At 63.0% G+C, this 115,343-nt stretch carries 93 protein-coding genes, 1 other RNA gene and 2 pseudogenes (2 of these 96 cut by a window edge); 49 read left to right on the top strand and 47 right to left on the bottom strand.

Going from position 1 to position 115,343, the window contains the following annotated elements; all coding sequences use genetic code 11:
• From sucD to sdhC, 9 genes are all read right to left on the bottom strand, one after another.
• On the bottom strand, nucleotides 1-302 hold the 5' portion of the coding sequence (sucD, locus tag KDB76_RS19790; RefSeq protein ID WP_038410005.1) for a succinate--CoA ligase subunit alpha. Its footprint begins 583 nt before the window's first position; the window shows 302 of its 885 coding nt (coding positions 1-302); the start codon lies at nucleotides 300-302; its stop codon lies beyond the left edge, outside the window.
• The gene (sucC, locus tag KDB76_RS19795) at nucleotides 302-1,468 is read right to left on the bottom strand and encodes an ADP-forming succinate--CoA ligase subunit beta (protein WP_003254205.1); all 1,167 of its coding nucleotides are present in this window, start codon (nucleotides 1,466-1,468) and stop codon (nucleotides 302-304) included. The genes sucD and sucC overlap by 1 nt, the downstream gene beginning before the upstream one ends.
• A 172-nt stretch (nucleotides 1,469-1,640) precedes the next feature.
• Nucleotides 1,641-3,077, bottom strand: coding sequence for a dihydrolipoyl dehydrogenase (gene lpdA, locus KDB76_RS19800; protein ID WP_013973439.1), 1,437 nt, complete (start codon nucleotides 3,075-3,077; stop codon nucleotides 1,641-1,643).
• A 93-nt stretch (nucleotides 3,078-3,170) separates the two neighbouring features.
• A complete protein-coding gene (gene odhB / locus KDB76_RS19805) occupies nucleotides 3,171-4,391 on the bottom strand; it encodes a 2-oxoglutarate dehydrogenase complex dihydrolipoyllysine-residue succinyltransferase (protein ID WP_013973440.1) in 1,221 nt (406 codons plus the stop codon).
• Nucleotides 4,392-4,433: 42 nt separating this feature from the next.
• The gene (locus tag KDB76_RS19810; RefSeq protein ID WP_013973441.1) at nucleotides 4,434-7,265 is read right to left on the bottom strand and encodes a 2-oxoglutarate dehydrogenase E1 component; all 2,832 of its coding nucleotides are present in this window, start codon (nucleotides 7,263-7,265) and stop codon (nucleotides 4,434-4,436) included.
• 245 nt (nucleotides 7,266-7,510) lie between these two features.
• A complete protein-coding gene (locus KDB76_RS19815; RefSeq protein ID WP_011534752.1) occupies nucleotides 7,511-8,215 on the bottom strand; it encodes a succinate dehydrogenase iron-sulfur subunit in 705 nt (234 codons plus the stop codon).
• Between the two features lie 11 nt (nucleotides 8,216-8,226).
• Nucleotides 8,227-9,999 (bottom strand): succinate dehydrogenase flavoprotein subunit, encoded by a 1,773-nt coding sequence (gene sdhA, locus KDB76_RS19820; protein ID WP_013973442.1) that lies wholly within the window; start codon nucleotides 9,997-9,999, stop codon nucleotides 8,227-8,229.
• A 3-nt stretch (nucleotides 10,000-10,002) separates the two neighbouring features.
• Nucleotides 10,003-10,371: a succinate dehydrogenase, hydrophobic membrane anchor protein gene (gene sdhD / locus KDB76_RS19825; protein WP_003254214.1), complete on the bottom strand. Its 369-nt coding sequence runs from the start codon at nucleotides 10,369-10,371 to the stop codon at nucleotides 10,003-10,005.
• Complete coding sequence (gene sdhC / locus KDB76_RS19830; RefSeq protein ID WP_012315350.1) at nucleotides 10,365-10,751, bottom strand: succinate dehydrogenase, cytochrome b556 subunit; 387 nt, start codon at nucleotides 10,749-10,751, stop codon at nucleotides 10,365-10,367. Before sdhC ends, sdhD begins: the two co-directional genes overlap by 7 nt.
• A 352-nt stretch (nucleotides 10,752-11,103) precedes the next feature.
• Between sdhC and gltA the strand changes: the two genes are divergently transcribed.
• Both gltA and KDB76_RS19840 read left to right on the top strand, forming a co-directional pair.
• A complete protein-coding gene (gene gltA / locus KDB76_RS19835; RefSeq protein WP_013973445.1) occupies nucleotides 11,104-12,393 on the top strand; it encodes a citrate synthase in 1,290 nt (429 codons plus the stop codon).
• A gap of 123 nt (nucleotides 12,394-12,516) precedes the next feature.
• Nucleotides 12,517-13,827, top strand: a complete 1,311-nt coding sequence (locus KDB76_RS19840) for an IS4 family transposase (RefSeq protein WP_024086280.1) — start codon at nucleotides 12,517-12,519, stop codon at nucleotides 13,825-13,827.
• Between the two features lie 179 nt (nucleotides 13,828-14,006).
• On the opposite strand, the gene KDB76_RS19845 is transcribed toward KDB76_RS19840, so the two are convergent.
• The 9 genes from KDB76_RS19845 to KDB76_RS19885 form a co-directional block, all read right to left on the bottom strand.
• The gene (locus KDB76_RS19845) at nucleotides 14,007-14,612 is read right to left on the bottom strand and encodes an START domain-containing protein (RefSeq protein WP_024087417.1); all 606 of its coding nucleotides are present in this window, start codon (nucleotides 14,610-14,612) and stop codon (nucleotides 14,007-14,009) included.
• Between the two features lie 33 nt (nucleotides 14,613-14,645).
• Nucleotides 14,646-14,900 (bottom strand): YkgJ family cysteine cluster protein, encoded by a 255-nt coding sequence (locus KDB76_RS19850; RefSeq protein ID WP_023661894.1) that lies wholly within the window; start codon nucleotides 14,898-14,900, stop codon nucleotides 14,646-14,648.
• A gap of 130 nt (nucleotides 14,901-15,030) precedes the next feature.
• Entirely contained in the window at nucleotides 15,031-15,504 is a 474-nt protein-coding gene (locus KDB76_RS19855) for a hypothetical protein (protein ID WP_013973448.1), read from the bottom strand.
• Nucleotides 15,505-15,567: 63 nt separating this feature from the next.
• Nucleotides 15,568-17,010, bottom strand: a complete 1,443-nt coding sequence (locus KDB76_RS19860; RefSeq protein WP_013973449.1) for a PLP-dependent aminotransferase family protein — start codon at nucleotides 17,008-17,010, stop codon at nucleotides 15,568-15,570.
• A gap of 336 nt (nucleotides 17,011-17,346) precedes the next feature.
• A complete protein-coding gene (locus KDB76_RS19865) occupies nucleotides 17,347-18,159 on the bottom strand; it encodes an OmpA family protein (RefSeq protein ID WP_013973450.1) in 813 nt (270 codons plus the stop codon).
• Nucleotides 18,156-18,509 carry a DUF4398 domain-containing protein gene (locus tag KDB76_RS19870; RefSeq protein WP_013973451.1) on the bottom strand — a complete coding sequence of 118 codons (354 nt, stop codon included), beginning with the start codon at nucleotides 18,507-18,509 and terminating at the stop codon, nucleotides 18,156-18,158. Before KDB76_RS19870 ends, KDB76_RS19865 begins: the two co-directional genes overlap by 4 nt.
• A gap of 9 nt (nucleotides 18,510-18,518) precedes the next feature.
• Nucleotides 18,519-19,340, bottom strand: a complete 822-nt coding sequence (locus tag KDB76_RS19875) for a transporter substrate-binding domain-containing protein (RefSeq protein WP_013973452.1) — start codon at nucleotides 19,338-19,340, stop codon at nucleotides 18,519-18,521.
• A 77-nt stretch (nucleotides 19,341-19,417) separates the two neighbouring features.
• The gene (locus KDB76_RS19880; protein ID WP_013973453.1) at nucleotides 19,418-20,347 is read right to left on the bottom strand and encodes an FAD-binding protein; all 930 of its coding nucleotides are present in this window, start codon (nucleotides 20,345-20,347) and stop codon (nucleotides 19,418-19,420) included.
• Nucleotides 20,348-21,097 (bottom strand): electron transfer flavoprotein subunit beta/FixA family protein, encoded by a 750-nt coding sequence (locus KDB76_RS19885; protein ID WP_023661847.1) that lies wholly within the window; start codon nucleotides 21,095-21,097, stop codon nucleotides 20,348-20,350.
• A 556-nt stretch (nucleotides 21,098-21,653) separates the two neighbouring features.
• On the opposite strand from KDB76_RS19885, the gene KDB76_RS19890 reads away from it, so the two are divergent.
• The gene (locus KDB76_RS19890) at nucleotides 21,654-23,318 is read left to right on the top strand and encodes an electron transfer flavoprotein-ubiquinone oxidoreductase (protein WP_013973455.1); all 1,665 of its coding nucleotides are present in this window, start codon (nucleotides 21,654-21,656) and stop codon (nucleotides 23,316-23,318) included.
• A gap of 120 nt (nucleotides 23,319-23,438) precedes the next feature.
• On the opposite strand, the gene KDB76_RS19895 is transcribed toward KDB76_RS19890, so the two are convergent.
• The 3 genes from KDB76_RS19895 to KDB76_RS19905 form a co-directional block, all read right to left on the bottom strand.
• Complete coding sequence (locus KDB76_RS19895) at nucleotides 23,439-24,764, bottom strand: MFS transporter (protein ID WP_038410006.1); 1,326 nt, start codon at nucleotides 24,762-24,764, stop codon at nucleotides 23,439-23,441.
• 72 nt (nucleotides 24,765-24,836) lie between these two features.
• Nucleotides 24,837-25,316 carry a hypothetical protein gene (locus KDB76_RS19900; RefSeq protein WP_013973457.1) on the bottom strand — a complete coding sequence of 160 codons (480 nt, stop codon included), beginning with the start codon at nucleotides 25,314-25,316 and terminating at the stop codon, nucleotides 24,837-24,839.
• A gap of 168 nt (nucleotides 25,317-25,484) precedes the next feature.
• On the bottom strand, nucleotides 25,485-25,961 hold the full coding sequence (locus KDB76_RS19905; protein ID WP_013973458.1) for a sigma-70 family RNA polymerase sigma factor: 477 nt from the start codon (nucleotides 25,959-25,961) through the stop codon (nucleotides 25,485-25,487).
• A gap of 234 nt (nucleotides 25,962-26,195) precedes the next feature.
• Between KDB76_RS19905 and KDB76_RS19910 the strand changes: the two genes are divergently transcribed.
• The 3 genes from KDB76_RS19910 to KDB76_RS19920 are packed head-to-tail and all read left to right on the top strand — an operon-like array spanning nucleotide 26,196 to nucleotide 30,740.
• Nucleotides 26,196-27,368, top strand: a complete 1,173-nt coding sequence (locus KDB76_RS19910) for an efflux RND transporter periplasmic adaptor subunit (RefSeq protein WP_013973459.1) — start codon at nucleotides 26,196-26,198, stop codon at nucleotides 27,366-27,368.
• Nucleotides 27,369-29,333: a MacB family efflux pump subunit gene (locus KDB76_RS19915; RefSeq protein ID WP_038410007.1), complete on the top strand. Its 1,965-nt coding sequence runs from the start codon at nucleotides 27,369-27,371 to the stop codon at nucleotides 29,331-29,333.
• Between the two features lie 3 nt (nucleotides 29,334-29,336).
• Nucleotides 29,337-30,740, top strand: coding sequence for an efflux transporter outer membrane subunit (locus tag KDB76_RS19920; protein ID WP_013973461.1), 1,404 nt, complete (start codon nucleotides 29,337-29,339; stop codon nucleotides 30,738-30,740).
• 119 nt (nucleotides 30,741-30,859) lie between these two features.
• On the opposite strand, the gene KDB76_RS19925 is transcribed toward KDB76_RS19920, so the two are convergent.
• Nucleotides 30,860-32,470 carry a hypothetical protein gene (locus KDB76_RS19925; protein ID WP_038410008.1) on the bottom strand — a complete coding sequence of 537 codons (1,611 nt, stop codon included), beginning with the start codon at nucleotides 32,468-32,470 and terminating at the stop codon, nucleotides 30,860-30,862.
• 344 nt (nucleotides 32,471-32,814) lie between these two features.
• Between KDB76_RS19925 and pvdM the strand changes: the two genes are divergently transcribed.
• Together pvdM and KDB76_RS19935 are read left to right on the top strand one after the other, a co-directional pair.
• The gene (gene pvdM, locus KDB76_RS19930; RefSeq protein WP_013973463.1) at nucleotides 32,815-34,161 is read left to right on the top strand and encodes a pyoverdine-tailoring dipeptidase-like protein PvdM; all 1,347 of its coding nucleotides are present in this window, start codon (nucleotides 32,815-32,817) and stop codon (nucleotides 34,159-34,161) included.
• A 17-nt stretch (nucleotides 34,162-34,178) separates the two neighbouring features.
• The gene (locus tag KDB76_RS19935) at nucleotides 34,179-35,465 is read left to right on the top strand and encodes an aminotransferase class V-fold PLP-dependent enzyme (protein ID WP_038410009.1); all 1,287 of its coding nucleotides are present in this window, start codon (nucleotides 34,179-34,181) and stop codon (nucleotides 35,463-35,465) included.
• Between the two features lie 128 nt (nucleotides 35,466-35,593).
• On the opposite strand, the gene KDB76_RS19940 is transcribed toward KDB76_RS19935, so the two are convergent.
• Complete coding sequence (locus KDB76_RS19940) at nucleotides 35,594-36,562, bottom strand: alpha/beta hydrolase (protein WP_013973465.1); 969 nt, start codon at nucleotides 36,560-36,562, stop codon at nucleotides 35,594-35,596.
• A 142-nt stretch (nucleotides 36,563-36,704) separates the two neighbouring features.
• On the opposite strand from KDB76_RS19940, the gene KDB76_RS19945 reads away from it, so the two are divergent.
• The gene (locus KDB76_RS19945) at nucleotides 36,705-37,826 is read left to right on the top strand and encodes a cupin-like domain-containing protein (RefSeq protein WP_038410010.1); all 1,122 of its coding nucleotides are present in this window, start codon (nucleotides 36,705-36,707) and stop codon (nucleotides 37,824-37,826) included.
• A gap of 40 nt (nucleotides 37,827-37,866) precedes the next feature.
• Here KDB76_RS19945 and KDB76_RS19950 read toward each other — a convergent pair whose 3' ends face one another.
• Complete coding sequence (locus KDB76_RS19950; RefSeq protein ID WP_013973467.1) at nucleotides 37,867-39,258, bottom strand: aspartate aminotransferase family protein; 1,392 nt, start codon at nucleotides 39,256-39,258, stop codon at nucleotides 37,867-37,869.
• 190 nt (nucleotides 39,259-39,448) lie between these two features.
• Here KDB76_RS19950 and KDB76_RS29925 point away from each other — a divergent pair, with 190 nt between their 5' ends.
• The 3 genes from KDB76_RS29925 (at nucleotide 39,449) to KDB76_RS19960 (ending at nucleotide 42,051) form a co-directional block, all read left to right on the top strand.
• Nucleotides 39,449-39,757 (top strand): transposase, encoded by a 309-nt coding sequence (locus tag KDB76_RS29925; protein WP_024086157.1) that lies wholly within the window; start codon nucleotides 39,449-39,451, stop codon nucleotides 39,755-39,757.
• Between the two features lie 8 nt (nucleotides 39,758-39,765).
• Nucleotides 39,766-40,596 carry an IS3 family transposase gene (locus KDB76_RS19955; protein WP_230491506.1) on the top strand — a complete coding sequence of 277 codons (831 nt, stop codon included), beginning with the start codon at nucleotides 39,766-39,768 and terminating at the stop codon, nucleotides 40,594-40,596.
• Between the two features lie 103 nt (nucleotides 40,597-40,699).
• Nucleotides 40,700-42,051 (top strand): IS3 family transposase gene (locus KDB76_RS19960; RefSeq protein WP_230684691.1). Its coding sequence is split into 2 segments (ribosomal slippage): nucleotides 40,700-41,177 and nucleotides 41,177-42,051, totalling 1,353 coding nucleotides; the frame shifts between segments, so codons are not numbered across the junction.
• Nucleotides 42,052-42,160: 109 nt separating this feature from the next.
• Here the strand turns inward: KDB76_RS19960 and KDB76_RS19965 are convergent.
• Both KDB76_RS19965 and KDB76_RS19970 read right to left on the bottom strand, forming a co-directional pair.
• Nucleotides 42,161-43,483, bottom strand: coding sequence for an ATP-binding protein (locus KDB76_RS19965; RefSeq protein WP_013973468.1), 1,323 nt, complete (start codon nucleotides 43,481-43,483; stop codon nucleotides 42,161-42,163).
• The gene (locus KDB76_RS19970; protein ID WP_013973469.1) at nucleotides 43,480-44,163 is read right to left on the bottom strand and encodes a response regulator transcription factor; all 684 of its coding nucleotides are present in this window, start codon (nucleotides 44,161-44,163) and stop codon (nucleotides 43,480-43,482) included. Before KDB76_RS19970 ends, KDB76_RS19965 begins: the two co-directional genes overlap by 4 nt.
• 356 nt (nucleotides 44,164-44,519) lie before the next feature.
• Here KDB76_RS19970 and KDB76_RS19975 point away from each other — a divergent pair.
• From KDB76_RS19975 to KDB76_RS19995, 5 genes and pseudogenes are all read left to right on the top strand, one after another.
• Nucleotides 44,520-44,762, top strand: a pseudogene (locus KDB76_RS19975) (polymorphic toxin type 15 domain-containing protein); the annotation flags it as partial.
• Nucleotides 44,763-44,777: 15 nt separating this feature from the next.
• Nucleotides 44,778-45,401, top strand: coding sequence for a GAD-like domain-containing protein (locus tag KDB76_RS19980; RefSeq protein WP_013973470.1), 624 nt, complete (start codon nucleotides 44,778-44,780; stop codon nucleotides 45,399-45,401).
• 349 nt (nucleotides 45,402-45,750) lie between these two features.
• A complete protein-coding gene (locus KDB76_RS19985) occupies nucleotides 45,751-47,097 on the top strand; it encodes a DUF6861 domain-containing protein (protein WP_013973471.1) in 1,347 nt (448 codons plus the stop codon).
• 19 nt (nucleotides 47,098-47,116) lie between these two features.
• The gene (locus KDB76_RS19990) at nucleotides 47,117-47,734 is read left to right on the top strand and encodes a GAD-like domain-containing protein (protein ID WP_023661099.1); all 618 of its coding nucleotides are present in this window, start codon (nucleotides 47,117-47,119) and stop codon (nucleotides 47,732-47,734) included.
• A gap of 24 nt (nucleotides 47,735-47,758) precedes the next feature.
• Entirely contained in the window at nucleotides 47,759-48,385 is a 627-nt protein-coding gene (locus tag KDB76_RS19995; RefSeq protein ID WP_038410011.1) for a GAD-like domain-containing protein, read from the top strand.
• A 16-nt stretch (nucleotides 48,386-48,401) separates the two neighbouring features.
• Here the strand turns inward: KDB76_RS19995 and KDB76_RS20000 are convergent, their stop codons facing one another.
• Genes KDB76_RS20000 through KDB76_RS20020 form a run of 5 tightly spaced genes read right to left on the bottom strand, consistent with a single transcriptional unit; the run spans nucleotide 48,402 to nucleotide 54,514 of the window.
• A complete protein-coding gene (locus KDB76_RS20000) occupies nucleotides 48,402-48,968 on the bottom strand; it encodes a nucleotidyltransferase family protein (RefSeq protein ID WP_013973474.1) in 567 nt (188 codons plus the stop codon).
• Nucleotides 48,965-49,936 carry an XdhC family protein gene (locus tag KDB76_RS20005; protein WP_038410012.1) on the bottom strand — a complete coding sequence of 324 codons (972 nt, stop codon included), beginning with the start codon at nucleotides 49,934-49,936 and terminating at the stop codon, nucleotides 48,965-48,967. Before KDB76_RS20005 ends, KDB76_RS20000 begins: the two co-directional genes overlap by 4 nt.
• A gap of 3 nt (nucleotides 49,937-49,939) precedes the next feature.
• Nucleotides 49,940-51,151: a cytochrome c gene (locus tag KDB76_RS20010; protein WP_013973476.1), complete on the bottom strand. Its 1,212-nt coding sequence runs from the start codon at nucleotides 51,149-51,151 to the stop codon at nucleotides 49,940-49,942.
• 2 nt (nucleotides 51,152-51,153) lie between these two features.
• The gene (locus KDB76_RS20015) at nucleotides 51,154-51,690 is read right to left on the bottom strand and encodes a (2Fe-2S)-binding protein (protein WP_013973477.1); all 537 of its coding nucleotides are present in this window, start codon (nucleotides 51,688-51,690) and stop codon (nucleotides 51,154-51,156) included.
• Nucleotides 51,683-54,514: a xanthine dehydrogenase family protein molybdopterin-binding subunit gene (locus tag KDB76_RS20020; RefSeq protein WP_038410013.1), complete on the bottom strand. Its 2,832-nt coding sequence runs from the start codon at nucleotides 54,512-54,514 to the stop codon at nucleotides 51,683-51,685. The genes KDB76_RS20015 and KDB76_RS20020 overlap by 8 nt, the downstream gene beginning before the upstream one ends.
• 324 nt (nucleotides 54,515-54,838) lie before the next feature.
• Between KDB76_RS20020 and dsbD the strand changes: the two genes are divergently transcribed.
• The 5 genes from dsbD (at nucleotide 54,839) to KDB76_RS20045 (ending at nucleotide 60,347) form a co-directional block, all read left to right on the top strand.
• Nucleotides 54,839-56,554: a protein-disulfide reductase DsbD gene (gene dsbD, locus KDB76_RS20025; protein ID WP_013973479.1), complete on the top strand. Its 1,716-nt coding sequence runs from the start codon at nucleotides 54,839-54,841 to the stop codon at nucleotides 56,552-56,554.
• The gene (locus KDB76_RS20030; protein WP_013973480.1) at nucleotides 56,554-57,390 is read left to right on the top strand and encodes a TlpA disulfide reductase family protein; all 837 of its coding nucleotides are present in this window, start codon (nucleotides 56,554-56,556) and stop codon (nucleotides 57,388-57,390) included. Before dsbD ends, KDB76_RS20030 begins: the two co-directional genes overlap by 1 nt.
• A gap of 1 nt (nucleotide 57,391) precedes the next feature.
• Nucleotides 57,392-58,150: a thiol:disulfide interchange protein DsbG gene (gene dsbG, locus KDB76_RS20035; protein ID WP_038410014.1), complete on the top strand. Its 759-nt coding sequence runs from the start codon at nucleotides 57,392-57,394 to the stop codon at nucleotides 58,148-58,150.
• Between the two features lie 714 nt (nucleotides 58,151-58,864).
• On the top strand, nucleotides 58,865-59,617 hold the full coding sequence (locus tag KDB76_RS20040; RefSeq protein WP_023661978.1) for a hypothetical protein: 753 nt from the start codon (nucleotides 58,865-58,867) through the stop codon (nucleotides 59,615-59,617).
• Between the two features lies 1 nt (nucleotide 59,618).
• Nucleotides 59,619-60,347: an ATP-binding cassette domain-containing protein gene (locus KDB76_RS20045; protein ID WP_023661979.1), complete on the top strand. Its 729-nt coding sequence runs from the start codon at nucleotides 59,619-59,621 to the stop codon at nucleotides 60,345-60,347.
• A 216-nt stretch (nucleotides 60,348-60,563) separates the two neighbouring features.
• Here KDB76_RS20045 and KDB76_RS20050 read toward each other — a convergent pair whose 3' ends face one another.
• A complete protein-coding gene (locus tag KDB76_RS20050) occupies nucleotides 60,564-73,517 on the bottom strand; it encodes a non-ribosomal peptide synthetase (RefSeq protein ID WP_038410015.1) in 12,954 nt (4,317 codons plus the stop codon).
• 342 nt (nucleotides 73,518-73,859) lie between these two features.
• Here KDB76_RS20050 and KDB76_RS20055 point away from each other — a divergent pair, with 342 nt between their 5' ends.
• Complete coding sequence (locus tag KDB76_RS20055; RefSeq protein ID WP_015271130.1) at nucleotides 73,860-74,390, top strand: RNA polymerase factor sigma-70; 531 nt, start codon at nucleotides 73,860-73,862, stop codon at nucleotides 74,388-74,390.
• A 44-nt stretch (nucleotides 74,391-74,434) separates the two neighbouring features.
• Here KDB76_RS20055 and KDB76_RS20060 read toward each other — a convergent pair whose 3' ends face one another.
• The 3 genes from KDB76_RS20060 to KDB76_RS20070 form a co-directional block, all read right to left on the bottom strand.
• Nucleotides 74,435-75,388 carry an IS110 family transposase gene (locus KDB76_RS20060; RefSeq protein ID WP_212632164.1) on the bottom strand — a complete coding sequence of 318 codons (954 nt, stop codon included), beginning with the start codon at nucleotides 75,386-75,388 and terminating at the stop codon, nucleotides 74,435-74,437.
• 308 nt (nucleotides 75,389-75,696) lie between these two features.
• Entirely contained in the window at nucleotides 75,697-76,710 is a 1,014-nt protein-coding gene (locus KDB76_RS20065; RefSeq protein ID WP_038410016.1) for a GNAT family N-acetyltransferase, read from the bottom strand.
• Nucleotides 76,711-76,773: 63 nt separating this feature from the next.
• Complete coding sequence (locus KDB76_RS20070; protein WP_038410017.1) at nucleotides 76,774-77,574, bottom strand: transporter substrate-binding domain-containing protein; 801 nt, start codon at nucleotides 77,572-77,574, stop codon at nucleotides 76,774-76,776.
• A gap of 172 nt (nucleotides 77,575-77,746) precedes the next feature.
• On the opposite strand from KDB76_RS20070, the gene KDB76_RS20075 reads away from it, so the two are divergent.
• Both KDB76_RS20075 and KDB76_RS20080 read left to right on the top strand, forming a co-directional pair.
• Nucleotides 77,747-78,298, top strand: coding sequence for an exonuclease domain-containing protein (locus tag KDB76_RS20075; protein ID WP_003259919.1), 552 nt, complete (start codon nucleotides 77,747-77,749; stop codon nucleotides 78,296-78,298).
• Between the two features lie 74 nt (nucleotides 78,299-78,372).
• The gene (locus KDB76_RS20080) at nucleotides 78,373-78,657 is read left to right on the top strand and encodes a pyrimidine/purine nucleoside phosphorylase (protein WP_038410018.1); all 285 of its coding nucleotides are present in this window, start codon (nucleotides 78,373-78,375) and stop codon (nucleotides 78,655-78,657) included.
• Between the two features lie 112 nt (nucleotides 78,658-78,769).
• On the opposite strand, the gene KDB76_RS20085 is transcribed toward KDB76_RS20080, so the two are convergent.
• Entirely contained in the window at nucleotides 78,770-79,462 is a 693-nt protein-coding gene (locus KDB76_RS20085; protein WP_024087432.1) for an alpha/beta family hydrolase, read from the bottom strand.
• 50 nt (nucleotides 79,463-79,512) lie between these two features.
• On the opposite strand from KDB76_RS20085, the gene ccoN (KDB76_RS20090) reads away from it, so the two are divergent.
• The 16 genes from ccoN (KDB76_RS20090) to KDB76_RS20165 all read left to right on the top strand — a co-directional run bounded on the left by ccoN (KDB76_RS20090) (nucleotide 79,513) and on the right by KDB76_RS20165 (nucleotide 95,222).
• Complete coding sequence (gene ccoN, locus KDB76_RS20090) at nucleotides 79,513-80,937, top strand: cytochrome-c oxidase, cbb3-type subunit I (protein ID WP_013973491.1); 1,425 nt, start codon at nucleotides 79,513-79,515, stop codon at nucleotides 80,935-80,937.
• A 13-nt stretch (nucleotides 80,938-80,950) separates the two neighbouring features.
• Nucleotides 80,951-81,559, top strand: a complete 609-nt coding sequence (ccoO, locus tag KDB76_RS20095) for a cytochrome-c oxidase, cbb3-type subunit II (protein ID WP_013973492.1) — start codon at nucleotides 80,951-80,953, stop codon at nucleotides 81,557-81,559.
• 5 nt (nucleotides 81,560-81,564) lie between these two features.
• A complete protein-coding gene (locus KDB76_RS20100; protein WP_023661030.1) occupies nucleotides 81,565-81,759 on the top strand; it encodes a cbb3-type cytochrome c oxidase subunit 3 in 195 nt (64 codons plus the stop codon).
• On the top strand, nucleotides 81,756-82,697 hold the full coding sequence (ccoP, locus tag KDB76_RS20105; protein WP_038410020.1) for a cytochrome-c oxidase, cbb3-type subunit III: 942 nt from the start codon (nucleotides 81,756-81,758) through the stop codon (nucleotides 82,695-82,697). Before KDB76_RS20100 ends, ccoP (KDB76_RS20105) begins: the two co-directional genes overlap by 4 nt.
• Nucleotides 82,698-83,158: 461 nt before the next feature.
• Nucleotides 83,159-84,601, top strand: a complete 1,443-nt coding sequence (gene ccoN, locus KDB76_RS20110) for a cytochrome-c oxidase, cbb3-type subunit I (protein ID WP_015271137.1) — start codon at nucleotides 83,159-83,161, stop codon at nucleotides 84,599-84,601.
• A complete protein-coding gene (gene ccoO, locus KDB76_RS20115) occupies nucleotides 84,601-85,209 on the top strand; it encodes a cytochrome-c oxidase, cbb3-type subunit II (protein WP_013973496.1) in 609 nt (202 codons plus the stop codon). The genes ccoN (KDB76_RS20110) and ccoO (KDB76_RS20115) overlap by 1 nt, the downstream gene beginning before the upstream one ends.
• 5 nt (nucleotides 85,210-85,214) lie before the next feature.
• Nucleotides 85,215-85,412 carry a CcoQ/FixQ family Cbb3-type cytochrome c oxidase assembly chaperone gene (locus tag KDB76_RS20120; RefSeq protein ID WP_015271138.1) on the top strand — a complete coding sequence of 66 codons (198 nt, stop codon included), beginning with the start codon at nucleotides 85,215-85,217 and terminating at the stop codon, nucleotides 85,410-85,412.
• Nucleotides 85,409-86,389 (top strand): cytochrome-c oxidase, cbb3-type subunit III, encoded by a 981-nt coding sequence (ccoP, locus tag KDB76_RS20125; protein WP_038410021.1) that lies wholly within the window; start codon nucleotides 85,409-85,411, stop codon nucleotides 86,387-86,389. Before KDB76_RS20120 ends, ccoP (KDB76_RS20125) begins: the two co-directional genes overlap by 4 nt.
• A gap of 321 nt (nucleotides 86,390-86,710) precedes the next feature.
• A complete protein-coding gene (gene ccoG / locus KDB76_RS20130) occupies nucleotides 86,711-88,126 on the top strand; it encodes a cytochrome c oxidase accessory protein CcoG (protein ID WP_015271140.1) in 1,416 nt (471 codons plus the stop codon).
• A 15-nt stretch (nucleotides 88,127-88,141) separates the two neighbouring features.
• On the top strand, nucleotides 88,142-88,666 hold the full coding sequence (locus KDB76_RS20135) for a FixH family protein (protein ID WP_003259657.1): 525 nt from the start codon (nucleotides 88,142-88,144) through the stop codon (nucleotides 88,664-88,666).
• A gap of 149 nt (nucleotides 88,667-88,815) precedes the next feature.
• The gene (locus KDB76_RS20140) at nucleotides 88,816-91,290 is read left to right on the top strand and encodes a heavy metal translocating P-type ATPase (protein WP_024087433.1); all 2,475 of its coding nucleotides are present in this window, start codon (nucleotides 88,816-88,818) and stop codon (nucleotides 91,288-91,290) included.
• Nucleotides 91,269-91,484, top strand: a complete 216-nt coding sequence (ccoS, locus tag KDB76_RS20145) for a cbb3-type cytochrome oxidase assembly protein CcoS (protein ID WP_013973501.1) — start codon at nucleotides 91,269-91,271, stop codon at nucleotides 91,482-91,484. The genes KDB76_RS20140 and ccoS overlap by 22 nt, the downstream gene beginning before the upstream one ends.
• Nucleotides 91,477-92,160: a sulfite exporter TauE/SafE family protein gene (locus KDB76_RS20150; RefSeq protein ID WP_013973502.1), complete on the top strand. Its 684-nt coding sequence runs from the start codon at nucleotides 91,477-91,479 to the stop codon at nucleotides 92,158-92,160. The genes ccoS and KDB76_RS20150 overlap by 8 nt, the downstream gene beginning before the upstream one ends.
• Nucleotides 92,161-92,317: 157 nt before the next feature.
• Nucleotides 92,318-93,700, top strand: coding sequence for an oxygen-independent coproporphyrinogen III oxidase (gene hemN, locus KDB76_RS20155; protein WP_013973503.1), 1,383 nt, complete (start codon nucleotides 92,318-92,320; stop codon nucleotides 93,698-93,700).
• Between the two features lie 184 nt (nucleotides 93,701-93,884).
• Nucleotides 93,885-94,619 carry a Crp/Fnr family transcriptional regulator FnrA gene (gene fnrA / locus KDB76_RS20160; protein ID WP_015271145.1) on the top strand — a complete coding sequence of 245 codons (735 nt, stop codon included), beginning with the start codon at nucleotides 93,885-93,887 and terminating at the stop codon, nucleotides 94,617-94,619.
• Nucleotides 94,620-94,673: 54 nt separating this feature from the next.
• Nucleotides 94,674-95,222: an adenine phosphoribosyltransferase gene (locus KDB76_RS20165; RefSeq protein ID WP_009683910.1), complete on the top strand. Its 549-nt coding sequence runs from the start codon at nucleotides 94,674-94,676 to the stop codon at nucleotides 95,220-95,222.
• Nucleotides 95,223-95,263: 41 nt separating this feature from the next.
• Here KDB76_RS20165 and recR read toward each other — a convergent pair whose 3' ends face one another.
• The 3 genes from recR to dnaX all read right to left on the bottom strand — a co-directional run bounded on the left by recR (nucleotide 95,264) and on the right by dnaX (nucleotide 98,632).
• Nucleotides 95,264-95,866 carry a recombination mediator RecR gene (gene recR / locus KDB76_RS20170; protein ID WP_038410022.1) on the bottom strand — a complete coding sequence of 201 codons (603 nt, stop codon included), beginning with the start codon at nucleotides 95,864-95,866 and terminating at the stop codon, nucleotides 95,264-95,266.
• Between the two features lie 293 nt (nucleotides 95,867-96,159).
• Entirely contained in the window at nucleotides 96,160-96,495 is a 336-nt protein-coding gene (locus KDB76_RS20175; protein ID WP_003259671.1) for a YbaB/EbfC family nucleoid-associated protein, read from the bottom strand.
• Nucleotides 96,496-96,559: 64 nt separating this feature from the next.
• Entirely contained in the window at nucleotides 96,560-98,632 is a 2,073-nt protein-coding gene (gene dnaX, locus KDB76_RS20180) for a DNA polymerase III subunit gamma/tau (protein WP_013973506.1), read from the bottom strand.
• A 123-nt stretch (nucleotides 98,633-98,755) separates the two neighbouring features.
• Between dnaX and KDB76_RS20185 the strand changes: the two genes are divergently transcribed.
• Complete coding sequence (locus KDB76_RS20185; RefSeq protein ID WP_013973507.1) at nucleotides 98,756-99,523, top strand: transporter substrate-binding domain-containing protein; 768 nt, start codon at nucleotides 98,756-98,758, stop codon at nucleotides 99,521-99,523.
• 181 nt (nucleotides 99,524-99,704) lie between these two features.
• Here the strand turns inward: KDB76_RS20185 and KDB76_RS20190 are convergent, their stop codons facing one another.
• Both KDB76_RS20190 and KDB76_RS20195 read right to left on the bottom strand, forming a co-directional pair.
• Complete coding sequence (locus KDB76_RS20190) at nucleotides 99,705-99,980, bottom strand: hypothetical protein (protein ID WP_013973508.1); 276 nt, start codon at nucleotides 99,978-99,980, stop codon at nucleotides 99,705-99,707.
• Between the two features lie 368 nt (nucleotides 99,981-100,348).
• On the bottom strand, nucleotides 100,349-100,837 hold the full coding sequence (locus KDB76_RS20195) for a DUF2938 domain-containing protein (protein ID WP_024087435.1): 489 nt from the start codon (nucleotides 100,835-100,837) through the stop codon (nucleotides 100,349-100,351).
• An 82-nt stretch (nucleotides 100,838-100,919) separates the two neighbouring features.
• Between KDB76_RS20195 and KDB76_RS20200 the strand changes: the two genes are divergently transcribed.
• Nucleotides 100,920-101,342 carry a helix-turn-helix domain-containing protein gene (locus tag KDB76_RS20200; protein ID WP_013973510.1) on the top strand — a complete coding sequence of 141 codons (423 nt, stop codon included), beginning with the start codon at nucleotides 100,920-100,922 and terminating at the stop codon, nucleotides 101,340-101,342.
• A 55-nt stretch (nucleotides 101,343-101,397) separates the two neighbouring features.
• Here KDB76_RS20200 and KDB76_RS20205 read toward each other — a convergent pair.
• Nucleotides 101,398-101,789 (bottom strand): annotated as a pseudogene (locus KDB76_RS20205) (hypothetical protein).
• Between the two features lie 282 nt (nucleotides 101,790-102,071).
• On the opposite strand from KDB76_RS20205, the gene KDB76_RS20210 reads away from it, so the two are divergent.
• The 4 genes from KDB76_RS20210 to KDB76_RS20220 all read left to right on the top strand — a co-directional run bounded on the left by KDB76_RS20210 (nucleotide 102,072) and on the right by KDB76_RS20220 (nucleotide 103,954).
• Nucleotides 102,072-102,398, top strand: coding sequence for a hypothetical protein (locus tag KDB76_RS20210; protein WP_013973511.1), 327 nt, complete (start codon nucleotides 102,072-102,074; stop codon nucleotides 102,396-102,398).
• A 242-nt stretch (nucleotides 102,399-102,640) separates the two neighbouring features.
• Complete coding sequence (locus tag KDB76_RS29930) at nucleotides 102,641-102,895, top strand: Pathogenicity locus (protein ID WP_023661286.1); 255 nt, start codon at nucleotides 102,641-102,643, stop codon at nucleotides 102,893-102,895.
• Nucleotides 102,888-103,601 carry a YafY family protein gene (locus KDB76_RS20215; RefSeq protein ID WP_024087436.1) on the top strand — a complete coding sequence of 238 codons (714 nt, stop codon included), beginning with the start codon at nucleotides 102,888-102,890 and terminating at the stop codon, nucleotides 103,599-103,601. Before KDB76_RS29930 ends, KDB76_RS20215 begins: the two co-directional genes overlap by 8 nt.
• Nucleotides 103,602-103,645: 44 nt before the next feature.
• Nucleotides 103,646-103,954 carry a hypothetical protein gene (locus tag KDB76_RS20220; RefSeq protein WP_023661288.1) on the top strand — a complete coding sequence of 103 codons (309 nt, stop codon included), beginning with the start codon at nucleotides 103,646-103,648 and terminating at the stop codon, nucleotides 103,952-103,954.
• A 275-nt stretch (nucleotides 103,955-104,229) separates the two neighbouring features.
• On the opposite strand, the gene ffs is transcribed toward KDB76_RS20220, so the two are convergent.
• From ffs to KDB76_RS20245, 5 genes are all read right to left on the bottom strand, one after another.
• Nucleotides 104,230-104,326: signal recognition particle sRNA small type (gene ffs / locus KDB76_RS20225), an RNA gene on the bottom strand.
• A 329-nt stretch (nucleotides 104,327-104,655) separates the two neighbouring features.
• A complete protein-coding gene (ligA, locus tag KDB76_RS20230) occupies nucleotides 104,656-106,986 on the bottom strand; it encodes an NAD-dependent DNA ligase LigA (protein WP_038410023.1) in 2,331 nt (776 codons plus the stop codon).
• 238 nt (nucleotides 106,987-107,224) lie between these two features.
• Nucleotides 107,225-108,115 carry a cell division protein ZipA gene (gene zipA, locus KDB76_RS20235; RefSeq protein ID WP_015271153.1) on the bottom strand — a complete coding sequence of 297 codons (891 nt, stop codon included), beginning with the start codon at nucleotides 108,113-108,115 and terminating at the stop codon, nucleotides 107,225-107,227.
• A 205-nt stretch (nucleotides 108,116-108,320) separates the two neighbouring features.
• Nucleotides 108,321-111,809, bottom strand: coding sequence for a chromosome segregation protein SMC (gene smc / locus KDB76_RS20240; protein ID WP_038410024.1), 3,489 nt, complete (start codon nucleotides 111,807-111,809; stop codon nucleotides 108,321-108,323).
• A gap of 3 nt (nucleotides 111,810-111,812) precedes the next feature.
• Complete coding sequence (locus tag KDB76_RS20245; RefSeq protein ID WP_013973522.1) at nucleotides 111,813-112,472, bottom strand: GntR family transcriptional regulator; 660 nt, start codon at nucleotides 112,470-112,472, stop codon at nucleotides 111,813-111,815.
• A gap of 268 nt (nucleotides 112,473-112,740) precedes the next feature.
• Between KDB76_RS20245 and xdhA the strand changes: the two genes are divergently transcribed.
• Both xdhA and xdhB read left to right on the top strand, forming a co-directional pair.
• The gene (gene xdhA / locus KDB76_RS20250) at nucleotides 112,741-114,195 is read left to right on the top strand and encodes a xanthine dehydrogenase small subunit (protein WP_013973523.1); all 1,455 of its coding nucleotides are present in this window, start codon (nucleotides 112,741-112,743) and stop codon (nucleotides 114,193-114,195) included.
• A protein-coding gene (gene xdhB / locus KDB76_RS20255) for a xanthine dehydrogenase molybdopterin binding subunit (protein WP_038410025.1) crosses the window boundary here: on the top strand, nucleotides 114,188-115,343 show its 5' portion. Its footprint extends 1,244 nt past the window's final position; only the first 1,156 of its 2,400 coding nucleotides appear in the window; it begins with the start codon at nucleotides 114,188-114,190; its stop codon lies beyond the right edge, outside the window. Before xdhA ends, xdhB begins: the two co-directional genes overlap by 8 nt.

Genomic DNA, 115,343 nt, shown 5'->3' on the forward strand with positions numbered 1-115,343 from the left:
GGAATGCCTTCGGTGATGCACACGATCAGCTTGATGCCGCCGAAGGCAGCTTCCAGGATCGAGTCCTTGCAGAAAGGAGCCGGAACGTAGATCACCGAAGCATCAGCGCCGGTAGCTTCCACAGCTTCTTTCACAGTGTTGAACACTGGGAGGCCCAGGTGGGTGGTGCCACCCTTGCCTGGGGTTACGCCGCCGACCATCTTGGTGCCGTAGGCGATGGCCTGTTCGGAGTGGAAAGTACCCTGCGAGCCGGTGAAGCCCTGGCAGATGACTTTGGTGTCTTTATTGATCAGGACGCTCATTACTTGCCCTCCGCAGCTTTGACAACTTGTTGAGCAGCGTCGGTCAGGCTGGTTGCCGCAATGATGTTCAAACCGCTTTCTGCCAGTACTTTAGCGCCCAGTTCGGCGTTGTTGCCTTCAAGGCGAACGACAACCGGAACTTTCACGCCGACTTCTTTCACTGCACCGATGATGCCTTCGGCAATCATGTCGCAGCGAACGATGCCGCCGAAGATGTTGACCAGAACGGCCGCGACATTGCTGTCGGACAGAATGATCTTGAACGCTTCGGTAACGCGCTCTTTGGTAGCACCACCACCAACGTCGAGGAAGTTGGCCGGTTTGCCGCCGTGCAGGTTGACGATGTCCATGGTACCCATGGCCAGGCCGGCACCGTTGACCATGCAGCCGATGTTGCCTTCGAGGGCAACGTAGTTCAGTTCGAACTTGGCAGCGTGGGCTTCACGGGCGTCGTCCTGCGACGGGTCGTGGAAGGTTTTCAGCTTAGGCTGACGGTACATGGCGTTGGCGTCGATGTTGATCTTGGCATCGAGGCAGTGCAGGTCGCCGTCGGCCTTGATCACCAGCGGGTTCACTTCCAGCAGGGCCAGGTCGTGATCCTTGAACAGCTTGGCCAGACCAACGAAGATCTTGGCGAACTGTTGAACTTGCTTGCCTTCCAGGCCCAGCTGGAACGCCAGCTCGCGACCCTGGAACGGCTGAGCGCCGACCAGCGGGTCGATGGTGGCCTTGAGGATCTTCTCAGGCGTTTCGTGAGCGACTTTCTCGATGTCCACGCCACCTTCGGTGGAAGCCATGAACACGATACGGCGGCTCGAACGATCGACTACAGCGCCCAGATACAGCTCTTTGGCGATGTCAGTGCAGGATTCGACCAGAATCTTGGAGACGGGTTGACCGTTGGCATCGGTCTGGTAGGTAACCAGATTCTTGCCCAACCACTGTGCAGCGAACGCCTTGGCGTCTTCTTTGCTGCGAACCAGCTTGACGCCGCCCGCCTTACCGCGACCACCCGCGTGAACCTGGGCTTTTACCACCCACTCGTTCCCGCCGATCTTGTCGCAGGCTTCTGCAGCTTGCTCAGGGGTATCGACAGCGAAACCCTTGGAAACTGGCAGGCCGTACTCAGCGAACAGCTGCTTACCCTGATACTCGTGAAGATTCATGCTTTTTACCGTCTTCGTTAGGTACTGCGCTTCGGCGCTGCGCCATCACTGGCGCCGCACCACCTGTGACCGTTGACCCCGGGTTTTCCCGTGTGATCCGGTCCGGCGGACTTTCCGCGGTGAGTCATGCACGCAAGACTCACGACGGGCAGCCCGCCGTGGTTTCTTATAATTAACGCTTCTTACGGTTGGCCACGTGAATGGCGCCGCCATTCACTGCCAGCGCTGCTTCATGCAACGCTTCGGACAGGGTCGGATGGCTGAAGACCATCATGCCCAGATCCTCGGCACTGGTGCCGAATTCCATTGCGATTGCGCCCTGCTGCACCAGTTCGGCAGCCGATGGGCCAATCACGTGTACACCCAGGACGCGGTCGGTCTTGGCATCGGCGATGACCTTGACGAAACCACCGGTGTCGTTGGCAGCCATCGCACGGCCGCTGGCCGCGAACGGGAAGGTGCCCACGTTAACCTCAACGCCTTCGGCCTTCAAGGCCTGTTCGGTCTTGCCGACCCACGCGATTTCCGGGTGGGTGTAGATGACCGACGGAATCAGGTCGTAGTTCATCTGGGCCTTGTGGCCCTTGATGCGCTCGACCACCATGATGCCCTCTTCCGAGGCCTTGTGGGCCAGCATCATACCGCGCACCACGTCACCGATGGCATACACGCCCGGTACGCTGGTAGCGCAGTAGTCGTCGACGAAGATGTAGCCACGCTCATCGATGGTCACACCGCTGTCGGCAGCCAGCAGGTCGGTGGTCACCGGGCGACGGCCGACCGCGACGATCAGCTTGTCGAAGGTGATCTTCTGCTCGCCGTTGGCGTCGGTGTAGGTCACTTCGACTTCGTTGCCGTTGACTTTCGAACCGGTGACGCGCGCACCCAGCTTGATGTCCAGGCCTTGCTTGGTCAGGGTCTTCTGGGCTTCTTTCGACACGGCGGTGTCGGCAGCCATCAGGAAGGTGTCCAGGGCTTCCAGGACGGTGACTTCAGCACCCAGGCGAGCCCATACCGAGCCCAGCTCCAGGCCGATCACGCCAGCACCGATAACGCCCAGGCGCTTCGGCACGGCCTGGAATTCCAGGGCGCCGGTGGAGTCGACGATGACGTTCTGGTCGACCGGAGCCGGTGGAATGTCGATCGGGCGCGAGCCGGAAGCCAGGATCACGTTCTCGGCTTCGATGACTTCGGTGGTGCCGTCAGCCTTGGTGACTTCGACTTTCTTGCCGGCCAGCAGCTTGCCGTGGCCCTGGATCGAAGTAACGCCGTTGGCCTTGAACAGGGTGGCAACGCCACCGGTCAGGTTCTTGACGATGCCAGCCTTGCGGCCAACCATCGCGGCGACGTCCATCTTCACTTCACCAGTGGAGATACCGTGGACGTTGAAGCTCTCTTTGGCTTCCTTGTACTTCCAGGAGCTGTCCAGCAGCGCCTTGGAAGGAATGCAACCTACGTTCAGGCAGGTGCCGCCCAGGGCCAGCTTGCCCTCGGCGTCGGTGTACTTCTCGATACAGGCAGTCTTCAGACCAAGTTGTGCGGCCTTGATGGCAGCAACATAGCCGCCAGGACCTGCACCAATCACCACTACGTCGAATTTCTGGGTCATAAAAGATTCCTTATCAGCTACAAGCTACAAGCCGCGGACCGCGCGGCATGGCTTCCTGCGAAGCCAGGGCCGGCACGGTACGCAGCCAGAGGGTTAGATGTCCAGCAGCAGGCGAGACGGATCTTCCAGCAGGTTCTTGATGGTGACCAGGAAGGTTACCGCTTCCTTGCCGTCGATCAGGCGGTGATCGTACGACAGCGCCAGGTACATCATCGGGCGAATCACAACCTGACCATTGATGGCCATCGGGCGCTGGATGATGTTGTGCATGCCGAGAATGGCGGCCTGCGGCGGGTTGACGATCGGGGTCGACATCATCGAACCGAAGGTACCACCGTTGGTGATGGTGAAGGTGCCGCCAGTCATCTCTTCGATGGCCAGCTTGCCATCACGAGCCTTCTTGCCGAAGGTGGCGATGCCGTTCTCGATTTCCGCCAGGCTCATCGACTCGGCGTTACGCAGTACCGGTACCACCAGGCCACGGTCGCTGGACACGGCAACGCCGACGTCGGCGTAGCCGTGGTAGACGATATCGTTGCCATCGATCGAGGCGTTGACAGCCGGGAAGCGCTTCAGGGCTTCGGTGGCAGCCTTGACGAAGAACGACATGAAGCCCAGGCGCACGCCGTTGTGGGTCTTCTCGAACAGGTCCTTGTACTTCGAACGCAGGGCCATGACTTCGGTCATGTCGACTTCGTTGAAGGTGGTCAGCATGGCCATGCTCGACTGGGCTTCGACCAGACGCTCGGCGATCTTGGCGCGCAGGCGGGTCATCGGCACGCGCTTCTCGGTGCGGTCGCCAGCGGCAACGACAACCGGGGCAGCAGCGGCAGCGGCGGCAGGCTTGGCAGCTGCAGCAGGCGCCGACTTCTTGTTGGCGACGGCAGCGACGACGTCTTCCTTGGTGATGCGACCACCTTTGCCGGTGCCGGCAACGGCAGCCAGGTCGATGCCGTTCTCTTCAGCCAGCTTGCGCGCGGCCGGGGCGGCAACCGGGTCTTCTTCGCCAGCGTCGGCAGCAGCGGCAGCCGGGGCAGCAGCGGCCGGGGCGGCAGCTGGTGCAGCAGCGGCAGCACCGCCTTCAACGATCGAACCCAGTACTTCGTCGGACAGGACGGTGTCGCCCTCGCCCTTGACGATGGCGCCCAGCACGCCGTCGGCGGTGGCCAGTACTTCCAGGACGACCTTGTCGGTCTCGATGTCGACGATCAGCTCGTCACGCTTGACGGCATCGCCCGGCTGCTTGTGCCAGGTGGCAACGGTGCCATCGGCAACCGATTCCGGGAAGGTTGGGGCTTTGATCTCGATAGCCATTATCTGTGTTTCCTTAAATTCGGTTTCAGGTGCGCGAAGGCATTAAACAGTGAAGGCGTCTTGCAGCAGTTTTTCCTGCTGTTCGGCGTGCTTCGATGCGTAACCACAGGCTGGCGCGGCGGAAGCGTCGCGGCCGGCGTATTCCAGGACCAGTGCCTTGTTGTGGCGGCCCAGGATACGGCGCATGTGGTGCTGGCTGCTGTACCAGGCGCCCTGGTTCATCGGCTCTTCCTGACACCAGACCGCATGCTTGAGGTTGGTGTAAGGCGCCAGGATTTCGACCAGGTCGTCCTCAGGGAACGGATACAGCTGCTCGATACGCACGATGGCGATGTCTTCGCGGCCTTCGGCACGGCGTTTTTCCAGCAGGTCGTAGTAAACCTTGCCGCCGCACAGGACCAGGCGTTCGACCTTGGCCGGATCGAGGCTGTCGATTTCCGGGATCACGGTCTGGAACGAGCCTTCTGCCAGGTCTTCCAGGGTCGAGATGGCCAGCTTGTGGCGCAGCAGCGACTTCGGCGTCAGCACGATCAGCGGCTTGCGCAGCGGACGGATGACCTGGCGACGCAGCAGGTGGTAGATCTGGGCCGGGGTGGTCGGTACGCAGACCTGGATGTTGTGCTCGGCGCACAGCTGCAGGTAACGCTCCAGGCGCGCGGAGGAGTGCTCCGGGCCCTGCCCTTCATAACCGTGTGGCAGCAGCATGGTCAGACCGCACAGACGGCCCCACTTGTGCTCGCCGCTGGTGATGAACTGGTCGATCACCACTTGCGCACCGTTGGCGAAGTCACCGAACTGGGCTTCCCAGATCACCAGCGCGTTCGGCGTGGTGGTCGAGTAGCCGTATTCGAAGGCCAGTACCGCTTCTTCCGACAGGAAGGAGTCGTACAGTTCGAACTGAGGCTGGCCCGGGAACAGGTTCTTCAGCGGTACGTAGGTGCTGGCGTCCTTCTGGTTGTGCAGCACCGCGTGACGGTGCGAGAAGGTGCCACGGCCGATGTCCTGGCCGGTCATGCGGATCGGGTGACCTTCGAACTGCAGGGTGGCGTAGGCCATGGTCTCTGCATAACCCCAGTTGATCGGCAAGCCACCGGCCTGCATCTTCTGGCGGTCTTCGTAGATCTTGGCGACCTGGCGCTGGACGACGAAACCTTCCGGGATCTCCAGCAGCTTGGCCGACAGTTCCTGCAGGGTCTTGAGGTCGAAGCGGGTATCGTGACGCGCGGTCCAGGCATGGCCCAGGTACGGACGCCAGTCGACGAACAGCTCGCGGTTCGGCTCCTTGACCAGGCTCTTCACAACGTGCAGGCCGTTGTCCAGCGCGTTGCGGTACTCGTCGATCTTGGCCTGGGCGCGTTCGGCATCGATGCGGCCGGCCTGGATCAGTGCCTCAGCGTACAGTTCACGCGTGGTGCGCTGCTTGCTGATCTGCTGGTACATCAAAGGCTGGGTGCCGTTCGGCTCGTCGGCCTCGTTGTGGCCGCGGCGGCGGTAGCAGACCAGGTCGATGACCACGTCACGCTTGAACTGCATGCGGTAGTCGATGGCCAGCTGGGTCACGAACAGCACGGCTTCCGGGTCGTCGCCGTTCACGTGCAGGATCGGCGCCTGGATCATCTTGGCAACGTCGGTGGCGTACTCGGTGGAGCGCGCGTCCAGCGGGTTGCTGATGGTGAAACCAACCTGGTTGTTGATCACGATGTGCACGGTACCGCCGGTCTTGAAACCGCGGGTCTGCGACATCTGGAAGGTTTCCATGACCACGCCCTGGCCGGCGAATGCTGCGTCGCCGTGGATCGAGATCGGCAGTACCTTGTCGCCAACGGTGTCGTTGCGGCGGTCCTGACGGGCGCGCACCGAACCCTCGACCACTGGCGAGACGATTTCCAGGTGGGACGGGTTGAACGCCATGGCCAGGTGCACTTCGCCGCCCGGGGTCATCACGTTCGAGGAGAAGCCCTGGTGGTACTTGACGTCACCGGAGCCCAGCTCGTTCATCTTCTTGCCTTCGAACTCGTCGAACAGCTCGCGCGGGTTCTTGCCGAAGGTGTTGACCAGAACGTTCAGGCGGCCACGGTGGGCCATGCCGATCACGACTTCCTTGGTGCCGTAGGAACCGGAGCGCTGGATCATCTCGTCCAGCATCGGGATCAGGCTTTCGCCGCCCTCGAGGCCGAAACGCTTGGTGCCCGGGTACTTGGTGCCCAGATATTTCTCAAGGCCTTCACCGGCGGTCACGCGCTCGAGCAGGTGGGCCTGCACGTCAGCGGAAAACTCCGGACGGCCGCGCACGCTTTCCAGACGCTGCTGGAACCAGCTGCGCTGCTCGGAATCGACGATATGGGTGAACTCGGCGCCAATGGTGCGACAATATGTCTTCTGGAGCGCCTCGAAGATCTCGCGTAGGCTCGCCTCCTCTTTGCCGATGAACAGGTCGCCGGCACGGAAGGTCGTATCAAGATCGGCATTGGTCAAGCCGTAGTGATTGATCGACAGGTCTACGGGCGCAGGACGCTGCCACAACCCCAACGGGTCGAGCTTGGCAGCCTGATGGCCGCGCATACGATAGGCCTGGATCAGTCGCAGAACTTCAACCTGCTTCTTCTCGTGTTCACTGCTCACGCTCCCGGCGGATACCGGTTGGGCGCGGCGCTGGTTCTTTGCCAGCAGTACGAAATGGTCGCGGATTGTCGAGTGCGATACATCGGTAGCGGTGCTGCCGTCGGCGGGCAACTTCTGGAAGTAGGTGCGCCACTCTTCTGGCACAGCGTTAGGGTCGTGCAGGTAGAGCTCATAAAGCTCTTCCACATATGCAGCGTTACCACCTGAAAGGTGGGCGCTTTCCCACATGCGCTGCATCACGCTTTCTTGCATGCTTGGTCACCCTCGGTTAGGGGACTGATCGGCGAGAGCCACAGCAAACCTGGAAAAGTCCGAATACAGCGACTGAACCACGCCACTTGGATCCTGCTGATTTTCCGGGTACCAGCCCGGAAGCCCCTGCTGGTCTCATATCTTCATAGGTAATGAACGCAGGCTTTGTGGGCCCTTGTTCGGGTTTTACCTCAGTGCGGGCTCACCACCCGCACCTCGGCTTACTGCAGGTACAACTCTTTGTATCAGGTGCCGCTTTGCAGCAGCATGTTACGTACGTGGCCGATTGCCTTGGTCGGGTTCAGACCTTTCGGGCAAACGTTGACGCAGTTCATGATCCCGCGGCAGCGGAATACGCTGAACGGGTCATCCAGGGACGCCAGGCGCTCCTGGGTCTTGGTGTCACGGCTGTCGGCCAGGAAGCGATAGGCCTGCAGCAGTGCGGCGGGGCCCAGGAACTTGTCCGGGTTCCACCAGAACGACGGGCAGGAGGTCGAGCAGCAAGCGCACAGGATGCACTCGTACAGGCCGTCCAGCTTGTCGCGGTCTTCCGGCGACTGCAGGCGCTCGATGGCCGGTGCCGGGGTGTCGTTCTGCAGGAACGGCTTCACCTTCTCGTACTGCTTGTAGAAGATGCTCATATCGACGACCAGGTCACGAATGACCGGCAGGCCCGGCAGCGGACGCAGAATCAGCTTGTTGCCCTTCACCACCGCCGACAACGGGGTGATGCAGGCCAGGCCGTTCTTGCCGTTGATGTTCATGCCATCGGAACCGCAAACGCCTTCACGGCACGAGCGACGATAGGAGAAACCTTCGTCCTGTTCCTTGATCAGTGCCAGCACGTCCAGAACCATCAGATCCTTGCCGCCGGTATCGACCTGGAAGGTCTGCATTTTCGGCGCCGAATCGGTGTCCGGGTTGTAACGATAAACTTCGACTTGCAACATAGCGGCCACCCTTAGTAAGTCCGGACTTTTGGTTCGAAGGCTGGAACAGTCTTCGGCGCAAAGTTGACGCCACGCTTGGCGACGCGCTTCTCACCCGGGTAGTACAGGGTGTGGCACAGCCAGTTTTCGTCGTCACGGTCTTCGTAGTCTTCACGGGCGTGAGCGCCGCGGGACTCTTTACGGGCTTCTGCCGCGATGGCGGTAGCTTCGGCGACTTCCAGCAGGTTCTGCAGCTCCAGCGCTTCGATACGCGCGGTGTTGAAGGCCTGGGACTTGTCGTTGATCTTGACGTTGGCGATACGGTCACGCAGACCGGCCAGCTGCTCGATACCCTTCTGCATGTATTCGCCAGTACGGAATACACCGAAGTAGTTCTGCATGCAGCTCTGCAGCTCGCGCTTCAGGCTGGCAACGTCTTCACCGGTGGTGCGCTCGTTCAGCTTGTTCAGGCGGTTCAGGGCAACATCGACGTCGGTGTCGCTGGCGTCGCGGTATTCCACGCCTTCGGTCAGCGCCTTCTCCAGGTGCAGGCCGGCAGCACGGCCGAACACCACCAGGTCGAGCAGCGAGTTGCCGCCCAGGCGGTTGGCACCGTGAACAGATACGCACGCCACTTCACCTACGGCGAACAGGCCCGGGATGATGTGGTCGTTGCCTTCGGCGTCCATGGTAATGGCCTGGCCATGAATGTTGGTGGCAACGCCGCCCATCATGTAGTGGCAGGTCGGGATGACCGGTACCGGCGCGACCACAGGGTCGACGTGGGCGAAGGTCTTGGACAGCTCGCAGATACCTGGCAGACGGCTGTGCAGCACTTCCTCGCCCAGGTGGTCCAGCTTCAGCAGTACGTGGTCCTTGTTCGGGCCCACGCCGTTGCCGGCGATGATTTCCTTGACCATGGAACGGGCGACCACGTCGCGGCCGGCCAGGTCTTTCGCGTTCGGCGCGTAACGCTCCATGAAGCGCTCGCCGTGGGCGTTGATCAGGTAGCCACCCTCACCGCGGCAACCTTCGGTGACCAGTACACCGGCGCCGGCGATGCCGGTCGGGTGGAACTGCCACATTTCGATGTCCTGCACCGGCACGCCGGCACGCAGGGCCATGCCCACGCCGTCACCGGTGTTGATCAGGGCGTTGGTGGTGGAGGCGTAGATACGGCCGGCACCGCCAGTTGCCAGCACGGTGGCCTTGGACTTGATGTACAGGGTCTCGCCGGTTTCGATGCAGATCGCGATCACGCCAACGAATGCGCCGTCCTGGTTCTTCACCAGGTCAACTGCGTAGTACTCGTTGAGGAAGGTGGTGCCGGCTTTCAGGTTGCCCTGGTACAGGGTGTGCAGCAGCGCGTGACCGGTACGGTCGGAAGCGGCGCAGGTACGGGCAGCCTGGCCACCTTTACCGAAGTCCTTGGACTGGCCACCGAACGGACGCTGGTAGATGCGACCGGTTTCGGTACGCGAGAACGGCAGGCCCATGTGGTCCAGCTCGAAGACCGCAGCCGGGCCTTCCTGACACATATATTCGATAGCGTCCTGGTCACCGATGTAGTCGGAGCCCTTGACGGTATCGTACATGTGCCAGCGCCAGTCGTCGTTCGGGTCGGCCGAAGCGATGGCGCAGGTGATGCCGCCCTGGGCGGATACAGTGTGCGAACGGGTCGGGAAGACCTTGGTGACTACGGCAGTCTTGTGGCCGCCTTGAGCCAGCTGCAGCGCAGCGCGCATGCCGGCGCCGCCGCCACCGATGATGATGGCGTCGAAGGAAATGGTTGGAATGCTAGCCATGGATCAGATACCCCAGAGAATCTGCACACCCCAGACGAAGTAAGCGAACATCGCAACGCCGCATACCGCCTGGAACAGGAAACGAATCGCAGTTGCCGACTTGCCGAACGACATAGGCGTCAGGTAGTCGGTCGCAATGGTCCACATGCCGACCCAGGCGTGAGCGCCCAGGGCAACGAGGGCCAGCAGACTGAAGATCCGCATCGCGTTGTTGGAGAACAGACCATGCCACTGGGTGTAGTCGATGCCTGGGTGGGCGACCACGTAGCCGATCAGGAAGAGGAAGTAAGCCGCGAGAACGACCGCAGAAACGCGCTGCGCCATCCAGTCATAGAGGCCCGAACGCGACAGGTTCGTGACATTGGTTACCATACCCAAACTCCCACCAGAACGATCAGCACCACGGAGATGACGATCACGATTTTCGAGCCCAGCTTGCCGCCTTCCAGCGTCTCACCGATGCCCATGTCCATGATCAGGTGACGAACACCTGCCACGAGGTGATAAAGCAGGGCGGACAGCAGGCCCCAGGTCACGAATTTGGCCAGCGGGCTGGTCAGACACGCCTTCACCTCACCAAAGCCTTCCTCGGAACCCAGCGACTTGCCCAGTGCATAAAGCATGATGGCAAGGCCGAGGAACAGGATGACGCCGGAGATACGATGCAGGATGGACGTGTACGCAGTGACGGGGAGCTTGATGGTCCTTAGGTCTAGGTTTACAGGTCGTTGGCTTTTCACGGCTTTTTTCACACTGAAGAGCCCCTAGCGAATCAGGGCAAAGTTGTTGGTAAGTGTACTGGTCAGGTACCCACCACCCAGGGAACGGCGACCCCCAGCAGTTCGGGCTTGCAAGCCCCTGGCGGTCGGGTTGCGAGTATAGACAGTTAGGCTGCTTATGACAACGTGACGGGGTAGCCCAAATAGCGCATTGCCTTTAGCGCACAAAAGGCGTAAATGGGCGAGAATTTCGCGAAAAATCAGGCCTCAATGCCTGTTTCAACAAGCCTTTAGGCAAATTGACATCTGAATTTATCCCTCTATAGTGGTGCGGGCCCTGCGTGGGGGGTCTGTCTGATGATTTCAAGCATTAATAGGAGGCCACATGGCTGACAAAAAAGCGCAGTTGGTCATCGAGGGCGCTGCCCCCGTCGAGCTGCCCATTTTAACCGGCACCGTTGGTCCTGATGTAATCGACGTCCGCGGGTTGGGGGCCACTGGTCACTTCACCTTCGACCCTGGTTTCATGGCGACTGCCTCGTGCGAGTCGAAGATCACCTACATTGACGGCGACAAAGGTATCCTGCTGCACCGCGGCTACCCGATCGAACAGCTCGCTGAAAAATCCGACTACCTCGAAACCTGCTACCTGCTGCTCAACGGCGAACTGCCGAATGCCGAGCAGAAGGCCCAGTTCGTCAGCACCGTGAAGAACCACACCATGGTTCACGAGCAGTTGAAGTCCTTCTTCAACGGCTTCCGCCGCGACGCCCACCCGATGGCAGTGATGTGCGGCGTGGTTGGCGCCCTGTCGGCGTTCTATCACGACTCCCTGGACATCAATAACCCGCAACACCGCGAAATTTCCGCGGTGCGCCTGGTCGCCAAGATGCCGACCCTGGCCGCGATGGTTTACAAGTACTCCATGGGCCAGCCGATGATGTACCCGCGCAACGACCTGTCGTACGCGGAAAACTTCCTGCACATGATGTTCAACACCCCGTGCGAGATCAAACCGATCAGCCCGGTGCTGGCCAAGGCGATGGACCGGATCTTCATCCTCCACGCCGACCACGAGCAGAACGCCTCCACCTCCACCGTTCGTCTGGCCGGTTCGTCGGGTGCCAACCCGTTCGCCTGCATCGCCGCCGGTATCGCCGCACTGTGGGGCCCGGCCCACGGCGGTGCGAACGAAGCGGTACTGACCATGCTCGATGAAATCGGCGATGTCTCGAACATCGACAAGTTCATCGCCAAGGCCAAGGACAAGAACGACCCGTTCAAGCTCATGGGCTTCGGTCACCGCGTGTACAAGAACCGCGACCCGCGCGCCACCGTGATGAAGCAGACCTGCGACGAAGTCCTGCGCGAGCTGGGCATCAAGAACGACCCGCAGCTGGAACTGGCCATGCGCCTGGAAGAGATCGCCCTGACCGATCCGTACTTCATCGAGCGCTCGCTGTACCCGAACGTCGACTTCTACTCGGGGATCATCCTCAAGGCAATCGGCATTCCGACCAGCATGTTCACCGTGATCTTCGCCCTGGCACGTACCGTGGGCTGGATCTCGCACTGGAAAGAAATGCTCTCCAGCCCGTACAAGATCGGCCGCCCGCGCCAGCTGTACACCGGCGAGCAGAAGCGCGACATCGTTGCGCTGCAGGACCGCAAGTAAGCTTCCATAGCCGAACGCAAAAAGGCTGCCCTCGGGCTAATGCCAGTCAGTTAAGACTGACGCTTTGAGCTTTAGCCCGTAGGCCGCAAAATCCGATGCTTGGAAACGAGCATCGGATTTTTTATGCGCCTGTCACAAGCCCTCTCCCTCACTCACGAAATGGCATCGCGGCCACATGCCCTCGAGGGGCTGGGGGCGTTGCTCGATCCTGATCTTGTGCAACAAGCTTTTGAGACGGCAGGTGTCGCGACCATTCGCAAGCGACGCCTCCCGCTTGAGAGCCTGGTGTGGTGCATCATCGGCATGGCGCTGTTCCGCCGTATGTCGGCTTGGGATGTCGTAAACCACATGGACATCATGCTGCCGGGCAAGAGGCCTCTGGTGGCCCCCAGTGCTGTTGTACAAGGGCGGCAGCGACTGGGCAGTGAAGCTGTACGTGAAGTTTTCACGCTCACTCAGCAGCGGTGGCACGAAGAAACCAAGCACCCGCACTGGTTGGGTTTGACGCTGCTTGGTGTGGACGGTGTTGTCTGGAGTACGCCTGACACAGCTGAAAACCGTGCGTTTTACGGGGGCGCTACCAATCAGCATGGGGATGGCGGTTTTCCTCAGGTTAGGATGGTCTGCCAGATGGAGCTGACCAGCCACTTACTGATAAACAGCACTTTCGAGAGCTACCACAGTAGTGAAATGAAGCTGGCAGAGCAGCTGATCGCGACCACGCCGAACCACTCGCTGACCCTGTTCGATAAAGGGTTCTATTCGTTGGGCTTGCTGCACCACTGGCAGTCACAAGGTGAGCATCGACACTGGCTGATCCCTGTGAAAAAGGGCACTCAGTACGAGGTGGAACACACGCTAGGACGCAACGATGCCGTGGTCGTCCTGCGCACATCGCCCCAGGCCCGCAAGCAATGGCCAGGCTTGCCGCTGGAAATGCGGGCACGACTGCTGAGCAAAACAATCAAAGGAAAGGTTGTGAGTGTCTTGACCTCAATGACCGATGCGCAGCGCTTCCCTGGCGATGAGATCGTTGATCTTTACAGTCAGCGCTGGGAAATCGAGCTGGGTTATCGGGAGATCAAACAAGGACTTCTGGGGGGCGAATACACCCTGAGAAGCAAGACGCCGGAGATGATTGCGCAAGAGCTGTGGGGCGTGCTGTTGGGCTACAACCTATTGCGTTATCAGATGGTGCAGATGTCGAGACAGTGCCCAGGCGTGTACCCATGCGAGATGAGCTTTACCGCTTGTAGCTGGGCGATTCTGGGCTTGCTGCATGGCACGTCATTAAACCATCCCGGCAACTTGCCAGGTTTTTTGGCAGATCTGCAGGCGTCAGCGGCTCAGTATGTCCTACCCCATCGGCGACCCGATCGATGGTTCCCCAGAGTGGTGAAGCAGCGCCCTGCAAAATATCCGACCCGAAAATGAAAATGCCAGTCAGCTTAACTGACTGGCATTAGCCCTCGGGCAGCCTTTTTTATTCGTCCTGTGCTGGTCTCTTCGCGGGTAAACCCGCTCCCACAGGGACCCCACAGGCCCGAAAGTTTGCGGGATACCTGTAGGAGCGGGTTTACCCGCGAAGAGGCCAGCACAGGTGACACAATGCCTCAGTTTTTCTCAGCCCGCTCCCGCAACCCTTTCAGGGTATTGAACGGCGCATCCACCACGAACTTGTTGGCCACCATCGCCGGCACGCTACCACCCGGTTCGGTGTGCACCTGATAGGTCACTTCCGTGCTGTCGCCCTTGGGCACCAGCTTCCAGAAGCCTTCGACCTTCGCCACCCGCACAAAGCCCTTCTCTTCCGGGATATAGGTCGGCTCTTCCTTCAGGTTGCGCACCAGGCTGCCATCAGCCTCCTTCACAGTAGTCACATGCAACACCGAGTCCCGCGGCGTCACCGGCCATGGCGTATTGAACTGGGTATAGGTCCAGCTTTGGTCACCTTCGTGCTTGAGCAGCTTCTGCGACTTGCATTCGTGAATCCATGCACAAGCCCCGACCACGTCCTCCTGCAACGCCTGCACCTTGGCCAGCGGCGCCTTGATCACAGTGACACCTTGATAGGCCTTGTACTTGGAACCGGCCACTTCGCTAAGGGAAACCTTGATCCCCTCCTCGTCCTTGGCCACCTGCCAGTTTTCGGCCCAGGCCGCAGGCGCCAGCAGAACACCCATGCCACACAGCAGAGCAATACGCTTGAACGATCTCATCATGTTTATCCTTGTTTTCGAAGATCCAGCCTGTCACGCCGCCGTTATCTGTTCCCACCAGCCGAGAATCCTTATAGCCTCATCACGATCACTGCCACACACCTCGACATCCGCCTTGAAACCACCACACACCGCAGGCCTTTCGGGCTTGCCGAACAAGTCGCAGAGGTTGTCGACAGTCAGGTGCAGGCAGCGCTCGCCAGCCGGCTTGCCATTGGGCATGCGCGGCATCGCAGAGGTGATGGACGGGGCGATGCAGCAGGCACCACAGCCCTCACGACAGTTCATGGCTCTTCACCAAAATAACGACTCCCTGGAACAAAACGGGACGAGCGTCCCTGGATAGTAACCGCTCAAACAGGCGTTTGAAATTGCTGGCACGATGAAATCTGCCATGACCCGGCAGTCAGTTCGCCAGCTACTGGCGGTACTCGAAATCGATGGCCGCCCCTTCCACTTCCCGACGGCTGTCATTGCGTAGCTGCAGCTGCATTTCATTGCTGATCAACCGGCCATTGAGCTGGAACGGGCTGTCGCTGGTCTCTGGCTTTTCAGTGAACATGGGGGGCAGAAGAGGTTTGCGACGCTGTATCGGCGACAGGCTGCCCACATCTGGCTCAAGGTTATCGACCATCTCGGCCGGCAGGCTGAGGTCGAGCTTTGCCTTGGGTAGCGGCTTGGCAACCTCCTTGCTCACCTGCTTGCGCGCCGGCCTGGCCTTGCTGTTACCGGCTTTTTTTGCTGATTGTTTGTGCGCTGGCCTGGCTGCGGCCTTCTGCACCGGCTTGGCCGCCTGCGCCTGGCTTGTCGGCTGTGCAGCCTGGGCAACACCAGCCAGGCTGCAGAGCGGTACAAGGCACAAGATCAGGGCAAAACGGCGCAGAGCATTCATGGCAAATGGACAGACTGGCAGGAAAAGTGCGTATGCTCCCTGTTCCACAGGCGCGTGGCAAGCCTATAAAAAAGCTGCCGCTGGCTCCCGGCACAATTGCTGGGCCAGCAAACCGAGGGTGATCACCGCGCGCTCGGCTTCCTTGTTCCAGGGTATGCCGCAATTAAGGCGGATGCAGTGGTTGAATTGCTCGGTGTTACTGAAGATCAGCCCCGGCGCAATACTGATGCCCTGCTCCAGCGCACGCACATGCAGCTCCTGAGTGTTGACCCGCCCCGGCAGGCTCACCCACAGGATGAAACCGCCCGTCGGCCGGGTCATCTGGGTACCCTCGGGGAAGTGTTGCTGCACCGCCAGCTGGTAAGCACTGAGGTTCTTGCGGTACTCCTGGCGAATGTAACGCAGGTGCCGGTCGTAGCCGCCATTCTCCAGGTAGGCCGCCACACCCATCTGCGTCACGCTACAGGCCGAGTGAGTGGTGAAGGTTTGCAGGCGCTGGATCTCGTCCTGATAGCGCCCGGCAATCATCCAGCCAACTCGAACACCAGGGGACAGCGTCTTGGAAAAACTAGAGCAATAGATTACTCGGTCCAGGCGGTCGAATGCCTTGAGCGCCTTGGTCTTGCCTTGCTCGAACATCAGCTCGCCATAGATGTCATCCTCGACGATCTGGATATCGAAGTCCGACGCCAGGCGCAGCAACTGCTTCTGCCGCTCTTCCGGGACAGTGCCACCCAGCGGGTTGCTAAGGCGCGCGGTCAGAACCAGGGCCTTGATCGACCACTGGTTGGCGGCCAGTTGCAGCGCCTCGAGGCTGATGCCGGTGGACGGGTCACTGGGGATCTCGATCACCTTAAGGCCCAGCAGGTCGGCCAGTTGCAGCAGACCGTAATAGGTGGGCGATTCGGCCGCGATCAGGTCGCCTGGACGAGTCAGCACGCGCAGCGACATCTGCAGCGCATCGACACAGCCATGGGTCACGATCACTTCACGCGGGTCGACCAGTACGCCGGCATCACGCATGCGAATGGCGATCTGCCGGCGCAGCGGCTCGAAGCCGGGGCTGAACATGTAGCTGAAGGCACGCGGACTGTGGAAGCGCGTCACCTTGGCAATCTGCTGGTGTAAAGCACGGACCGGCAGGTAGTCGACATGCGGCACAGCGGCGCCGAACGGGAACACGCCATCACGGCGAGCCTCGGTCAGCACCTGCTGGATGATACTGGCGCGGGTGACCAGGCCGGGGCGCTCCACGCGGGCGATGTCCGGGGTCTGCGCGGTCAGGGCCGGGGTCTGGTGCACGTAGTAGCCGGACTGCGGCCGCGCACGAATCAGCCCCTGGTCCTCGAGATTGGCATAGGCCTGCAGCACCGTGGCATGGCTGACATTGAGCTGGGCGCTCATCTTGCGCACGGAGGGCACCCGCTCGCCTGGCTGGTAGACACCACGACGGATGTCATCGGCCAGTTGCTGGGCGATACGCTGGTACAACAGCAGGTTGGTCATGGCGGCAGACTCGTTATTCTTGTACGGCTCAGTGACGGTAGAGGATACCGTAACAGTTGCAGAGTGTACTGGAACAGAATGCAACATAGTCGACAATACAATAGCGTGACAGCTATCGAAACGATTAAGCCGACAAACTGCCGGGAGTGCGCCGCCCCTGTGGGAGCGGGTTCACCCGCGAAGCAGGTGACGCGGTGGATGGCACCGGCTTTGCCGGTGTTCGCGGCTAAAGCCGCTCCTACAAGAGCAGTGCCAAACTCAAGGCATGCACAACGCCTGTAGGAGCGGCCTTGTGTCGCGAAAGGACCGCAGAGCGGTCCCCGGCATTTCAAAGACTTAGCGTGCTGGCGCAAGCCTGCCCTTGTCATCGGAGAACACGATCTCCACCCGACGGTTCTGCGCCCTGCCCCGCTCCGAGGCATTGGCCTCGATCGGGTACTGGTCGCCATACCCCTCGACCTGCAGGCGCTTCTCGTCGATGCCCAGGTCTACCAGCATGTCGGCCACGGCCTGCGCCCGGTCACGCGACAGCTTCAGGTTGTCCTCGGCCGGGCCGGTGCTGTCGGTATAGCCCTCGATCCGAACCACCCGGCGCGGGTTGAGCTGGAGGAACTGCACCAGCTTGAGCACGGTACGGCTGGCCGAGTTCTTCAGGTCGGCCCGGCCGGTGTCGAAGAGCACGTCCCCCAGGGTCATCACCAGACCACGGTCGGCCTGCTCCGAGGCCAGCGCGGCGATCTGCGACTCGACCCACTTGCCCTGCTGCTGAACACTGGCCAGCTTGGCCTCGCGCAGGGCCAACTGCAGGCGCTGGCGCTCCAGGTCGAGCTTGGCCTGGCGCTCCTGGTTCAACGCCAGCTTGGCATGCTCGCTGGCAATTTCGCTGTAGCGCTGGCTCAGGTAGGCGTAATGGCGCACGTCGGCACCGGTGCCGATGTAGCTGGACAGGCGCTCGGCACGGGCCAGCGACTCGCCTGCGCGAATCACGTCGCGCGGCGCGCTGCGCAGCACATTGGAATCATCCTTGACCTTTTGGAAAGCTGCAGTGGCATCATCCAGCGCTGCGCTGCTGCGCTGGCTGGCGCAACCTTGCAAACCTGCCGCCAGCGCCAGCACTGCCAGCGCGGCCAATGGCATACGACGGATCATGGCTGCACCTCCAACTGTTTGCGCAGGCGCTGGACCCGCGACTGCAGCAGCTGCAGCTGCTCTTCGCTCTTCTGGTTCAGTACCTGGGCCTCGGCCAGGCGCGCATCCAGCTCGGCCTGCTCGGCACGCATGCGCGCATCGCGGTAGTCTTCGGTGAGCATGTTGGTCTTGGCCCGGGCCAGCTTGTCTTCAGCCAGCTTGAGCGCATCGACCTGCTCGGTGGCACCGACGGCCCTGGCCTGCTCCAGTGCCTGTTCGGAGATGCGCATCTGCTCGTTAGGGGCCGGATCGTTGGCGCAGCCAGCCAGGCCGAGCACGGCCAGGGCAAGGATTAGTGGTTGGGTTCTCACGCAATCTTCCTAGTGTTTGGGGGCGTCCGACGGCACCTGCAGCTGCGCTTTCCAGCGCTCGACATTACGTTGCAGCACGGCCTCGGATGCTCCGGAGATCGGCAATTCTGTCAGTTTTTTCGCCAATTGCCCACGCAGCCAGCTGTCATTGCAGGCCGAATTGTGCGACAGCGCCAGGTACAGGCCCGGCCGATCCACCGGCAGGCCGCGGGCGATCAGGTCATTGCTCATGCCCAGGCTCTGAGCCATGGCGATGCCCGAATAGCGGCCAGCGAGCACATAATCCACCTGGCCGAGCACCAGCTTCTGGAATGCCTGGGTCAGGTTCTGTGCCGGCTCCAGCTTCAGCTGGGCCTTGGCGAAAGCGGTAAAGGCCGGGGTCAGCCGCGCGCGCTCGGACAAACTGCCTTGGTACTGGGCCAGGTCAGCCGGGCCCTCGAAGGCCAGTGTGGCGTCGTGGCGCGTCCACACCAGGTATTCGTTGAGCTGCAGGGGTGGATGGATGTAGTCCAGCGCGGTCAGTTGCTCCACCTGCATGGGGGTGTCGAGCAGCAGGTCCATCCGCCCGCTACGCACTTCTTCCAGCGCCTGGTCACGACGGCCGGCGCTCAGCACCTCAACTTTCACACCCAGCTCGCCAGCCACCTGGCGCAGCAGGTCGACGTTGGCGCCGATCAGGTGTTTCGGGTCGTTGGGGTCCTGCCATGAATAGGGCGGAGAATCAGGGCTGCCGGTTGCCACCAGGCGTTCACACTTGCCCGCCGCCATGGCCAGCGGCGAAACCAGCACCGCCATGCATGCCAGCACCCCGCCTGCTTTACGCAGCACCATTGCTCACTCCTTGTACAGACCAAAAAAAACCCGGCCCCTGTACAAGGGCCGGGTTCTTTATAAGTGAAGCAGGCGGATCAGACCAGCTTTTCCAGCTCCGGGACCGCTTCGAACAGGTCAGCGACCAGGCCGTAGTCGGCTACCTGGAAGATCGGCGCTTCTTCGTCCTTGTTGATCGCCACGATCACCTTGGAGTCCTTCATGCCGGCCAGGTGCTGGATCGCGCCGGAGATACCGACGGCGATGTACAGCTGTGGCGCGACGATCTTGCCGGTCTGACCGACCTGCATGTCGTTCGGCACGAAGCCGGCGTCGACCGCGGCGCGCGAAGCACCGACGGCAGCGCCGAGCTTGTCGGCCAGGCTGTACAGGTGCTTGAAGTTGTCACCGTTGCCCATGCCACGGCCGCCGGAAACGACGATCTTGGCAGCGGTCAGCTCTGGGCGGTCGGACTTGGCCAGCTCTTCGCCAACGAAGGCCGAGATGCCGGCGTTGTGCGCAGCGCCAACGGCTTCGATGGCAGCCGAACCACCTTCGGCGGCCACGGCGTCGAAGCCGGTGGTACGCACGGTGATGACCTTGATGGCGGCGCTCGATTGCACGGTGGCAATGGCGTTACCAGCATAGATCGGGCGCTTGAAGGTGTCGGCGGACTCGACCGAGATGATCTCGGAGATCTGGTCCACGTCCAGCAGCGCGGCAACGCGCGGCAGGATGTTCTTGCCGTTGGTGGTGGCCGGCGCCAGCACGTGGCTGTAACCCTTGGCCAGCTCGACGATCAGCGGCGCAACGTTTTCTGGCAGGACGTGGGCGTAGGCAGCGTTATCTGCAACCAGCACCTTGGCCACGCCAGCGATCTTGGCTGCGGACTCGGCAACGCCGCCCACGTTCTGGCCAGCGACCAGCACGTGCACATCACCACCGATCTTGGCGGCAGCAGCAACAGTGTTCAGGGTGGCCGGGGCTACGGCACCGTTCTCGTATTCAGCGACAACCAGGATAGTCATTTAGATTACCTTCGCTTCGTTCTTCAGCTTCTCGACCAGTTCGGCCACCGATTTGACCTTGATGCCAGCGCTGCGGGCAGCCGGGGCTTCAACCTTCAGGGTCTTGTTGGTGGAGGCGAGGGAAACGCCCAGCGCATCTGGAGTAAGAGTCTCCAGCGGCTTCTTCTTGGCCTTCATGATGTTCGGCAGCGACGCGTAGCGCGGTTCGTTCAGGCGCAGGTCGGTAGTGACGATGGCTGGCAGGTTCAGTGCAACGGTCTGCAGGCCGCCGTCGATTTCACGGGTGACGTTCAGCTTGTCGCCAGCCACTTCGACCTTGGAGGCGAAGGTGCCCTGGGCGAAGCCGGTCAGCGCAGCCAGCATCTGGCCGGTCTGGTTGTTGTCACTGTCGATGGCCTGCTTGCCGAGGATGACCAGCTGCGGCTGCTCTTTGTCGACAACGGCTTTCAGCGCCTTGGCCACGGCCAGGGAATTCAGTTCGTCAGCGGCTTCGACCAGGATGGCACGGTCGGCACCCAGTGCCAGGGCAGTACGCAGTTGCTCCTGGGCAGTGGTCGGGCCGACGGAAACGACGACGATCTCGGACGCGACGCCCTTTTCCTTCAGGCGTACGGCTTCTTCCACGGCGATTTCGCAGAAGGGGTTCATGGACATCTTGACGTTAGCAAGGTCGACGCCGGAGTTGTCCGCCTTGACGCGAACCTTGACGTTGTAGTCGACCACTCGTTTGACAGCTACAAGAACCTTCATGGATTCCTCGTTACTCTCCGGTGAATAGATAGTCGCCAGGGGCAGAGCCCTGCGATGCGCGTGGGTACAAGGGCACCTCTAAAAACGTACCGGGAGGCGGTAACTTCACAGTGACCGAACAGTCTTGTCCGGACTCTTGCGACAAATACTCACGGGTCATTTTCTGTCGTGGCGTGTAAACTCCACTACAAACCGGCCAAAGGCCGCAAAACCCTGCTCCACACCTGGTCTTTAGAGGTGTACCTGCGCCCGGCTGCAAGCCTACGGCGAACGTAAAACCGCTCGTATCTTGACCGTAACACCCAATCCGGTCAATACGGCAAATCGGTCACCCTCCAGCCGCGTTCCTGTGATTTTACTGGCCTGCGGCAAATTCAAACAAACGTTTGTATTGGACCCGCCAAGTGGTGTAGATATAATGCGCGGCCAAGACAAAACGGTGTAGTCCGTCATTTGCCCAGCTACAGTTCCGCCGTTGCGTAGAACCGCTGCGAATGCCCCGCGCACCCAATAAGACAAAGCAACAGCACGAGCCTTGATGAGTAGGAGAGAACCAGTGGAACGCGAATACATGGAATTCGACGTGGTCATCGTCGGCGCCGGCCCGGCGGGCCTGTCCGCCGCCTGCCGCCTGAAGCAGAAGGCCGCCGAAGCCGGTAACGAAATCAGCGTCTGCGTGGTGGAAAAAGGCTCTGAAGTCGGCGCCCACATCCTATCCGGCGCGGTGTTCGAACCCCGCGCCCTGAACGAGCTGTTCCCCGACTGGAAAGAGCTCGGCGCGCCGCTGAACACCGAAGTGAAGCGTGACGACATCTACGTGCTCAAGGATGCAGGTAGTTCGACCAAGGTGCCTGACCTGTTCGTGCCCAAGACCATGCATAACCAGGGTAACTACATCATCTCCCTGGGCAACCTGTGCCGCTGGCTGGCCCAGCAGGCCGAGAACCTGGGCGTGGAAATCTACCCGGGCTTCGCCGCCCAGGAAGCACTGTTCGACGACAACGGCGTGGTCCGTGGCATCGTCACCGGCGACATGGGCGTCGACCGCGAAGGCAACCCGAAGGACGGCATGTACACCCCTGGCATGGAACTGCGTGCCAAGTACACCCTGTTCGCCGAGGGCTGCCGCGGCCATATCGGCAAGCAGTTGATCAAGCGCTTCAACCTCGACAGCGAAGCCGACGTCCAGCACTACGGCATCGGCCTGAAGGAAATCTGGGAAATCGACCCGGCCAAGCATGAGCAGGGCCTGGTGGTGCACACCGCTGGCTGGCCGCTGGACGTCATGGCCAAGGACAACACCGGTGGTTCGTTCCTTTATCACCTGGAAAACAACCAGGTAGTCGTCGGCCTGATCGTCGACCTGTCCTACGCCAACCCCTACCTGTCGCCGTTCGACGAGTTCCAGCGTCTCAAGCACCACCCGGTGATGGCGCAATACCTCGAAGGCGGCAAGCGCATCAGCTACGGTGCCCGTGCCATCTGCAAGGGCGGCTTCAACTCGCTGCCGAAAATGGTCTTCAACGGCGGCGCGCTGATCGGCTGCGACCTGGGTACCCTGAACTTCGCCAAGATCAAGGGCAGCCACACCGCAATGAAGTCCGGCATGCTCGCCGCCGAAGCCGTGGCTGATGCACTGATCGCCGGCAGCGAAGGCGGTGACCAGCTCAACGGCTACGTCAGCGCCTTCAAGGCCAGCTGGCTGTACGAGGAGCTGTTCGCCAGCCGCAACTTCGGCCCGGCCATGCACAAGTTCGGCCCGCTGCTGGGCGCGGCATTCAACTATGTGGACCAGAACTGGTTCGGCGGCAAGCTGCCGTTCACCCTGCACGACACCAAGCCGGACTACGCCTGCCTGAAGCTGGCGGCCGAGTCGCAGAAGATCGATTACCCGAAACCGGACGGCAAGCTCAGCTTCGACAAGCTCAGCTCGGTATTCCTCTCCAGCACCAACCACGAAGAGGAACAGCCCTGCCACCTGAAGCTGACCGACCCGAACGTGCCGATCGCCAGCAACCTGCCGCTGTACGACGAGCCGGCCCAGCGCTACTGCCCGGCAGGCGTGTACGAGGTTGTCACCCAGGAAGACGGCAGCAAGCGCTTCCAGATCAACGCGCAGAACTGCGTGCATTGCAAGACCTGCGACATCAAGGACCCGGCCCAGAACATCACCTGGGTCACCCCTGAAGGCGCTGGCGGGCCGAACTACCCGAACATGTAAGGCCCCTGCCCTGCACTGACAAAAAGCCCCCGGTTCTCACGAGCCGGGGGCTTTTTGTTTTACCTGTACCGGCCTCATCGCCGGCAAGCCAGCGATGAGGCCAGAACAAACAACAGAAAACTATTTTTCACCACACATTACCGGCATCGGCTCTGCCGCGAACGCCAATGGCTCCCGACGCCCGAAGTACAAGGCCGTCAGCAACCCCACCGTGCCCATGACAAGACAAAAGCCGACACACACCCACGGGCTCCATGGCATCAGCGCAATCAGCGCCAGCGGCGTGGTGCTGGCCCAAAGAGCGTAGGCCACGTTATAGGTGAAGGAGATGCCCGACACGCGGATCTCGGCCGGGAACAACCCGACCATCACTGACGGCACCACGCCCACCACGCCGCAGGACAGGCCCGCCAGCGCATAGGCCAGCCAGGTCACGCCCCACTGCCCCACCAGGCTGGCATACAACGCGCCGATGCCCACCGGCAGCAACAGGCTGTAGATCATCAGTGCGCGCCAGGCGCCTGCACGGTCGACCAGCAGCCCGGCCAGCACGCAGCCGATGTTGAGGAAGACGATGCCCACGCTGCTAAGGGCAAAAGTGTGCCCGGCACTCATGCCGAAGCGCTGCTGCATCACTGTCGGAGTAATCACCACCAGCACCACCACGGCGGAAGTCAGCACGCAGGTCAGCAGCGCCGCCGGGATCAACGCCCGGCGGTGTTCGCCCAGCACCCGCCGCAGCGGGAAGCTCACCGGCTGCTCCTGGCGCGCGCGCAGGGCGAGGAACACCGGTGTTTCGCTGAGCCAACGACGCAACCACACGCCGATCACGCCGAATACCCCGCCGAGCAGGAACGGGTAGCGCCAGGCGTAGTCGAGGATTTCCTGCGGGGTGAACACTTGCGCCAGCAAGGTCGCGGTCAGTGCCCCCAGCAGATAACCAAAGGTCAAGCCGGCCTGCAGGAAGCCCAGGGCATAACCGCGCCGCCCGGCTGGCGCGTGCTCGGCGACGAAGGTCCAGGCACTCGGCACCTCGCCGCCCACCGCCGCGCCCTGCAAGATACGCAGTGCCAGCAGGATCAGCGGTGCAGCGTAGCCGATGTCGGCGTAGGTCGGCATCACCCCGATCAACAGGCACGGCAGGGCCATCATCAGGATGCTCAGGCTGAAGACCCGCTTGCGTCCCAGGTGGTCGGCGAAGTGCGCCATAAGGATGCCGCCCAGCGGCCGCGCCAGGTAGCCGGTGACGAAGATTCCGAAGCTTTGCAGCAGGCGCAGCCACTCGGGCATCTCGGGCGGGAAGAACAACTGGCTTAGGGTCAGCGCAAAGAATACGAAGATGATGAAATCGTAGATCTCCAGCGCGCCGCCCAACGCCGCCAGGCCCAGGGTCCGGTGGTCGCCGCGGCTGAACCGTGGCGGGCGAGCGGTATCGATGGCAGTCATGGCAGGGTCCGCAAATCGGCAAAGGGCAAGAGGATAGCAAATAGCTGCCCCCTTGCCCCGCCCGCTGCGGCTTTAGCGGTTGAACAGGGTGTTGACGAAATTGGCCTTCGGCAGTGGCCGCGCCGTGGCAACCGGCATGGCGCCCGGCAGCGGTAGCCTGCCGACCTGCAGCGGCGAATCGATGATCGCCATGAATGCCTCCAGTGCCTCGTTGTCGGGCACCTGGGGCAAGCTCATGCTGACGGCCTGGCGCTCGGCCTGCGGCACCAACGGCACTTGCAACTGGTTGGAGTGATAAAGCAGGGCATGCTGGATCTGCGTGCTGACGCGACAGAAGCGCGCCAGATCGACCCCGACATGGCTGGCCAGCTCGATATTGCCCAAAAGCAGGTGGAAAGGCTGCAAGGCACTCAGCACCAGGCGCTGCAGCTCCTCGAAGCTTTCCACTGGCGCTATCCGGTAGTAGCCCAGGCCGTTGAGCAGCCGCTCCAGTTGCAAGCGCTGGCAGGGGTGTGCATCGGCGATGAGGATGCGCAGGGTCTTGTTGGCCATGGTGGGACCTGGGCAGTTGGGTAACGGTTAGGCTCCATGACCATACTGCGCCAGTAACGGCTGCTGCCTAGGCTACGCCTGGCAGGGGTCTTCTTTGATAGAAGTCGGGAAAGCCGTGGAAATCAAGTGATCGACTGACGGAATTTTCATCTGCCTTCAACCCGGCGATCACGATTCCCACTCGCGCATGCGCACACGACAGTGCTTCATGGCGTTGACGATGTGCTTTTCCACCAGGCTGCGGGAAATACCCAGGTGCTCGGCAATCTGCTGGTGTGACAAGCCTTCGAGCTTGCGCAGCAGGAAGCAGTCGCGGCAGATCTTGCTCAGCTCATCCAGGGCACGCTGCATCAGCGCCAGGCGCTGGTCGAGCTGCATGTCATGGGTTGGCGCCGGGGTGTGCCAGCGCTCGTCGTTGTCCAGCACCTCCAGTGGCTCGGCCTGGCGCACCTGGTGCCGGCGGTGGCGGTCGACAACCAGGTTGAGCGCGGTGCGGTAGAGGAAAGCACGCGGGTGCTCGATGCGCTCGGCGTCGGTGCGCTCCAGCACTCGCAGGTAGGCATCATGCGCCACGTCTTCGGCGGCCTGACGACTGCCCAGGCGCGAAGAAAGAAAACCCACCAGTTCGCGATAGTAATGTTCCACGACGTTACCTGAGATCGTCCTGCCAGCCTATGCCAGAAAGCCCTTTCAGGCAGCAACGCGGGACCGAGTGATGTCAACGTGCGATCTTACAAATTATAATTATTCTCAGCAACAAGGGTATGTCATGGGCTATCTAGCGCCTGTCGCCATACACCTGTCAGCCCCTGCTCAATACTCGCTAAATCCCCTCCTGCCGCTTTCGTCTATCTGGCACCCACTCGGCTGGATGTCTGCATGAGACCTTTAACCAACACCCGTCGCCGGCTCCTGCTCAGCGGCCTGGGCCTGCTCGGCCTGGGCAGCCTGCTGGCCTGGAAGGCCCTGCCCTACGGCGCACAGCCGCTCAGCACGGTTGCCGTGACCCGCGCCGACATCGAAAGCAGCGTTACCGCACTGGGCACCCTGCAACCAAGGCGCTACGTGGACGTCGGTGCCCAGGCATCGGGGCAGATCCACACCCTGCATGTGGAGGTCGGCGACATGGTGCGCAAAGGCCAGCTGCTGGTCGAGATTGACCCTTCTACCCAGCAGGCCCGGCTGGATGCCGGCCGCTACTCGATCGACAACCTCAAGGCCCAGCTGGCCGAACAACGCGCTCAGTTCCAACTGGCCCGGCAGCAGCTCAAACGCCAACGGGAGCTGGCCGCCGCCGGCGCCACCCGTGACGAGGACGTGCAAACGGCCGCCGCACAGCTGAAAGTCACCCAGGCACGCATCGACATGTTCCAGGCGCAGATCCGCCAGGCCCAGGCCAGCCTGCGCAGCGACGAGGCCGAGCTGGGCTACACGCGCATCTACGCGCCGATGGACGGCACGGTAGTGGCGGTGGATGCCCGTGAGGGGCAAACCCTCAATGCCCAACAGCAAACCCCGTTGATCCTGCGCATCGCCAAGCTCTCGCCGATGACCGTGTGGGCCCAGGTGTCGGAGGCCGACATCGGCAAGGTCACCCCGGGCATGACCGCCTACTTCACCACCCTGGCCGGCGGCAAGCGCCGCTGGACCAGCACCGTGCGGCAAGTGCTGCCGATCCCGCCCAAGCCACTGGAGCAGGCCAGCCAGGGCGGCGGCAGCCCGGCCAGCGTCAGCAATGGCAGTGCCGGAAGCCAGGTGGTGCAGTACAGCGTGCTGCTGGATGTCGACAACCCGGACGGCGCCCTGATGGCCGAGATGACCACGCAGGTGTTCTTTGTCGCCGGCAAAGCCAGCCAGGTGCTGACCGTACCACTGGCCGCGCTGGACGAAGGCGATGGCCTGCGCCTGGCGCATGTGCTGACCCGCGACGGCAAGGTGGAACAGCGCCAGGTGCGCACCGGCCTGAGCGACCGCCTGCGGGTGCAGGTGCTGGACGGCCTGAACGAAGGCGAACGCCTGGTGATAGGCGCCCCTGGCGTCAGCGGAGGTTGAATGAGCACACCCCTGATCGAGCTGGTCGACATCCGTAAATCCTACGGCGGCATCGAAACGCCCAAGGTCGATATCCTTCATGGCATCAGCTTGCGCATCCATCCCGGCGAGTTCGTCGCCATCGTCGGCGCCTCTGGCTCCGGCAAATCGACCTTGATGAATATCCTCGGCTGCCTCGACCGCCCCACTTCCGGCAGCTACCGCTTCGCCGGCAAGGATGTGGCCGAGCTGGGCCGCGACGAACTGGCCTGGCTGCGCCGCGAGGCATTCGGCTTCGTGTTCCAGGGCTACCACCTGATCCCCTCGGGCTCGGCCCAGGAAAACGTCGAAATGCCGGCCATCTATGCCGGCATCGCCGCCAACGAACGCCACGCCCGTGCCAGCGCCCTGCTCGGCCGCCTGGGCCTGACCAACCGCACTGGCAACCGCCCGCACCAGTTGTCTGGCGGCCAGCAACAACGGGTGTCGATTGCCCGGGCGTTGATGAACGGTGGCCATATCATCCTCGCCGATGAACCCACTGGCGCCCTCGACAGCCACAGCGGCACCGAAGTGATGGCGTTGCTCGACGAGCTGGCCAGCCAGGGCCACGTGATCATCCTGATCACCCATGACCGCAATGTCGCGGCGCGGGCGCAGCGCGTGATCGAAATTCGCGACGGCCTGATCATCAGCGATTCGGCCGCCGAAAAGCCCATGGTCGAAAACAGTCGCGGGCTACAGGCCGACCAGCTGCGCCAGCGCCTGGACCATGGCGCAACCTTGCACGGGGCATGGAAAGGTGAATTGTTCGAAGCCCTGCAGGCGGCCTGGCGGGTGATGTGGGTCAACCGCTTCCGCACCGCCCTGACCCTGCTGGGGATCGTCATCGGCGTGGCCTCGGTGGTGGTGATGCTGGCAGTGGGCGAAGGCAGCAAGCGCCAGGTCATGGCGCAGATGGCAGCCTTCGGCTCGAACATCCTCTACCTGAACGGCAAGCCGGCGAGCCTGGGCGAGCAGGCCGGCACCATCACCCTCGACGATGTCGCTGCCATCGGCCAACTGCCGCAGGTCAAGCACGTGATGCCGGTGATCGGCGAAAAGATGATGGTGCGCCACGGCAACAACAGCCAGCGGTTCTATGTGGGTGGCAACAACACCGGGTTCACCGAGATTTTCAACTGGCCGGCGGTGCAAGGCAGCTTCTACAGCGATGCCGATGAAGCCAACGCTGCCGCGGTGGCGGTGATCGGCCAAAAAGTGCGGGAGAAGATGCTCGACCCTGGGCGCGACCCTTTGGGGCAGTACCTGTTGATCGGCAATGTGCCGTTCCAGGTGGTCGGTATCCTGGCCGGCAAGGGCGCCAGCTCTGGCGACCAGGACAGCGACGGGCGCATCGTGGTGCCCTACTCCGCCGCAGCCATCCGCCTGTTCGGCCAGCGCGACCCGGACTACATCGCCGTTGCCGCCCTGGACTCCACGCGGGTCAACGAAGCCGAAGCGGCCATCGACAAGCTGCTGCGCCAGCGCCACAACGGCCGCCAGGACTTCGAGCTGACCAATGACGCGGCGCTGATCCAGGCCGAAGCGCGCACGCAGAACAGCCTGTCGCTGATGCTGGGGGCGATCGCCGCGATCTCGCTGCTGGTGGGTGGCATCGGCGTGATGAACATCATGTTGATGACCGTGCGCGAGCGCACCCGTGAAATCGGTATCCGCATGGCCACCGGCGCGCGCCAGCGCGACATCCTGCGGCAATTCCTCAGCGAGGCGGTGATGCTGTCGATGGTCGGCGGCCTGGCCGGCATCGTCCTGGCCCTGGCCATCGGTGGCGGCCTGATGCTGGCCGAAGTGGCGGTGGCCTTTGCCCTGCCCGCCATGCTCGGCGCCTTCGCCTGTGCTGTCGTCACCGGCATCGTGTTCGGCTTCATGCCAGCGCGCAAGGCCGCCCGCCTCGACCCGGTCAAAGCCCTTACCAGCGAATAACCCATGACTCTGCCTAGCCGCATCAGCCTGTTGCCCCTGTGCGTATGCCTCGCCGCCTGCAGCACGCCGCAAACACCCGCCAGCGGTATTGCCGCGCCATCTGCCTGGCAAGGCGAGGCCGCATCACCCTCGGCCCAACTGCCAACGACGCAGTGGTGGCAAGCCTTCGCCAGCCGCGAACTCGACCGCCTGGTGCAGCACGCCCTGCACAATGCCCACGACCTGGCTGCTGCCACGGCACGGGTACGCCAGGCCCAGGCCCGCGCAGTCATCGCCGGCGCGCCGCTGCTACCGGAGCTGAAGCTGGGCCTGGATGGTAGCCGCCAACGCCTGCTGCACGGTGACGGCTACGACCAGCTGGATGTCAGCCGCAGCGAACCCACCAGCACCTCGTTCGACATGCAGCTCAGCGCCAGCTACGAAATCGACTTCTGGGGTGGCCTGCGAGCGACCCGTGACAGCGCCCTGCGCAGCCTGGATGCCAGCCGCTTCGACCGCCAGACCGTGGAGCTGACCTTGGTCAGCGCGGTGGCCGACAGTTACCTGCAGGGCCTGGCTTTGCAGGAACAGTTGCGCATTGCCCGCCTCAACCTGCGCAATGCCCAGGACGTGCTGGGCCTGGTCGAGGCACGCCAGCGCAGCGGTTCCGCCACGCGCCTGGAACTGGCCCAGCAGCGCAGCCTGGTGGCCGCGCAGCAACGCCAGCTGCCGTTACTGGAGCAGAAGTGGCAAGACAGCCGGGTCACCCTGGCGACCCTGCTCGGCGACCCGGTGCAGTCGCTGCCCACCAGCCAGGACGCGATCAACACCCTGCAATGGCCCGCCATTGGCAGCGGCGTGCCCAGCGAGCTGCTCACCCGCCGCCCCGACATTGCCGCAGCAGAAGCTCGGCTCGCCGCCGCCAGCGCCAATGTGCAGGTCGCCCGCGCCGCCATGCTGCCCAAGCTCACCCTCGGGGCCAACCTGGGGGCTGGCGCCAATACCTTTGCCCATTTGTTCGACAGCTCCTACTACACCCTCACCAGCGGCCTGGTCGCACCGATCTTCAACAACGGCCGCCTGCGCGCCGCGCATGAACTGGCCGAGGCTGAACAGGCAGAGTTGCTGGAGAACTACCGCAGCAGCATCCTGGCCGGTTTTGCCGATGTCGAGAAGGCGCTCAATGCGATCCAGGGCGTGGACCGCCAGCGGCAGTGGCAGGATGAAGAAGTGGCGCAGGCGCGCCTGGCATTCGACCTGGCGCAGCAGCGTTATGGCGCGGGAGCGGAGACGCTGTTGAGCGTGCTGGAGACCCAGCGCACCTTGTATGCGGCGCAGGACCAGCAGGCCCAACTGCGCCTGGCCCGGTTGCAGGGTAGCGTGGCGTTGTACAAGGCATTGGGGGGTGGTTGGGTGGTCAGCCAGTAGGGTCACCTGTACCGGCCTATCGCCGGCAAGCCAGCTCCCACAGGATCTGCACCGGGTCAAGACATGCGCTGTACCTGTGGGAGCCGGCTTGCCGGCGATAGGGCCGCTACAGGCAGCAGCTAGTTCCGCACCTTCAGGTTGCGCGCATACCACGGCCGCTGCGGTACCTTGGGCCGCAGCTTGTCGAGCAGGTCGTCATCGCTGTAGATGATGCGCAACGCCAGCTTCATGGTCTCGGGGTCCATCTCTACACTGCGCCCGGGCCGCAAACCCGGCACCGTCGAGCAACCATGGGTATCCGGCCCTAGCCACGGGTCGGCCACCTCCACCCAGCGCCCTGGGGCAAACCATGGCACACCATTGACTTCCAGGCGCCGCACCTCGCCCGGGTGCAGCCGCTCATGAGCGTGGAACCAGTCCTCGATGCGGTCGTCGATCCAGCCATGAAAGTGCCAGAACACCGGGTTCACATGGGATGAAAACGGGTCACCGAGAAAATCGTTCTGTTCTGCGAACCAGCGTTCGGCAAAATCATCCGGCGTGCGCGCCGTCGGCACCGGCATGCCGTTGGAGGGGTCGCGCGGCACCGATGCCCAGCGCATGTGCAGCCAGTCGTGCAGGCCCAGCTCCACTTCCGAACCGAACTGGCCCAGGGTCAAGGTGCTCAGGTACTCCGGGTCGGTGTAGCGTGACTCCCAGACCTGAAAGTTGCCATGGAAGGTATCCGGCGTCTTGATGTCGCGCACCCACTGGGTGTATTCCGCATCACCGCTGGCCAGCCAGGTGGGCGGCAGGGCATTGCCGTCATGGTTGTCGAAGTAGCGGGCGAATCCGGCCCGGTCGCGCTCCAGTTCCGGCTGCGGCAACGGGAAGCGCGTCCATGACGGCAAGTCCTGCAAGGCACGGGCCCTGCCAAGCATGTGCCGGTGCATGAAGAAAAAGTCTTCGCCCGAGCCGTTGCGGTCCTTGTGCCGGCCCCGCGCGTCACGCTCGCGATCACGAGGCCCGGGCTGCCAGCCCAGGCCACGCAGGGCGCCCTGCTTGTCCTTGCCCAGTTTGTGCCATTTGTCCCGCGACGAATGCCACAGCTGGTGGAACAGGCGATGCTCCGGGGCGGTCAGCCAGGCCAGCAGTTGCGGGTTCAGCGGGGTACGCTCGCGCGCCTCGGGGAAGGTTCGCTTCAAGGCCAGGAACTGGTTGTCCTCCACGGGCAATGTCAGAGCGCGGTCCAGGCGTGCAATGCGCCCGTTGAGGGTCGCCGGCCCGGCGTTGCCGAACCGGCCCCAGACCTCGTCGAGCACGATATGGCATTCATAGCGGGCACGGGCCGAAAACAGACGCCAGCGCAGGGTGCCCGGTTTGTCTGCCAACAGGTCGCCTACCACGCGGTAGCGCGGCTCTTCCTGCCCCCGCAGGCGCTCGGGGGTATCCAGGTAGCCGCGCAGGGAGCGCCCGCTGGTTGCCACATCCAGGAACAGTTCCAGTTCACCTGTGGGCAGGCCGTCCAACCCCGCATCCTTGCCTTGCAGGGTCCAACGCCAGATCCCGCGCAGAGTATCGCCCAACTGCTGCAGGCGGGTATCGGCCAACTCGACTACGGCCTCGCCAGGGGTTTCCGGGAATTCCTCGGCGGCACGCTGGCGCTGCACATACAGCGCCCCCAGCGCACCGGGCACCACCACACCCGTCAGTGCCACACCGGCGATGAAACCGCGTCGGGAAATCGTCATTGCATACCTGTGCATTCATTGCGGCCATGGAGCACGGCCCGTCCAAGGCTAGAACGTTGCACGGCAGGCGAAATTTAGCGGCTTGCCACCCCCGCCCTGAGGGCAACTCGGTCAATGTAGGAGCGGCCTTGTGTCGCGAAAGGGCCGCAAGGCGGCCCCGGCAATTTTGCAGAGGTGCGAAGATCCTGGGGCGCTGCGCACCCCTGTCGCGACACAAGGCCGCTCCTACAGGGCCCTGCGCCAGCGACCTAATAGCGGCTAAATTTCCCGGGTGCGAGCTCGTTCACTGCAGGTAGCGGCGACCTCTGTGCCCATCCCTCGACGGTGAACCTACTGAGACCAAGATGACGACTCCACGCTGGAAGAAAGCCCTGTTTATCAGCCTGTCCGCGGCGGTTGCCGCTGGTGCCGGGTTTGCCGCCTGGCACTACTTCGCCACACCCGCTGGCTATTCCAGGGAGGTGACCCGCCAGGCCAACGACCTGCAGGAACGCATCATCTCGTTCGACAGCCACGTCACCCTGCCGCTGACCTTCGGCACCGAAGGCAGTGAGGCCGACAAGGATGGCGATGGCCGCTTCGACCTGGCAAAGGCCGCACGCGGGCGTTTGTCCGGCGCGGCCCTGACCATCTTCGCCTGGCCAGAGTCCTGGACCGGAGACGGCGGCCCGCACCGCCCGACCCCAGGTTTCGTCGAAGCCGCCCGCCACACCCAGGAGGTGCGCTACAACGCCATCACCGCCATGGTCCGCGACTTCCCGCAGCAGGTGGGTATTGCCTATACCCCGCAAGACATGCGGCGCCTGCACGGCGAAGGCAAGTTCGCGGTGTTCCTCAGCATGCTCAACGCCTATGCGCTGGGCGATGACATCGACCAGCTCGACCGCTGGGCCGCGCGCGGCGTGCGCATGTTCGGCTTCAGCTATGTGGGCAACAACAGCTGGGCCGACTCCTCGCGTCCGCTGCCGTTCTTCAATGACACCGCCGATGCCCTGGACGGCCTGTCGCCGGTCGGCAAGCGCGCCGTGCAGCGGCTGAACGACCTGGGTGTGATCATCGATGTGTCGCAAATGTCCAGCAAGGCGCTGGCCCAGGCCGTTGCCCTCAGCCGCGCGCCGGTGGTGGCCTCGCACTCGGTGCCACGGGCGATGGTCGACATCAGGCGCAACCTCTCCGACAAGGAGCTGCAGCTGATCAAGGACAGCGGCGGCGTGGTCCAGCTGGTGGCTTTCTCCACCTACCTCAAGCCCTTGAGCAGCAAGACCCAGGACAAACTCAACGCCCTGCGCGCCCACTACGACCTGCCACCACTGGCCAACCTCGACTACGCACTGATGCCAGGTGACCCGGTGATTGCCGGCTGGCCCGAGCAGAAGGTCGGCCAATATGCCAACGCGCTGTACGGCATTCTAGAGGAGGAACCGCCGGCCACGCTCAAGGACTATGGCGACGCCATCGATTACACCGTGCGCAAGATCGGCATCGATCATGTCGGCCTGAGCTCGGACTTCAACGAAGGCGGTGGCATCGACGGTTGGCAGAACGCCAGTGAAGCACGCAACGTCACCGCCGAACTGATCAGCCGCGGCTACTCCGAAGCGGATATCGCCAAGCTCTGGGGCGGCAACTTCCTGCGGGTGTGGGAGCAGGTGCAGCGCGCCGCTCAACCTGTCGCCACCTCATCCCCCTGACCCTTGCGAGCCATTTGATGAACGATCGTCGCACCTTTCTCAAGCAGGCCGGCCTGCTTGCGGCCGCCCTGCCCCTCACAGGCCCACTGCTGCCTGCCGCCCAAGCGGCGGCTGCGCAGCCTGCAACCGCCAGCGACTGGGCCGGGTTTCGCAACCTGTTCGAGCTGGACCCGGCGTACGCGCACTTTGCCAACTTCCTGATCACCTCGCACCCAAGGCCCGTGCGCGAAGCCATCGAGGCGCTGCGCGCCCGCTTCGACCGCCACCCGGCCCGCATGGTCGACTGGGACAGCCAATCGGAGTGGAAGCACGAGGCCGCCGTGCGTGAATGGGCAGCCCGCTACCTCGAAGTGACGCCCCGGCAAATTGCCCTGACCGGCAGCACCACCGAAGGCCTGGGGCTGATCTATGGCGGGCTGAAGATTGCCCCGGGGCAGGAAATTCTCACCACCGTGCACGAGCATTCGGCCGCCCGCCATACCATGGGCTTTCGCACCACGCGCGATGGCACACCGGTGCACCGGTTGCGCCTGTTCGACGACCCCGCCAAGATCAACAGTGATCAGGTACTGACCACCATCGCCGCGGCCATTGGGCCGAAAACCCGGGTACTGGGCATGACCTGGGTGCACTCGGGCAGTGGCGTGAAACTGCCCGTCGGCGAGATCGGCGCACTGGTGCGCGAGGTCAATCGCCAGCGTGACGAGCAGCACCAGATCATCTACGTGATCGACGGTGTGCACGGCTTCGGCGTCGAAGACATGCGCTTTGCCGATCTCAACTGCGACTACTTCATCGCCGGCACGCACAAGTGGATGTTCGGGCCGCGGGGTACCGGGATCATCTGCGCGGCGTCCACCGAACTGAAGCAGCTGAACCCGACCATTGCCACGTTTTCCGAGAACGAGGACTTTGCCACGGTGATGACGCCCGGGGGTTACCACGCGTTCGAGCACCGCTGGGCATTGGGCAAGGCGTTCGAGTTGCACCTGCAGCTGGGCAAGGCGGCGGTGCAGGCACGGATTCATGGGCTCAATGACTATCTCAGGCAGCGGCTAGAGGCGCTGCCGGGGGTCGAACTGGTGACACCGCGCAGCACGCAGTATTCGGCGGGGTTCACCTTCTTCCGGGTCACGGGGCAGGATGCTGACGAGGTGGCCCGGTATCTCAACAGCCAGCGCATCGTGGTCGATGCGGTGTCTCGGGATGTCGGGCCGGTGGTGCGGACGGCGCCTGGGCTGTTGAATACCGAGGCGGAGATCGAGCGATTGGTCGAGGTGTTGAAGAAGCACCTTCGCGGGTGAGGCCGGGGGGCCGCTTTGCGGCCCATCGCGACACAAGGCCGCTCCCACATGGTTCGGTGGGCGCTGTGCTTTGGTGGGAGCGGCCTTGTGTCGCGAAAGGGGCGCAACGCGCCCCCGGCGAGCTCAAGTCAGGACTGGCCACCGACCCGCTTCAACCACGCCCCGACATCCCGGTAAATCCCCTCCACCTGCCCCACGATCCCCGACATGCGCAAGAAGTCATGGGTCAACCCCTCCACCCGGGCAAAGGTCACCGCCGTCCCACCCGCCACCAGCCAGTCACGATAAGCCATGCCCTCATCATGCAACGGGTCATATTCGGCCACGAACAGGTAAGCTGGTGCCAACGGCTGGCGCAGCGTCGACAGCAACGGCGATACCCGCCAGTCAAGGCGCTGCTCGCGCTGCGGCGCATAGTGCTGGTAGAACCACTCCAGGGTAGGCGTCTCCAGCAGGTAACCCTCGGCATGCTCGCGATGGGACTCACGCCAGCAGGAGATATCGGTCACCGGGTAGAACAGCAACTGTGCCAGCGGCTTGAACGCCAGCGCCTCGGGCTGCTCCACTGCCGTAATGGCCAGCACCGCCGCCAGGCTGGCGCCCACGCTGTCCCCTGCCAGCACCACCCGGCGGTTGTCCAGGCCCAGCGAGGCCGCCTGCTCAGCCAGCCAGTTGGCGGCGTCCAGTACATCGTGCAGGGCCTTCGGGAACTGCTGCTCCGGCGCCAGCCGGTAGTCCGCCGCCAGCACCGCGAACTCGCCCAGGGCCGCCAGGCGACGGCACACCGAGTCATGCGAATCGAGGCTGCCGACCACATAGCCGCCGCCATGCAGGTACAGGATCACTGGCTGCAAAGCAGCTCCAGCATTGCCCTGGCGGTACAGACGAGCAGCCAGACGGGCACCGTCGCGCGCGGTAATCTGCAACTCGCTGGCCGTGACGTTGCCGGGCGGGCTCGGGTCGAGTACCTGCGAGCTGCCTTCGAACTCGGCACGGGCCTGGGTCACGTCCATCGCGTGCATGGGCAGGCTCCTGCCCGTCAGCCGGCCAAATTCGACCAGTTCCAGAAATGCCGCCAGATCAGGGTGCAGTGCCATGTGGGTTCCTTGGGTGAACAATGTGACTCGAGCCTCCCTACGGGACGTAGCAGCACGCCGAAAAATTACCCGCCCACACGGCTAAATCGTTGGTGCAGGCACTCGTTATCCCTGCACAACGAAAGACCGCCAGAGGCATACCGTGGACCTTCAGAGCATCCTCAGCAAACTGTTCGCCAACGCCCATGCCGTGGGCATCGAAGGCGTTTTCCAGTTCGTCTTCGGCCAGGACCGGGCCTTCTGGTCGGAGGTGCGTGACAGCAGCCGCACCGGTGCCGGCCGGCACAGCGCCCCGGACGTCACCATCGAGGTGGCCGAGCGTGACTTCCTCGGCATCATGGGCGGCACCGCCAACGTCGAAGAACTGTTCGCCAGCGCCCGCCTGAAGATCAGCGGCAACATGGGTTTGGCCACCCTGCTGCCGCAGATCATCAGCAACGCCCGGCGCGGCGCGCCGGCGACCAAGGTATCGATGAACCAACGCTACCCGACACCGGCACGCCTCAGCGAACGGGTGTCGGCCGCGCAACCGGTGCAGCGCGAGGTGGCACGCGTTGCCCGCGCCGACATGCCGCTGGCGCGCTTCCAGGGCGAATACCTGGCGCACGGCACGCCGGTGGTCATCAGCGATGCCCTGCAGGACTGGCCGCTGTTCACCATGGGCCGCGAAGCTTCGCTGGAGCATTTTGCCGAACTGCAGGGCATCACCCGGCACGGCGACTACGTGAAGAAGACCTTCTCCACCGACCGCGACTTCCGTTCCACTTCCATGACCGACTTCATCGCCTCGCTGGACACCCCTGCCAAACCCGGCGAAACCCCGGCCTACATGGGCAACAACATCGTGCCGGAAAAGCTGCTGAGGCTGATTCGCTACCCGCATTACTTCGCCCGCGAGAAGTTCATTGCGCCGCGCATCTGGATCGGTCCCAAGGGCACACTGACGCCATTGCACCGCGACGACACCGACAACCTGTTCGCACAGGTATGGGGGCAAAAGTCGTTCATCCTTGCCGCGCCGCACCATCGCCCGGCCCTGGGTACCTGGTCGACCAGCCCCAAGGGCGGCCTGGACGGCTGCGACTTCAACCCCGACGCCCCGGACTACCAGCGCTTCCCGGCGGCGCGCGAGGTGCCGTTCCTGCGCGTGGTGCTGCAGGCCGGTGACCTGTTGTTCCTGCCCGAAGGGTGGTTCCACCAGGTGGAGTCTATGACCACCTCGCTGTCGGTGAACTTCTGGGTGAATTCCGGGCGCGGCTGGTAGCCGGGATTGCCAGGGGCCGCTGCGCGGCCCCGGCAATCGATCAGACCGCCGCGATCAACGCCTCGGCAAAGCGCTGCGCGACCTCGTCGATCTGCTCGCCACTGATGATCAACGGCGGCAGGAAGCGCACCACTGCCCCATGCCGCCCACCGAGTTCCAGGATCAGCCCGCGCTTGAGGCACTCGCGCTGCACCTTCGCCGCCAACTCACGGTTGGCCGCCGGATGCCCAAGCGCATCCCTGTGGCCTTGCGGATCCACCAGTTCCACCCCAAGCATCAGGCCACGCCCGCGAATATCACCCAACTGCGGATAATCTCGCTGCAACTGCTGCAGGTGCTGGCGCAGGCGCTGGCCCATGGCCTCGGCATGCTCTGCCAGGCGATGCTCGACCAGGTAATCGATCACCGCCGAACCCGCCGCCATGGCCATCTGGTTACCACGGAAAGTGCCGGCGTGGGCGCCCGGCTTCCAGGTGTCCAGCCAGTCGCGATACACCACCACCGCCAGCGGCAGGCTGCCGCCAATGGCCTTGGACAAGGTGACCACATCCGGGATGATGCCGGCATGCTCGAAGGCGAACATGCGCCCGGTACGGGCGAAACCGCTCTGGATCTCATCGACGATCAACGCCACGCCGGCCTGCTCGGTGATACGGCGTACCCCCTGGAGCCACTCGATTTCGGCCGGGATCACCCCTCCCTCGCCCTGCACCACCTCGAGGATCACCGCCGCTGGCAGCGGCACGCCGCTTTCCGGGTCGAGCAGCAGGGTTTCCAGGTAATGCAGGTTGGCCCTGACCCCGGCTTCGCCGCCCAAGCCGAACGGGCAACGGTAGTCGTAGGGGTACGGCATGAACTGCACACCGTTGCCCAGCAAGGCCCCCAACGGCTGCTTCGGCCCATGGCTGCCCATCAGGCTCAGCGCCCCCTGGCTCATGCCATGGTAGGCGCCCTGGAAGGCCAGCACGGTGCTGCGGCCGGTGGCAGTGCGCACCAGCTTCAGCGCTGCTTCCACCGCATCGGTACCGGTCGGGCCGCAGAACTGGACCTTGGCTTCACGGCGTAACGCCTCGGGCAGCACACCGAACAGGTCCTGGACGAAGCGGTCCTTGACCGGCGTGGTCAGGTCCAAGGTGTGCAGTGGCAGTTCATCGGCCAGTACCCGCTGGATCGCCTCGACCACCACCGGGTGGTTGTGGCCCAGCGCCAGCGTGCCGGCGCCGGCCAGGCAGTCGATGAACTGGCGGCCTTCGACATCCTCCACATGGATGCCACGGGCGCGCTTGAGTGCCAGCGGGATGCGCCGCGGGTAGCTGCGGGCGTTGGACTCCTGTTGTTGCTGACGTTGCAGCAAAGGCGAATCGGTGAACTCGTACAAGCCACGCGGCGCGCTGGCCGACGGGACCTGGGCAAGGCAGGAAGCGGTGGACATGGGTGAATCCTCGCAAGCAAGCGAAAGTGCGGGTGTTCGTCGCTTGAAAAACGCTTGAGTGCGGGGAGGATTTAGCGGTTGCTGTGGGATTTTTGAAAGCAGGCCCGGCCTCTTCGCGGGTAAACTGAACTGGCCTAATGATCCCGGACACCTCTTAAGGGCGATATGATTCGCCCAATCAGGAGGTTCCATGCAAGAACGAAAGACCTACACCCGCGAGTTCAAGCAACGTGCTGCCAGCATGGTCCTTGATGACCACTGCTCGATTCCCGACGTCTGCGCCTCAATGGACGTCGGCCCTACAGCCCTGCGCCGCTGGGTTGATCAGGTGCGTAAAGAGCGACACAAGGGCCAGCCAGTAGCCGGTACCAAAGCGATCAGCGACGAACAGCGCGAGCTCCAGCAGCTGCGAGCCAAGATCAAGCGCCTGGAGACCGAGGCTGAAATCTTAAAAAAGGCTACGGCTCTCTTGATGTCGGATCCCGATCGTTTTTCCTGATTGAGGAACTGAGAGAGTCAGGCTCGTATCCGACCAGCCTTCTTTGCAGTGCGCTGAGCGTATCCCGTAGCGCGTTTTATGACTGGCTTCGCCGTCGTTCAACACCGAATACCAAGCGTGACGAACTCAGAGAGAAAGTAGTTCAGCTGCACGTCGAAAGCAGGGGAAGCGCGGGCGCGAGAATGATCTCTGAGTACCTGAAGGCCCAGCAGCTCAAGGTGGGACGGTATCTGGCCGGAAAACTCATGGAGGAGGCAAATCTGGAAAGCAAGCAGCGTCGTCCTCATCGGAATCGCTCCAAAGGTGTTGAAGCGTTTGTGGCCAAGAACCTGCTCGAACGCAACTTTGAGCCAACAGCAATTAACCAGGTCTGGTGCGGTGACGTGACCAGTTTGATGGTTGGGAAGCGCTGGTATCACCTGGCAGTAGTGATTGACTTGTTTGCGCGTCGGATCGTTGGCTGGGCGTTTTCCCTGATCAACGACGCCAACTTGGTTAGCAAGGCACTGAGGATGGCAGTAGGGGTTAGGGGCAAGCATACAGGCTTGATGTTTCACTCGGATCAAGGCTGCCAATACACCAGCCAGCGCTTCCAGTCCGAGCTGCTTGAGCATGGCATAACGCAGAGCATGAGTCGCAGGGGACAATGCTGGGACAACGCACCAACAGAGCGTTTCTTTGGAACGCTCAAGTCAGAATGGGTGCCGCCCAAGGGCTACAAGGAAATTGAAGAAGCCAAGCAGGACATGACCAGCTTCTTCATGCGATACAACCGAATCAGGCTCCACAGCTACAACGACTACCTGTCACCAATAGCTATGGAGCAGCAGGCGGCTTGATCACCGTAACCGGTGTCCGGAAATACTTGACCAGAACAAACCCGCTCCCACAGGATGGACTGCCCCCAAGAAGTTGGACACCAATCCAACCCTTGGGGGATCTATGGGTAAATACACAGAGCAGTTCAAGCTCACGGCTATCACCGCTTACCTAGAGGGCAGCCGGGGCTTTCGCAAGGTGGCACAACACTTTGGCATCGATTTCAGCCTGCTTCGGCGCTGGGTTGCTGGCTACCAAGTCGATGCCAGCCTCGGCCCTCGCTCGCATGGTCGCCGCTACACCGAGGAATTCAAGCGGCGGGTGCTCAAGTACATGCTTGAGCATCGCCTGTCCCTGCGCCAAACAGCGGCGCACTTTGACCTTGGACAGTCCTCACAGATAGGCATTTGGCTGCGGCAGCACTACAGTGGCAGTCCTGAAGCCACTCTCGCCAAACAAAGAAAATCAGCCGTGCCGAAGAAAATTAAGCCCATCAAGCCGACAGATACCAATGACGCAGAGAAATCTCGTGAGCAGTTGTTGAGCGAGCTCGAGTATCTGCGCATGGAGAATGATGTCCTAAAGGAGTTAAAGGCTCTGCGAGAGGAGAAGGAGCGAACACGGACGAAAAAGCCCTGATCGTCTGTAAATTCAGACATAAATATCCGCTGCCTGATCTCTTGCAGATGGTGGGGTTGGCACGCAGTACCTTTTATTACCAGATCAAGTGCCAGCAAAAGCCGGACAGGCACGCCTCGCTCAAGGAGTTGGTGCAGCGTGTCTATCACGAGGAGAAAGGGCTGTATGGCTACCGCCGCATTGCCCTTGCCATCAGGAATCAGGGGACCTTGGTCAACAAGAAGGTCATTGAACGGTTGATGGCTGAGCTTGGTTTGCAGTCCGTTGTACGCCCGAAGAAGTATCGATCCTATCGCGGCATTGTCGGCAAGGTGGCAATGAATTTGCTGGAGCGTAATTTCGTCGCGCAACGCCCCAACCAGAAGTGGGTGACCGATGTCACTGAGTTCAAAGTGGCCCAACAAAAGCTCTACCTGTCGCCCGTGATGGACTTGTACAACGGTGAGATCATCGCCTATGAAACAGCTTGCCGGCCTACTTATGGCTTGGTCGGGAACATGCTGGAAAAGGCGCTCGATGGGTTGGGTGAAAAGCCCAAGCTAGTGATCCACTCAGACCAAGGATGGCATTACCAGCAGCCCCAATACCGCCATAAGCTCGCAGCGCGCGGTGTGAAGCAGAGCATGTCTCGCAAGGGCAATTGTCTGGATAATGCAGCGATGGAAAGCTTCTTCGGCACACTGAAGTCAGAGTTCTTCTACCTGAAGCGCTTTGAAAGCGTCGAACAGCTGAAGGCGGGCCTGGAGGAGTACATCCATTACTACAACCATGACCGCATCAGGCTGAAACTCAATGGCCTGAGCCCTGTCAGCTACAGGACTCAGGCCACTGGCTAAAACTGTCCAACTTTTCGGGGGCAGTCCAGGATTGGCACAGATCTCAGGGTTGATGCAGTACCTGTGGGAGCGGGTTTACCCGCGAAGAGGCCGGCACAGGCAATAAAAATCAATGCCCCGAGCGCGCCGGCACTTGCAACAACACCCGCAACCCATCACTGCGGCTGTCGAACTTCAGGCTACCGGCACAACGCTGCACGATCGCCTGCACGATCGCCAGCCCCAGCCCGCATCCACCACTCTGCCCGTTACGCCAGAAGCGCTCGGTCAGGTGCTCAAGGTCCGCCTCGGCAATCCCCGGCCCATGGTCCCGCACCATGAAGCCCACCTGGCCGTCAGCCATCTGCACCTCAAGCTCCACCGCCTCGTCGCCGCCATGGCGCAAGGCGTTGTCCAGCAGGTTGCGCAGCGCCGCCACCGCCAACGGCGCAGGCATACCCAGGTAGATCTGCGTAGCGGCTTCAGGCAAGCGCAGCACGATGCGCCGGTTGTCACCGCCGCCGGCATCCTGCACCGCCTGCCGGGCCACCTGCTCGGCGCTGCACTGTATGCCATCCTCGAACGACAGGCTGCCCTCTACCCGCGCTAGCATCAGCAACTGCTCCAGCGTGCGGTGCATGCGGTCGGCGCCCTGCTCGGCATGCTCCAGCGCCTGCTCGCGCACGGCGCCATCGGTCATCCGTGCTACCTGCAGGTGGGTCTTGATCGCCGTCAGCGGGCTGCGCAGTTCATGCGCGGCATCGTCGGTCAGGCGCCGCTCACGCTCGATGGTCTGGGCAATGCGCAGGAACAGCTGGTTCTGAGTTTCCAGCAACGGTTGCAGTTCGCCGGGCATGCCCGCCACCTGCAGCGGCTCGACGCTGTCCGCGCGCCGGCGGCGCAGGGCATCGCGCATGCGGTTGAGCGGCTCCAGGCCCTTGCCCAGGCCGATCCACAACAACCCCAGGCTGCCAAGCAGGGCCATCAGCACCGGCGCCGAGGCCGCCAGCAGGATCGACTGGTTCAGTGCCTCTCGCTCCATGTGCCGGTCGGCGGTAGTAATGCGCACATCGCCATGGTTATAGGTAAAGGTGCGCCACAGGGCATCGTCGATGGTCTGGTCTCGGAAACCACTGCGTTCATCGTCCATGACGCCATCGTGCTTGTGGTTGCTGGCGAGAATCTCGCCACGCAGTGAGCTGACCTGGCAAGCCATGCCGTCCGGCACGCTGAACTGGTCGGCGGAAAAGTGCGCCTCCCCACCCTTGGCAGTCAGCGGCTGCGGCAGCTGGTCTATCAGCCCGGCAACCATGCGCGCCGAAGCCACCAGGCGCTGGTCGAGGGAGAACATCATCTGCTGGCGCAGGTCGCGCAGCATCCACGCGGCGGCCAGCGCCCAGATGATCACGAAGGCGCTGCCCAGGATCAGGCTCAGGCGTACCCGCAGGCTCATGATGCCGCCTCCTCCGGTGCTTGCGCCGGGCCCAGCCGGTAGCCCAGGCCGCGCACGGTCTCGACGATGCCGTTGCCCAGCTTGCGCCGCAGATGATGGATATGCACGTTCAGGGCATTGCTCTCGACTTCGTCGCTGAAGCCGTACACGCAGTCTTTGAGCTGCTCGCTGGACAGCACCCGCCCGGGGTTCTGCAGCAGCGCCTGGAGCAATGCCTGTTCACGCCGGGACAGGTCGACCGGCTGGCCGGCCAGGGTTGCCTCGCAGCTGCTCGGGTCGTAGCGCAGCGGGCCGTGTTCGATCACATTCACCGCCCGCCCGGCTACGCGCCGCAGCAGGGTGTGCAGGCGAGCAGCCAGCTCGCGCAGGTCGAACGGTTTGAGCAGGTAGTCGTCGGCGCCGGCCTGCAGGCCATCGACCCGGTCGGTAACCGCATCACGGGCAGTGAGCACCAGCACTGGCAGCGTCTCGCCTTTCTCGCGCAGGCGGCGCAACAGCTTCAGGCCGTCTTCGTCGGGCAGGCCAAGGTCGAGGATCATCACGTCGAACTGCGCGGCCTGCAGCATCGCCCGTGCATCGGCGGCGTTGCCCACACGGTCCACGGTCAGGCCCTGGGCGGTAAGGCCGGCGCAGATGCCGGCGGCGATCAGGTCGTCGTCCTCGCAGAGCAGAACGTGCATGGTGGGGCTCCCGGAATGGTGTAGCTGGCATTGCACCTTGGGCGGATTAAGGGGGGATTATGGACCTTTTGTGGGGGATTGGGGATGTGTGGCGCCTGCGGCAACGAGCACCGCGCAACTGCCACACGCTCCCGGGAGCGACAAACATTTGAAGCCCCACCCAAGGCCCACCCCGACAGCCTAACTCCGCCGAACACGCCGGAAACGAAGTCGCATTTTCCTACAACTGGCTCAGAAAACTCCGATCCGAATCCATGATGGGATTTCCCCCTGCACACGCTGTCAGGGAGACACCTCATGTACCTGGATTACCTCGTGCCCTCCTGGCACGAGATCGAGTCACGTGTCATCCAGTCGAAGCACAAAAAGTAGCCATAGAAAAAACCAAAAATCACATGCTGGTAACAGCCGCACTGCACAACCCAGACCTTGTAGCAGGAGGCAGAGACGCGATATCAGACTTTGGAGATCGCCAAGTCAACTCAATAATTGGCCCACAATGGAAAACAAAGATACCGAATTTAAAAAAGGCCGCCGAAACAGTGCCACCGAACCTTAGAAACTCAACACGCATGAATGTAAAATTACACAAATGCTAAGACAAGGAAATTCAAGTGGATAAAATTTTTGCCAGATTCATTGAAAATTTCGGCCCACCAATCGACCGCCGGGAAGTACCTCCATCAACAATCGATCGATATAGAGACAAGCTTCCTCCCAAGCTTCTGGAATACTGGTCCGAACATGGATGGTCGGGTTATGGCGAAGGTATATTCTGGCTGGTCAACCCACAAGAATATGACGCTGTGGTTTCCTACTGGATTGCAGGCACGACACTTGGCTCGCACGACAACTATCACTTGATTGCACGGAGCGCGTTCGGCGACCTGTACCTATGGGGCGAAAAATCTGGCTTTTCATTAAAAATCACGAGCATTAGTTCTCGATACGTCTTTCATAAGACCGACTTTACAACAGAACAGCTCAACACTGAACTCCAAGGCTTCATCCTATCAAGAAAAGTCGACTCAAATGATTTCAACGACCTTTTCAATCCCGCCAGAGAAAAGCTTGGCAGACTTAAACATGACGAGATGTACGGCTTTTTCCCCGCACTCTTGCTGGGTGGCTCTGACTCCCTGCAGCACCTTCAAAAGGTCAGCGCCATTGAGCACTTGGTCTTTCTCGCGCAACTGACAGACCTGCAATCTTACCCCTTCTCCAAGCAACCAGATTGATGCTGCAGCCATTCACTTATCCTTTCTCAACGAACAATGAAGTAGCGCCATCACGGACCAAGCGCCGCCAGGCGCTTGGCACCTATACATGATGGGCACGGTCAAGGCTTAAGTGGCCGCTCTGTGGCTTGTTGCTTTCGGCGGCAAGCACCGAGGCGAGTCCATGTTGCGACTATTCAGTCATCACCCTACCCCATTGACGCTGACCCACCTCTTCGCCGCCATGTTCACCTGAGCTTCGCCGAACCTGCCGGAAACGAAGTCGCATTTTCCTACAACTGACTCAGAAACTTCCGATCCGAATCCATGATGGGATTTCCCCCTGCACACGCTGTCAGGGAGACACCTCATGTACCTGGATTACCTCGTGCCCTCCTGGCACGAGATCGAGTCACGTGTCATCGCCATGGTGGGCTACCAAAGCGGTGGCCAGTTCCGCACCAGCCTCAATGAAGAAGTCGCCTCGCTAGGCCTCAACCTGCGCCGGATCGAAGCCGTCCGCACAGCCTTCTACCACGCCGAATGGCAGGCGGCGCACATGCTGCGCCAGCGCTTCGCCGACCTCGACATCAACAGCATCGTCGACGAACTGCTGATGGTCGTACGGCAGATGGCGATGATCGTCGCCGGCAGCACCATTACCGGTGGCCTGCTTGGCGCGGGGGTTGGCACATTCGCCGGCGGCGCCGGAACCATTCCGTTCGCCGGCGCGGGCGCGGCTATGGGCCTCAAGGTCAGTGGCTGGATCCTCGGCGCGCTGGGGCTGGCCTCCATCGCCGAGTTCTTCATCGAGGGCTTGCCGCGTATCGGCGAGTACTACGTCGATGGCATTCGCTTCGCCTGGGAAGGCACCTGCGGCAATGAAGGCACGGGCCCGTTCTGCCGGGACGACCCCTATGCGATATCCCGGGCCACGCATCAGATTGCCCAAGGCCATGTGGAAGTCGTGCTGCTGTTGTTGGGAGCGATCGTGTCGTACCTCACCCGCGACCGCGGCGATGCCCGGGTGCTGGCCCAGGAAATGGCGGCCAGCCGCAAAGGTGCGCGGCTGGGGCAATGGATGCTCAAGCATGAAGAGGGCTTGAAGAAACGGCCAGACCTGCAGGTGCCGGAGCGACGCAAGGGGGCGGTGGGTGAGCCGCAACCGATGCAGCCTGATCGGCCGGCTGAGAAAGACAAGGAGCCCTCGACAGGGAAGCCCGGTAGCATGCCGTTGCATACCGTGGCGTGCTTCAAGGCCGACAAATTGCCACCCGCCAAGCATGGCGAGTTTGAACGGCAGTTGAAGGGGCAGCAGGATGGGTTGAATCGGCTGACGGTTGAGGAGTTTTTGGAAAATGTGGCCAACCCCGTCAAACGCGATCCCAAGCTTGCCAAAAAGGCACGAAAAGACTTGTACACAAACATAAGAGATAGGATTCACGAGGATCTATCCAAAACGATGGGTCCGCGTGAAGCAAGAAAACTTTCAGAAATGCAAGCCAAAGAGACAATGTCAACGCTTGCAGCCTTGCATAACCCGGACCTCAGTGCTGGTGGACGGGACGCTATCGCTGATTTTGGAGATAGACAGGTCAACTCGAGCATTGGCCCTCAGTGGAAAAACAGGATAGGCGGACTCAGGCGGGCCGCCGAAGAGATGGCTGGTACAGGTGGTGGCTCCGGCCTTTTAAATGTGAAACTGCACAAGTGCTGAAATATCTGGAGGTTATCATATGGACGAAGCATTTTCCGTATTTATTGAGGAAGTCGGTGAACCTATGCATAGACAGGAGGTGCCTGCATCGACCATTGACCGTTATCGAGGAAAGCTACCGGATAAACTTCTACAGTACTGGATTGAGCATGGATGGTGTGGGTACGGTGACGGCATGTTTTGGACCGTAAACCCACAAGAGTATGATGGCGTGGTTGCATCTGTACTTGAGAGTGCAAACCTAGAGAAGTACGACAGATTTCACCTCATAGCCCGCGGAGCCTTTGGTGATCTTTATTTGTTTGGCGAAGAAACGGGATTCTCACTAAAAATTGCAACGCATATTGGCCGTTATGTTGGGAGAACACATGAATTGACAGCAATTGACATGGACAGGCAAGTGCAAAATTTTTTCGCCTGCAGAGATTTGGATTCGAATGATTTTGATGAAATGTTTGAGCCTGCCAAGAAGAACCTCGGCATACTAGGGCCGGATGAGATGTACGGTTTTGTTCCAGCATTGGTGTTTGGCGGCCCAATTCGTTTCGAAAATCTTGAGAAGCTGAAAGCAATTGAACATCTTGTACTGCTTTCTCAGCTTTGCAGCATCGAGCCCTATAGCTTTTCCGACTTCTAAACACTTAAAAAAGGACTTAATCAAATGGACGTCATATTCAGCATCTTCCTCGAAACCTTCGGCGACCCCGTCGGCCACCAACCAGTACCGCCCTCTGCCCTCGATCATTACCAAGGCAAACTCCCCAACCGTCTCCTGGGATACTGGCAAGAGCACGGCTGGTGCGGCTACGGCGGTGGCCTGTTCTGGCTGGTAAACCCTCAGGATTACGAAGACGTAGTAGCGTATTGGCTGTCAGGCACGCACTTCGAAGCACGCGACACTTATCACCTCATCGCCCGTAGCGCTTTTGGCGACCTGTACCTGTGGGGTGAGAACACCGGCTCGGTGCTGACCATTGCGGCGTACCATTCCCGTTACCTCGATGGCGCCCAAAGCTCAGGCGATGAAGAGCGAGACAACAAGATCCACGGCCTGCTCATGTGGCTGATGACCGAATGCATCTATTTCGACGACCTGTTCGAACCCGCCAGGGAACGGCTCGGCACGCTGGCTGCAGTCGAAATGTATGGCTTTGTTCCTGCCTTGATGCTGGGAGGGTCAGACAGCCTCGAGCGGCTTGAAAAGCTCAAGGCGGTAGAGCATCTGGTACTGCTCGCCCAACTGAGCGAGCTTCAACCCTATGAGCTGGCTGACGAAGAAGATGAATAGGCCCTGACAAGTGCGTTCACCGGTGAACCGCATCAGGCTTGTCGACATCCAGCAGCACACCGGTATCCGGCACTTCTACCCTGACACAACTCGCCGGGTTGGCCTTGACCACCGAACGCGCCCCTTCATCGCCGGTCAGGCGCGCAAGCGCCGGCCAGAAATCGCGCCCGAACAGCACAGGATGACCTTGCTGCCCTTCATGGCAAGGCAACACGATGGTCGACGCGCTGGCCCTGGAAGCCAGCCGGGCAAGGGTTGCCTGCTCCAGCCAGGGCATGTCACCCAACAGAATCGCTACTGCCTGCGCCTCACTGTCGGCCAGCGAGGCGGCGCCGGCCGCCAGGCTATGGCCCATGCCCAACGCAAAGTCCGGGCTGGAGACGACCCGGCACCCCGCAGGCAGCCCCAGATCCACGCCCCGCTCCCCCTCGCGCAACACCACCCGCACATCGTCGAACACTGCACAGGCCCGCTCCACGCTGTGCACCAGCAAGCTGCGACCATCAACCAACAGCGCCCGACGCTTGTCAGCCCCGAAACGCACGCTGCTGCCAGCAGCCAATATCAGTGCAACCACGCTCACAGCGCCTCCCGCTCGATACCATTGCGCACGCGAAGGATATCGGCCAGCACCGCCAAAGCGATCTCGGCCGGGGTCTTGCTGCCCAGGTTGAGGCCGATCGGGGCGTGGATGCGGCCCAGTTCGACCTCGGCCAGGCCACCGATCCGCCGCAGGCGTTCGCGGCGCTTGTCGGAGGTGGCCCGGGAGCCCATCACACCGATATAGAACGCCTCGGTGCGCACCGCTTCGAGCATGGCCAGGTCATCGATCTTCGGGTCGTGGGTCAGCGCCACCACCGCGGTGTCGGCATGGCAACCGCCATGGGCGATGAACTCCGATGGCAGCTCACGACGCACCTCGATGCCATCCAGCCGCACGCCGTCGAGCACTTCGTCACGCGGCTCGCAGAGGATGACTTCGAAGCCCATGCCCTTGCCGAACTCGGCACAGAAATGCGCGACGCTGGAGTACCCGGCCAGCAGCAGGCGCTGGGCGGCCCCCACACGCAAGCGTACACAGGCACTTTCACACTGCACACGCGGCCCCTGGCGGTGGTCATCGGCAAGCAGGCGCATGCCCTCGGGCAGGCTCACTTCACGCAACACACGGCGCCGGCCCTGCAATGCGCTTTCCAGCTCACGCAGGTGCGCCTGCACGTCACATTCGGCCGGCAGGTTCTCCACCAGCACTTCCAGCACGCCGCCACACGGCAGGCGGATGCTCGAACGCGAGTCGCTGCCATCGCCATAACGCACGATAGCCACCGGCTCGGGAAACTCCCCCCGCCCCACGCGTTCGAGGAAGTCGTCTTCGACGCAGCCACCGGACAGCGAACCGAGCCACTGCCCGCTGGCGTTCACCGCCAGCAGCGAGCCCGGCGCACGGGGCGCCGAGCCATAGGTGGCGAGTACCGTGCACAACCACACCCGCTGGCCGCCGCACGACCACTGCAACGCCTGGCGGACCACCTGTAGATCGAGATGCTGCACCCTTTACTCCGCCTTCAGCTCGGCGAGCTGCTGTACGCTCAGGTCACCGGGCAATCCACCCCAGGCCTGGCGCAGGTAGTTGACCATATCCGCCACCTGCTGGTCATCGAGCTTGTCGGCAAAGCCCGGCATCGGCTGCATGCGCTCGAAGCCGGTGAACTGCTGTTCACGAATGCCTTCGAGGACCACCTTGACCAGGTTGCGCGAGTCGGCCTGGCGTAGCACCGTGTTGCCGCGCATGGCCACGGCGATGTGCGGCTTGCCCTCGCCGTCCACCCCATGGCAGCCGGCGCAGACATTCAGGTATTGCTGGCGGCCGCGCTTGGCGCTTTCGCTCATCTGCTCCAGCGCCACCGCCTGGATGGCCTTGGCCGGCGGTGGCTGGTCGCCCAGCAGGTAGGTGGCCATGGCCGCCAGGTCGGCATCCTCCAGGTGCTGGGTGCTGTGGTGCACCACCGGGAACATTTCGTTGAACATGCTGCCCTGGGCACTGATGCCGTGCTTGAGGAAGGTGGTCAGGTCCGGCTGGGTCCAGCCGCGCTCGGCCAGATCCTGGGCCAGCAGGCTCGGGGCCAGGTAGCCACCCAGCAGGCCGCCGCTCAGGCGCTGGTCTTGCTGCAACGCACCGATCGGGTTGCGCGGGGTATGGCACTCGCCGCAATGGCCCATGACTTCGACCATGTACTGCCCACGCTGCCAGGCCGGGCTTTTGCCCTCGGTCGGCTGCAACTGCACGCTTTTACCGTACAGCATGTTCCAGCCGCTCAGCCCCTGGCGAACGTTGAACGGAAAGCGCAACGCAGTCTGCGGTGCCGGGCGGTTGATTGGCGGCACGGTCATCAGGTAGGCGAGGATCGCGTCCGAATCTTCGCGCTTGATCAGGTGGTACGAGGTGTACGGCATCGCCGGGTAGAGGTTGGCGCCGTCCTTGCGCTTGCCCTCGGTTACCGCGGCGAAGAATTCGTCGGCGCTATAGTTGCCGATGCCGTACTGCTTGTCCGGGGTGATGTTGCTGCCGTAAATGGTGCCGAACGGCGAATGGATCGGCAGGCCGCCGGCGTACGGCGCGCCGCCTTCGGCGGTGTGGCAGGCCATGCAGTCAGCCGCGCGGGCCAGGTATTCACCGCGCTTGACCTGCGCCTGGTCGGCTGCCTGGGCAAGCGAGGTAAAGGCAAGGCCGAGAGCCAGCGCCAGTGCGCTACGAACAAGACCCATGCTCAACCCTCCTTGACCAGGCCGAGGTCGTTGAGCACCGTGCGGGTGGCGTCGTAGTAACGCACGTAGCCGGTGCAGCGGCAGATGTGGTGGCCCAGGCTCGCCTCGATGCGGTCTTCCACCTCGCTCTTCTTCAGCGGTTGGCGCTGGGCGGTTTCCACCAGCACCGTGGCGGCATTGACGAAGCCCGGCGCGCAGTAGCTGCACTGGAAGGCGAACAGGTCGACGAACTTCTGCTGGATCGGGTTCAGCGTGAGGTTGCCGGCCTCGTCCTGTTTGGCATGGCCCTCGATGGTGCGGACCTTCTTGCCCTCGAAGTAATGCGCGCCGGTAATGCAGGTGCGCACCTCCTCGCTGGTGCCGTCGGGGTTGTCGACGATCACCACGCAGGCGTGGCAGATGCCCTGGCCGCAGCCCAGGCGCGAGCCGGTGAGGTTCTGGTGTTCGTGCAGGTAGTCGATCATCGCCAGGTCGTCGGGGACCTCGACCGGGCCGACCGGTTGACCGTTGAGGGTCAGTTGCAGTGGACGGTTAGCCATTGAGGGCCTCCTTGATACGGGCTGGGGTGATGGGGAGATCGCGAACGCGCTTGCCGATGGCATGCGCGACGGCATTGCCGATGGCACCGACGACCGGGATCATCACCACCTCGGCGATGCCCTTGGACGGGTCGGTCGGTGACAGCGGCGGGAGGATTTCGCTGGTCTGCTGCCACACCGCCACGTCGCGCGCATGCGGCAGGCGGTAGCGGTTGAAGTTCCAGTCGCCCTCCCCGGGCCCGCCCTCGTACAACGGCATTTCTTCGGTCAAGGCATGGCCGATGCCCATGGCGATACCGCCCTCGAGCTGGCCCTTGACCAGTTCCGGCACCAGCACCCGGCCGCACTCGACCCAGCTGTGGTGGTTGAGCACCTGCACTTCGTGAGTGCCTTTGTTCACCTTGACTTCGACAATGGTCGCCACCGGGCTGTAGTAGGTGACCATGGCGTTGTTCAGCTGGGTGTCGGGGTAGGCGGCGTTCTGCCGGTCGAGCAGGTGGTAGCCGTGGCTGCTCATCTGCGCCTTCTTGGCGCTCACCGCGCCATCGCCGTATTTGACTGCCACCGCATCGAGCGGGAAGCGTTCGCGCACGCCATCGATGACGAAGTCGGCCTCGGCCCAGCTCCAGCGGTTGAAGCCGTGCACGCTGACGCCGGTGACCAGGCCCATTTCATGGGCCTTTTGGGCCAGCTGGGCGAACGGGATCGGTGACAGGCCGTTGCCGGTCAGCTCGCCGTTGACCCATACCGCATTCTCGCGGCGCACCACCAGCGGGTTGGCCTGGCCGCCGTACGGGCCCTGGCGCCAGATGGCCATGGCCGCCGGCCACAGACCGTGGTTGAACAGCACGCGTGCCGCTTCGCGGGTGGCATGGCTGAAGTAGAAGGCCGAGTTGGTCGCCGACGACGGCGAAGCAAGCTTGCCGACCCAGCGCGGGTTGCGCAGCGCTGCGTCCTGCTCGGGCTGGCTGATCAGGTACGGGTTGCCGCTGGTGGTCAGTTGCAGCTCCGGCCATTCGGTGACCGCAGTCTTCACCTCGTCGGCCGAGCGGCCGAGGAAATCGCTGACAACCAGGGCCTGGGAGGTGGACATGCCGGTACCCAGCTCGGTGCCGATGTGGCGCAGGCTGATGCGCCCATCGCGGCTGAACTCGATGCTGGCCATGGGGGCTTCGGAGCCGGTGCCGAAGTCTTTCTGGCAGATGGCAAAGCCCACGCCATACCAGTGGTCCGGGTCCTTGGCGTCCATCTGCTGCTTGCGCGCGTCGCGGTTGCGCCACCAGTCGTGCACGGCGGCCTTGTCGAGAATCTCGTACAGGCGCAGGGCGCCGGCCGGGACCGCGCCCTGGGTGTTCTTCATGCCCGACTTCAGCGCGTTAGCGCGGCGCAGGTCGATGGCATCGACGCCCAGGCGCCCGGCGACCTCATCCACCATCATTTCGGTGGCGGCCATGGTCTGCAGGGTGCCGTAGCCGCGCATGGAGCCGGCCTCGACGCCACGGGAGTGATAGGCAGTGACCGACAGGTCGTTCTGCGGCATGTAGTAGATCGACTGCGCCGCCGTGGCGCCGACCGCCGCCACCGAGGGGCTGTAGTTGATACGCCCGCCGCCGTCGCAAGTCATGTCGGCGCGGAAGATCTTGAAACTGTTGTCCTTCTTGTCCACCGCCAACTGGTAGCGGATATCGAAGGCATGGCGCTTGATGCCGCTCTGGAACTGCTCGTAGCGGTCGTTGGCCAGGCGGATCGGCACACCGGCGCCATACAGCGCGGCCACGGCGGCGTAGAAGACGAAGATGTTGTTGTCTTTCGAGCCGTAGCCCACGGTATAGCCCGGGTGCATGTTCAGCGTGTTCAGGGCGAAGCGCGACGGTTTGATCATGTGCACGCATTCCTGCGCCACTTCGAACGGGCACTGGGTCGCCACCACGAAGTGCAGCGTGCCGCTGGCCGGGTCGTACCAGCCGTTGCCGTTGTCCGGCTCCAGGGCGGCCGGCTCGATGGACGGCGTCTTGTAGCGCTCGTCGAACACCAGCCAGTCCTCGGGCGGGTTGTCCAGCTGCTCGGCCATGCGCTTGGCATGGAACAGGCCCTGCTCGGTCAGGTCGCCATGCTGGTTGGGCTGCTTCGACCACACCGGCTTGCGGTTGAGGATGGTGGGGAACAGCATGGAATTCTTCAGGCTGGAGAATTCATCGTCGTCGAACGGTGTGGCACCGCCCACGCGCACGAAGCGGAAGCTGCCGTAGGGGTCGCGCTGGTACAGCGGCGCCTGGGCGCCATAGCGGATCGCCTGGTCATTGAACTGCAGCTTACGCTTGGCCTGGCGGAAGCGCTCGAAGTCGTGCCAGATCAGGATCGCCACCGGGTGACCGATGAACATCGGCACCTTGCCGGGCGGCAGCAGCGGGTCGGGCGAGTGGGCCTCTGGCCAGGCGATACCGTCCTTTTCCAGGTCGGCAGCGGTGACGATGCGGTCCGGCTGCAGGTCGGCGCCAAGCAGGCTGAGGTCATGGCCGGCATAGATCCGGTCGGCCTTGGTCGCCTTGAGCAGCAGCGCATGGCCCTGCTGTGCTGGCCAGCCGGGCATGTCCTTGGCACGGATGTCGCGGGCGAACACCTTGTCGCCGCACACCTTGGACAAGGCATCGTTACGGAAACGTGCCTTGCCATCATGGTTCATCCACTTCTGCGGCGAGGTGGTGACGCGTTCCTCCATCAGCGCGGCGAATGCCTGGCTGCCGAGCGGCGCCATGGTCACGCCGACACCAGCGATCAGGCCGCCTTGCAGGAAGGCGCGCCGGGAAATATCACGGTTGGACATGCTTGATCCTCTGGGCAGCAGGGGGTCTGCCCTTTTTTTGATTCTGGTACTAGCCTGAAAAGCTGACCTGTACGTCAATTTTACAGCAATTGTGTTGGCGCAGGCAAAGTCAAGTCGACAATATGTCGCGACATGCCTGAGGTCTGGGGCGGAATTTGCTCTGGGGCTGGTAGGTGTTTGTCTTAGGATCTCCCAGGCCCAGACAATGCCACGGCAAACACCTGCAAGCCCTGATGCACGCCCCTCACCAAAAACCAGAGTTAACCTTGGGTTAATCGACCCAAGCCAGCATGACCCCTTTCAACGTACTGCCAAGGCGAAGACATGCGCGTCCTCCTGCTTTTCCTGACACTGCTGCTGGCCGGCCCGTTGCAGGCCAACCCGTTCGATGTCAAACCGGACTTCCTGCCGGTCAACCAGGCCTTCGTGCTTACCCACGACCGCCAGGCCGACGGCCAAATGCGCCTGTTCTTCCAGATCCAGCCTGGCTACTACCTGTATCAGAAGCGCCTGAAATTCGACGGCCTGCCTGCCGAACAGCACCCACAACTGCCGGCCGCTCTCAACCACCACGACGAGTTCTTCGGCGACAGTGCGGTGTACCGCGACCAGCTCGAACTGCTGCTTCCGGCCGATGCTCAGGGTCAACTGCGACTGGGTTGGCAGGGTTGTGCCGACGCCGGCCTGTGCTACCCGCCGCAAACCACGTTGGTCGATCTGGGTGGCAGTGTGGCGCCAGCGGCCGAACAAGCCAGTGACCAGGCCCTGGCCAGCGACCTGCAAAAAGGCCACCTGGCCTGGAGCCTGCTCGCGTTCTTCGGCCTGGGCCTGTTGCTGGCCTTTACCCCCTGCTCGCTGCCGATGCTGCCGATCCTCGCCGGGCTGGTGCTGGGCAATGGCGCCAGTGCCCGGCGCGGCTGGATACTGGCCGGGGTCTATGTACTGAGCATGGCCCTGGTGTATGCCGCCCTGGGCGTGGTCGCCGCGCTGCTGGGTGCCAGCCTGCAGGCCTGGCTGCAGCAACCCTGGCTGCTGGGCAGCCTGGCGGGGCTGTTCGTGCTGCTGGCCCTGCCGATGTTCGGCGCCTTCGAACTGCAACTGCCCGCCGCCGTGCGTGACCGCCTCGACCGCGCCGGGCAAGGCACCCGTGGCGGCAACCTGTATGGCGCGGCGCTGCTCGGCGCGCTGTCCGGCCTGCTGATGGGCCCGTGCATGACCGCGCCGTTGGCCGGCGCGCTGCTGTACATCGCCCAGAGCGGCGACGTGCTGCAGGGGGCGCTGGTGCTGTTCAGCCTCGGCCTGGGCATGGGCGTGCCGCTGCTGTTGCTGGTAACCCTGGGCAACCGCTACCTGCCCCGCCCGGGCGCCTGGATGAACCGGGTCAAGGGCGTGTTCGGCTTCGTGTTCCTGGGCATGGCGCTATACACCTTGCGCAGCCTGCTGCCCGCAGCATTGCTGCTGGCCCTGAGCGGCGCCTTGCTGATTGCCCTGGCCTGGGCTGCCTGGCCGGCCCTGCAGCGGTTGCCGGCATTGCGCGCCTTGCCACTGCTGGGTGCCCTGTGGGGCGGCCTGCTGCTGGTGGGGGCGGCAGCCGGTGGCGACGACCTCTGGCAGCCGCTGCGCCCGTTCGCCGGTAGCGGCGCTGCGCCGGCCACCGACCAGCACACCGAGGACGCCTTCGTCACCGTCAGCCGCCCCGAAGACCTGCAACGCGAACTGGATGCGGCCAAGGCCCGTGGCCAGTGGGTGATGCTCGACTACTATGCCGATTGGTGCGTGTCGTGCAAGGTCATGGAAAAACAGGTGTTCGCCCGCAGCGACGTGCAGGCCGGCCTGGCCGGTGTGCACCTGCTGCGCCTGGACGTGACCGCCGACACCCCAGCCAGCCAGGCCTTGCTGCAGCGCTACCAGGTACCCGGCCCGCCCAGCATCATCTGGGTCGGCCCGGAAGGCGACGAACGCCGCGCGCGGCGCATCACCGGTGAAGTGGATGCGGCCGCCTTCCTGCAACACTGGACCCAGACCAGGAGCCAAGGCTGATGCTGACCGTAACCCTCGGGCCATTGACCATGGCCCTCAACCATCTGCTGATGCTCACCGCCCTGGTGATCGCCAGCATGGTCGGCTGGTGGGTTGCCCGGCGTGGCGGCGAGAGCCCGGAATCGGCACTGTTCAACCTGTTCCTGATCGGCCTGCTGTGCGCACGCGCCGGCTTCGTGCTGGCCTACTGGCCGATGTACCAGGACGACCCGCTGCAGATCATCGATATCCGTGATGGCGGCTTCCTGTTCTGGTCGGGCCTTGCCGGCATCGTGCTCGGCGCCCTGTGGCAGGGCTGGCGCCATCCGGGCCTGCGCCGCCCGCTGGGCTGGGCGCTGTTCAGCGGCGCGCTGTTCTGGGGCCTGGCCAGCCTCGGGGGCCACCTGTACAGCAAGGGCACCGAACTGCCCGATTTGAGCCTGCGCAAGGCCAACGGCCAATCCGTGGCGTTGCACAGCTACCGCGGCAAACCGCTGGTCATCAACATCTGGGCCACCTGGTGCCCACCCTGCCGACGCGAAATGCCGGTGCTGCAACAGGCGCAGAGCACTTACCCGCACGTGACCTTCCTGTTCGTCAACCAGGGCGAGACCCCGGAAAACGTCAGCACCTTCCTCGCCACCACCGGCCTGAGCCTGACCCACGTGCTGTTCGACGGCACCGGCCTGCTGGCCCAGCGCGTCGGTTCCATGGCCCTGCCCACCACCCTGTTCTACGACGCCGACGGGCGCCTGGTCGGCAGCCATCTGGGCGAGCTGTCCCGGGCCAGCCTGCGCCACGCCCTGGAGCCTTTCGACCGGGCCACCTCGCCCGCCCCTGCCGCACAAGGAAACTGACATGCGACTGACTGCACTGCTGCCCCTGTCCCTGGCTCTGCTAGCTGCCCCTCCCCTGCAGGCCGAAGAGCTGCCCAAGGCGATTGCGCAACTGCAAGCCAAGGGCGCCGTGATCAAAGGCAGCTTCGACGCCCCCAACGGCCTGCGCGGGTATGCCGCCGAGTACCAGAACAACGGCCTGGCGCTGTACCTCACCCCTGACGGCAAGCATGTACTGGTCGGCAGCCTGTTCGACGAACAGGGCAACGACCTCAGTGCCGAGCCGCTGAGAAAGCTGGTGTATGCGCCGATGAGCAAGGAAATCTGGGCGAAGATGGAGAAAACCTCCTGGATCGCCGACGGCAAGGACGATGCACCGCGCAAGGTATACCTGTTCAGCGACCCCAACTGCCCGTACTGCAACATGTTCTGGGAACAGGCACGGCCGTGGGTGGAGTCGGGCAAGGTGCAGTTGCGCCATATCATGGTCGGCATCATCCGCGAGGACAGCCCGGGCAAATCGGCGGCGCTGCTGGCGGCGAAAGACCCGGCCAAGGCACTGCAGGAACATGAAAAGGTCGGCAAGGCCAGCAAGTTGAAGGCACTGGAGCAGGTGCCGGAGGCGGTGCAGAAAAAGCTGGCGGCGAACATGGCGCTGATGGAAGAAATGGGCTTGCAGGCGACCCCGGCGATCTTCTATCAGGATGACCAGGGCAACCTGCAAAGCCAGCAAGGCGCACCGCGGCCGGAGTTGCTTGGAAAGATTCTCGGCAAGCGCTGATGTGAAATCGCCGGGGTTGCCTTGCAGCCCATTCGTAGCACAAGGCTGTGGCGGCCCTGCGGGAGCGGGCAAGCCCGCGAAGAAGTCGACGCGGTGTTATGGCACCGGCTGCGCCGGTGTTCGCGGGCATGCCCGCTCCCACAGGTACTGCGCCAAACCTCGAGAACAACGCCATATCTGTAGGAGCGGCCTTGTGTCGCGAACGGGCCGCATAGCGGCCCCAGAATTGCTGCATAAAAGCTGAAATTGCTGGGGCTGCTGTGCAGCCCTTTCGCGACACAAGGCCGCTCCTACAAGGGGCGTGCAGGCCTCACCCGCTCATGTCACAACCCCTCCAGCTCGTCCTTGAGCACATCGGCCCAGATGCCAGCCAATGGCCAAGTTTACATTTGGCAACACTAAGTTATACCACCTAAGGCGACAAACACTTTTCCGAACCGATCATCGGGAAACAACGCCCGGCAATAAAACATATAACAATCCCACAACAACTTCAGATCCGCCCTACAAAAAACAGAAGTCTTTTTCACTCCCATGATCAGTGAACAGATCGCGATCAGACATACCCCTCAGATAGATCCCACAATACCAACTGCAATTCAAACAACTAGATTACACCCCGCCAATACATCGCCTCCATCAAACTTGACGTACATGCAGCGTGAATATAAAACCTTACCCCCTGCATTCGCGAAGACACTAAAGGCGAGAAAAATGAACAAAAAGCCATGCCCCATAACGCGAACAAAACAGATCCTCATGATCACCAAGGTGTTGATCCTGGAACACCTGCGAGAACCCACTGCGTTGCTGTGGACAGCGGCGGCGCCTTGCTTGATGTTCATACTACTGAGGCAAAGCCGTTCCCTTGCAGCGCCACCTGACTCTCTCTATATATCCTCTGCCGCGTGGTTCTACGCCTACATCGCTGCAAACGTTGCCTTCTTCGGCCTCGGCTTTTATCTAATCGGGCGACGAGAAAGTGGCTTCGTCCGGTCATTCATTTACCAACGCGAGGCAATTGCACTTTTCCTCACATCGCACGCCGTCAGCTACACATTGGTCAGTGTCGTGTACTCCAGCTTTTTCTACTTCATCTCCAGGCCTCTATACGGTTCCTACTCGCTATCAGAACTCCTGTACCTTACAGCCGCGTTCTATACGAGTTACCTGATATTCTCCTGCATCGGCTTGGCGATCGCAGCGATGCCCATCAAATTCAGCACAGCCGGCACGCTATTTTCGCTTCTTTCATTCCTGATGTTACTTTCCGGCTATTTGGGTACCACACAAGACGAACTGACCCACTGGTCAACGTTGATCAACCCCTTGCACCTGAGCACAAGAATAATTACCGGGGAGATACCACTCACCATTAGTTTTCTGACAGCTTTTGCCATTTCAACAGCGGGGCTCTATGCAACAGGAAAGCTATTCAGAATCCACCCCATATGGAGCCGCTATTAAAATGCACCTTCTCACCATCAAAAACCTGGACTTTTCATACAACAGCAGCCCTCTCCTACAGAACATCACGCTACAGTTGAAAAAAGGAGAAGCCGTTGGCGTACTGGGCAGTAACGGAGCAGGAAAGACCACGCTTTTCGACCTGATCTGCAACATCAGAAAACCAAGCAACGGCACAATCATAAACTCATCCAGACAGCAGGCTTATCTGACTCAAGTACTGACACCACCGCCCTTGCTCAGGATGAGCGAAGTTTACCAACTGATTACACATTTAAACTCCAGATCAGCACCGGATCACTGCGAGGTGCTTTCACGCCTCTCTGAATGGTCACCTTCCCTGTCGAAGCGGTATGCTGAAATCTACATGAAAAAGGCATCTACTTGCAGCTATGGCGAAGTCCGGAGTTTTGTCACACTGACGCTACTGCTAATGGGCAGCGACCTGATCATCCTCGACGAGCCTACTGCGGGGGTAGACCCAGAATTCAGACACCACATATGGCTAGGTATAAAGAACGCGTGCAAAAACGGGGCTGGTGTTTTGATTTCATCTCACTATACCGAGGAAATTGCCACAAACTGCCATCATTTCTACATGCTCGCTCATCAACACCTCGAGCCATTTGAGAATGCTCATGAGTTTCTCGCTCGCTACCATGCGAACTCTTATGATGAAGCATTCATCAATGCGTCGATGTCGCAGGAAGAAATCGGAGCTGCATCATGACGGCGAAGAACCGTGGGAAAGATGGGCTTGCAGCTATGGCACCGGCTGCGCCGGTGTTCGCGGGCATGCCCGCTCCCACAGGTGCAGCGCCAAACCTCGAGAACAACGCCGTATCTGTAGGAGCGGCCTTGTGTCGCGAAAGGGCCGCATAGCGGCCCCAGCAATTTCAACTTTTGTGCACCAATCCAGGGGCGGTGCAGGCCTCACCTGCTCAGGTCACAACCCCTCCAGCTCGGCCATCAGGTCACTGAGCCGGTCGACCTTGTCGTCATCCAGCACACTGCCCTGCAGCCCCTGCACATACACCGCCAGCTCCTCCACCGTGCTGCACTCGAACATCGCCCGCAGCGGCACGTTCAGTTGCAGCTGCTTCTGCACCCGCGAGGCGATCTGCGTGGCCAGCAGCGAATGCCCGCCCAGCTCGAAGAAGTTGTCGTGCACCCCGACCCGGTCGGCCTTGAGCACATCCGCCCAGATACCGGCCAGTACCTCTTCCAGCTCATTGCGCGGCGCCTGGTAGGCCTGGCTGTGCTGGCCACCGATGTCGATGGCCGGCAAGGCCTTGCGGTCGAGCTTGCCGTTGGCGTTGTGCGGCAGGCTGTCGAACCAGCCCCAGTGCAGTGGCACCATGTACTCCGGCAACTCGGCACGCAGGCGCAGCTTGAGCTGTTCCAGCAACACAGCGTCGGCTGCAACGCCCTGATGCGCCACCAGGTAACCCACCAGGTGCTTGCCATTGACGCCCTCCTGCACGCCAACGGCAGCGTCGCGGATCTCCGGCTGTTCGTGCAGGCGGGCTTCGATTTCGCCCAGTTCGATGCGGTAGCCGCGAATCTTCACCTGATGGTCGATGCGCCCGACATACTCCAGCACCCCGTCCGGGCGCTGCCGCGCCAGGTCGCCAGTGCGATACAGGCGTTCGCCCGGCGCACCATGAGGATGGGGAATGAACGCCAGCGCCGTGCGCACCGGGTCGCCGACATAGCCACGGCCCACGCCGGTGCCGGCCACGCACAACTCACCTGTCGCACCCAGTGGTACCAGCGTCTGGTCCTCGCCGTACAGATACAGGCGGTTATTGTCGGTCGGCGTGCCGATCGGCAGGTAGCTGCCACGGGTCGAGGCTGCATCGACGCGGAAGAACGCCACGTCATCGGAGCACTCCGCCGGGCCGTAGGCGTTGACCAGGCCGATCTGCGGGTAGCGCTGCAACCACTGCGCCGCCAGCTCCGGTGGCATGGCTTCGCCGGTCGGCAGCATCCAGCGCAGGCCTTCGAGGGCCTGATGGCCGTTGGCCAGCATGCCCTGGATCAGCGACGGCACGCTCTCCAGCACGCTGATGCCGGTGGCCTGCACATGCGCCAACAGGCCCTGCGGGTCATGGGCGATGGCGTTCGGCACGATCTCCACCCTGGCGCCGAACAGCGGTGCGGCAAGGAACTGCCACACCGAAATGTCGAAGCTCTGCGAGGCCGTCTGGGCGATCACGTCGTGCTCGCCGAGCGCCAGGTAAGGCACCTTGCTCAGCTGGTTGTTGAGCATGCCGCGCTGCTCGACCATCACCCCCTTCGGCAGGCCGGTGGAGCCTGAGGTGTAGATCACATAGGCGAGGTTATCCGGCCCGCTGTGAATGCCGGGGTTGTGGCTGACCACCGGGCTGGCCTGGATGTCTTCCCAGACCAGCAGCTGCGGCCGTGCCGCCAACGCAAGCTGGTCCAGCAACTGCCGCCCTTGCCCGGCACAGGCCGCGCTGCACACCAGCACGGGTGTACGGCTGAGCTGGATGATGCTTTGCAGGCGCGCCGCCGGCAGGCCCGGGTCCAGTGGCAGGTAGCCGGCGCCGGCCTTGAAGCTGCCGACGATCATGCCCAGCAGCGGTAGCCCACGCTCGGCCAGCAGTGCCACCGGCTGGTCCACGTTCACACCCGCCGCGATCAAGGCATGGCCCAGACGGTTGGCCGCCAGGTTCAAGCCGGCGTAGTCGTAGGACGCGTCCAGGCAGCGGGCCACGGTACGTTGCGGATGCGCGGCCACCTGCGCCTCGAACTGCGCGATGTAACTCTGTTCCAACGGATAGGCGCGCGCGGTGCGGTTGCAGTCTTCCAGCAGGAAGCGCTGCTCTTCCGCACCCAGCAACGGCAGTGCGCTCATCTCCCCTTCAAAGCCTTGCACCAGCGCCAGCAGCAGGCGCTTGAACTCGGCCAGCAGGCGCTCGACGGTCGGGTAGTCGAAATAGCGCTGGTCGAACGACAGGTGCAGGCCAAGGTCATCGCCCGGGTAGCACACCGCTGTCAGTGGGAAGTTGGTGTGGGTACGGCCCGAGTCGGAGCTGGCATTCAGGTGCTGGGCGTGGTCGAGCACGGCAGTTTCCACCGGCGCGTTCTCGAACACGAACAGGCTGTCGAACAGCGGCTGGCCCTTGGGCAGTTCGCTGCATTCCTGGATCGCCACCAGCGGCAGGTATTCATACTCGCGCAGCTCCATGTTGCGCTCCAACAGGCCTTGCAACCACTGCCGCACACTGCAGCGCTCACCCGCCACCGGCAATTGCACGCGCAGGGCGACGCTGTTGATGAACAGGCCAACGGTACGCTGCATCTGCGGCATGCTCACCGGGCGCCCGGCCACGGTCACGCCAAAGGCCACGTCGCGGTCGCCACTGTAGCGCGCCAGCACCAGTGCCCAGGCCGCCTGGGCGAAGGTGTTGACGGTGAGCTGGTGGGCCTGGGCCAGTTCGCGCAGGCGCACGCCGTCGCTCACCGCCAGGCGGGTGTAACAGTCGCCGACGATCATGCCGCTACCGGCATGGTCGTGGCGCAGCGGGCGGTCGCTGGGGATGGGGGTGGCACGTTCGAAGCCGGCCAGGTTGGCCTGCCACCAGGCTCGCGCGTCGTCCAGGCCCTGGCGTTGCAGCCAGCCGATGTAGTCGCGGTAGCGCGGTGGCACCGGCAAGCGGGCCTGGCGCCCCTCGCCGAGGGCCTGGTAGATCTCGAAGAAATCGTTCATCAGCAGCGAACGGCACCAGGCATCGATGAGGATGTGGTGGTTGCTCATCATGAACCAATAGCGCTCGTCGGCCACACGCACCAGGCGCAGGTGGAACGGCGCCTCGCTGAGCAGGGCGAAACCAGCCTCGCGTTCCTGCTTGTGCAGGGCCTGCAGGCGCTGCTCCTGGGCGTCGTCGTCGAGGCCACGCCAGTCCTGGTAGTCCACCGGCGTGTTGCCCGGCTTGTGAATGATCTGCAACATCGCCTCGCCGGTGTTCCAGCTGAACGATGCGCGTAGCGCCTCGTGGCGTGCCACCACCGCCTGCCACGCCTGGGCGAAGCGTTCGGGGTCGAGCGCGCTGTTGATGCGGTAGCGGTCCTGCATGTAGTAAAGGCCGGTGCCCGGCTCCAGCAGGGTGTGCAACAGCATGCCCTCCTGCATCGGCGTCAGCGGGTAGACGTCCTCGATCTGCGCGGCCGGTACCGGCAGCGCGTCGATCTGCGCCTGGGTCAGGTGCGCCAGCGGGAAGTCCGATGGCGTGAAACTGCCGTTGCCATCAGCCAGGCAATGCTCGACCAGCGCCAGCAGCTCCTGACGATAGGCCTCGGCCAGGCAGGCGATGGTCCGCTCGTCGTAGCGTTCGGCACTGAAGGTCCAGCGCAGTTGCAGGGCACCGCCATACACCTGGCCATCGACACTCAGCCAGTTGGGCAGCGGTGCATCGAGGTCGTGGGCCAGGCCGGCCGGGGCGTCCAGCGGCCGGAACAGGGCTGTGCTGTCGAACTGCTGGTCGAACTGGCCCAGGTAGTTGAAGGTGATGCGTGCCTGCGGCAGGGCCGCCATCTGCTCACGCACTGCCGTATCGGCCAAGTAGCGCAACACGCCATAACCCAGCCCTTTGTGCGGCACCTGGCGCAGTTGCTCCTTGATGCGCTTGATCGAGCCTGCCCGCGCTGCATCGTCCTCGCCTGGCAGCGGGCGCAGGCTCAGCGGGTAGGCGTTGGTGAACCAGCCGACGCTGCGGGTCAAGTCCATGTCTTCGAACAGCCCGTCACGGCCATGGCCTTCAAGCTGTACCAGCACTTCTTCGTCGCCGCTCCAGCGGCACAGGGCACGCGCCAGCGCGGTCAGCAGCAGGTCGTTGACCTGGGTGTGATAGGCCGCCGGGGCCTGCTGCAGCAACTGCCGGGTCTGCTCCACATCCAGGCCGATGGCCAGGGTACGGGCATGGCAGTGCAGGTTGCCGCCCTGCGGGTGATCGCATGGCAGTTCGCGGCGCACGCCGCCCAACTGGCCTTGCCACCAGCCCAGCTCGTCGCGCAGCGAATCGCTGCCGGCATAGCTGGCCAGGCGTGCGGCCCAGTCGCCCATGGCGTGGGTCTTGGCCGGCAGCGGCTGGCCGCGGTATAGCGCTTGCAGGTCTTCCAGCAGCACGCGCCACGACACGCCATCAACCACCAGGTGATGGATAGCCAGCAACAGGCGCTGGCCGCCCTGGCCGTCATTTACCAGCAAGACGCGCAACAGTGGGCCCTGTTCCAGGTCGAGGCTGCGTTGCAGGTCGGTGTACAGCGGTTGGCAATCGGCGAAGTCGGCGATCGTGGCTGTCCACAGTAACTGCCCGCTGGCAGGCGAAGCATATTCGGCCTGCCAACGGCCCTGGGCCTGGCCAAAGCGCAGGCGCAGGCTGTCGTGGTGCTGCATCAGGTCGGCCAAGGCTCGCTTCAGTACCCCCTCATCCAGCGGCTTGCGTGCCTCCAGCAGAACAGCCTGGTTCCAGTGCTGCGGCTGTGGCACTTCACTGTCGAAGAACCAGTGCTGGATCGGCGTGAGGCCGGCCTGGCCCTGGCGCAGGCCCTGTTCGATGCTGCTGGCGGCTTCGCTGCGCTGAACAATGGCGGCCAGGGTCTGGATGGTCTGATGCTGGAACAGGTCGCGCGGGGTGAACTGCAAGCCGGCCTGACGAGCACGGCTGACCACCTGGATCGACAGGATCGAGTCGCCGCCCAGTTCGAAGAAGTTGTCCTGCACGCCGACCCGGGCAACGTTGAGCACGTCGCGCCAGATCTGCGCCAGTTGCGCTTCCACCTCGTTGCCAGGCGCCTGGTACTGCTGGCGTGCCTGTTCCAGGTCCGGCAGCGGCAGCGCACGGCGGTCGAGCTTGCCGTTGCCCATCAGCGGCAGGCTGTCGAGCAGCACCAGGTGCGCCGGCACCATGTAGTCCGGCAAGTGCTTGCGGGCATCGGCTTTCACCGCGTCGCGCAGCAGGCCCTGGGCCTCGCTGTCGGCAGCGGCCTGCCTGCACACCAGGTAACCTACCAGTTGCTTGCCGCCCGGCAGGTCGAGGGCCAGCACCACAGCTTCGTCGACATCGGCATGCGCCTGCAGGCGGCTTTCGATTTCGCCCAGCTCGATACGGAAACCGCGAATCTTCACCTGCTGGTCGGCGCGGCCGACGTACTCGACCAGGCCATCGCTGCCCAGGCGCACCAGGTCACCGGTGCGATACAGGCGCCCGCCTTCGCTGCCGAACGGGTCGGCGACGAAGCGCTCGGCGCTTAGGCCCGGGCGGTCGTGGTAACCCTGGGCCAGGCCGGCACCGCCGACATACAGCTCGCCAATACCGCCTTGCGGCAACAGGGCAAGGTCTTCGTCGAGGATGTAGGCCGTGCGGCTACCGATGACGCGGCCGATCGGTACGCTGCCCAGCTCCGCCGGCAGTGTCTGTGGTGCCAGGCAGGCCAGCGGCATGACCACGGTTTCGGTCGGCCCGTAGGCGTTGAAGAACTGCTGCGGCGCAAAGGCTTGGCGGATGCGCTGCAAGTGTTCGCCGGTCAGCGCCTCACCACCGGTAATGACCAGGCGCACTGGCAACTGCTCGCCCTGCCCGGCCAGGTACTGCGCCAACTGGCTGCCGTAGCTTGGCGTGAAGCCGAGGATGCTCACCTGCTCCTCGCGCACCAGCTGGCAGATGTCTTCGGCACCCCACTGCCCCTGGGCGCGCAGCACCACGCGGGCGCCACACAGCAGCGGCACCCACAGGCGTTCGCTGGCGGCGTCGAAATTGATCGAATAGAAGTGCAGCTCGCAGTCATCGCTGCGCATGCCGAACGCCTCGATCACCGCCTGGCAATGCATGGCGAACTCGCCGTGGCTGACTACCACGCCCTTGGGCTTGCCGGTGGAACCGGAGGTGTAGATCAGGTAGGCCTGGTGCTGCGGCAGGTTGAGGTTGTCCAGCGGCGCATCACTGTAGGCCGACAGGCTCGCGCTGTCGTCCTCCAGGCTCCAGCGCGCCACACCGTCGGGCAGCTCGCCCAGGGTTTGCAGCAACGCGCGCTGGCTGAGCAGCACGCCAATGCGGCTGTCCTCGATCATGTAGCGCAGGCGGTCGAGCGGGTATTCGGGGTCGAGCGGCACGTAGGCGCCACCGGCCTTGAGGATGGCCAGCAGGCCGACGACCATTTCCAGCGAACGCTCCAGCGCCAGGCCCACACGCACCTGCGGGCCGACGCCACGCTCGCGCAGGGCGCGGGCCAGGCGGTTGGCCTGCTGGTCGAGTTCGGCATAGGTCATGTGCCGGCCGGCAAACGTCAACGCGCCAGCGTGTGGCGTGCGCGCAGCCTGGGCGGCGAACAGGCCGTGCACGGTCTGGTCGAGTGCGAGATCCTGCTCGCCCTGCAACTGGCCCGCCAGCACCTGCTGCTCGGCGCTGCTCAGCATCGGCAGCTCGCACAGGCGCTGTTGCGGGTTGTCGAGCAGGCCCACCAGCAATTGCTGCCAGTGCTCGGCCATGCGTGCGATGCGTGGTTCGTCGAACAGATCACGGCTATAGGTCAGGCAGCAACCCAGGCGGCCGTCGAGGTCGGTCACCTCCAGGTACAGGTCGAACTTGGTGGCGCTGGCGTCGTTGACCAGGTAATCCACCTGCATGCCGGCAAGCTGGCGGCTTTGCTGGAAGGCCCAGCGCTGAACGTTGCACATCACCTGGAACAGCGGGTTGTAGGCGCTGCTGCGCGGTGGCTGCAGGGCTTCCACCAGCTGGTCGAACGGCAGGTCCTGGTGCGACTGGCCTTCGATGGCAACCTGGCGTACCTGCTCCAGCAACTGTGCGGCGCTCATCTGGCCGTCCAGCTCGCAACGCAGCACCTGGGTGTTGAGGAACGCGCCAATCAGCCCTTCGCTTTCCGGGCGGATGCGGTTGGCCACCGGCGCGCCAATGCGCAGGTCACGCTGGCCGCTGTAGCGGTGCAGCAAGGCGGCCAGGGTGGCAGTCATGGTCATGAACAGGGTCAGGCCGCGCTGGCTGTTGAAGGCATGCACGCGGGCAACCAGCGCCGGGTCGAGCTCAAAGCGGTACAGCTCGCCACGGTGGCTCTGCACTGCCGGGCGCGGGCGGTCGGCAGGCAACGCCAGCACCGGGTGCTCATCGCCCAGGCGGGCCTGCCAGTAGGCCAGCTGGCGGGCGCCCTCGCCGCTTTCCAGCCATTGCCGTTGCCACACGCTGTAGTCCAGGTACTGCACCGGCAGCGGCGCCAGCGGCGATTCGCGGTCATCGACGAAGGCCTCGTACAGCTCGCCCAGTTCGCGGGCGAAGATGTCCATGGCCCAGCCCTCGGTGACGATATGGTGCAGGGTCAGCACGAAGAAATGCTCGCGCTCTTCGGCTTTGACCAGGCAGGCACGCAGCAGCGGGCCGCGCTCCAGGTCGAACGGCTGGTGCGCCTGGTCGTCGGCCAGTTGCTGCAGGCGTTGTTGGCGGGCATCTGCGGGCAAGGCGCTGAAGTCTTGCCAGTCGAGGTGCAGGCTGCTGTCTTCGGCCACGCACTGATACGGCACGCCATCGATGCTGGGGAAGGTGGTGCGCAGGGTTTCGTGGCGCACCACCAGCGCCTGCAGCGCACGCTCGAAGGCATCCACATGCAGGGTGCCGCGCAAGCGCGCCATGCCGCCGACGTTGTACGCCGGGCTGCCCGGCTCCATTTGCCAGAGGAACCACATGCGCTGCTGCGAGTACGACAGCGGCACCGCCTGGCGGCGGTCGACGCGGGTGATTACGCCTTGCAGGTTGCGCTCACCGGCAGCACGAATACGCGTGATCTCGGCACAGAAGGCGCCCAGCTCGCTGGCGTCGAACAGGGCCTTGAGCGGCAGCTCGACATCGCAAGCCTGACGCGTGCGCGAGACAATTTGAGTGGCCAGCAGCGAATGGCCGCCGAGGGCGAAGAAGTCATCCTGCAAGCCGATGCGCGGCAGGTTCAGCACTTCGCGCCAGATGGCGGCGACCTGCTGCTGCAACTCGGTTTGCGGCTCGACGTGTTGCCGCTGCTGCCACACCGGGGCGGGCAATGCCTTGCGGTCGACCTTGCCGCTGGGGCCCAGTGGCATCTGCGCCAGCGGGATGAGTTGTGCCGGCACCATGTAGGCCGGTAGTTGTTCAGCCAGCACCGTCAGCAATGCATCAGGCTGAGCGCTGCCACTGTAGTAGCCGACCAGTTGCGCACCTACGGCATCCTTGTGAATCAGCACCAGCGCCTGTTCGACCCCCGGCTGCGCCAGCAGGCAGGCCTGGACTTCCTCGGGTTCGACACGGAAGCCACGCACCTTGACCTGCTGGTCTAGGCGGCCAAGGTATTCCAGCGCCTCGGTCTGCACCTGCCAGCGGGCGCGGTCGCCACTGCGGTACAGGCGCTCGCCATTGCCGTCAGCCTGGGGCACGAAGCGCTCGGCGGTGAGGCCCGGGCGGCCCAGGTAGCCACGGGCCAGGCCTGCACCGCCGAGGTACAGCTCGCCCGGCACACCGGGGGCGGTCAGTTCCAGCTCGTCATCCAGCACACGGCACAGCACATTGCCCAGCGGGCGGCCGATCGGCGAGCGTTCGCCATCGGTGGCCTGGCAGTGCCAGTGGGTGACGTTGATGGCGGTTTCGGTCGGGCCATAGCGGTTGTGCAACTGCACCTGTGGCAGCACCTGCAGCACGCGGTCACGCAGTGCCGCGGACAGCGCTTCGCCACCGGAGAACAGCCGGCGCAGGCTGCCGCAGGCACCCGCCTGCGGCTCCTGGACGAACACCTGCAACAGCGGCGGCACGAAGTGCAGCGTGGTCACGCCATGGGCCTGCACCAACGCGGCGATGCGCTGCGGGTCGCGGTGCTCGCCAGGGCCGGCGAGCACCAGCTTGCAACCGGTCACCAGTGGCCAGAAGCATTCCCACACCGAAACGTCGAAGCTGATCGGCGCCTTCTGCATCAGCACGTCGCTGTCGTCCAGCACATAGCTGGCCTGCATCCATTGCAGGCGCTCGGCCAGTGCCGCGTGGGTATTGCCCACGCCCTTGGGCTGGCCGGTAGAGCCGGAGGTGTAGATCACATAGGCCAGGTTGTCGCCATGCAGATGCAACCCGGGGGCATGGCTTGGCCAGCTGTCCAGGTGCAGCTGGTCGAGTGCGATGGCGCTGACGCCATCAACCTGTGGCAGCTTGCCCAGCAGGCTGCTGTGGCTCAGCAACAGGCCAGCGTTGCAGTCGGCGAGCATGTAGGCCAGGCGCTCGGCCGGGTAATCGACGTCCAGCGGCACATAGGCACCACCGGCCTTGAGAATGGCCAGCAGGCCCACCAGCAGCTGCGGCGAACGCTCGATGGCGATGGCCACGCAAGTGTCTGGGCCCACGCCTTTGTCACGCAGGTAGTGGGCCAGACGGTTGGCTTGCTGGTGCAACTCGGCGTAATCCAGGCTGCCACCGTCCCACATCAGGGCGGTGCGCTGAGGGGTCAGGCGTGCCTGTTCATTGAGCTGCTCGACCAGCAGGCGCTGCGGCGCCGCAGCGGGTGCCTCGCCCCAGCTCAGCAGTTGCGCGCGGCCAGGCTCGTCGAGCAGTTGCACCTCGCCCAGCGCCCGCTGCGGCCCGGCACACACCTGCTCGAGCAGGGCCAACAGGTGCTGGGCCAGACGCTTGACGGTACTGGCATCGAACAATTCGGCGGCATAGTCGAAGGCCAGGCTCAGGCGGCCCTGATGGTCTTCTTCACTGTGCAGCTGCAAGTCGAACTTGGCTTCGCGACTGTGCCACGGCAGCTCTTCAGCCAGCAGGCCCGGCAGGCGGCGCAGCGCAGACAGGTCACGTTGCTGGTGGTTGAACATGACCTGGAACAGGCCTTGCTCGCGAGCCTCGGGCAGGGCTTCGAGCAGTTGCTCGAACGGCAGGTCCTGGTTGGCCTGGGCATCCAGGGTGGTCTGGCGCACCTGGGCCAGCAACTGTTCGAACGGCAGGCGGCCGTCGAGCTGCGCACGCAGCACCTGGGTGTTGATGAAGAAGCCGACCATGCCTTGGTTTTCCAGGCGCGGGCGGTTGGCGTTGGGCACGCCGACACGAATATCGGCCTGGCCACTGTAGCGGTGCAACAGCGCCTGCCAGCCGGCCAGCAGTACCATGAACAGGCTGGCCTGCTGTTCGCGGGCCAGGCCCTTGAGCGCTTCGGTGAGCCTGGCCGGTACCTTGAGGTTGAAGCGGGCGGCGCGGTGGCCGCGCTGGCTGGTGCGCGGGTGGTCGGTGCACAGGTCGAGCACCGGCAGATCATCCCCCAGACGCGCCTGCCAGTACTGCAGCTGACGCTCGGCTTCGCCTGCGGCCAGCCACTGTCGCTGCCAGGTGCCGTAGTCGGCATAACCCAGGGTCAGCGGTGCCAGGTTGGCCTCAAGGCCCTGACAATGGGCGGCGTACAGTTTGGCGAATTCGTCGAGCAGGATGTTCAGCGACCAGCCGTCGGCGACGATATGGTGCAGGGTCACCCACAGTTGATGGTGTTCATCGTCCAGGCGCGCCAGGGTCACCCGCAGCAACGGCCCCCGGGTCAGGTCAAACGGCTGGCGAGCTTCGGTTTGACGTTGGGCGGCGACCTGTTCGGCGGCCTGGCCTTCGAGGTCCAGGCGGCGAAGGTCGAACGGCTGCTGCGCCTGGATGCGCTGCAGGGCCTGGCCGTTCTCTTCGGCAAACAGGGTGCGCAGCGATTCATGGCGCGCCACCAGCGCCTGGAAGGCTGTTTCCAGGGCGTTTTCGTCCAGCTCACCGCGCAACTGCAGGCCGGCCGGAATGTTGTAGGCCGCCGACTGCGGGTCCAACTGCCACAGCAACCACAGGCGGTTTTGCGCCAGCGACTGGGGCAGCGCCTGGGTGCGTTCCAGTGTAGCGATGGCACCGACCCGGTCACCGCCTTCGGCGATGATCGCGGCCACGGCCTTGGCGTAGTCAGCCAGTATCGGCGCTTCGAACAGGGTGCGCAGGCCCAGCTCGATGCCCAGTTCATCGGCCAGGCGTGCGGTGGCGTGGGTGGCGGCGATGGAGTTGCCGCCCAGCAGCAGGAAGTGGTCGTCCGCCGCCACCGCCTCGACCTTGAGGATGTCGCGCCACACACCGGCGATGCGTGCCTGCAGTTCATCGCCTTCGCCCACTGAAGCAACGGGCTCGCCCACCTCAGGGAAGCGGGCATAGCAGTCCAGGCTGCCATCGTCCATGCGCAGGCGGCAGGCCGAACGCTGCAGCTTGCCGCTGGAGGTCTTGGGTAGCGCCCCCGGGTTCAGCAGCAGGACCACGGCCGGGGCCTGGCGGCAGGCGTCGGCAACCACCTGGCGCAGGGTCTTGATCAGCTCCTGGGGCTTGATCGCCTTCTGCACGTTGCGGCTGATTTCCACCGCCACGCCAATACCCTCCTCGCCTTGCTGCTCGACGGCGAACACTGCCACCCGGCCTTTGCGCAGCACCTCCACTTCGCGCTCGAGGGTCTTTTCCAGGTCCTGCGGGTACAGGTTCTGCCCGCGCACGATCAGCATGTCCTTCAGGCGACCGGTGACGAACACTTCCCCTTCGCGCATGAAGCCCAGGTCGCCGGTACGCAGCCAGGTCTGGCCGCCCATCTCGACGAAGGTGCGGGCGCTGGCCTCGGGGTTGCGCCAGTAGCCCAGGGCGATGCTCGGGCCGGCGGCCCAGATCTCGCCCACCTGGTTGTCGCCTAGTACTTGCAGGCGTTGTGGTTCGACAATGCGCACGGCATGCCCGGGCTGCGGGTAGCCACAGCTCATCAGCACACTGCCCTTGCCTGGCTCCGCACGGTTGGCGGCGAAGGCTTCGGCGTCCAGCTCCAGCGCGGCGATGCCCTGGCCACGGCGGCTGCCGCTGACGAACAGGGTCGCCTCGGCCAGGCCGTAGCTGGCGAAGAAGCTCTGCGGGTCGAAGCCGCAGGCCTGGAACTTGTCGGCAAAGGCCGCCAGGCTGTCCTGGCGGATCGGCTCGGAGCCAGAATAGGCCACCCGCCAGCGGCTGAGGTCGAGCCCGGCCAGGGAGGCCTCGCTGACCCGCTCGCTGCACAACCGGTAGGCGAAGTCGGGGCCGCCGCTGATGGTGCCGCCGTACTCGCTGATGGCCTGCAACCAGCGCAGCGGCCGGGCCAGGAAGTAGCCCGGCGACATCAGCACACAGGGCACGCCGCTGAAGATCGGCTGCAGCAGGCCGCCGATCAGGCCCATGTCGTGGTACAGCGGCAGCCAGCTGACGATCACGTCGTCGGGGTTGAGGTCGATGCCAAAGCCTTGGCGGATCAGTTGTTCGTTGGCCACCAGGTTGCCATGGCTGACCTGCACGCCCTTGGGCAGTGCTGTGGAGCCGGAGGTGTATTGCAGGAAGGCGATGTCATCACCCTTGAGCGCGGGTTCGCGCCAGTTTGCAGCCAGTGCCGGGTCCAGGCCATCCACCGCCAGCAGTTCGGGGGCGTTGGCCGCTGTCAGGGCTTCCAGGCCCTGCAGGCTGTCGTGCAGGGCCGCGACAGTCAGCAGCAGGCGCGGCTCGGCGTCGTCGATGATCGACAGTAAGCGCTGCTGGTGGTGCTGGCGCGCGGACTCCGGCGGGTAGGCCGGCACCGCAATCACACCGGCATACAGGCAGCCGAAGAATGCCGCCACATAGTCTGGCCCGCTGGGGAACAACAGCACTGCGCGGTCGCCGAAACCGGCCCGGCTTTGCAAGGCAGCAGCGATGGTGCGTGCGCGCTGGTCGAGGTCCCGGTAGCTGAGCACGGCCTGCTCGCCGGGAGCGTCGGCCAGAAAGCGCAAGGCGACTTTGTCCGGGGTCTGCACGGCGCGCTGCGCCAGGGCCTGGACCAGCGAGAGCGGGAGTTCGAAGGCGTCCGTCATGGGGTGTTCCTGCCAGTGTCTGGTTGGGTCGGGCCGGCTGCTGCGCGAACGTGGGCGCAGCGGCATGTGGCGGCCTGAGGTGTACACAGGGGACGGATGGGCGGGGGGAGAAATTAGCGGTGGTGAGGCTTTGGGGGCACGTGAGGGTTGCCAGGTGTTTGCCTTGAGAAATGTTGCGCCTGACATGCACCCAGCCATCTCTGCGCTTTAGAACTGAAATCACATGAAACCAATTACATTTCGCATTTGACAATCATTATCATTCTGAATAGCTTGTCGCCCGTCGTAGGAAGCTTCCCAAATTTGGGTGCGTCCTTTCCCCTCTGTGACAAGGTGATTTCCATGGCGGAACAACTATCCACAAGTAAGTGCGATTCACCATTACTGCAGGCCTTCGTCGACAACCGCAGCATTCTGGTCAAGATCGCTGCCCGCATCACCGGCTGCCGATCGCGCGCCGAAGATGTGGTGCAGGACGCCTTTTTCCGGCTCAGCGCGGCCCCGCAGATCACATCGTCGTTCAAGGCGCAGCTGAGCTACCTGTTCCAGATCGTGCGCAACCTGGCCATCGACCACTACCGCAAGCAGGCCATGGAGCTGAAATACTCCGGCAGCGAGGAGGAAGGCCTGAACGTGGTCGTGCAAAACGCCTCCCCCGAAGCCACCCACATCAACCTTGCCGCGCTGGATGACATTGCCGAGGCGCTGAACGAACTGCCCCAGCGCACCCGCTATGCCTTCGAGATGTACCGCCTGCATGGCGTGCCGCAGAAGGACATTGCCAAGGAGCTGGGAGTGTCGCCGACGCTGGTCAACTTCATGATCCGCGATGCGCTGGTGCATTGCCGCAAGACGGCCAGTCGGCAGGCCTGAACCTTCAAGGTTGCTGAGGGCACGTGTGGGAGATTCTATGGTTTTCAGCAAGCCAGTTTCGCGCCTTTAGTGACGTATTCGTCCTGATTTTTCATCAGGGCGAATGCCACCCGCGCGAGCTTTCTTGCCAGGATTACCAAAGCTTGGGTTGTTGCTTTACCACTGCTCCGATGCTGTTCGTAAAGCCCTTTCCAGGCTGCCGATCTGCTGGCCGCCATCGCAGCGTTGTGCAATAAGCGACGAATTTCTGAACAACCTCGCTTGGTGAGGCAACGTCGCCCATTCTTCTGCCCGGAATCACTGACTCGTAAATCCATTCCTAGGAATGCAATGTACGAGTCACTGCTTTTGAACTCGCCCCTTGTAAAAGCCATCACCAATGCTGCGGCGGTGAGAAAACCAATGCCCTCTACTGCCTGGCAGCGAGCGACTTGTTCCTGTAGCCCAGCGTCTCGCAGTACTTCTTTAATCTTCTTTTGAATCAACTGATCCAGCCGATCTATCGACTTCACAAAAGTTTCGAAGGCGGCTTTCAAAAGGCTTTCGTTAGCCCAGCTCTGAGTCATTGCAGTACGAGCAGTCACCAAGGCGGCTCTGCGTCGCAAGAGGCTCTGAAGCTTGCCGTAGACAGCGGGAGGCGGGCTCCAAGGGCGAAGGTCCTCGCCTTCATTTTTTAAAAAACGGGACAACAACCGAGCATCGGAGGGGTCGGTTTTAACCCGTCCCCCAACACTTTTCCGGTAGTTGCTCAATTGAAAACCATCGATGACATAGACCTCGAAGCCTAGGCTGTGGGCCAATTCAACCAGGTCCAAGTGGTAGACATTGGTCGCCTCAACAGCGATAGCGGTGTTGAGGGTTTGTTGCTTGAGCCACCTTCTGATCTCGAGTTTGGAGTTTTTCAGCCTGATGATCTCGTCGCGATCATCGTGGTGGATAACCAGCTCAGCCTTCGCGACATCCGCACCCACGATCAACTTACCTACCTGCATTGCCATGGGCGGCTCCTCACGTTATGGTTTTTCGGCTTGAAGGGGTTTCACCAAGAGGCGCTGGCTTGCTTCTATCGTCGCTTGCAAACGATGCATTCTTTATCGGCGCTTTGGTGGAAGGGGTGGGGCGATGTCTCCCACGGTCTGTACTGCTGTGAACAGTCAGAATCGGGCATTTAGTCCCACCACCCCTTCAAGTCTAACCATACAAGCGGGTTTACCCGCGAACACCGGCATAGCCGGTGCCATGCACCATGTCGCATTCTTCGCGGGTAAACCCGCTCCCACAGGGCCGCACAGCGGCCCCCTGGCACTCAAGCCAATTTACACTTATCGAAAAACCGTTCCCGCCCCAGAATCATCAACGCCGCACGCTTGTGCGGGAAGTCGAACTCCTTGTCGCAATGGAAGCACTGGTCGTGCATGTAGCCGATCATCTTGCCGTTGTCGGCACGCGGCTCGGCCACCACCCGCTGGGTGCGTGGGTCATCCAGGAACAGGTAGTGCACCAGCGCCGATAGCCAGCTGGCCACCTTGTGCGGCCCGCGGTGGCTCTCCTCCCCCACCAGCATGTGGATGCCACGGTCGTAGTCATCGGCCGGGTAGAACGGCGCAATGCGGTCCTCCTTGGCCCAGTACGCCTCGAAGTAGGCAAACGGCTGGTCATCGAAGCAACCGATCAGCGTCAGGGCATGCGGGTCGGCCTCGAGCTTGCCCAGGTATTCGCGATGCTGCGCAAGGGTGCCACCCTCCTGCCAGAACGTCTCCACCCGCGGGTTGTTCTGCCAGCGGTTGAAGCGCTCCAGGTCATGCTCGATCTCCAAGGTACGCAGCGATACCCAACTGCCCAGGCGCGTATCGAAGCGCCGGTACACCTCGCCACGAGGCTTGGGCGCGCGGCGTGGGTGGCGCTTGCCGTTGCTGATCTGCATCTGCTGTGGGTAGGCGACGCTGGTCGACTCGCCCAGCCACGGCTGTGGCAGCTGCCAGAACAGCGCCCGCTCGCACAGGTATTGGCCAGGCTGCTCGCCGGCCAGCAGCAGGCCACTGGTCAATGCCTGAGGCAACGGCTCGGGCAGGTGCCAGGCAAGACGCTGGCAGGCCGCATCGCGGGCCAGCAGCCAATAACAGGCGGCCCACAAGGCCACATAGGGGCGCTCGGGGCACAGCCGCTCGAGGTGGACATGCAGAGAAGCACCCATCTCCAGGCGCAACTGGATCAACGCGCGGCCTTCGAGGGAGAGGCTCAGCCAGCTGTCACCCTCCTCGGCACTGAGGCTGCGCCAGCGTGGCGCTGACTGGGGCTGTGATGCGGCATCGAACGGCATGGGCTTGACTCGCGGCAATGAAGAAAAGGCTCACTGCTGAGAACGTTGCCGCATCACGGGAATTTAGTCGCGCGGGGCCGCCACCGTGATGCGGTATGGCTCGAAGATACGCGCCAGCTCACCACTGTCGCGCAGGGCACGCAGCAGCGCCGCGAACGATTGTTCACCGATGGGTGCCCCCGGGCGTAGCAAGGCGTAGTGATGATAGACCTGGTCAATGCGCTGCGAGGGCATCAACTGCTCCCGACTGGCCGGGTTGCGCGCCAGGAAATCGCTGAGGTAGGAACGCGTGACCAAGGCGATGTCGGCGCGGCCGGCCTGCACCATTAACAGGTTGCTGTCATGGGAATACGTCAGAGTCGCGTTGTAGGCGTTGCGCAGGTAGTCGGGGTCGGAGTTGAAGCCGGCGAACGCATAGTGGTAGCCGTTGAACAGCGCCAGGCGCTTGCCGCGCAGGTCGTCGAAGTAATGCGGGTCACGGCCATTGGCCTTGCGGGCGACGAACACCTCGGCATCTTCCAGGCCCATGTCCACGCTCTGGTGGGCAATCTGCTGCCAGCCCCATGCCGGGTTCTCGAAAATGGCCATGTCGGTGCGGCCTTGCTGGAGGTCACCAAAACGCCGCTGGATGGAGGTGGGCACCACGACGAAGTGGTAGCGCTGCTGCGCGCGATTGAGCGCGTCGACCAACTGCCGCAGCAGGCCGCTGTCGGCGCCCTGCTCCGGGCGTACCGTGTACGGAGGGAAATGCGCAGCGCCAATCTTTACCTCGACGGCATCGGCAGCCCATGCCGGCGCCGCCAGCCAGAACACGGCTAGCAGCATCAGGGAAGACAGGGCCTTCAGGCCGGTCGCTGGAGTCAAGACGGACACTCATCACGGTTCATGCCGGGGTCCGCCTAAGCTAGGCGTTTTCCGGGCCGGACACAACTGCCGGTTAGTGGCACTTTGCGCCAAAGCTGCGGGCAAACTGCCAGGGGATGCCGGATGCCCGGAGTTTCGCTACGCTCTAGCAGGATCTGCAAGGGAGCCTGGTATGGGCCACTGGTTGGTGATCGACCTGGAAGCCACCACCGACGATGGTGGGTGGCCGGTCACAGAGATGGAAGTCATTGAAATCGGCGCAAGCCTGGTTACCCGCGATGGCCGCGAGGTCGACCACTTCCAGCGCTTCGTGAAGCCTCGGCGACGGCCGCAGCTGACCCCGTTCTGCCGTGAGCTGACCCACATCAGCCAGGCCAGCGTGGACAGTGCCGCGTCGTTCCGCGAGGTATGGGCAAGCTTCGAGCGCTGGCTCGGGCACCACCGCGGGCAGCTTCAGGCCTGGGTCAGCTGGGGCGACTACGACCGCCAGCAGTTGCACCAGGAGTGGCAGCAGCATGGGCTGGACAGCCTGCTGCGGACCCTGCCGCACATCAACCTCAAGCAACGCTTCGCCAAGGCCCGCCACCTGCAGCGCCCCGCTGGGCTGAACGGTGCACTGCAGCTGGCCGGCATGCACTTTTGCGGGCAGCAGCACCGGGCCCTGGAAGATGCGCGCAATACCGCGCGACTGCTGCCGTTGAGCCTGCCGGCAGACGCTACCTGAAAGCAGATGACGGGGCCCGTGGGCTTGGGCATACTGGCCAGCCCTTTTTCATCCCCCCTTTTCAGGAGTCGCCCATGTTCCAGGTCAACGAGTACTTCAACGGCACCGTCAAGTCGATCGCATTCGCTGGCGAAGAAGGCCCGGCCACTGTCGGTGTGATGGCACCGGGCGAATACGAATTCGACACTGCCAAGCGCGAAATCATGCACGTGGTTTCGGGTGCGCTGACCGTGAAGCTGCCAGGTAGCGACAACTGGGAAACCTTCAATGCGGGCGACAAGTTCAACGTGCCGGCTGACAGCAAGTTCCAGCTGCAGGTGAAGGTGGATACCGCCTACCTGTGCGAGTACCGCGACTAAGCGTCAGTCTGGTCCGGCCTCTTCGCGGGTAAACCCGCTCCCACAGGTGCTGCACAAGTTTCAGACCTGTAGTGAACCTGTGGGAACGGGCAAGCCCGCGAAGAATCCAGCACTATTGCGACAGGAATGCCGCAACCTTCTCAGCCGCCGCCTGCAAGTGCTGCTCATGGCTGAACCCCGAGACCTTCAGCGGCTTCAGGTCATGGTCCCCCGCCACCAGCCAGCTCACCTCGATCGCCGGCGATAACGCATACCCTGCCACCGCCTCGCGGTTACCCAGTGCATCCCGCTCGCCCTGCACGATCAACGTCGGCGTCTTCAATTCGGCCAGGTGTTCGACCCGTGGCTTTTCCGGTTTGCCCACTGCATAGAACGGATAGCCCAGGCACACCAGTGCATCCGCTTCCAGTTCATCGGCCAGCAGGCTGGCCATGCGCCCGCCCATGGACTTGCCACCCACCGCCAACTTGCCCGCGACCAAAGGTCGCACCTGCCTGTACACCTCGCGCCAGCATTCCAGCAACACCTTCTGCGGGTTCGGCGGCCGCTTGCCGCCGGCAACCCTGCGCTCGGCCATGTACGGGAACTCGAAGCGCACTACCGCTACCCCAAGCGCCGCAAGCCTTTGCGCCATTTCGTCCATGAACCCGCTGTCCATCGGCGCACCTGCGCCATGGGCCAGGATCAGGCAGCCCTTGTAGCCGTCCTTGCCCCGAGCATGCGGGGGATCGCAGCGCAAGCCTGGGACATTTCCGACCTTCGCCCATTGATCCCCGTCAATACCGGCACTTTGCCCATTAATCATGCTTGCCTCGCTGTAAAGCCTGCCAAATAACCGTGGATGGGAACCCATACATGAACACAACCAGCAGTACCGCCTATAACTACAAGGTGGTCCGCCAATTCGCCATCATGACGGTGGTGTGGGGAATCGTCGGGATGGGGCTCGGCGTCTTCATCGCCGCCCAGCTCGCCTGGCCCTCCCTCAACTTCGACCTCCCCTGGACCAGCTTCGGCCGCCTGCGCCCCCTGCATACCAATGCGGTGATCTTCGCCTTCGGCGGCTGCGCGCTGTTCGCCACCTCCTATTATTCGGTGCAACGCACCTGCCAGACCACCCTGTTCGCACCGGGCCTGGCCGCGTTCACCTTCTGGGGCTGGCAACTGGTGATCCTGCTGGCGGCCATCAGCCTGCCGCTGGGCTACACCAGCTCCAAGGAATACGCCGAACTGGAATGGCCGATCGACATCCTGATCACCATCGTCTGGGTGAGCTACGCCATCGTGTTCTTCGGCACGCTGATGAAGCGCAACACCAAGCACATCTACGTCGGTAACTGGTTCTTCGGCGGCTTCATCCTCACCGTGGCGATGCTGCACGTCGTCAACAACCTGGAACTGCCGGTCAGCCTGACCAAGTCCTACTCGGTCTATGCCGGTGCCACCGATGCCATGGTGCAGTGGTGGTATGGCCACAACGCCGTGGGCTTCTTCCTGACCGCAGGCTTCCTGGGGATGATGTACTACTACGTGCCCAAGCAGGCCGAACGCCCGGTGTATTCCTATCGCCTGTCGATCGTGCACTTCTGGGCGCTGATCACCCTGTACATCTGGGCCGGCCCGCACCACCTGCACTACACCGCCCTGCCCGACTGGGCGCAGTCGCTGGGCATGGTGATGTCGCTGATCCTGCTGGCACCAAGCTGGGGCGGCATGATCAACGGCATGATGACCCTGTCCGGCGCCTGGCACAAACTGCGCAGCGACCCGATCCTGCGTTTCCTGGTGGTGTCGCTGGCGTTCTACGGCATGTCCACCTTCGAAGGCCCGATGATGGCCATCAAGACGGTCAACGCCCTGTCCCACTACACCGACTGGACCATCGGCCACGTGCACGCCGGCGCCCTCGGCTGGGTGGCGATGATCTCGATCGGCGCGCTGTACCACACCATCCCGAAAGTATTCGGCAAGGAGCGCATGTACAGCATCGGCCTGATCAACGCGCACTTCTGGCTGGCCACCATCGGCACCGTGCTGTACATCGCCTCGATGTGGGTCAACGGCATCGCCCAGGGCCTGATGTGGCGCGCGGTCAACAGCGACGGCACGCTCACCTACTCGTTCGTGGAAACCCTGGTGGCCAGCCACCCAGGCTTCATCGTGCGCTTCGTCGGCGGTGCGATCTTCCTCAGCGGCATGTTCCTGATGGCCTGGAACACCTGGCGCACCGTGCGTTCGCCGGCGCTCGATGTCGCCCCTGCGAACGCCCAGCTGGCTTGAGGAGACCTGCCTGATGAAACATGAAGTCATCGAGAAAAACGTCGGCCTGCTGGCCCTGCTGATGGTGTTCGCCGTCAGCATCGGCGGCCTGACCCAGATCGTCCCGTTGTTCTTCCAGGACGTCACCAACAAGCCGGTGGAAGGCATGAAGCCCTACACCGCGCTGCAGCTGGAAGGCCGCGATATCTACATCCGCGAAGGCTGCGTGGGCTGCCATTCGCAGATGATCCGCCCGTTCCGCGCCGAAACCGAGCGCTATGGCCACTATTCGGTGGCTGGTGAAAGCGTGTGGGACCATCCGTTCCTGTGGGGCTCCAAGCGTACCGGGCCGGACCTGGCCCGGGTCGGTGGCCGCTACTCGGACGACTGGCACCGTGCGCACCTGTACAACCCGCGCAACGTGGTACCGGAGTCGAAGATGCCGTCGTACCCATGGCTGGTCGCCCAGCAGGTCGACAACAGCCATACCGACACCAAGATGCGCACCCTGCGCACCCTGGGCGTGCCGTACACCGACGATGACATCGCCGGGGCCCGCGACGCGGTCAAGGGCAAGACCGAAATGGATGCCCTGGTCGCCTACCTGCAGGTGCTAGGCACCGCGATCAAGAACAAGAGGTGAATGCGATGGGAATGGACATCGGCATGATCCGCGGCCTGGGCACACTGGTGGTGATGATCGCCTTCATCGGCCTCACCCTGTGGGTATTCAACCGCCGCCGCGACCGTGATTTCGCCGAAGCGCGCCTGCTGCCCTTCGTCGACGACCGCCTGCCCTCTGCCGGACAGGAACCTGCTGCAAAAAGGAGTAACGGGCAATGACCACCTTCTGGAGTACGTACATCTGCGTACTGACCATCGGTAGCCTGATTGGCCTGACCTGGCTGCTGCTCGCCACCCGCAAGGGCCAGAGCAACAACACCACCGACCAGACCATGGGCCACAGCTTCGACGGCATCGAGGAATACGACAACCCGCTGCCCAAGTGGTGGTTCTGGCTGTTCGTCGGCACCCTGGTGTTCTCGGTCGGCTACCTGATCCTCTATCCGGGCCTGGGCAACTGGAAGGGCATCCTGCCGGGCTATGAAAATGGCTGGACTGGCGCCAACGAATGGCAGAAGGAGATGGAGAAGGCTGACGCAAGATTCGGCCCGATCTTTGCCAAGTACGCCGCCATGCCCGTGGAAGAAGTGGCCAAGGACCCGCAGGCACTGAAGATGGGCAGCCGCCTGTTCGCCTCCAACTGCTCGGTTTGCCATGGCTCGGATGCCAAGGGTGCCTATGGTTTCCCCAACCTCACCGACAAAGACTGGCGCTGGGGCGGCGAAGCGGAAACCATCAAGGCGTCGATCATGAACGGTCGTCACGGCGTGATGCCGGCCTGGGCCGAAGTGATCGGCGAGCAGGGCGTGGCGGATGTGGCCGCGTTCGTGCTCACCAACCTCGATGGCCGCAGCCTGCCGGAAGGGGTCAAGGCTGACGCCGCCAAGGGCAAGGAGATCTTTGCCGGCAACTGCGTGGCCTGCCACGGACCTGAAGGCAAAGGCACCCCGGCCATGGGCGCACCAGACCTGACTCACCCGCAGGCGTTCATCTACGGTTCGAGCTTTGCCCAGCTGCAGCAGACCATTCGCTATGGTCGCCAGGGTCAGATGCCGGCGCAGGCGGAGATCCAGGGCAACGACAAGGTGCACCTGCTGGCGGCGTATGTGTATAGCCTGTCGCAGGATGGTGCTGCTGAAACCGTGACTGCCAAGTAATACCGCCCAGGGGCCGCTTTGCGGCCCTATCGCGACACAAGGCCGCTCCTACAAGGGATTGCGTACTTCCTGTAGGAGCGGCCTTGTGTCGCGATAGGGCTGCAAAGCAGCCCCATTCCCACCTTGCCCCCGCTCTACCCTCCCTTGCACCCCCTCCGAACACAACTAAGCTTGTTGCCTCAGTGGGCCTCGCTCCGAAAGGACCGAAGCAGACGCGGCGCGTAGCCTGTCGCCGTCCCGATAAAAAGCTTGACCGATCGATCAGAAAAAGGCGAAAAACGGTACACATTACAAATATTTATTTGTGTACAATCGTCCAGACCCGATCGCTGCGGGACATCAGTGAACGGGCTCGGGCACGGGTCGGCGTACCAAAGTTGCGTTGCGGTAACCCCGGTGGTTATCAATACTGGCGCCGATTTTTCGACCAACAAGAACATCAAAACCGTGGAACCTTAGCAATGAGCACAGCAATCAGTCCGACTGCTTATAACTATAAGGTCGTCCGCCAGTTCGCCATCATGACGGTGGTCTGGGGGATCCTTGGCATGGGCCTCGGCGTCTTCATCGCCTCGCAGCTGGTATGGCCGCAACTGAACCTGGACCTGCCCTGGACCAGCTTCGGCCGCCTGCGCCCGCTGCACACCAACCTGGTGATCTTCGCCTTCGGGGGCTGTGCGCTGTTCGGCACCAGCTACTACGTGGTGCAGCGCACCTGCCAGACCCGGCTGATCTCCGACAGCATGGCCGCCTTCACCTTCTGGGGTTGGCAGGCGGTGATCGTCGGGGCGCTGATCACCCTGCCGATGGGCTACACCACCACCAAGGAGTACGCCGAGCTCGAGTGGCCGCTGGCGATCCTGCTGGCCATCGTCTGGGTCACCTACGGGTTGGTGTTCTTCGGCACCATCGTCAAGCGCAAGACCAAGCATATCTATGTCGGCAACTGGTTCTACGGCGCCTTCATCGTGGTTACCGCGATGCTGCACATCGTCAACCACATCTCGCTGCCGGTAAGCCTGTTCAAGTCGTACTCGGCCTACTCCGGCGCCACCGACGCGATGATCCAGTGGTGGTACGGCCACAACGCCGTGGGCTTTTTCCTCACCACCGGCTTCCTGGGGATGATGTACTACTTCGTACCCAAGCAGGCCGAACGCCCGATCTACTCGTATCGCCTGTCTATCGTGCACTTCTGGGCACTGATCACCCTGTACATCTGGGCTGGCCCGCACCACCTGCACTACACCGCCCTGCCAGACTGGGCACAGTCGCTGGGCATGGTCATGTCGATCATCCTGCTGGCGCCAAGCTGGGGCGGCATGATCAACGGCATGATGACCCTGTCCGGTGCCTGGCACAAACTGCGCACCGACCCGATCCTTCGCTTCCTGGTGGTGTCGCTGGCGTTCTACGGCATGTCCACCTTCGAAGGCCCGATGATGGCCATCAAGACCGTGAACTCGCTGTCGCACTACACCGACTGGACCATCGGCCACGTGCACGCCGGCGCCCTCGGCTGGGTGGCGATGATCTCGATCGGCGCCGTGTACCACATGATCCCGCGCCTGTATGGCCGCGAGCAGATGCACAGCGTCGGCCTGATCAACGCGCACTTCTGGCTGGCCACCATCGGTACCGTGCTGTACATCGCCTCGATGTGGGTAAACGGCATCACCCAGGGCCTGATGTGGCGCGCCATCAACGACGACGGCACCCTCACCTACTCCTTCGTCGAAGCCCTGCAGGCCAGCCACCCTGGCTATATCGTCCGCGCCCTGGGCGGTGCGTTCTTCGCCACCGGCATGCTGCTGATGGCCTACAACGTGTTCCGTACCGTACGTGCCGCCAACCCGGCACAGGCTGAGGAAGCCGCCAAGATCGTCGTCGTGGGAGCGCACTGATGAAGCATGAAGCCGTCGAGAAGAACATAGGCCTGCTGGCCTTCTTCATGGTCATCGCCGTGAGCGTCGGTGGCCTGACCCAGATCGTCCCGCTGTTTTTCCAGGACGTCACCAACAAACCCGTGGAAGGCATGAAGCCGCGCACCGCGCTGGAGCTTGAAGGCCGCGATATCTACATCCGCGAAGGCTGCGTGGGCTGCCACTCGCAGATGATCCGCCCGTTCCGTGCCGAAACCGAGCGCTACGGCCACTACTCGGTGGCCGGCGAGAGCGTGTGGGACCACCCGTTCCTGTGGGGCTCCAAGCGTACCGGGCCGGACCTGGCGCGGGTCGGTGGCCGCTACTCCGATGACTGGCACCGTGCGCACCTGTACAACCCGCGCAACGTGGTACCGGAATCGAAGATGCCGTCGTACCCGTGGCTGGTCGAGCACAAGCTCGACGGCAAGGACACCGCGAAGAAGATGGAAGTGCTGCGCACCCTCGGCGTGCCGTACACCGACGCCGACATCGCCGGGGCCCGCGACGCGGTCAAGGGCAAGACCGAAATGGACGCCATCGTCGCGTACCTGCAGGGTCTTGGCACCATCATCAAGAGCAAACGGTGACGCTGATGGATATCGGGATGATTCGCGGCCTGGGCACCGTCGTGGTGATGGTGGCCTTCGTGGGCCTGGCGCTGTGGGTGTTCAACCCACGGCGCAAGAAGGACTTCGACGAAGCGACCCAACTGCCCTTCGCGGATGACCCCGAGGCCTGCCGCCACGTCGAGCAAGAGCACGCAAAAGCTTCTGGGAGCAAAAAACAATGACAACCTTCTGGAGTCTGTACGTTACCGTCCTGACCCTGGGCACCATCTTCTCGTTGACCTGGCTGCTGCTGTCGACCCGCAAGGGCCAGCGCGAAGAGGTCACCGACGAAACTGTCGGGCATGCCTTCGATGGCATCGAGGAGTACGACAACCCACTGCCGAAATGGTGGTTCTGGCTGTTCGTCGGTACCATCATCTTCGCCCTCGGCTACCTGGTGCTGTACCCGGGCCTGGGCAACTGGAAAGGCGTCCTGCCAGGCTACTCATACCTGGATAACGACAAGCAGACCGAGTTTTCCAACGGCCAGCCGGGCTGGACCGGCGTGCACGAGTGGGAAAAGGAAATGGCCAAGGCCGACGCCCGCTTCGGGCCGATCTTCGCCAAGTTCGCCGCCATGCCCATCACCGAGGTGGCCAAGGACCCGCAGGCCCTGAAGATGGGCGCACGGCTGTTCGCCTCCAACTGCTCGGTATGCCACGGCTCCGACGCCAAGGGTGCCTATGGTTTCCCCAATCTTACCGACAACGACTGGCGCTGGGGCGGCGAGCCGGACACCATCAAGGCAACCATCATGGGCGGCCGCCACGGCGTGATGCCGGCCTGGGCCGAAGTGATCGGCGAGCAGGGCGTGGCCGACGTGGCTGCGTTCGTGGTCAGCAAGCTCGATGGCCGCACGCTGCCAGAGGGCGTGAAAGCCGATGCCGAAAACGGTCAGAAGATCTTCGCCGCCAACTGCGTGGCCTGCCACGGGCCCGAGGGCAAGGGCACGCCAGCCATGGGCGCGCCGAACCTGACCCATCCGCAGGCGTTCATCTACGGCTCGAGCTTTGCCCAGTTGCAACAGACCATCCGCTACGGTCGCCAGGGGCAGATGCCGGCCCAGGAGCAGCTGCAAGGGAATGACAAGGTGCACTTGCTGGCGGCTTATGTGTACAGCCTGTCGCACCAGGACCAGGCACCGGCCAAAGCCGAGTAAGCAGGCCAGGCCTCTTCGCGGGTAAACCCGCTCCCACAGGTACTGCGCTCGCGTCAGGATCTGTGCGATCCCTGTGGGAGCGGGTTCACCCGCGAAGAGGCCGGTACTGAAAACACATTTGTTGCAGGCCCCATGACCTGGATCAATTGACACCTGCCATAACACGATTCATACCACGAACCCAACGCGACTAAAGGTCGCAGTGCAGCCCCATACTGCCATCAGCGGCGTATCATGGGCCGCAGAGCGCTAGCAGATTGCGCGAGACTGCGGCCGGCATGCACTGGCTGCGGCACTTCTCCACTGCCGTGGGACTTGATGATGAGCAAGCAAATTCCGGTACATGACGTCACCCCGCCTGCCAACAAAGGGAAGGATTCCGTCGACCTCTACGCCTCCCGGGAAAAGATCTACACCCGCGCTTTCACCGGCCTGTTCCGACGCCTGCGCATGGTCGGCGGGGCTGTGCTGTTCCTGCTGTACTTCGGCACGGTGTGGTTGAACTGGGGCGGCCACCAGGCCGTGTGGTGGAACCTGCCCGAACGCAAGTTCTACATCTTCGGCGCCACCATCTGGCCGCAAGACTTCATATTGCTCTCGGGCATTCTCATCGTGGCCGCCTTCGGCCTGTTCTTCATCACCGTGTTCGCCGGCCGGGTATGGTGCGGCTACACCTGCCCGCAAAGCGTGTGGACATGGATTTTCATGTGGTGCGAGAAGGTCACCGAGGGCGACCGCAACCAGCGCATGAAGCTCGACAAAGCCCCCATGAGCGGCAACAAGTTCCTGCGCAAGTTCGCCAAGCACAGCCTGTGGCTGCTGATCGGTTTCGTCACCGGCATGACCTTCGTCGGCTATTTCTCGCCGATCCGTGAACTGGCCATCGAATTCTTTACCGGCCAGGCCGACGGCTGGGCCTACTTCTGGGTCGGCTTCTTCACCCTCGCCACCTACGGCAACGCCGGCTGGCTGCGCGAGCAGGTGTGTGTGTACATGTGCCCCTACGCGCGCTTCCAGAGCGTGATGTTCGACAAAGACACGCTGATCGTTTCCTACGACCCGCGTCGTGGCGAAACCCGCGGCCCGCGCAAAAAGGACCTGGACTACAAGGCCGCGGGCCTGGGCGACTGCATCGACTGCACCATGTGCGTGCAGGTCTGCCCCACCGGCATCGATATCCGTGACGGCCTGCAGATCGAGTGCATCGGCTGCGCCGCGTGCATCGATGCCTGTGACAACATCATGGACAAGATGAATTACCCAAGGGGGCTGATCAGCTACACCACCGAGCACAACCTGTCCGGGCAGAAGACCCACATGCTGCGCCCGCGCCTGATCGGCTATGCCGTGGTACTGCTGGTGATGATGGTCGGCCTGGCCACCGCCTTCGCCACCCGTTCGCTGGTCGGTTTCGACGTCAGCAAGGACCGCGTGCTGTACCGCGAGAACGCCCAGGGCCGGATCGAGAACGTGTATAGCCTGAAGGTGATGAACAAAGACCAGCGTGACCACGTCTACGTGCTGGACGCCACCGGCCTGCCGGACCTGAAGCTTGAAGGCCAGCGCGAGATCCGCGTGGACGCTGGTGATATCGTCAGCCTGCCGGTGCAGCTGTCGATCGCGCCCGAGAAACTGCCATCGACCACCAACGAAATCACCTTCATCCTCAAGAGCGCCGATGACAGCGACGCCCAGGTTGAAGCCAAGAGCCGCTTCATCGGCCCACAGATCCGCTGAGAGAGATAACCCACAATGCCTGCCACCGCCGCCAGCCCCTGGTACAAGCACCTCTGGCCCTGGATCATCATCGGCATTCTCGCCACCTCGGTGTGCCTGAGCCTGACCATGGTCAGCATCGCCGTGCACAACCCGGACAACTTGGTGAACGACAACTACTACGAGGCTGGCAAGGGCATCAACCGCTCGCTGGACCGAGAACTGCTGGCGCAGACGCTGGGCCTGAAGGCCGGCGTGCACCTGGACGAGCTGACCGGCGAAGTGGACGTGCGCCTGACCGGCAACAGCGACCCGCAGAGCCTGGAGCTGAACCTGATCTCGCCAACCCAGCCGGAGAAAGACCGCAAGGTGCTGTTGAGCCGGGTCGAGGCTGGGCGCTATGTAGGGCAGCTGGAGGACAAGGTTGACGGGCGGCGCTTCGTTGAGCTGCTGGGTAGCGAAGGTGGCCAGGTGTGGCGCTTGTTCGAGGAGGAAAAGGTCGAGCATGGTGTGACCTTGCAGCTGGGTGATGAAGCACTGCAAGGTGCCGAGCACCAATAATCGCACCTCCGCCGCTCCTTGTAGGAGCGGGTTTACCCGCGAATGCGTCTAACCTGAAAACATCATTGCCTGATCTGACGCATTCGCGGGTGAACCCGCTCCCACAGGTGCTGTGCCCAACCAGCCGATTTGTGTAAGGCAATGATGTGATGACCCAGCCCACCCCTTGCTACCACTGCGCAATGCCCGTCCCTGCCGGCAGCCGCTTCAACGCCGTGGTCCTCGGTGAGTCCCGGCAGTTCTGCTGCCCCGGCTGCCAGGCGGTGGCCGAGTCGATCGTCGCCGGTGGCCTGGAGCACTATTACCAGCATCGTAGCGACAACAGTGCCAACCCCGAGGCCCTGCCCAAACAACTGCAGGACGAGCTCGCCCTCTATGACCGCAGCGACTTACAGCAAACCTTCGTTCGCCATGCTGGCGACCTGGCCGAGACCACCCTGCTGGTCGAAGGCATCAGCTGCGCCGCCTGCGGCTGGCTGATCGAAAAGCACCTGCGCAACCTGCCCGGCGTCGCCGAGGCGCGTCTGAACCTGTCCAACCACCGCCTGCTGCTGAACTGGGATGACAAGCAACTGCCGCTCTCGCGCCTGCTCGCCGAGCTGCGCCAGATCGGCTACGCCGCCCACCCCTATCAGCCCGACCAGGCCGCCGAGCAACTGGCCCGCGAGAACCGCAGCGCCCTGCGCCGCCTTGGCGTGGCCGGGCTGCTGTGGTTCCAGGCGATGATGGCAACCATGGCCACCTGGCCGGAATTCAACATCGACCTGTCGCCCGAACTGCACACCATCCTGCGCTGGGTGGCGCTGTTTCTCACCATCCCCATCGTGTTCTACAGCTGCGCACCGTTCTTCAAGGGCGCGGCACGCGACCTGCGTACCCGCCACCTGACCATGGACGTTTCGGTGTCGCTGGCCATTGGCCTGGCCTTTGGCGCCGGCATCTGGACCGCCATCACCGGCAGCGGCGAGCTGTATTTCGACACCGTGGGCATGTTCGCGCTGTTCCTGCTCACTGGCCGTTACCTGGAGCGCCGCGCCCGCGAACGCACCGCCGCGGCCACTGCGCAGCTGGTCAACCTGCTGCCGGCCTCGTGCCTGCGCCTGGACGCCGTCGGCCGCAGCGAACGCATCCTGCTCAGCGAACTGCAGCGCGGTGACACGGTGCAGGTGCTGCCAGGCGCGGTAATCCCCGCCGACGGGCGCATCGTCGAAGGCCGCTCCAGCGTCGATGAATCGTTGCTGACCGGTGAATACCTGCCGCAACCACGGCGGGTCGGCGAGCGGGTCACGGGCGGTACCCTGAACGTCGAAAGCACCCTGAACGTGGAAGTCGAAGCCCTCGGCCACGACTCGCGGTTGTCGGCCATCGTCCGCCTGCTGGAACGCGCCCAGACCGAAAAACCCCGCCTGGCCGAAATCGCCGACCGGGCCTCGCAGTGGTTCCTGCTGTTCTCGCTGCTGGCCGCCGCGGCCATCGGCCTGTGGTGGTGGCACCTGGACCCGACGCGGGCGTTCTGGATCGTGCTGGCCATGTTGGTAGCGACCTGCCCCTGCGCGCTGTCCCTGGCCACGCCAACGGCGCTTACCGCAGCCACTGGTACGTTGCACAAGCTCGGCCTGCTGGTGACCCGTGGCCATGTGCTGGAAGGCCTGAACCAGATCGACACGGTGATTTTCGACAAGACCGGAACGCTGACCGAAGGCCGCCTGACCTTGCGCAGCATTCGACCGCTCGGCAGCCTGCCCGCCGACCGCTGCCTGGCCCTGGCCGCAGCGCTGGAGAACCGCTCCGAACACCCCATCGCCCGTGCCTTCGGCCGCACCGCCACGCCTGCTGACGACGTGCAGACCGTGCCGGGCCTGGGCCTGGAAGGGCTGGTCGACGGCCAGCGCCTGCGCATTGGCCAGGCCACCTTCGTCTGCGCCCTGAGCGGAGCGGAAATCCCTGGCGTGCCAGAGCCGCGCGGCCAGTGGCTGCTACTGGGCGACCGCCAGGGCCCACTGGCCTGGTTCGGCCTGGACGACCGCCTGCGCGACGATGCCCCTGCCCTGCTGGCAGCCTGCAAGGCCCGTGGCTGGCGCACGCTGCTGCTGTCGGGCGACAGCTCGCCGATGGTCGCCGAAGTGGCCGCGCAGCTGGGCATCGACCAGGCCATCGGCGGCCTGCGCCCGGACGACAAACTGGACCGGCTGAAGGCGCTGCAGGCGGCCGGGCGCAAGGTGCTGATGCTGGGTGACGGGGTCAACGACGTGCCGGTACTGGCCGCCGCGGACATCAGCATCGCCATGGGCAGCGCCACCGACCTGGCCAAGACCAGCGCCGACGCCGTGCTGCTGTCCAACCGCCTGCAGGCGCTGGTACAGGCCTTCGAGCTGGCCCGCCGCACCCGCCGCAACATCCTCGAGAACCTGCTGTGGGCGACCCTGTATAATGGCCTGATGTTGCCGTTCGCCGCGCTCGGCTGGATCACCCCGGTATGGGCAGCCATCGGCATGTCGGTCAGTTCGCTGATCGTGGTGCTCAATGCCCTGCGCCTGACCCGCCAGCCCCCGGCATCGGGTTTGCCATCGACCGAAGCGCCCCTGCCTGGGAGGAAGACGCCATGCCCGCCCTCTATGTCATGATTCCCGCGGCCCTGCTGCTGGTCGGCGTGGCCGTGTACATCTTCTTCTGGGCGGTGGACAGCGGCCAGTACGACGACCTGGAAAGCCCTGCCCACAGCATCCTGTTCGACGACCAGGACCCGCGCCATCAGGCGGCGGTGAAGCCTGACGACAGCAAGGCCGACACCGACAAGGAAAACCCGCCCCGTGCCTGACCTGCTGCCCCTGCTGGGCTCGGCGTTGATCCTCGGTTTGCTCGGCGGCGGCCACTGCCTGGGCATGTGCGGCGGCCTGATGGGCGCGCTGACCCTTGCCATCCCGCCTGAACAACGTGGTCGGCGCATGCGCCTGCTGCTCGCGTACAACCTTGGCCGCATTCTCAGTTATGCCTGTGCCGGCCTGCTGCTGGGCCTGGCCGGCTGGGCCGTGGCCAGCAGCCCGGCGGCGCTGGCACTGCGGGTGGTGGCGGCGCTGCTGTTGATCGCCATGGGGCTGTACCTGGCCGGCTGGTGGAGCGGGCTGACCCGCATCGAGGCGCTGGGCCGGGGACTGTGGCGGCATATTCAGCCAGTGGCGTCGCGCTTGCTACCGGTATCCAGCATGCCCCGGGCGTTGCTGCTGGGGGCCTTGTGGGGATGGTTGCCATGCGGGTTGGTGTACAGCACCTTGCTGTGGGCGGCCAGCCAGGGCAATGCCGGGTACAGCGCGGCGCTGATGCTGGCGTTCGGCGTGGGAACCTGGCCGGTGCTACTGGCCACGGGACTGGCGGCTGAGCGAGTAAACCGGTTGTTGAAACGGCGCAGTGTGCGGGTGGCTGGCGGGGTGCTGGTGATGCTGTTTGGGGTATGGACCCTGCCCGGGCCGCATCAGCATTGGTTGATGGGGCATTGATGGGGGCCGCCGTGCGGCCCTTTTCGGGCATGCCCGCTCCCACAGGGCCCTGCGAACGGCTGATAGCAGCCCCTATGCCCTTGATACAAATCAACACCGGTTCCTGCAGACAGCCATAGACTCCGGGGCACTGCTGCTCTTTCCGGGGACCACCCTCATGCTCGACGACCTACGTTGGGATACCGACCTGATCCGCCGCTACGACCTGGCCGGGCCACGCTACACCTCCTACCCGACCGCCGTGCAACTGCACAGCGAAGTGGGCTCGTTCGACCTGCTCCACGCCCTGCGCGAGAGCCGTCGGGCCGTGCGCCCGCTGTCGCTGTACGTGCACGTGCCGTTCTGCGCCAACATCTGCTACTACTGCGCCTGCAACAAGGTCATCACCAAAGACCGCGCCCGCGCTGCGCCCTACCTGCAGCGCCTGGAGCAGGAAATCCAGCTGATCGCCTGCCACCTCGATCCCAAGCAGCGTGTCGAGCAGTTGCACTTCGGCGGCGGCACGCCAACCTTCCTCAGCCATGTGGAACTGCGCCAGCTGATGGCCACCCTGCGCCAGCACTTCCACCTGCTGGACGACGACTCCGGCGACTACGGCATCGAGATCGACCCGCGCGAAGCCGACTGGTCGACCATGGGCCTGCTCCGCGAACTGGGCTTCAACCGCGTCAGCCTGGGCGTGCAGGACCTCGACCCAGCCGTGCAGCGCGCGGTCAACCGCCTGCAGAGCCTGGAGCAGACCCGCACCCTGATCGAAGCCGCGCGCACCCTGCAGTTCCGCTCGATCAACCTCGACCTGATCTACGGCCTGCCCAAGCAAACCCCGGAAGGCTTTGCCCGCACTGTCGAAGAAGTGATCCGCCTGCAACCCGACCGCCTGTCGGTGTTCAACTACGCCCACCTGCCCGAGCGCTTCATGCCGCAACGGCGCATCGACAGCAATGACCTGCCCAGCGCGGCCGCTAAGCTGGAGATGCTGCACGCCACCATCGACCAGCTGACCGCAGCCGGCTACCGCTACATCGGCATGGACCACTTCGCCCTGCCCGACGACGAGCTCGCCATCGCCCAGGAGGAAGGCACCCTGCAGCGCAACTTCCAGGGCTACACCACCCATGGGCACTGCGACCTGATCGGCCTGGGCGTGTCGGCCATCAGCCAGATCGGCGACCTGTACTGCCAGAACAGCAGCGACCTCAACACCTACCAGGACAGCCTGTCCAACGTCCAACTGGCCACCCAGCGCGGCCTGCTGTGCAACCACGACGACCGTATCCGCCGTGCAGTGATCCAGCAACTGATCTGCCATTTCGAGCTCGATTTCGAGCCGATCGAACAGGCATTCACCATTGATTTTCGCGGCTACTTCAACGACCTCTGGCCAGAACTGCTGACCTTGCAGCGCGACGGCCTGATCCGCCTGGACGACAAAGGCATCCGCATCCTGCCGGCCGGCCGCCTGCTGGCGCGCTCGGTATGCATGGTGTTCGACGCTTACCTGGCGATGCACAACCGCCAGCGCTTCTCGCGGGTGATCTGAACCGAGTCGTTCAACCGCATGGACAAAGTTCCTTGCCAGGCACACCATGGGCACAGCGAAGGCCCCGGCGCACACCCGCCGGGGCCGGGCCAGCTCGCACCACAACAGCGCACGCTGGCCTACAACCTATGCCGTGAGTTACCCTTACGTCTTATGTGTGCTTTCCCACAAGGATCGAATGAAAATGTCCGAGCCAGTCAAACTGCGCCCACACAACCAGGCCCATTGCAAGGACTGCAGCCTGGCCCCCCTGTGCCTGCCTCTGTCGCTCAACCTGGAAGACATGGATGCACTGGATGAAATCGTCAAACGTGGGCGGCCGTTGAAAAAAGGCGAGTTCCTGTTCCGCCAGGGCGACAATTTCGGCTCGGTCTACGCGGTACGTTCCGGCGCGCTGAAAACCTTCAGCCTCAGCGACAGCGGCGAAGAGCAGATCACCGGCTTCCACCTGCCCAGCGAGCTGGTCGGCCTGTCGGGCATGGACACCGAAGCCTACCCGGTGTCGGCCCAGGCCCAGGAAACTACCTCGGTGTGCGAAATCCCGTTCGAACGTCTCGACGAGCTGTCGGTGCAGCTACCGCAGCTACGCCGCCAACTGATGCGGGTAATGAGCCGGGAAATCCGCGACGACCAGCAGATGATGCTGCTGCTGTCGAAAAAGACCGCTGACGAGCGTATTGCCACCTTCCTGGTCAACCTGTCGGCACGCTTCCGCGCCCGCGGCTATTCGGCCAACCAGTTCCGCCTGAGCATGTCGCGCAACGAAATCGGCAACTACTTGGGCCTGGCGGTGGAAACCGTGTCGCGGGTGTTCACCCGCTTCCAGCAGAATGGCCTGATCCGCGCCGAAGGCAAGGAAGTGCACATTCTCGACCCGATCCAGCTGTGCGCGCTGGCCGGCGGAGCAATGGAGGCCTGAGGCCGGCGTTTAGCGGGTATACTTGGGCATTCGTTTCCCAGGATACCCGCAACAATGCACAGCGACGCCTTCGACCTCAAAGCCCTGATCCGCCCGGTAGTGGACTTCCCCAAACCGGGTGTGATCTTCCGCGATATCACCCCGCTGTTCCAGTCGCCGCGCGGGCTGCGCTATGTGGCCGACCAGTTCATCGAACGCTATGTCGAAGCCGAGTTCAGCCACATCGGTGCCATGGATGCCCGGGGCTTCCTGATCGGCTCGATCATCGCACACCAACTGAACAAGCCGCTGATCCTGTTCCGCAAGCAGGGCAAGCTGCCGGCTGATGTGCTGAGCGAGGGTTACCAGACCGAGTACGGCGAAGCCTTCCTGGAAGTGCACGCCGACAGCCTGTGCGAAGGGGATTCGGTGTTGATCTTCGATGACTTGATTGCTACGGGCGGTACGCTGCTGGCAGCGGCCAACCTGGTGCGCCGGACCGGTGCGCAGGTGTTCGAGGCGGCAGCGATCATCGATCTGCCGGAGCTGGACGGGTCGCGCCGGCTGCAGGCGGCCGGGGTACCGACTTTCTGCCTGACCGAGTTTTCTCTTAGCGAGTACTGAGTTGGGTTTTGGGGCTGCAAAGCGGCCCCAACAATTCTGAATCAGAGCGAAATCGGCCGACGCCCCGCAAAAGCATGGGCCAAGGTCCCACCATCCACCAGCTCAAGCTCGCCGCCCAGCGGTACACCATGGGCAATCCGCGACGCCACCAGGCCCTTCTCGCTCAGCAACTGGGCAATGTAATGCGCCGTCGCCTCCCCTTCCACCGTCGGGTTGGTCGCCAGGATCACCTCGGTGAAGGTGCCCTGCTCCTCGATCCGCGCCATCAGCTGCGGAACCCCGATCGCCTCGGGCCCCAGCCCGTCCAGCGGCGACAAGTGGCCCTTGAGCACGAAGTAGCGGCCACGGTAGCCGGTCTGCTCCACTGCATACACATCGGTCGGCCCTTCGACCACACACAACTGGGTATCGTCACGGCGCGTGTCGCCGCATTGCGGGCACAGCTCCTGCTCGGTCAGGGTACGGCACTGACGGCAATGCCCAACCCCTTCCATGGCCTGGGTCAAGGCCTGTGCCAGGCGCAGGCCACCGCTACGGTCACGCTCGAGCAGTTGCAGGGCCATGCGCTGGGCGGTTTTCTGGCCGACACCCGGGAGAATACGCAGGGCATCGATCAGTTGGCGGATGAGTGGGCTGAAGCTCATGGGAAAGGCCTGACAAATCAATAAGAGGCGGTTTATACCCAGCAGGGGCAGTGGCGTCAAATCAGCCATGCGACCTGCGCGGTCTGTTTTCTGTGGGAGCGGCCTTGTGTCGCGAAAGGGGCGCGAAGCGGCCGCGCGATTTCAGCTTCGCAGCGTGAATTGCCGGGGCTGCTGCGCAGCCCTTTCGCGACACAAGGCCGCTCCCACAAAAAAACAGACCGCGCCTGGGTTGAAATCTCTGTAAAAAAAACCGCCGCTGGTATCAGCGGCGGTTTTCGGTAACGCAAATGCCCTTAGAACGGCATCTTGAAGCCCGGCGGCAGCTGCATGCCGGCGGTCATGCTGCCCATCTTGTCCTGGCTGTTCTGCTCGACCTTGCGCACAGCGTCGTTCAGTGCCGCGGCAATCAGGTCTTCCAGCACTTCCTTGTCGTCTTCATCAGTCGACATCAGGCTCTGGTCGATGCTGACACGCTTGACGTCGTGACGACCGGTCATCACCACGCTCACCAGGCCACCACCGGACTGGCCGGTGACTTCGGCGTTGGCCAGCTCTTCCTGCATCTTCTGCATCTTTTCCTGCATCTGCTGGGCCTGCTTCATCAGGCCGGCCATGCCACCTTTCATCATGGGGGTATACCTCGATTGGGTCATGTGATGCGGCCCGGCACCGGGCCGGCCGCATGGTTATCCGTTACTGGCCCTGATTAACCAGGGCTTCTACAGGCTCAATAGTATCCTGCCGCACCTTGGCGCCGAACAACTTGATCATCTGCTGGATCAACGGATCCTGCTCGATCGAGGTGACCGCGTCCTGCTGGCGCTCGGCGCGTTTGCGCGCCGCTGCCTGGGCCGGGGTTTCCTGCTCGGGCAGGATCAGCTCGATGCGCAGGTTCAGCGTGCGCCCCAGGTGCTGGTTGAGCGCTTCGTTAAGGCGCCGTTGCTGGGTCGCGTTGAACAGCGCACCCTGGCCAGGGTCCAGGTGCAGCAGCCAGTCGTCGCCATCGACGGCAATCAACGTACAGTTTGCCGCGATGTTGCCTGTCATCCCGGATACAGGCAACTGTGGGAATAATTCCAGCCATTGCAGGGCCAGGCCGGTAGCCGGCTTGGCTGCGGGCAGCGGTACGGCTGCCGGCTTGGGTGCTTCTTCCTGGACGTGTTCGGCCAGTTCGTCCAGGTAGCTGAAGCCGACCGGGTCGCTTTCGCCGCCGTAATAGTCTTCGTCCAGTGGCGGTTCATCGTCGCGGTCCATGCCCACGGCGGCATAGGCGGACGGGTCGAAGGGTGGCTCGTCGTCGTGTGCCGGGGCGGCAGGTGCCGGCGTGGGCACAGCGGCCGGTGCAGGAGCCGGCGCAGGCTCGGCCACTACCGGTGCGGGCGTTGGCGCGGGCTCTTCCCATGGCAGGTCAACCACCTCTGCCACGGGTTCTGGTGCTGGCTCAGGTTCACTGACCGGGGCAGGCTCAGCTGCCACCACAGGCTCGACAACCGGCTGTGGCGCTGGTTCGACCGGTGCGGGCGCCTGCACTTGTTGCTCGGCAACCGGTGCAACCGGCGCCACGACAGCAGCGGCCGGCGGCGCCACGGCAACCGCCGGCGCTGCCACCGGTGTTGCAGGATCAGCTGTGGCCTGGCTGATCCCCACTGGCTTTAGTACCGGCTTCGGCGCGTCGTCGGTGTCGGCGGGGCGGAACGCGAGCATGCGCAGCAGGACCATTTCGAAGCCGCCGCGCGGGTCCGGCGCAAGTGGCAGGTCACGGCGGCCTATCAGGCCCATCTGGTAATAGAACTGCACGTCCTCGGCTGGCAATGCCGAGGCCAGCGCCAGCACCCGCTCACGGTCGCCCTGGCCGTTGTCCACCGCTTCCGGCAGCGCCTGGGCAATGGCCACGCGGTGCAGCACATTGAGCATCTCGGCCAGCACGCCAGCCCAGTCCGGGCCCTGCTCGGCCAGGTTGCGCACGGCCTCGAGCAAGGCCCGGGCATCGCCTTCGAGCAACGCCTGCAGCACCCCGTAGACTTGGCCATGATCAAGGCTGCCGAGCATGGCCCGCACATCGGCGGCCAGTACCTTGCCTTCGCCAAAGGCGATGGCCTGGTCGGTCAGGCTCATGGCGTCGCGCATCGAGCCATCGGCCGCGCGCCCCAGCAGCCACAGGGCATCCGGCTCGAACGGCACGTTCTCGGCGGCCAGAACATGGCTGAGGTGCTCGACCACCCGCTCCGGGCTCATGTTCTTCAGCGAGAACTGCAGACAGCGCGACAGGATGGTGGCCGGCAGTTTCTGCGGGTCAGTGGTGGCGAGGATGAACTTGACGTAGGGCGGTGGCTCTTCCAGCGTCTTGAGCAAGGCGTTGAACGAGTGAGTCGAGAGCATGTGCACTTCGTCGATCAGGTAGACCTTGAAGCGCCCACGACTCGGGGCGTACTGCACGTTATCGAGCAGTTCGCGCGTGTCCTCGACCTTGGTGCGGCTGGCGGCGTCGATCTCGATCAGGTCGACGAAACGGCCTTCGTCAATCTCCCGGCACACCGAACAGGTACCGCAGGGCGTTGAGGTGATGCCGGTTTCGCAGTTCAGGCACTTGGCGATGATACGGGCAATGGTCGTCTTGCCCACACCCCGGGTACCAGTGAACAGATAGGCATGGTGCAGGCGCTGGTTGTCCAAGGCATTGATCAAGGCCTTGAGCACATGGGTCTGGCCGACCATTTCGCGGAACGAGCGCGGACGCCATTTACGTGCAAGAACCTGATAACTCATCGAAAAACCATCGCAGCCTGATCGAGCGGAAGATCGCTAATGCTAGCGGAGCGGGGGCAAAATTGCACCCTGCGCAAGTCGTCTAAGCTTTGAAACTGGCGCGCCATCCAGGGAGGATCGCCTTTGCGAAGACTGCTGGCCCTGTTGCTGCTGTGGAGCACCTACAACCAGGCTGAACAGCCCCTGGTGCGTTTTTCTGTCGCCGAGAGCTGGAGCATGCCGCTGGTACGCATCGAAGGCGACCAGCCGGTGGAAGGCATGCTGTACGACCTGATGCAGGCCTTGGCCAAGGAAGTGGGCATCCGCCCTGAATACCACGTCATGGCCCGCCTGCGTCTGCAGGAGGCGATGAACAGCGGTGATATCGATGTGCGCTGCTATGTCAGCACCCAGTGGTTCAATGACCGGCCAGGGGATTTTGTCTGGAGCATTCCACTGCTGCACCAGCGAGACCTGCTGGTAGGACGCGCTGGCAATAGTACTCCGCTGCCCCCGGAGCAATTGACTGCCCAGGTCATTGGTACGGTGCTTGGCTACACCTATTCGACCTTGCAACCGCTGCTCGCCCAGGGTCGCCTGCACCGCGAGGACAGCCGCAGCCAGTTGCTGGTACTGCAGAAGCTGCAAGCCGGGCGCTATCGGCATGCGGTAAGCAACCAGCTGTCGTTGCAGTGGTTCAACCAGGGCCTGCCCACCGAACAGCAATTGCAGGCGCTGGCAGTACTGGAAGAACAGGACCTGGGATGCATGGTACGCAATGACCCGTCGATACCGACCCAAGGGCTGCTGCGGGCGCTGGTGCGAATGAAGCAGTCGGGGGAGATCGAGCGGATTGTGCAGCGGTATGGGGGGACGGGCAACCAAGAACCCATGTCTGTGGCTCGCCCCTGAGCCACGCATACCTGATGAAAGACAAACCCGCCCGAAAATTGCACGCCCGCTGTGGGAGCGGGTTCACCCGCGAACACCGGCAAAGCCGGTGCCATCCATCGTGTCGCGTTCTTCGCGGGTAAACCCGCTCCCACAGGGTTAATTGATATCCCTGCTATCTCTACTTACTCCAAGGCCGACTTCACTGGCTTCTACGCTCAACTGCCAGTGCCACAGCATCCGCCTGCCCCCAGGCAATCTGCATGGCCCGCAACCCGTGCTCCAGCAACTGCCGCGTCTCCTCGTCCTGGATACGCTCCAGCGCCCGCCGGCTGTCGCTATAGGCAAACATCAGATAGTGGGTGACATTCATCAACGCGAACTCCATCGGCACGATGCCTTCGCTGATCGCGCGGGAAAGGGATTTACCTTGGGGAAGCTCGAAAACGTGGGGTGGATCGGGGACCAGTTTTTTCATGACAGCTCCGTGTTGGCTGTGTTGTCCCCTTCCGCTTCCACGCATTAGGGTGGCAACTGTACGCGGGGTGGAAGACCAGGTACACGGTAGACCCGGCAGGTACGAATACCTCCCGCGCACAGCCGCCATAAATGACAACCGTCCCGTGTACTGCCCAGGCTTCCACACCCGATCGCTGAACCGACAGCGACCGCAAAAGCCTAGTGGGCGGTGATTCCCGGGACAATCAGACGGGAGTCGACGGAGTGCGTAGGATATTTCGACACCTCCTACAGAAAAAGCGGGAAATTGCCCTGACCGTTGTAGGAAGCATCCTGAAAGCAGATCGCATTCCTGCTACCGATTGCTCGTCTTGAGGAATGTCGCTCTCACACAGCCGCAACCAAACCCGCACTCAAGAACATCCCCACGCCAAACACAAAATGCGTGGCCAGGCTCTTCAGGCAATTGCGCACAGGCGTCGGCGTCCTCGACGCAAAGAACCCCGCGCCCATCGCCGGCTGCATGAAGCACAAAGGCGCCACGACCGTCACCACACCAACAACCAGCGCGGGCAACAATGTAGGTGCCAGCAACCAGCCCTCCCCCACGATCACGACCAGCAGCATCGCGAACAGCACGCCGATGGCGTAATGAATCCCCCACCCCAACGCCAGCTCATGCCGCACCGGTTCCGCCTTGGCAATCGCCTGGTGCCGCACACGCCCGTGCAGCAAATGCCCCGCCCAACGCCCGACCATGGCGAAGTTCAGCGTGGCAACACCCATCCGCCTAAGCAGCAGCCCCCACAAGTCCATCACCATCGTGGCACCGATACCAATCGGCAAGGCAGCGGAAAACATCGCAGTAAGGGTCATTGAACAAGCCCTCCAAGATTGACGGTCATCACCATGCCGCGCAGCATAGAAGTTGAAGTCAACTTCAAGTCAAGGGCCCGAAATGGACATTGCCGACGTCGCCAAGCGCACAGGCGTACCCGCCTCGACGCTGCGCTACTACGAGAAGAAAGGCCTGCTCAAGTCACTCGCCGGGCCTGGCCAGCGGCGGCAGTTCGCAGCCGATGTTGCAGACCGGCTGGCGCTGATCGCCCTCGGCCAGGCTGCGGGGTTTTCGCTGGATGAAGTGGGGGCGATGCTGGTGGACCTGCAGGTCGACCGGCAGATGCTGATCTCCAAGGCCGACGAACTGGACGCACGAATCAGGCGCTTGCAGGCGATGAGCAAGGGCCTGCGGCATGCGGCGCAGTGCCCTGAGGAAGATCATCTGGAATGCCCGAAATTCCAGCGGCTGATGAAGCTGTCGGCGGCGGGGCATGGAAAGAAACAAGGCAGTTCAACAGTTGTCTTGAAGCGCCCAGATTGAATCATCACCCGACCGCATCGGCACGGTCGCGGCAGGAATGGAAGGCAGATGGCACCTAGCGGCGCCGGGCACATGCCTGCGTCTTGCAGCCCCCGGAAGATTGCTTTCTGGAAGGTGCCGACTCCTTTGCCCGAAGATCGAATACAAGCACCTGCGCATCCGTAGCGTGGCTGAACGTGACCGCCTGGGTTTCCGTCAGCTTCAATCCGTCGCCTTCCACAACACTTTCTCCGTTCACCCGGAGCTTGCCAGCGACAACATGGACATAGGCCTGTCGTCGCCCTGCGAGGGCCAGAGTATGCGACTCACCTTGCGATTTATGACGCGCAGATCGGAGAAACCGTTCTCTTGCGGGTTTCTACAGCTTCCAAACGAGAAGGAATGCCGGGATTTCAGCCACGGCAAACGGGTGGCACCCCGATCACCTGCCTTGCGGATCTCTTTCATGCTCACACCGAAATGCATTGCTTCAAAGAGAGCGCAGCTTAGAGAAGAGTATGATCGAAGAAAAACATCAGAAACTGGTCTAAACCATCGCTTAAACAGATTGAATAGACGCTGGGCTATCCTTGGCACCTGAGACCACACCTGCAACGCCCCTGATTCTGAAGCCCCGCGAGGCGCCTGTTAATCATCAAGATCAATGATAGGTAACATCGATATTCACCTATTTTCTATCAGCTAAATGAAATGGAGAATAGCGGCTGAACTCAAGCCTGGAACTGTCTGATGCGCTTTCTGCCTCTCGCTGCTGCCTCCTTCACTATCACTCTGCTGGCGGGGTGCGCATCCGCGCCTAACCAGCCGACAAAGGAACTGGTGACCGCGAAATCTCCTGAAGCTTTTTCCACCTGCGTCATGCAGAAGCTGCAAGAGAATCAGCAATCACCGAACGTCACCCATACGAGCCAAAGCTATCGCGTGGTTCTGAGCAGCCCTGTTGCGGCGGATAACGTGATCGAGACGTTCAAAGGGGACACGGGCGGGAAAGTCTACATTTATCAGCGGGGGCTCTTTTCAGAAGACCTCGTTCGCCTAGCTTCCCAATGTGCCTGAGGTGAGGGGAGCTCTCACCAAGTTGAAATTGTCGAGTCGGGCAAACGCAGGACGCCAGGACACGCGCATCAGCCAGTTGCAGCAGTCAGGCCAATGCCAACCCTCTGCAATCAGGTTTGTAAGCGTTTGCCGAACCCACCTTCCTGATGCCTACGCATAGGGCGATGGAACCATATATTGAGATGCCATCTGCCGTCGGGCAAACTCCGGTTGCTTCATTGGCCGATAACAGGAGTTTACGGATGCCATTTCCACTGAAGGAACATAATGCTTTGTTGGCCCTAAAGGGCGTAGGGCCGGCCGTCATTGCTCGCCTTGAGCAGATGGGCATTGACTCGCTAGCTGTGCTCAGCAGAGCGAATGCTGGTGACATCCTGGCTCAGGCGTCGGCAGCAGTGGGATCGACTTGCTGGAAGAATAGCCCCCAAGCTCGGGCCGCCATTGACGCAGCCATTGAGCTTGCAAAGGACTCTCAGTTGAGCACACCAAGTGCGTAAAGCTGATCGTTTATTTCAGTTGGTAAATCTGATTCGTGTCCATCAGCCAATCTCTGCTGAACGACTGGCTAGCCGAATTGGCGTTTCCGTTCGCTCAATCTATCGATACATCGACGACCTTTCCTTCAGTGGAATCCCAGTCTATGGTACCGCTGGCGTGGGGTATGCCTTGGATGCCGATTTTGAGATGCCGCCATTAACGTTGAACAGGCTCGAACTGGATGCACTGATGCTCGGGATGGAAATGCTTTCAGCTTCCGCCGATAACGATCTAAGTGCTGCTGCAAGGATGTTGTTGAGCAAAATCTCAGCGTCCATAGTCCATCATCAGGTTGACCCCAGCACGGCAAAAATCAGGGCACTTGGAACCACTCCTTCCTCGACGCGTGGCCATCTGGCAACCCTTCGAAATGCCATCGAAAACGCTCAGGCGCTGACGATAACTTATACCAGCTTGGATGGTGCAGTTTCGCAACGCCTCATTTCCCCCCTTGGCCTTTTCTACTGGGGAGGAAAGTGGACGGTTGGAAGCTGGTGTAGTACCAGGGCAGCTTACCGCGATTTTCGGGTCGATCGCATAGCCTCCATCGCTATTGCTCAACAACCATCACCCGACAATCCTGCCCTTGATCTCCAAGCGTATATGAAGCACCAGGCAAGCCAGTGGAAAGCGATCACCACTACTGACACTACGCTGTCAGTATGAACCACTGATCATTGGGACTCCCTAATACACAGAAGGTCATCCCTATGCAGCACTCATCTCATGTACTCGAATTAGCCATTTTCAAGGTCAAACAGGAATGTGTTGCGCAAGTGCCGGTGCTCCGCGCAGGACTTCGTGAAACATTAAAGACCTTTCCTGGCTTGATTGAATACCGCGCCTACTGCCCTATGAGCGACGAACGAATCTTCGCGGATTTAGCAATGTGGGATAGTCTTGAGAACGCACAAAAAGTGGCAAAGGCGTTCAACGATGGAGATCCGAGATTCTCTGAGTATATGTACGCTATTGAAAACCTGACGTTCATGAGTCACCTCGTTCCAGAGATGAGTTGACCCCGGCGGACTGCCAGAGCAGGCAAGAGACACCGATGCCTTTGCTGTCAGGCATCGGTGTCGTCGCTTCCAGTGTAAGTGTTCTCAGATCACCTATTGCTACCCTGCCACCATGATTGGGTTCTTATGGCTTGAGGCCTGAGTCATCAGTTTTTCGTTGAGACGAGCTAACATGCCGTTTACGGTGCACCACTCAGGTGTACCTAAACGCTGTCACACTTCGAGATTTTCGAGCGAGAAATCCTTGATAATTCAAGGACCTGAAATGGAGGCGGCCCCACCAGCCACACCCCGGCACTCGATGTTCCCGCTATGGCTGCTCCCTTCCGGGCCTGACCAGGTTAACGGGTAATCAATGCGGGGGGACCGATGGGGCCACCACTACAAGGCTCGCTGAACAGCGAGTGGCGCCATTGTACCGGTCTTGGGGGCAGATACAACCTCTGAAGGAGAAAAAGTCATCATTTCTCAATGACTTGTCCAGGTCGGGGTGGCCTGGAGCTGGCAATTCGCGGGTGAACCCGCTCCTACAGGGTTAGCGCTGACAGCAAGACCAGCGCAGGACTTGTGGGAGCGGGCGTGTCGAGGCGTCGAACCGCCGCGAAGCAGGCGCCGCGATGGATGGCACGGGCTTCGCCCGTGTTCGCGGGCATGCCCGCTCCCACAAGGACCGCGCAAGCCACAGGGGATTGCGCAGGGCGTCAGACAGCGATGCCCTGTTCGCCCAGGAAGGTGACGAAGGCATCTTCATCAAGCACCTTCACACCCAACTCACTGGCCTTGGCCAGCTTGGACCCCGCCCCCGGCCCCGCCACCACGCAGTGGGTCTTGCCGGATACCGAACCCGCCACCTTGGCCCCCAGGCTTTCCAGCTTTTCCTTGGCGATGTCGCGGCTCATGCGCTCCAGGGTGCCGGTCAGCACCCAGGTCTGGCCGGCCAGCGGCAAGCCTTCGGCCACTTTCTTCTCGCTGCTCCAGTGCATGCCGAACGCCAGCAACTGTGCCTCGATGTCCCGGGCCAGCTTCTGGTTGGCTTCATCCTTGAAGAACTCGCGCACGGCTTCGGCCTGCTTGGCCGCCAGGGCCTGGCGCAGGTCGATACCATCGGCGGCGATGATCTTGTCCAGGCTGTCTAGCTTGGCCACCAGCTTCTCGGCACCGGTCGGGCCAACCGAGGCGATGTCGAGCTTGGCGATCATGCCGGCCAGGGTGGTGCTGGCGGCGAACTCGGCAGCCAGCTCGCCTTCGTCCTGCAGTTGCATGCCGCTGTCGAGCAACTGCTTGATGACTTTGCGGTTGTGCTCGTCCTCGAAGAAGTTGTGGATCTCGTACGCCACCTCCAGGCCGATGTCCGGCAGGTAGGTGAGCACCTGCGGCAGCGCCTGCTGCACCCGCGCCAGGCTGCCCAGCGAGCGGGCCAGCACCTTGGCGGTCTCCTCGCCTACGTCCGGGATACCCAGGGCGTAGATGAAGCGCGCCAGGCCCGGGCGCTTGCTGGCTTCGATGGCATCCAGCAGCTTCTTGCTGGACACTTCGGCAAAGCCTTCCAGGCCGACGATCTGGTCGAATTCCAGCTTGTACAGGTCGGCCGGCGAACCGATCAGGCCTTCGTCCACCAGTTGCTCGACGCTCTTCTCGCCCAGGCCATCGATGTCCATGGCGCGGCGTGACACGTAGTGGATGATCGCCTGCTTGAGTTGGGCGCCACAGGCCAGGCGACCGACGCAGCGGTACACCGCCCCCTCGCTGGTTGTTTCCTTGCCCTTGCTACGCTTGACCAACTGGGTACGCTCGACCTGCGAGCCGCATACCGGGCACTCACTCGGCACCTGCACCGGGCGCGCATCCTCTGGGCGGCGCTCCAGCACCACCTGCATCACCTGCGGAATCACGTCACCGGCGCGGCGGATGATAACCGTGTCGCCAACGCGCAGGCCCAGGCGGGCGATTTCGTCCATGTTGTGCAGGGTAGCGTTGGACACGGTCACACCGGCCACCTTGACCGGCTTCAGGCGTGCCACGGGCGTTACGGCGCCGGTGCGGCCGACCTGGAACTCGACATCCAGCACCTCGGTCAGCTCTTCCATGGCCGGGAACTTGTGGGCAATCGCCCAGCGGGGCTCACGGGCACGGAAGCCCAGTTCGCGCTGGGCGGCCAGGCTGTTGACCTTGAACACCACGCCGTCGATTTCGTAGGGCAAGCTGTTGCGTCGCTCGCCGATGTCGCGATAGTAGGCCAGGCATTCTTCGATACCGGCGGCATGCTTGAGTTCGCGGCTGATCGGCAACCCCCACGCCTTGAGCTGTTCGAGGATGCCGATGTGGCTGTCGCCGATGCTCGCGGACACCTGGCCGACGCCATAGCAGCAGAATTCCAGCGGGCGGCTGGCGGTGATTTTCGAGTCCAGCTGACGCAGGCTGCCGGCTGCGGCGTTGCGCGGGTTGGCGAAGGTCTTGCCACCGGCTTCGGCCTGGGCGGCGTTGAGCCGGTCGAAACCGGCCTTGCTCATGTAAACCTCGCCGCGCACCTCCAGCACCGCAGGCCATCCCTCGCCTTGCAGCCTGAGCGGGATGTTGCGCACGGTGCGTACGTTGGCACTGATGTCTTCGCCGGTGGTGCCGTCGCCACGGGTGGCGCCCTGTACGAGCAGACCGTCGCGGTACAGCAAGCTCACGGCCAGGCCGTCGAGCTTGGGCTCGCAGCTGTAGTCGACCGCACCGGGCTGGTCGAGGCCGCCTACCACGCGGCGGCCGAACTCACGCAGGTCGGCTTCTTCGAAAGCGTTGCCCAGGCTGAGCATGGGCACTTCGTGGCGGACCTGGCTGAACGCGGCCAGGGCTGCGCCCCCGACGCGCTGGGTGGGCGAGTCGGGGGTTACCAGGTGCGGGTATTCGGCTTCAAGCGCCTTGAGCTCGTTGAACAGGCGGTCGTATTCGGCATCGGGCACGCTTGGCTCATCGAGCACGTAGTAGCGATAGTTGTGCTGGTCGAGCTCGGCACGCAGTTCGTGGATACGGGTTTCGGCGGTCATGGGATTTGTCTTCTCTTGCAAAGCAAAAGAGCAGCCTGGGGGTGGTGCCGGGGGTTTGAGGTATTTATTGCCTGTGCCGACCTCTTCGCGGGTAAACCCGCTCCTACAGGGACACCACAAACCTCAAGGGCTGTGGTGTCCCTGTAGGAGCGGGTTTACCCGCGAAGGGGCCGGAACAGGCGATAACAACACCCGAACCGACCAGCACGCCCTGAGGCTGCTCTTTCGTCTGGATCTGTCAGCGCTTCTGGGTCAGCGCACGGCGCTCGAACTCGACGATGCGCTGGCGATAGTGCTCGATGGTCTGGGCGGTCAGCACGCTGCGCTGGTCGTCCTTGAGCTCACCGTTCAGTTCGTGCGCCAGCTTGCGCGCCGCAGCCACCATCACGTCGAAGGCCTGCTTCGGATGACGCGGGCCCGGCAGGCCGAGGAAGAAGCTCACCGCGCGGGTGCTGAAGTGGTCGATGTCGTCCAGGTCGAACACGCCGGGCTTGACGGCGTTGGCCATGGAGAACAGCACCTCGCCGTGACCGGCCATGCTCTCGTGACGGTGGAAGATGTCCATTTCGCCGAAACGCAGGCCGCTTTCCAGAATGTTCTGCAGCAGCGCCGGGCCCTTGAAGCCACCCTCGTCGCGGGAGATGACGCTGATCACCAGCACTTCCTCGGCCGGCGGCAGCTCCTTGACGCTGCTGCTGGCAGGCGCCGCACCGTTGCTGCGGGTATTTTCCGCGGCAAAGTCATCATCGCTGTCGGCAAACAGGTCGGGCTCGCGTGGCTCGGCGCTGAGGTTCAGGTCGCCCTGCTGTGCATCCGCAGCAGCGGTGGCGCGCTTGCCGCGCTTGGCAGCCTTGGCCGGCTTGGGCTCGCGCTCGCGATCACGCGCAGAAGCACTGAGCGACGGCAGGTCGCTTTCGTCCAGCTCAGGCTCCTTGTGGGTATCCAGCACCCGCGACGGGCCAAGCACTTCGGCATTGCCCTCTTCGTCCGGCAGGTTGGAATAACTGCGATCCAGACGGAATTTCAACTTGCCTTTCCCGCCGCGCATGCGGCGCCAGCCGTCGAAAAGAATCCCGGCAATGACAATGATGCCGATGACGATCAGCCACTCGCGCAGACCGATTTCCATGTAATCCCGTGCCTCTATAAAAATATGCTTGAAAACAAAGGGTTCAAAGCCCTTTAACACGTGGCGCCAACTCTATGTTCTGACAGGCGTTTTACCCACGCAAAAAACGAGTGACATTAAGCTAGCACGACCAAAGACAACTTTACACCGTCTGTCGCACATGGCGGGGGCATTTCGCTACGGAATATGCCCTTATCGTCGAGCATCAGGCATCGACCATGGCCATGGCCTCCTCCACATCGACGGCAACCAGACGTGAACAGCCCGGTTCATGCATGGTCACCCCCATCAATTGATCCGCCATCTCCATGGCAATCTTGTTATGGGTGATGTAGATGAACTGCACGCTTTCACTCATTTCCTTGACCAGGCGGGCGTAGCGCCCGACGTTGGCATCGTCCAGCGGCGCGTCGACTTCGTCGAGCATGCAGAACGGTGCGGGGTTCAACTTGAAGATGGCAAACACCAGCGCCAATGCGGTCAGTGCCTTCTCGCCGCCGGACAGCAGATGGATGGTGCTGTTCTTCTTGCCCGGTGGCCGCGCCATGATCGTTACCCCTGTATCGAGTAGATCTTCGCCCGTCAGTTCCAGACAAGCGCTGCCACCACCGAAAACTTTTGGGAAAAGTGCCTGTAATCCGGCATTTATCTGATCAAAGGTATCCTTGAAGCGGTTGCGGGTTTCCTTGTCGATCTTGCGAATGACGTTTTCCAAGGTCTCCAGGGCTTCGACCAGGTCGGCGTCCTGGGCGTCCAGGTAGCGCTTGCGCTCGGACTGCTGCTCGTACTCTTCGATGGCCGCCAGGTTGATCGCCCCCAGGCGCTGGATACGCGCCTCGAGCTGCTCCAGCTCCTGTTCGGTACCCTGCTCGCTGGCCTCGGCCTCGAGAGTGGCGAGCACACCTTGCAGGTCGTAGCCGTCGGCCAGCAACTGCTCCTGCAAGGTCTTGCGCCGCACATCCAGGCCCTGGCACTCCAGGCGCAGCTGCTCCAGCTGGCCACGCAGCAATTGGGCCTGCTGCTCGGCCTGGGTACGACGCTTTTCGGCGTCACGCAGTTCGCGGTCGGCTTCGTCCATGTGCAGGCGGGCCTGGCGCATTTCCTCGTCGACGCTCATGCGCCGCTCCAGCAGTTCTTCCAGCTTCAGGCGCAGTTCTTGCTGCGGGGCCTCGCCCTCTTCCAGGTTCAGGCTCAGTTGCTCCTGGCGCTCGGTCAGGCGCGCGGCCTGCTGCTCCAGGCGCTCCAGTGCCTGCCGGGTGGAGTCGTGCTGGGCACGCAGCGAGCCCAGGCGGACAGCCAGCTGGTGGGCGTGATCTTTGTGCTGGCGGGCCTCCTGGCGCACGCGATCGAGGCTTTCGCGCAAAGTGTCGCGGCGGGCCATCAACTGCTCGCGCTGCTCGGTGTCCTGGGCCATCAGCTCCAGGGCCTCCTGCAGCAGCAGGCGGGCTTCGCCCAGCTGCTCATGTTCCAGAGCGCGCTGTTCTTCCAGTTCGGCCAGCTCTTCCTGCAGGCGCCGGCGACGCAGCTCGACCTGCTCGGCACGTGCGCGGCCAGCCGACAGGTTGGCCTTCAGCTCGCCATGCAGGCGGCTTTCTTCCTGGGTGCGACGGCGCAGTTGTTCCCGCTGCTCTTCAAGGTCCAGCTGCTGCTCGCGCAGGGCCTGCAGTTGCTGTTCCAACTGCTCCAGCGCCGCTTCCTGCTCCAATTGCTCCTGGCCGAGGCGCTCGATCTCCTGGCCGCGTGCCAGCAGGCCGCCTTCGGCTTCGCCGCCACGGCGCACCCGCAGGAAGTGTCGGCCAACCCAGTAGCCATCGCGGCTGACCAGGCTCTGGCCTTCGCCGAGCGACGCGCGCTGTGCCAGCGCCTGAGCAAGGTCTTCCACGGGTTTGACCTGGCCCAACCAGGGCGACAGGTCGACACGGCCTTCGACCTTTTCCAGCAGGCTGCCGGGCAGCGACGAGCCGGTACCGCTCGCCAGCAGCAAGCGCAACTCGCCCTGCTCCAGGCCGGCAAAATCCAGATTACTGAAGTCGTCCACCAGTACAGCCTGCAGGTCGGCGCCAAGCACGGTTTCTACCGCAAGCTCCCAGCCCGGCTCAACCCGCAACCCTTCAGCCAGCCGCGGCCGTTGCTCCAGGCCTTGGTCCTGCAGCCAGTCCGCAGCACCTGCACCGGGCTCCAGGGCAGCCTGCTGCAAGGCTTCGAGCGAGGCAAGGCGCCCGCCCAGGCGTTGCAGGTCGCCCTGCGCCTGCTGTTGGGCCTGGGTGGCCTGCTGCAGTTGCTCACGCGCGCCTTCCAGGCGCTCGACCACCTGCTCTTCGGACAACTGCAACTCTTCCAGCAACATTTCGCTACTGGCCAGCTGCTCGGCCAGTTCGAGCATGGCCGCATCCTGCGGGTCGCTGCCCAGCAGCTCGCGCTCCTCGCCCAGCTTGCGTTGGCGCTCGGCCTGGCGTTCCAGGCTGGCTTCCAGCTGCTGCAGACGCGCCTGCTGCACTTCGGCCTGGCGGCGCGGCTCGGCAGAACGGCTGTTGAAGCTGTCCCACTGTTCCTGCCAGCCGTGCATGCCCAGCTCGGCCTCTTCAAGGGCAGCGGCGGCTTCTTCGGCAGCGGCCAGGGTCATTTCCTGCTCGGGTTCGAGCATTGCCAGCTCTTCGCCCAAGGTAGCCAGCAGGGTGCGGTCGTGCCCGAGGTGCGACTCGGTTTCCAGGCGCGTGCGCTCGGCTTCCTTGAAGTCATCCTGCAACTGGCGCAGGCGCTGCTGGCCGTGCTGGATGCTCTGCTCGACCCGGGCGATGTCACCGGCCACCGAGTAGAAGCGGCCCTGCACCTGGTTGAAGCGCTCGGACAATTCGTGATGGCCATCGCGCAGGCGCTCGATGCTGGCATCGGCATTGCGCTGCTCGGCCACCAGCGCCTCATGGGACACATCCTGGTCGCCGATCACCGCCTCGCGCTGGCGCACCCGTTCGTCCAGATCACGCCAGCGCAAGGCCGACAGGCGCGCCTTCAACTGGCGTTCCTGGGCTTTGTATTCCCGGTACTTCTCGGCTGCCTGGGCCTGGCGGTGCAGGCGCTCCAGCTGGCGTTCCAGCTCTTCGCGCAGGTCGGTCAGGCGCGCAAGGTTTTCCTGGGTGCGGCGGATGCGGCTCTCGGTTTCCCGGCGGCGTTCCTTGTACTTGGAAATACCGGCGGCTTCCTCGATGAAGTTGCGCAGCTCCTCGGGCTTGGCCTCGATCAGCTTGGAGATCATGCCTTGCTCGATGATCGAGTAGCTGCGCGGCCCCAGGCCGGTGCCAAGGAAGATGTCGGTGATATCGCGCCGGCGGCACTTGGTACCGTTGAGGTAATAGCTGTTCTGCCCGTCGCGGGTGACCTTGCGGCGGATCGAGATCTCGGCGTAGGCGGCGTATTCGCCGACCAGGGTGGTTTCGCTGTTGTCGAACACCAGCTCGATGCTGGCCTGGCTGACCGGCTTGCGGCCACTGGAGCCGTTGAAGATGACATCGGTCATCGACTCGCCGCGCAGGTTCTTCGCCGAACTCTCGCCCATCACCCAGCGCACGGCATCGATGATGTTGGACTTGCCACAGCCGTTGGGGCCGACCACGGCCGCCATGTTGCTGGGGAAGTTGACCGTGGTGGGGTCGACGAACGACTTGAACCCGGCCAGGCGAATGCACTTCAGGCGCATCGGTCAGCCTCGGGCCAACGCCGCCAGCACCAGTTCGCAGCTGCGCTGGCCATAGGCGGTGAGCACCTCGCGAATGCGCGGCAGGTCACGGGCGATCACGGCGTCGAGCAGGCGGGCGAACAGGTCCAGATAGTCGATCATGCTGGCCTGGCGCTGGTCCAGCGACAGGTAGTAGGCACGGCTCATCGCCGGCTGCAGGTTTTCCACGGTTTCCTGCAGGAACGGGTTGTCGGCGAACGGGTAGGCCGCCCGCATGACTGCGAAGCTGTCGGCGACGAAGGCCTTGATGTCCAGCTGGTCATGGGCTCGCTGCAGGCGCTGCTGGATCTCCAGGAACGGGCGCAGGTCGGCATCGGTGCGCCATTTTTGCGCAACCGCGTTACCCAGCAGGATGTAGAACTCGCCCATCAGTGCACACAGGCTGCGCACACTGCGCTCGTCGAGCTCGGTCACATGGGCACCCCGGCGCGGCAGGATCGCCACCAGGTGGCGGCGTTCGAGGATCAGCAGCGCCTCGCGCACCGAGCCGCGGCTGACGTTGAGTGCCTGGGTGACCTTCTGCTCCTGGATACGCTCGCCTGGCGCCAGCTCGCCACGGATGATGCGTTCGGCCAGGTAATCGGCAATCTGCTCGGAGAGGCTGTCCGGGGCCTTGAACGTCATGGTTTTCCTTCAAAATCATTGAACTGGGCACAAGGAGCGGATTGTAGCGTACTTGGCCGCTGATCGCGCAGAGGGGCCTGGCGGTTTATTTGACCTGCAAGGCAACCACACGCCCGGCGCGATCTATGCTTGGAATATGGGCAATGTGTGCGGCCGGGCTTGGACATGAGCAATTTCTTGACCTTTGAGTCAGAAAAATATTGACCAGCTGGACAGCTCTTGCTTAGAGTCCGCCCAACAACAATAAAACCATTGCGAGGCCATCCCCGTGATCCAGTTTCTCGTAAACCAGGAGCTGCGTAGTGAGCATGCCCTGGACCCGAACATGACGGTGCTGCAGTACCTGCGCGAGCACCTGGGCAAACCTGGCACCAAGGAGGGCTGCGCCAGTGGTGACTGCGGTGCCTGCACCGTGGTGGTCGGCGAACTGACCCAGGACGACCAAGGCAACGACAGCATCCGCTACCGTAGCCTCAACTCGTGCCTGACCTTCGTCTCGTCGCTGCACGGCAAGCAACTGATCAGCGTCGAGGGTCTCAAGCACCAGGGCCAGCTGCACAGCGTGCAACAGGCCATGGCCGATTGCCATGGCTCGCAGTGCGGCTTCTGTACACCCGGCTTCGTCATGTCGCTGTTCGCCCTGCAGAAGAACAGCAGCGGCCCCGACCTGCACCAGGCCCAGGAAGCCCTGGCCGGCAACCTGTGCCGCTGCACCGGCTACCGGCCGATCCTCGACGCCGCCGAGCAGAGCTGCCGCCAGCCCTGCCGCGACCAGTTCGATGCCCAGCAGGCACAGACCATCAGCCGCCTCAAGGCCATTGCCCCAACCCAGACCGGCGAACTGAACAGTGGCGACAAGCGCTGCCTGGTACCACTGACCGTGGCCGACCTGGCCGACCTGTACAGCTCGCACCCCGAAGCGCGGCTGCTGGCCGGCGGTACCGACCTGGCACTGGAAGTCACCCAGTTCCACAAGACCTTGCCGGTGATGATCTACGTCGGCCATGTGGCCGAGCTCAAGCGCATCGAGAAAACCGCCAGCCATCTGGAAATTGGCGCCGCCACACCGCTCACCGACTGCTACGGTGCGCTGAACGAGGAATACCCGGACTTCGGTGCCCTGCTGCACCGCTTCGCCTCGCTGCAGATCCGCAACCAGGGCACCCTGGGCGGCAATATCGGCAACGCTTCGCCAATCGGTGACTCGCCACCCCTGCTGATTGCCCTGGATGCGCAGATCGTCCTGCGCCAGGGCGATCGCCAGCGGGTGATGCCACTGGAAGACTACTTCATCGACTACCGCATCACCGCCCGCCAGGACAGCGAGTTCATCGAGAAGATCATCGTGCCGCGCGCCACCAGCGATTGGGCGTTCCGCGCCTATAAAGTGTCCAAGCGCCTGGACGATGACATTTCTGCCGTATGCGGCGCCTTCAACCTGAGCATCGAAGACGGCGTGGTCAGCGGTGTGCGCATCGCCTTCGGCGGCATGGCGGCAGTCCCCAAACGGGCCCGTGCCTGCGAAGCGGCGCTGCGCGGCAAGCCGTGGAACCAGGCTGCCATCGAGCGCGCCTGCCAGGCCCTGGCCGAAGACTTCACCCCGCTCAGCGACTTCCGCGCCAGCAAGGAATACCGCCTGCTGACCGCCCAGAACCTGCTGCGCAAGTACTTCATCGAACAGCAAACGCCGTACATCGAAACCCGGGTGACCGCTTATGTCTAACCATCACGTAGCCAAGAGCCAGGCCGAGATGGCCGAACTGTTCAGCCAGGACCTGACCACCGGGGTCGGCCGCAGCGTCAAGCATGACAGCGCCGACAAGCATGTGTCCGGCGAGGCGGTGTACATCGACGACCGCCTGGAATTCCCCAACCAGCTGCACGTCTATGCGCGCACCGCCGACTGCGCCCACGCGCGCATCCTGCGCATCGACACCACGCCGTGCTATGCCTTCGAGGGCGTGCGCATCGCCATCACCCACGAAGACATCCCTGGCCTAAAGGACATCGGCCCGGTGGTAGCCGGCGACCCGCTGCTGGCCATCGACAAGGTCGAGTTCTTCGGCCAGCCGGTGCTCGCCGTGGCCGCCCGTGACCTCGATACCGCGCGCCGTGCGGCCATGGCCGCCATCGTCGAGTATGAAGACCTGGAGCCGGTGCTGGATGTGGTCGAAGCACTGCGCAAGAAGCACTTCGTGCTCGACAGCCACACCCACCAGCGTGGCGATTCCGTCGCTGCCCTGGCCAGTGCACCGCACCGCATCCAGGGCACCCTGCACATCGGTGGCCAGGAGCACTTCTACCTGGAAACGCAGATTTCCTCGGTGATGCCCACCGAAGACGGCGGCATGATCGTCTACTGCTCCACGCAAAACCCCACCGAAGTGCAGAAACTGGTCGCCGAAGTACTCGACGTGCCAATGAACAAGGTGGTGCTGGACATGCGCCGCATGGGTGGCGGTTTTGGTGGCAAGGAAACCCAGGCCGCCAGCCCGGCGTGCCTGTGCGCAGTGGTGGCGCGCCTGACCGGCCAGCCGACCAAGATGCGCCTGCCACGGGTCGAAGACATGACCATGACCGGCAAACGCCACCCGTTCTACGTCGAGTACGACGTGGGCTTCGACGACGACGGGCGCCTGCACGGCATCAACTTCGACCTGGCCGGCAACTGCGGCTACTCGCCCGACCTGTCCGGTTCGATCGTCGACCGCGCCATGTTCCACTCCGACAATGCCTACTACCTGGGCGATGCCACCGTGCACGGCCACCGCTGCAAGACCAACACAGCCTCCAACACTGCCTATCGCGGCTTTGGCGGCCCGCAGGGGATGGTCGCCATCGAGCAGGTGATGGACCACATCGCTCGCCACC

This window comes from Pseudomonas sp. JS425 (genome assembly GCF_018223845.1).
Taxonomy (GTDB): domain Bacteria; phylum Pseudomonadota; class Gammaproteobacteria; order Pseudomonadales; family Pseudomonadaceae; genus Aquipseudomonas; species Aquipseudomonas asiatica.

Coding starts and splice junctions, on each gene's coding strand:
- KDB76_RS29925 (WP_024086157.1), top strand. CDS start 39,449: ATGCAAGAACGAAAGACCTACACCCGCGAGTTCAAGCAACGTGCTGCC.
- KDB76_RS19920 (WP_013973461.1), top strand. CDS start 29,337: ATGACTCTGCCTAGCCGCATCAGCCTGTTGCCCCTGTGCGTATGCCTC.
- hemN (WP_013973503.1), top strand. CDS start 92,318: ATGCTCGACGACCTACGTTGGGATACCGACCTGATCCGCCGCTACGAC.
- KDB76_RS19885 (WP_023661847.1), bottom strand. CDS start 21,097: ATGAAGGTTCTTGTAGCTGTCAAACGAGTGGTCGACTACAACGTCAAG.
- KDB76_RS19925 (WP_038410008.1), bottom strand. CDS start 32,470: ATGACGATTTCCCGACGCGGTTTCATCGCCGGTGTGGCACTGACGGGT.
- KDB76_RS19900 (WP_013973457.1), bottom strand. CDS start 25,316: ATGGCCAACAAGACCCTGCGCATCCTCATCGCCGATGCACACCCCTGC.
- KDB76_RS19895 (WP_038410006.1), bottom strand. CDS start 24,764: ATGACTGCCATCGATACCGCTCGCCCGCCACGGTTCAGCCGCGGCGAC.
- KDB76_RS20245 (WP_013973522.1), bottom strand. CDS start 112,472: ATGACGTTCAAGGCCCCGGACAGCCTCTCCGAGCAGATTGCCGATTAC.
- KDB76_RS19985 (WP_013973471.1), top strand. CDS start 45,751: ATGTACCTGGATTACCTCGTGCCCTCCTGGCACGAGATCGAGTCACGT.
- KDB76_RS20040 (WP_023661978.1), top strand. CDS start 58,865: ATGAACAAAAAGCCATGCCCCATAACGCGAACAAAACAGATCCTCATG.
- KDB76_RS19950 (WP_013973467.1), bottom strand. CDS start 39,258: ATGTCCACCGCTTCCTGCCTTGCCCAGGTCCCGTCGGCCAGCGCGCCG.
- dsbG (WP_038410014.1), top strand. CDS start 57,392: ATGCGACTGACTGCACTGCTGCCCCTGTCCCTGGCTCTGCTAGCTGCC.
- ccoO (WP_013973496.1), top strand. CDS start 84,601: ATGAAGCATGAAGCCGTCGAGAAGAACATAGGCCTGCTGGCCTTCTTC.
- KDB76_RS19815 (WP_011534752.1), bottom strand. CDS start 8,215: ATGTTGCAAGTCGAAGTTTATCGTTACAACCCGGACACCGATTCGGCG.
- KDB76_RS19810 (WP_013973441.1), bottom strand. CDS start 7,265: ATGCAAGAAAGCGTGATGCAGCGCATGTGGGAAAGCGCCCACCTTTCA.
- KDB76_RS19845 (WP_024087417.1), bottom strand. CDS start 14,612: ATGAGATCGTTCAAGCGTATTGCTCTGCTGTGTGGCATGGGTGTTCTG.
- KDB76_RS20085 (WP_024087432.1), bottom strand. CDS start 79,462: ATGATTAATGGGCAAAGTGCCGGTATTGACGGGGATCAATGGGCGAAG.
- smc (WP_038410024.1), bottom strand. CDS start 111,809: ATGCGCCTGAAGTGCATTCGCCTGGCCGGGTTCAAGTCGTTCGTCGAC.
- KDB76_RS20020 (WP_038410013.1), bottom strand. CDS start 54,514: ATGTCCAACCGTGATATTTCCCGGCGCGCCTTCCTGCAAGGCGGCCTG.
- KDB76_RS19910 (WP_013973459.1), top strand. CDS start 26,196: ATGAGACCTTTAACCAACACCCGTCGCCGGCTCCTGCTCAGCGGCCTG.
- KDB76_RS20210 (WP_013973511.1), top strand. CDS start 102,072: ATGCGCTTTCTGCCTCTCGCTGCTGCCTCCTTCACTATCACTCTGCTG.
- KDB76_RS20120 (WP_015271138.1), top strand. CDS start 85,215: ATGGATATCGGGATGATTCGCGGCCTGGGCACCGTCGTGGTGATGGTG.
- KDB76_RS20190 (WP_013973508.1), bottom strand. CDS start 99,980: ATGAAAAAACTGGTCCCCGATCCACCCCACGTTTTCGAGCTTCCCCAA.
- KDB76_RS20065 (WP_038410016.1), bottom strand. CDS start 76,710: ATGCCGTTCGATGCCGCATCACAGCCCCAGTCAGCGCCACGCTGGCGC.
- KDB76_RS20050 (WP_038410015.1), bottom strand. CDS start 73,517: ATGACGGACGCCTTCGAACTCCCGCTCTCGCTGGTCCAGGCCCTGGCG.
- sdhD (WP_003254214.1), bottom strand. CDS start 10,371: ATGGTAACCAATGTCACGAACCTGTCGCGTTCGGGCCTCTATGACTGG.
- KDB76_RS20140 (WP_024087433.1), top strand. CDS start 88,816: ATGACCCAGCCCACCCCTTGCTACCACTGCGCAATGCCCGTCCCTGCC.
- KDB76_RS20055 (WP_015271130.1), top strand. CDS start 73,860: ATGGCGGAACAACTATCCACAAGTAAGTGCGATTCACCATTACTGCAG.
- recR (WP_038410022.1), bottom strand. CDS start 95,866: ATGAGCTTCAGCCCACTCATCCGCCAACTGATCGATGCCCTGCGTATT.
- KDB76_RS20010 (WP_013973476.1), bottom strand. CDS start 51,151: ATGGGTCTTGTTCGTAGCGCACTGGCGCTGGCTCTCGGCCTTGCCTTT.
- KDB76_RS20135 (WP_003259657.1), top strand. CDS start 88,142: ATGCCTGCCACCGCCGCCAGCCCCTGGTACAAGCACCTCTGGCCCTGG.
- odhB (WP_013973440.1), bottom strand. CDS start 4,391: ATGGCTATCGAGATCAAAGCCCCAACCTTCCCGGAATCGGTTGCCGAT.
- lpdA (WP_013973439.1), bottom strand. CDS start 3,077: ATGACCCAGAAATTCGACGTAGTGGTGATTGGTGCAGGTCCTGGCGGC.
- KDB76_RS20220 (WP_023661288.1), top strand. CDS start 103,646: ATGCAGCACTCATCTCATGTACTCGAATTAGCCATTTTCAAGGTCAAA.
- KDB76_RS20075 (WP_003259919.1), top strand. CDS start 77,747: ATGGGCCACTGGTTGGTGATCGACCTGGAAGCCACCACCGACGATGGT.
- KDB76_RS29930 (WP_023661286.1), top strand. CDS start 102,641: ATGCCATTTCCACTGAAGGAACATAATGCTTTGTTGGCCCTAAAGGGC.
- KDB76_RS19995 (WP_038410011.1), top strand. CDS start 47,759: ATGGACGTCATATTCAGCATCTTCCTCGAAACCTTCGGCGACCCCGTC.
- KDB76_RS20200 (WP_013973510.1), top strand. CDS start 100,920: ATGGACATTGCCGACGTCGCCAAGCGCACAGGCGTACCCGCCTCGACG.
- dnaX (WP_013973506.1), bottom strand. CDS start 98,632: ATGAGTTATCAGGTTCTTGCACGTAAATGGCGTCCGCGCTCGTTCCGC.
- KDB76_RS19970 (WP_013973469.1), bottom strand. CDS start 44,163: ATGCACGTTCTGCTCTGCGAGGACGACGACCTGATCGCCGCCGGCATC.
- KDB76_RS19850 (WP_023661894.1), bottom strand. CDS start 14,900: ATGAACTGTCGTGAGGGCTGTGGTGCCTGCTGCATCGCCCCGTCCATC.
- pvdM (WP_013973463.1), top strand. CDS start 32,815: ATGACGACTCCACGCTGGAAGAAAGCCCTGTTTATCAGCCTGTCCGCG.
- KDB76_RS19875 (WP_013973452.1), bottom strand. CDS start 19,340: ATGGTGCTGCGTAAAGCAGGCGGGGTGCTGGCATGCATGGCGGTGCTG.
- ccoS (WP_013973501.1), top strand. CDS start 91,269: ATGCCCGCCCTCTATGTCATGATTCCCGCGGCCCTGCTGCTGGTCGGC.
- KDB76_RS20100 (WP_023661030.1), top strand. CDS start 81,565: ATGGGAATGGACATCGGCATGATCCGCGGCCTGGGCACACTGGTGGTG.
- KDB76_RS20175 (WP_003259671.1), bottom strand. CDS start 96,495: ATGATGAAAGGTGGCATGGCCGGCCTGATGAAGCAGGCCCAGCAGATG.
- KDB76_RS20030 (WP_013973480.1), top strand. CDS start 56,554: ATGCTGACCGTAACCCTCGGGCCATTGACCATGGCCCTCAACCATCTG.
- KDB76_RS20060 (WP_212632164.1), bottom strand. CDS start 75,388: ATGGCAATGCAGGTAGGTAAGTTGATCGTGGGTGCGGATGTCGCGAAG.
- KDB76_RS20045 (WP_023661979.1), top strand. CDS start 59,619: ATGCACCTTCTCACCATCAAAAACCTGGACTTTTCATACAACAGCAGC.
- ligA (WP_038410023.1), bottom strand. CDS start 106,986: ATGACCGCCGAAACCCGTATCCACGAACTGCGTGCCGAGCTCGACCAG.
- KDB76_RS19915 (WP_038410007.1), top strand. CDS start 27,369: ATGAGCACACCCCTGATCGAGCTGGTCGACATCCGTAAATCCTACGGC.
- sdhA (WP_013973442.1), bottom strand. CDS start 9,999: ATGGCTAGCATTCCAACCATTTCCTTCGACGCCATCATCATCGGTGGC.
- KDB76_RS19880 (WP_013973453.1), bottom strand. CDS start 20,347: ATGACTATCCTGGTTGTCGCTGAATACGAGAACGGTGCCGTAGCCCCG.
- ccoG (WP_015271140.1), top strand. CDS start 86,711: ATGAGCAAGCAAATTCCGGTACATGACGTCACCCCGCCTGCCAACAAA.
- dsbD (WP_013973479.1), top strand. CDS start 54,839: ATGCGCGTCCTCCTGCTTTTCCTGACACTGCTGCTGGCCGGCCCGTTG.
- KDB76_RS19965 (WP_013973468.1), bottom strand. CDS start 43,483: ATGAGCCTGCGGGTACGCCTGAGCCTGATCCTGGGCAGCGCCTTCGTG.
- KDB76_RS19865 (WP_013973450.1), bottom strand. CDS start 18,159: ATGATCCGTCGTATGCCATTGGCCGCGCTGGCAGTGCTGGCGCTGGCG.
- KDB76_RS20195 (WP_024087435.1), bottom strand. CDS start 100,837: ATGACCCTTACTGCGATGTTTTCCGCTGCCTTGCCGATTGGTATCGGT.
- ccoO (WP_013973492.1), top strand. CDS start 80,951: ATGAAACATGAAGTCATCGAGAAAAACGTCGGCCTGCTGGCCCTGCTG.
- ccoN (WP_013973491.1), top strand. CDS start 79,513: ATGAACACAACCAGCAGTACCGCCTATAACTACAAGGTGGTCCGCCAA.
- KDB76_RS19855 (WP_013973448.1), bottom strand. CDS start 15,504: ATGAATGCTCTGCGCCGTTTTGCCCTGATCTTGTGCCTTGTACCGCTC.
- KDB76_RS19940 (WP_013973465.1), bottom strand. CDS start 36,562: ATGGCACTGCACCCTGATCTGGCGGCATTTCTGGAACTGGTCGAATTT.
- KDB76_RS19935 (WP_038410009.1), top strand. CDS start 34,179: ATGAACGATCGTCGCACCTTTCTCAAGCAGGCCGGCCTGCTTGCGGCC.
- sucC (WP_003254205.1), bottom strand. CDS start 1,468: ATGAATCTTCACGAGTATCAGGGTAAGCAGCTGTTCGCTGAGTACGGC.
- KDB76_RS19990 (WP_023661099.1), top strand. CDS start 47,117: ATGGACGAAGCATTTTCCGTATTTATTGAGGAAGTCGGTGAACCTATG.
- KDB76_RS20165 (WP_009683910.1), top strand. CDS start 94,674: ATGCACAGCGACGCCTTCGACCTCAAAGCCCTGATCCGCCCGGTAGTG.
- gltA (WP_013973445.1), top strand. CDS start 11,104: ATGGCTGACAAAAAAGCGCAGTTGGTCATCGAGGGCGCTGCCCCCGTC.
- zipA (WP_015271153.1), bottom strand. CDS start 108,115: ATGGAAATCGGTCTGCGCGAGTGGCTGATCGTCATCGGCATCATTGTC.
- ccoP (WP_038410021.1), top strand. CDS start 85,409: ATGACAACCTTCTGGAGTCTGTACGTTACCGTCCTGACCCTGGGCACC.
- KDB76_RS20015 (WP_013973477.1), bottom strand. CDS start 51,690: ATGGCTAACCGTCCACTGCAACTGACCCTCAACGGTCAACCGGTCGGC.
- ccoN (WP_015271137.1), top strand. CDS start 83,159: ATGAGCACAGCAATCAGTCCGACTGCTTATAACTATAAGGTCGTCCGC.
- KDB76_RS19840 (WP_024086280.1), top strand. CDS start 12,517: ATGCGCCTGTCACAAGCCCTCTCCCTCACTCACGAAATGGCATCGCGG.
- KDB76_RS20080 (WP_038410018.1), top strand. CDS start 78,373: ATGTTCCAGGTCAACGAGTACTTCAACGGCACCGTCAAGTCGATCGCA.
- ccoP (WP_038410020.1), top strand. CDS start 81,756: ATGACCACCTTCTGGAGTACGTACATCTGCGTACTGACCATCGGTAGC.
- KDB76_RS19860 (WP_013973449.1), bottom strand. CDS start 17,010: ATGACCAACCTGCTGTTGTACCAGCGTATCGCCCAGCAACTGGCCGAT.
- fnrA (WP_015271145.1), top strand. CDS start 93,885: ATGTCCGAGCCAGTCAAACTGCGCCCACACAACCAGGCCCATTGCAAG.